Source organism: Streptomyces sp. NPDC048254, assembly GCF_043201895.1.
Lineage (GTDB): Bacteria > Actinomycetota > Actinomycetes > Streptomycetales > Streptomycetaceae > Streptomyces.
This window is the reverse complement of record NZ_JBICZJ010000003.1, coordinates 170,262-285,604: the sequence shown is the minus strand read 5'-3', so window position 1 is coordinate 285,604 and position 115,343 is coordinate 170,262. Positions and strand designations below refer to the sequence as shown.

Below are 115,343 nucleotides of genomic sequence, written 5' to 3'. Positions count from 1 at the left end.
CGCTGCTGCGTGCGGCGCTGGACGCCCACCTCGGGCCGGAGGCGGGCCGGTGAACAGGCGGCTGACGCTGGCGAGCAGTGTCGTGGGCGCCATGGTCGTCGCTCTGGACGGCACCGTCCTCACGGTCGCCCAGCCCACCCTGCAACGGGAGTTGCACGCATCCTTCGCCGAAGTGCAGTGGACCAGCACCGCCTATCTCATCGCGGTGGCGAGCCTGCTGGTGTGTGCCGGGCGGCTCGGCGACCGGTACGGGCAGCGGCGGATGTTCGGGCTGGGCATGCTCGGCTTCGGCGCCGCCTCCGCGGGCGTCGGCCTCGCGCCCGGGATCGGCTGGGTGATCGGACTGCGGGCAGTACAAGGTGTGTTCGGGGCACTGCTGCAACCGGCCACGCTCGGCATGCTGCGGGCCGGGTACCCGCCGGACCGGCTCGCCAGACCGCTCGCGGTGCGTACCGCGGCCATCGGACTGTCCGCCGCGGCCGGGCCGTTGGTCGGCGGCGCACTGGTGACGGGGCTGGGCTGGCGGGCGGTGTTCTTCCTCCATGTGCTGCCGGCGGCCGTCCTCGGGGTGCTCGCGCTGGCCCGGCGGGAGCAGGAGTCCGCGGTCCACACGTCGCTGGACGTGCCGGGCGCGGTGCTGCTGGCGGTGACCGCGGCCGGGTTGGTACACGGACTGGTCACCGGTACGCCGGTGAGCCTCGCGGTGGCCGTGGTCACCGGGGTGGCGTTCGTCCGGCACGAGCGGAGGTCGGCGAGTCCGCTGCTGCCGCCCGGGCTGATCGGCGCCCCGGCGGTCGGGGCGGCCCTCGGCATCCTGGTCGCCGCTTCGGCGGCCCTGTCCGGCACGCTCTTCGTCGCCGTGTACGCCCTGCAGCGCGCGCTCGGCCTCGATCCGTTCGCCAGCGCCCTGCGCAGTCTGCCGCTGCCGGTACTGATGGTGGGGTCCGCCGCCGCGTGCCCGGTCCTCCTGCGCCGCCTCGGCCCGCGCCGCACCACCGCGACGGCGATGGCGCTCCTCGCGCTCGGCGTCCTGCTGCTGATCCGGCCCTCGGCGGCGCCCGCGCTGTACGGCGGGTTCGGGCTGCTGGGTGCCGGGTTCGGCACCGTGATGGTGGCGGCGACCCAGGTCGTCGTACGGCGGGCGGAGGTGGGGTCGGCCGGGGTGGCGGGCGGGGTGCAGCAGACCGCGCTCAACCTCGGGCCTGCGTTGGGAGTGGCCGTGGCGGGCACGTTGGTGGGGTCAGGGGTCGTAAAGCCGCTGCTCGTACTGGCGTTCCTGGCCGCGCTCGGCGTGGCGGCCGCGTCTCCCTTACCCGGCGCCTCTTCTATAGCGTCCGTCACACCACACGCGGATGAGCGGGACCGTTTCCCTGTTCCTGCGCGACGATGAGGTCCGAGGTCGGACCGCACAGCGGGACGACACGACCCGAGGAGAGCGATGGCACAGCTGCGACAGGAAGTCGACCCCAGTGAGGTCGGGCTGGACGTGAAGGCGTTGGACCGCCTCGACCAGCACTTCGCCCACTACGTCGACGAAGGGCGCCTGCCCGGCTACCTGGTGGCCGTGGCGCGCGGCGGCCGGATCGCCCACCTCACCACGCAGGGCCACCGCGACCGCGCGGCCGGACTGCCCGTCGAGCCGGACACCATCTGGCGGGTGTACTCGATGACCAAGCCGGTCACCGCGGTGGCGATACTGCTGCTGGTGGAGGACGGCCTGCTGTCCCTGGACGACCCGGTCGGCCGCCTGCTGCCCGAGTTCGCCGATCCCCGGGTGTACGTGAGCGGTTCGGGCGACACCATGGTGACCCGGCCGGCCGACGGGCCGATCCTGATCCGGCATCTGCTCACCCACACCGCCGGGCTGACCTTCGCGTTCTACCACTCGCATCCGGTGGACGCCCGCTACCGCGAGGCGGGCCTGGAGTTCTCGGTGCCGACGGGCGCGGACCTCGCCGAGACCATGCAGGTGTACGCGCGGATGCCCCTCCAGTTCGAGCCGGGCACCCAGTGGAACTACTCCGTCGGCTTCAACGTGCTCAGCCGGGTCATCGAGGTGGTCTCCGGGCAGCGGCTCGACGAGTTCTTCGCGGACCGGATCTTCCGCCCGCTCGGCATGCCGGACGCGGGCCTGCACATCGAGCCCGAACAGGCCGACCGGCTCTCGGAGTTGTACGGCGAGACGGAGGACGGCGGCCTCGCGGCGATTCCCGGGCTGCCGTTGCGCGGTCGCCCCCGCCTGCTGTCCGGCAGCGGCGGCCTCGCGGCGACGGCCTACGACTACCACCGTTTCATGGAGATGCTGCGCCGGGGTGGCGAGCTGGACGGCGTCCGGCTGCTCTCCCCCGCCTCGGTCGGCCTGCTGTCCAGCAACCACCTGCCCGGCGGCACCGACCTGCGGGTCTTCGGCGCCCCGCCGCACCAGGAGCCCGGCAACGACGGCCTCGGCTTCGGCCTGGGCGTCTCGGTGGTGATCGACCCCGCCCGCACCCTCTCGCCGAGCAGCCCCGGCAGCTACGGCTGGACCGGTGCGGCCACCACCGCCTTCTGGGTCGACCCCACCCACGACCTGACCGTGCAGTTCCACACCCAGGTGCGCCCCAAGACCCTGAAGATCCTCCCGGAGCTGCGCCGGCTGGTCCACGAGACGATCCTGGACTGATCCAGGGCTGATCCAGGACTGATCCAGGACTGATCCAGGGCTGATCCAGGACTGGGACGTTCCCGGGTCAAGGGGCGTCCGGTCAGACCAGGTTGGTCTCCGGGCGGGAGGCGTCGGCGGCGAACCGGCCGGCGTCGAGTGGACGGACGTCGAGGAAGGGGGCGCGGCCCAGGTAGAGGTCGCGGATCACCTCGCCGACGGCCGGGCCCTGGAGGAAGCCGTGGCCGGAGAACCCGGTGGCGTACAGGAACCGGGAGACCGAGGTCGCCTCGCCGATCAGGGCGTTGTGGTCCGGGGTGTTCTCGTACAGGCCGGCCCAGCCGCCGGTGCGCCGCAGGTCGAGCAGGGCGGGCGCGCGCCGCTCCATCGCCGCGCACAGGCGCGGGATCCAGCGGTCGTGCGGGTCGGTGGCGAAGCCGGGCCGCTCGTCCGGGTCGGACATGCCGAGCAGTAGTCCCGGGCCCTCGGCGTGGAAGTACAGGCTGGTGCTGAAGTCGATGGTCATGGGCAGCGTCGGCGGCAGCCCCTGGACCGGTTCGGTGACCGCGATCTGACGGCGCAGCGGCTGTACGGGTAAGTCGACGCCGGCCATCGCGCCGACCGCCCGCGACCAGGCCCCGGCCGCGCAGACCACCGTGTCGGTGGCGATCCGGCCGAGGGTGGTGTGCACGGCGGTGACGAAGGCGCCGTCCCGTTCGATGCCGGTGACCTCGGTGTGGCGCAGTACCCGGGCGCCGTGGGCGCGGGCGGCGGCCGCGTAGCCGTGCACGACGGACTCGGGGGTGCAGTGGCCGTCGTCCGGGGAGTACGCGGCGGCCAGCAGTCCGTCGGTGGCGATCAGCGGGGAGAGCCGGGCCGCCTCTTTCGGGGTGAGCATCCGGCTGGGCACGCCGAGATGGTTCTGGAGGCGGACGCCGGCCTCGAAGGAGGCGACCTCCTCGGGGGTGGACAGGAGGAAGAGGTAGCCGACGCGGCGCAGCCCGATGTCGTACCCGATCTCCTGCCCGAAGCGGGCGAAGGCGGCCAGGCTGCGCGCGCCCAGCTGGATGTTGAGCTCGTCGGAGAACTGGGCGCGCACTCCGCCGGCGGCCTTCGAGGTGGATCCGGCGGCGAGTTCGTCCCGTTCGACGAGGACGACGTCACGGACTCCCGCGTTCGCCAGGTGGTAGGCGATGCTGGTGCCCATCACCCCACCGCCGATGATCACGACCTGGGCCCGAAGATTCACGCGTGCGCCTCCTGTCGGTCTCCCCTGTTCCTTCCCCGGGAGGGCACCCGGTACCTCAGGACCAGTGCGCGACCGCGTCCAGGTGGGGCAGCACGTGGTCGAGGCGCTCGCGCTTGGTCCGCAGGTACGTGATGTTGTTCTCGCACGGCTCGATCAGCAGCGGGACCGTCTCGGCGACCTCGATGCCGTGGCGTACCAGGGACTCGCGTTTGCGCGGGTTGTTGGACATCAGGCGGACCGAACTCACCCCGAGGTCGCGCAGGATGCCGGCGGCGACGCCGTAGTCGCGGGCGTCGACGGGCAGCCCGAGCGCGAGGTTGGCCTCGACCGTGTCGAGACCCTCCGCCTGGAGGGCCATCGCGCGCAGCTTGGCGAGCAGACCGATGCCGCGGCCCTCGTGTCCCCGCAGGTAGACGACGATGCCGCTGCCCTCTGCCACGACCGCGCGCAGGGCGGCGGCCAGCTGGTCGCCGCACTCGCAGTGCTGGGAGCCGAACGCGTCACCGGTCAGGCACTCCGAGTGCAGCCGGGTCAGCACCCGGTCGCTGTCGATGTCCCCGTAGACCAGGGCCACTTGTTCGTCACCGCGCTCGTGGTCCAGGTAGCCGATCGCCTGGAATTTCCCGTAAACGGTGGGCAGCGGTGCATTGACGACGCGTTCCACGCCCGAACGCCGTGGGGACTTCTTGCCGAGTACGCCGATGTTCTCTGTCATGATCTGATTCCTAAGAGGAGACGAAAGGCCGTGAAAAGATGAATGGTTCGGGCGCGCGTACGGCGGCATACGGCTTGTTGCCGGCGGACACCACGGAAGAGGTACGGACCAGGGGGGCGGGCGTTTCAACTCAGGTCGCCGTCCTTCCCGTGGGAAGCTTCGAACAGCACGGCCCCTTCCTGCCGCTGGCGACGGACACCCTCGTCGCCTGTGCCGTCGCCCGGGAGATCGCCGCCGCGTTCCCGGTGCACCTCCTTCCGCCGGTGACGGTCTCCTGCTCGCACGAGCACGCGGCCTGGCCGGGGACCGTCAGCATCTCCTCGGTGACCCTGCACGCGGTGGTCCGGGACATCGCAGAATCGTTGCACCGCTCGGGCGTCGAGGCACTGGTCGTGGTCAACGGCCACGGCGGCAACTACGTGCTGGGCAATGTCGTCCAGGAGGCGTCCGCACGGGGGGAGCGGATGGCGCTGTACCCGGCCGCGGAGGACTGGGAGACAGCGCTCGGACGGTCCGGGGTGGAGACCTCGGCGCTCACCGACATGCACGCGGGAGAAATCGAGACGTCGATTCTGCTGCACGCTCATCCCGAATTGGTCCGCCCTGGTCACGAGTCCGCCGATTTCACCGCTGACGACCGCCGTCATCTCCTCACCCTGGGAATGTCCGCCTATACCGAGTCGGGCGTCATCGGCCGTCCCTCCCTGGGGTCGGCGGAAAAGGGGAAGGAACTCCTGGCGAGCCTGGCCGACTCCTTCGGCGCGGTTTTCGAACTGCTCACCGCGGGGCGGGCGTAGCGCATCCCCGCGTACCAGCGGACGACCAGGACCACCAGCCCCGGCAGGGCCGCCACGAAGCTGAGCACGCCGTAGACGACGGCGGTGGCGAGCCCGCTGTCCGCGCCGAGGCCTGCCGCGGCGAACGCCCAGGCGGTGACGCCCTCCCGGGGGCCCCAGCCGCCGACGTTCAGCGGCAGGCCCATGGCGACCAGGGCGAGGACCGCGATCGGCGTCAGCGCCGCCACGGAGGCGGCGGAGCCGGCGACCCGGGCGGCCACCACGAACATCCCGACGTGCCCGGCGAGGACGACCGCCGAGGACAGCGCGACGCCCGGCCCGTTCCGCCGTGACAGCAGCGCCCGCCGGGCCTCGGCGAGCGTCGCGCGCAGGGCGCCGCCGCGCTTGCCCGGGGCCCGGTTCATGCGGATCGCGATCACGACCGCGCAGGCGCCCGCGAGGCCGGCCGCCACCAGCGGGGCGAAGCTGCGCGCCTCGGCGCGGACCGGCGAGGGCAGGATCAGCAGCGCGCCCGCGCCGAACACCGTCAACGCGATCTGTCCCGCGGTCCGTTCCAGGACGACCGCGCGCACCCCGCGCCCGACGTCGCCCTCGCTCTGCCCGTGCCTGACCGCCCGGTGTACATCGCCGAGCACCCCGCCGGGCAGGGCCGCGTTGAGGAACAGCGCGCGGTAGTAGTCGCCGACGGCGGGCCCGAGCGGCAGTCGCAGGCCGAGGCTGCGGGCCACCAACTGCCAGCGCCAGGCGCTCAGCACGGTCGTGACCGCGCCGATCACCAGGCCGATGACGAGCGTCGGGGTGTCGATGCGGCGCAGTCCGTCGAGGAAGACACCGGTGCCGAGCCGCCACAGCAGCACGGCGATGATGGCGACTCCGGCGGCGGTGCCCAGGTGGGTGCGCACGGCGCGGAAGTTGAGGCGTCGGGGCACGGTCACCGGGGTGACGGGGGCGGTCTCACGGACCAGGGTGGGGGTGGTCATGAGGTGCCTCCGGTCGGCCGGGCGAGCGCCAGCAGATCGCTGTGGTGCAGGACGACCCGCAGTTCACCGGCCGCGCAGGCGGCGAGCCGCTCGGCCAGGTAGGCCTGGGCGCGCTCGGCCAGTTCGGGGCGCTCCTCGACGGCCGCGCCGACCCAGCCGCGCAGCCACTGTTCGGTGAGTGCCTTCTCGTCGGGGCCGAGCCGCCAGGGGCTGGGGTGCACCTTGACGGTGGCGCCCCGGTCGGCGAACGCCTCGCAGGCGGCGGTGACCGCGTCCGGGCCGAGCATCCCGCCGCGCCGCTGGTGGGCGTTGAAGGCCTCCGTCAGTTCCGCGTCCAGCGGATGGGGCGTGCCGAACTCGACCCGTCCGGCGACCGACAGGGTGAGCAGGGCGGGGCAGCCGGCCCCGGCGCAGGCCTCCGCGAGGGTGTCGACCTCCTCCCTGGTGAGGACGTCAAGCAGCGCGGAGGCGGTCACCAGGGAGGCGCCTATCAGCGCGTCGGGGGTGAGCCGGGCGACGTCACCGCGGCGGGTCTCCACCGTGACCCGGCTGCCGTCGGCGGCCACCCGGGGCGAGGCGACGGCGGCGAAGTGCAGGAGGTAGGGGTCGCGGTCGTGCAGGATCCAGTGCTGCGCGCCGTCCAGGCGGGGGGCCAGCCAGCGGCCCATGGAGCCGGTGCCGCAGCCCAGGTCGTGCACGACGAACCCGCCGGCCCTGCCGGGCAGGTTGGCCAGCCGGATCCGCAGCGGGTCCAGCAGATCGTGCGCCCGGGCGGCCGCGTCCGCGCTCTCCCGCAGCTCCAGCCACTCGGGGGCGTACCGCGGCGGCTCCTCGGGCTCGCTCTCGCGCAGGCGTACGGTGGCCCGCTCGCCCAGGCGTACGACGGGGCCGGCCCCGGCTATCACCTCGGACTGTCCGGGCTCCCCGGAAGCTGCGGCATCCATGTGCTCTCGTCCCACCCCTGCATCCGTAACTTCCCTGGGCCCGGGCTGCGCGGGGATCGCGCCGACCGGAGTAGTGGTCGTCGTCTCGCTGGTCATGCCGCCCTCCGGGGTTCGTCGGGGAGCCTCAGCAGGACTCCGGCCAGGCTGCGGGCGGTGGTCGCCCAGCCGTCGAGCGCCGCCCGCCGGCCGCGCGCGGCGGCCTTCAGACGACGGCGTACGTCCGCCTCGCCGAACCAGCCGCGCAGTTCGGCGGCGAGCGCGGCGGGGTCCTCCGGCGGCACGAGGATGCCGGGTACCCCGCCGTCGGGAGCCCTACCGACCGCCTCCGGCAGGCCGCCGACGTCGGTGGCGAGCACCGGGATGCCCCGGGCGAGGGCCTCGGTGACCGCCATGCCGTAGGTCTCGGCGTACGAGGTGAGGACCATCAGGTCGGCGGCGGCGTAACTGGCGTCGAGGTCGGCGCCGGAGCGGGGGCCGGCGAGGTGCAGCCGGTCCGTCAGGCCGTGCCGGGCGATCAGCGACCGCAGATGGGCGACGTACTCGGGGTCCTGGCCGAGGCCGCCGACGCAGGTGCAGGTCCACGGCAGGTCCCGGACCGCCGCGAGCGCCTCGACCAGCCGGTGCTGGCCCTTGCGCGGGGTGACGGCGGCGACGCACACCAGGTGCGAGACCCCGTCGGTGCCGCCGGCCAGCGGGGCGATGTCGGCACCCGGGGTGGCGACGTGCACCCGTTCGGGTGCCAGGCCGTGGTGCGAGACCAGCCGTCGTACCGCCCAGTCGCTGGTCGCCACCACGGCCGGCACGGCGCGCAGCACCGCGCGCTCCCGGGCGTCCAGGTCGGCGGCCACGGCCGGATCCAGTCCGGTCTCGTCACCGAGCGGCAGGTGCACCAGGACGGCGAGCCGCAGCCGTTCGGCCTCCGGTACGACGATCTCGGGGACTCCGCACGCCACCAGGCCGTCGAGGAGGACGACCGCCCCGTCCGGCATGTCCCGCAGGGTGCGGGCGAGGGTGTCCCGGGCGGCCGCGTCGGGGCGCGGCCAGGAGCCGGACACCGCGTGCCTGGTGACCTGCCAGCCGAAGCCGGGCAGGTCCAGGCAGACCCGCCGGTCGTAGGCGTTGCCGCCGCTCGGGGTGGCCAGGTCGTCGACACCACCGGGCATGACGAAGTGCACGATGCGCAGGGACATGGGGAGGATCCCGATGTTCGCGGGGGCGTTCTCGCCGGCCGGGTCGGTGGTCGCCGCGCGCTGCGCGGGCACGTAGGTGAGGGCCGGTGCCCGGCCGATGGTCACGTCGGTCACAGGGCACGCTCGTAACTCGCCCAGGCGACGTGCGACTCGTGCAGGGTGACGGTCAGGCCCGCGAGGCCCCGGGCGCCCTCACCTAGGGCGCCCTTCTCGATCCGCTCGGCGAGCCGGTCGGCGATGACCTTGGCCAGGAACTCCGTGGAGGTGTTGATCCCGGCGAAGTCCGGCTCGTGGTCCAGGTTTCGGTAGTTCAGCTCGCTGACCACGGCGCCGAGTTCCTGGGTGGCAAGACCGATGTCGACGACAATGTTGTCGTCGTCCAGCTGCTCACGGCGGAAGGTGGCGTCCACGAGGAACGTGGCGCCGTGCAGGCGCTGCGCGGGCCCGAACACGTCGCCGCGGAAGCTGTGGGCGATCATGATGTGATCGCGGACGGTGATGCTGAACAACGGACGACCCTCCAGGTGCGGCGCGTCTGGTCCCTCGGCTGATCCCTGCCGGGGGATGCCCTTAATACGGCTCTTGGCTTCCCCGTGTTCAGTCCACTCTCACTCTTTTCTCAGGTCAGGACCTCTTGGCCGCCCGCATTGGACATTCCGTCAGCCGACGTCGCCGTAGCGGACCCGGTGGCAGAGCGCCGGGATCTCCCCCGAGGCGAGTTTCGGGAGCACTTCCGGCAGCTCTTCGAACGCGCTTTCTCCGGTGATGAGGGCGTCCAGCGCCGGATCGGCGAGCAGGTCAAGGGCCAGGGCGAGCCGGTCGGCGTAGGTACGGCCGGCGCGGGCGGCCGGGGAGACGGTGCCGACCTGGCTGCTGCGCACGGTGAGGCGGCGGGAGTGGAAGGCCTCGCCGAGCGGCAGGGCGATGCGCCGGTCGCCGTACCAGCTCAGTTCGAGGACCGTGCCCTCGGGGGCCAGGAGCTCCAGGGCGCGGGTGAGGCCCTGCTCGGTGGCGCTGGCGTGGACGACCAGGTCGCAGCCGTCCAGGGCGTCCTCGGGCGTCGCGAAGTCCACGCCCAGCGCCTCGGCGGTCTTGGCGCGGGCCGGGTCGGCGTCGACCAGCTGGAGCCGTACGCCGGGGAAGCGGGCGAGCAGGGCGGCGACCGAGCAGCCGACCATGCCGCCGCCGATCACCGCGATCCGGTCGCCGGCGAGGGGCGCGGCGTCCCAGAGGGCGTTCACGGCGGTCTCCACGGTGCCCGCGAGCACCGCACGCGCCGGTGGTACCCGCTCCGGTACCACCGTCACCGCGGTCACCGGAACGACGTAACGCGTCTGATGCGGATACAGGCAGAACACCGTACGCCCGATCAGCTCAGCGGGGCCCGCCTCTACGACGCCGACGCTGAGGTAGCCGTACTTCACCGGCCCGGGGAACTCGCCCTCCTGGAACGGCGCCCGCATCACCGCGTGTTGGCTCTCCGGCACCCCGCCGCGGAACACCAGTGTCTCGGTGCCCCGGCTGACTCCGGAGTACAGCGCGCGCACCAGCACCTCGCCCTCGGCGGGCTCGGTGAGGGTGACGTCACGCAGCTCTCCGCGGCCTGGAGAGCGGAGCCAGAACGCGCGGGCCGAGCGGTTCATCGGCATCCTCCTGAACGATCGGGAAGTTGTTCACGTACCGAGATGTGCACAGCAAGAAGTGCACAGGCCGCGCACAGTACGCGGCGTTGATCGACTCTGTCACTCGGCCGGAGGACGTGCGGTGGCCCTGAACAACACTTACGAAGCCAGGCTGGTCCAGCAGGAGACCGCTGTGGGAGCGGGCGTACAGATCCTGTTGCTGGTCCTGCTCGGATCGGCGATCGGCATGGGGCCGGCCGGATGGCTGACGGGGCTCGCGTTCGCGGTGGCCACCTGGGCGGTGCTCTCCCGGGCCCTGCACCGCACCCGGCCGCGCACCTTCGGCCCGGCGAACCGGGTCACCCTCGGCCGCGCGATCCTGGTCGGCGGGGTGACGGCCCTGGTCGCCGACTCCTTCGAGAGCTCCCCGCCGGTCTCCCTCCTGGTCGGCCTGACCGCCGTCGCCCTCATCCTCGACGGCGTCGACGGCAAGGTGGCCCGTCACACGGGTACCTCGACGGCCCTGGGCGCGCGCTTCGACATGGAGGTCGACGCGTTCCTGATCCTGGTGCTGAGCGTGTACGTCTCGACGCAGCTGGGCCCGTGGGTGCTGCTGATCGGCGCGATGCGCTACGCGTTCGTCGCGGCGGCGAAGGTCGCGCCCTGGCTGAACGCCCCGCTGCCGCCGTCGATGGCCCGCAAGACCGTCGCCGCGATCCAGGGCATCTGCCTGCTCCTCGCGGGCGCGGACCTGCTCCCGTACCTGGCCAACCTGGGGGTGGCGCTGCTGGCCCTCGGCTCCCTGCTGTGGTCGTTCGGGCGCGATGTGGTGTGGCTGTGGCGCAACTCTCGGGAGGCGACGGTGACGGCGCCGGAGGCGACGCCGACGGTGGCCGCGGTCGCGGAGGAGGACCGGGTGGAGGCCCGGGCGGCCGAGATGCGGCTGACGGTGCGCGTGGAAGCGCGGGTCGAGGTGCGCGCGGAGGAGATGGAGATGCTGGAACTGGCGGTTCGGTGAACTGACCGAGCACGGCGCAAGGGCCCGGACCGGGGGATGGTCCGGGCCCCTGTTGTTTGCCTACGAGCGTGGGCCAACGCGTGTAGGCCTACGGCCGTTGGCGCCTACGACCCTGCTCCCCGCGTCCGTACGAAGGCGAACGCGGCCGCGGCCAGGCCCAGTGCGCCGACGATCAGGCCCGCGATGCCGAGGCCCCGCGCGGTGGAGTCGCTGGAGTCGGCCGACGCGGTCGGCGTCGCCTTGGCACTGCTCTGCGTCGCCGGTGCGGTCGAGGTCGTGGCGTCGTCCCCCGCCGTCAGCTTGATCGTCGGCGCCGGGTTCTCCGGCTCCTCGCCTCCGCTCCCGGCCTCCTCGATCCAGCGCACGACCTTGCCGTCGGAATACGTCTGCAGGGTCTTGAACGTCAGCTGACCGGTGTCCTCGGGCAGCTGACCGAAGGCCACGTCGAAGTCCTCGAACTGCCCCGCCCCGATCTTCCCGCCGGTCCAGGTGATCTCGGAGGCGGCTTCGGTGATGGTCCCGTCGTCCGTCTTCACCGGCGTCTTGAGCTTGGTCGTGGTCACCTTGGCGGTCCAGCCGTCCCCCGGGGACACCAGGACACCCAGAACCGGATGGTCGGTGGGCAGGAACACCTGCACCTTCGTGGTGGAAGCCGTGTCCTCCTCATTGGGCACACGGAACGTCAGCACACCGTCCGTGGCCCCCTTGGCATAACTCTCGGGATGGACGGTGACATGCGCGGAGGCGACACCGGCGGCGACGAGGACCGACGCGGCGGTGAGCGCGGTGACGGTGGCGGCACGGCGCAGGGCAGAGTTGGCAGACATGGGCGAGGGATCTCCGTACGAGTGAAGTCTGTTAGAGAGTCTTACGGGTGTTAGACCGGGTACGGGATCGCGGAAGGGGGGCCGCGCCGGCTCACCGCGTGCCGCAGCGCGAGCAGCCGACGGGGACGTATCGGATCGGCCGGGGCCCGGAGCGGGCCGGCGGCCGGGGCGGGCAGCGGGGCGTCGCACCACCAGGCGGCCAGACCGGGTACGAGGGCCGCCGCGCGGCGCAACAGCGACCACAGCGCGGCCTCGCCGCACCGCAGCCACCAGGAGGCGACCAGGGCGGCGAGAACGTGGGCGCCGGTGGCGTGCGCGGTCAGGGCGTGCGGGTGGTGCACCATGCCGTCCATGACGTGACCGTGCATGCGCATGTGGGCCATGGTCATGGTGGGCGCGGGAGCCGGGGTGAACGCGCGGGCCGCGTCGAAGCCGAAGTGCAGGCCGGCCTGGGTGAGCAGCATGCCGAAGCCGATCTCCGGCAGTCCGCGCTCCCGCCCCGCGAGGGCGCGCCCCAGGCCGAAGACGGCGACGAATCCGGCCGCGTCGGCCCACAGCGGCGGCATGGCACCCATGGCGAGGCCGTGACCGGCGGCAGCCAGGAGCACGCACACCGCGGCGAACACCGCGGCACGCAGGCTCCGCACCGCCGGTGACGCATTCATGGTGAGCGATCCTCCCACGGTCGGGGGATTCGCGAGGTGCGGACGCCTCGTTCACTCACGGCTGGGGTTTTCCCGTGCGGCGGCCGTGGTTTGCTGTGCGGGCGGAGGCCGGGCGACGGCGGACCGCCGCCCGGCCCGGAACCGCTACTTCTTCTGCTCCACCCGCACCCAGTCCACCTCCGCCTGCACTCCCCCGGCCGCGATCTTGTCCACGCTGGACTGCGGCAGGCCCCAGTAGGGGCTGGTGACCTGGTTCCAGCCGGCCGGGTAGGCGCCGCCCAGGGCGAGGTTGAGGATGACGTACTGGTTGTGGTCGTAGACCCACTGGCCGCGTGTCGACTCCACCTTGTTGCGGGTCGTCTCCTGGACCAGGGTGTCGTCGACGTAGAAGCGCATCGCCGTCGGCGTCCACTCCACCGCGTAGGTGTGCCACTGGTCGACGGTGCCGCCGTTCGGGAAGGTCTGGCGGGCGCCGATGTTGCCGTCGGCCGAGTAGCCGGGGCCGTGCAGCGCGGTGCTCGTCCACGTCGGGTAGCCGATGTTCTCCATGATGTCGGTCTCGCCGGAGGCGGGCCAGGAGACGGAGGGGTTGTCGACGTTGCTGCCGAGCAGCCAGAAGGCGGGCCAGTAGCCGTCACCGACCGGGAGTTTCATGCGGGCGCTGACCTTGCCGTACGTGAAGTCGAAGTGGGTGTTGGTGTCGATGCGGCCGGACGTGAAGTCGTAGGTGCCGCCGCCCGCCTGGGTGCAGCCCTTGCAGTACTTCGCCTTCAGGAGCAGCTCGCCGTTCTGCGTCTGGATGTTGTCCGTCGAGTCGACGTACGCCTGGGACTCGCCGTTGACCGGGCCCATCTCGGTGCCGGTGCGGACGACCCGCCACTTGGAGCGGTCGAGTGCGGCGCCGGTGAAGTCGTCGAAGAACGTGGTCTGGTAGGTGCCCGACTGGTCGGCGGGGAGGGCCGGGTAGGCCGCCTGCGCGCTGCCGCCGGTGCCCCAGACCTGGAACTCGTAGAGGGAGTAGCCGAACTGGGCGGTGTAGGGGGCCGGGTTGTAGAAGCTGCGGCGCTCCTTGCCGAGCATCCGGACGTAGCGGCCGGTGGCCGGGGAGGGCAGGGTGACGGTGTCCTGCAGGCCCGCCGCGTCCCCGGGGGCGGCGACGTTCGCACGGCGGGCCGCGATGGCCGCGGCCGACGGCTCGTACACCGTGCGCCAGTTGACGTTGTCGTCGGAGACCTGGAGCAGGTAGTCGACCGCGAACGCGGACTCCCAGTACAGGTCCACGGAGGAGATCGTGGAGGTGGCGCCCAGGTCGACCGAGATCCAGCGGTCGGCGTTCCAGTCGCTCGACCAGCGGGTGTAGTCGCCCTTCAGGTCGGCCGGCCAGCCGCCGTCGGTGGCGAACGCCGGTGAATTGCCCGCGTGCTGGTAGTAGTTGGAGTACGCCGGGTGGTTCAGGGCGAGGTTGGTGACGGTCGAGGACGCGGGGGCCGGTTCGCCGCCGTAGACCTTGAAGTTCCACAGCGAGTAGCCGTAGGGCGTGGCGCGTTCGATGCCGCGCATCCGGACGTAGCGGCCGGTGACCTCCTGCGGGTAGGTGCTCGCGGTGACGGAGCCGCCGGTGCCCGCGGTCTCGGTGTAGAACGGCGTCCAGTCCGTGCCGTTCTTCGAGGCCTCCAGGACGTATCTCTTGCCGTAGGCGGCCTCCCAGTCGAGGACCACGCGGTCGATGCGGATCGTGGCGCCGAGGTCGATCCGGATCCAGGCGTCGTCCGCGAAGTTGCTGGACCAGCGGGTCGCGCCGTTGCCGTCGAAGGCCAGGCCGGGAGTGGTGCCGCCGTTCTCGCTGCCGGAGGCGGTGACGGCGTTCGGGTTTCCCGTGTAGGCGGTGTTCGCGCGGTCGGTGTCCCAGGTCACGGCGGCAGCGGCGGCGGACGCCGGTAAGGCCAGGACGGGGCCCGAGACCAGCAGGGCGGCCGTCGCGAGGGCGGCCAGGAGGGTGCGGGGAATGCGGGTCGGCATGCGGGTCTCCTGAGTGTCGATGGTGCACATGTTGTGTTCATGACAGATCAGAGTGTGCTGTCCACGGACCGTCGTGCATGCGTGTGAGAGTGCGGTGCGGTGGGCGCGGAACTCCCCTGGTCCGCGCCCACCGCGGTTCCGGTCAGGCCGCCCGGCGGGCCTGCCCCTGGTGCTCGCGGATGATGTCCGCGTACCCGTGGCCGCTGCCCTTGATGGTGCGGACCTGGGTGCGGTAGTCGACGTGGACCAGGCCGAACCGCTTGTCGTAGCCGTAGGCCCACTCGAAGTTGTCCAGCAGCGACCAGGCGAAGTACCCGGCGAGCGGGGCGCCCTTGCGGGCCGCCGAGGCACAGGCGGCGAGGTGGCCGGCCAGGTACTCCTGGCGCTCGGGGTCGTCGATCGTGCCGTCGGGGCGGACCACGTCCGGGTAGGCCGAGCCGTTCTCGGTGACGTAGAGCTTGCGGGCGCCGTACTCGTCGGTGAGGCGCAGCAGCAGCGTCTCGATGCCGCTCGCGTCGATCTCCCAGTCCATGCCGGTGCGCGGGACGTCGGGGCGGCGCACCGAACGGGCGTACGGGGCGGGTCCGTTGGGGTCGTCCTCGATGTACGCCGGGAAGTAGTAGTTCAGGCCCAGCCAGTCGAGCGGGGTGGCGATGGTCTCCAGGTCGCCGGGGCGCTCGGGGAGTTCGACGCCGTACGTCTCGACCATGTCGGCCGGGAAGCCGCGGCCGTGCACCGGGTCCAGCCACCAGCGGTTGACGTGCCCGTCGTGGCGGCGGACGGCGGCCTCGTCCTCGGGACGGTCCGAGGCGGCGAAGACCGTGGAGAGGTTGTTCACGATGCCGACCTGGGCGCCGGGCGCGGCGGCGCGGATCGCCTGGGCGGCCAGGCCGTGGCCGAGGAGCAGGTGGTAGGAGGCGCGTACGGCGGCCGTGAGGTCGGTCCAGCCGGGGGCCATCTTGCCCTCCAGGTGGCCGATCCAGGCGGAGCAGGACGGCTCGTTGAGGGTGGTCCAGTGGTGGACCCGGTCGCCGAGGCGTTCGGCGACGACGGAGGCGTATGCGGCGAAGTGCTCGGCGGTCGACCGCTCGGGCCAGCCGCCCCGGTCCTGGAGGACCTGCGGCAGGTCCCAGTGGTAGAGCGTGACCGACGGGGTGATCCCCGCCGCCAGCAGGGCGTCGATCAACTCGTCGTAGAAGTCGAGGCCCTTGGCGTTGACCGGGCCGTCCCCGCCGGGCCGCACGCGCGGCCAGGCGACCGACAACCGGTAGGCGTTGATGCCGAGCCGGCCCATCAGGCCGATGTCCTCGCGCCAGCGGTGGTAGTGGTCGCAGGCGATGTCGCCGTTGTCGTCGCCCGCGATCTTCCCCGGGGTGTGCGAGAAAGTGTCCCAGATGGAGGGTGAGCGGCCGTCCTCGGCGACGGCTCCCTCGATCTGGTACGCCGCGGTTGCCGTGCCCCACAGGAAGTCGTGCGGGAGTGCGGCGAGGTCGATGGTCACGTAATTCCTTTCGCGACAAGCTTCGGAACTAGGGGGGTTCACTTGACGGCGCCCGCCGTCAGCCCGGCGACGAGGTAGCGCTGGAGCAGCAGGAAGCCGGCCACGACGGGGACGCTCACCACGAGCGAGGCGGCCATGATCTGGTTCCAGTAGACGTCGTACTGCGTGGAGTAGCCCTGGAGGCCTACGGCGAGGGTGCGGGTGGTGTCGTTGGTCATGACCGACGCGAAGAGCACCTCGCCCCAGGCGGTCATGAAGGCGTAGACGGCGACCGCGACGATCCCCGGGATCGCGGCCGGCACGACCACCCGGAACAGCGCGCCGAGCGGCCCGCAGCCGTCCACCAGCGCCGCCTCGTCCAGGTCCCTGGGCACCGAGTCGAGGTACCCGATCAGCATCCAGATCGAGAACGGCAGGGAGAACGTCAGGTAGGTGAGGATCAGGCCGCCGCGGGATCCGAACAGGGCGATGCCGGTGGCGTTGCCGATGTTGACGTACAGCAGGAACAGCGGGAGCAGGAAGAGGATGCCCGGGAACATCTGCGTGGACAGCACGGTGACCGTGAAGACCCGCTTGCCGCGGAACTCGTAACGGCTGACCGCGTAGGCGGCGAACACCGCGACCACCACCGAGCAGACGGTCGCCGCGACCGCCACGATCAGCGAGTTCACGAAGTACCGTGCGAGCGGGACCGTCGACCAGATGTCGATGTACGGGCGGATGGTCAGCCCGCTGGGCAGCCAGCGGAACTTGCCGGTGACGTCCGCGAGGGGCTTCAGCGAGCTGGAGATCATCACGTACACGGGGATCAGCACGAACCCGGTGAGCAGCGTGAGGAAGATCGCCCGGGCCCAGAGGAAGGAGCGCGGCGGGGCCATCGGCGAACTGGGGCTAGACATCGGAGGTCCTCCGTCCGCGTGAGGTGAGCGCGAGATAGACGCCGGTCACGACCAGCAGGAAGAGCAGCAGGAGCACGGACATCGCCGAGCCGGTGCCGAAGTTCCAGGTGACGAAGGAGGCCTGGTAGATGTGGACCGAGATGAGGTCGGCGGCCTCCGGGGCGGCCCTGCCGAACAGGACGTACGGCGTGTTGAAGTCGTTGAACGTCCACAGGAACAGGACCAGGATCAGCACCTGGTTGACCGGGCGCAGCGAGGGCAGGGTGATCCGGCGGACCTGCTGCCACATGCCGGCACCGTCCAGGGCGGCCGCCTCGTACAGCTCCTTCGGGATGTTCTGGAGCCCGGCCATCACGATCAGGAAGGCGAACGGCCAGCCCTTCCACACCGACACGGTCAGCAGCGCCCAGAAGCTGTTGTCGCCGATCAGCCAGAAGGACGGCTTGTCGGTGAGATGCAGCTGGTCGTGCAGGACGTGGTTCACCAGGCCGTTGTCGTGCTGGAACATGAACACCCAGGTGATGACGGCCGCGTAGACCGGCAGCGCGTACGGCACCAGGAACAGGGTCCGCAGCAGACCCCGGCCGCGGAAGGTGTCCTGCATGAACACCGCGGCCGCGGTGCCGATCAGCCAGCACAGGCCGACCGAGAGCAGGGTGAAGCCGACGGTGACCAGGAAGGAGTGCAACAGGGCCTTGCCGACCGGGGCGTTGAACTCGATCGACGTCCGGTAGTTGTCGAACCCGGACCAGGGGGCGGTGCCCCAGTCGCGGATGTAGAACTGGGTCAGCTCCTTGAAGCTCATCACGACGCCGATGACCATCGGTATCAGATGGACGAGGAGTTCGAGCAGCAGGGCGGGCAGGAGCAGCAGGTAGGGCAGTCCGATCCGGCGGATCCGCCCGGGGCGGCGGCCCGAGCCGCCCGCCGCCCCGGGGGAGTTCGCACGTACCGGCTCGTGCACGGCAGTGGTGGTGGTCGTCATGGTGCTCAGGCCGCCGGCATCTGCTGCTGGGCCTTCTCCAGCTCGGCCTTCACGGAGTCGGTGGTGACGTCGTGGCCGGCGGCCGCGGCGGCGAACAGGTTCTTCACTGCGGTGCCGACGGTCGTCTCGAACTGCGACTCGGCGGCCACCTGGGGCAGGGCCGAGGCGCTGGTGGCGAGCGTGTTCTTCAGGACCGAGTTGGCCGGGGTGTTGAAGGCCGGGTCCTCCTGGGCCGCCTTGACCGGCGGGATGGAGCTGTAGGAGGTGTTGAGGATCTTCTGCTCGTCGTCGCTGGTCATGAACTTCACGAACTTCGTCGCGCCGTCGAGGTTCTTGGTGTTCTTGAAGACCGCCAGGTTGATGCCGGCGACCATCGAGTTGACCTGGGCGCCGGTGCCGGGGGTGCCGGACTGCACGGGCACCGGGGCGATGCCGTAGTCGCTGTCGCTCATGCCCTGCGACTTGAGGTTGGAGGACGCCGACTGCCACAGCAGCATCGCCAGCTTGCCCTTGGCGAAGTCGCTCACCGACTGGTTCTGCGCGTACTCGGCGTCGCCGGTCGGGATGACCTTGTCCTTGGCCATGAGGTCGACGTACTGCTTCACCGCGGCGACGACCTTGTCGTCGGTGAAGTTGGGCTTGCCGTCGGCGGTGAAGAAGTCGGCGCCGTGCTGCTTGGCGAAGACGAAGGTGTGGTGGATGTTCTCCGACACGTTGCCGCCCTCGGCGCCGAGCACCGACTTGCCCTTGGCGGATATCTTCTTGCCGTCGGCGATCAGCTCGTCCCAGGTGACCGGGGGCTTGGCGATCCCCGCGTCGGCGAAGATCTTCTTGTTGTAGTAGAGGGCGTAGGCCATCGAGTACAGCGGTACGGCCGCCGGGTCCTTGCCCTCGGCGCCCGTGGAGCCGAGCGCGGAGTCGACGAAGCGGTCCTTGCCGCCGATCTTGTCGAAGTTCTTGGCGTCCCAGGGCAGCAGCGCACCGGTGGCCTGGAGCGAGGCGCTCCAGGTGTTGCCGATGTTCAGCACGTCGGGGCCCTGGCCGGAAGTGGTCGCGGTCAGGATCCGGTTGAGCAGATCCGACCAGGGCACGACCTCCAGCTTGACCTTGATGCCGGTCTGCTTCTGGAACTTGTCGAGTTCCGGCTGGAGTACCTTCTTGTCGATCTCGATGCTGGCACCCTGGTTGGAGGCCCAGTATGTGAGCGTCTTCGGGGAGTCGTTGGACCCGCCCCCGGTGGACGAACCGCCACCGCAGGCCGTGGCCGCGAGGGCGAGAGACATGGTGACGGCGCCTACGGCCGCGGCTCGGATGCTGCGCATGGCTCCTGCTGTGCCTTTCCGGGAGTCGAGAACCCCGAGAGGGCTTCGCGAAGGCCGGCGCCCGCGATTGCGAAGGCCGAGACCACCGTTCGGCTTCCGAAGCCCCTCATGGCTTAATTTAGGACGTGAGTTAACCCCCCGAACAGTAACTCGTCAAGGGATCCGGCACGGGTATCCGCGCAGGCGGGCCGGGGAACACCGGGCTCCGGGCCGGTGGTACGCCCACGCCCGGCGTCGTGACCTGCGCCGAAGCCAGGTGACCTGGGCGGAGAGGGCCGGCGGGGCGTTCCACAACGGTTGTGTTTCGACGGGGGGATGCGGTGCGGCGCGGGGATACGGCGAGGCGCGCGGGCCGTGGCTCACGACGGGGGCGATGCCGGTCGATCGGGCACGGCGGGGGCGGGCCGTCGGCTACGGCGGACGCGAGCCACCACGCACAGCAGGGGCGGGCCACCACGCACAGCGGACACGGGCCGTCGGCTACAGCGGACGCGAGCCACCACGCACAGCAGGGGCGGGCCACCACGCACAGCGGACACGGGCCGTCGGCTACAGCGGACGCGAGCCACCACGCACAGCGGGGACGGGCCACCACGCACAGCGGACACGGGCCGTCGGCTACGGCGGACGCGAGCCACCACATACAGCAGGGGCGGGTCACCACGCACAGCGGACGCGGGTCGTCAGTTACGGCGGACGCGGGGCGTCGGCTACGGCGGTGGGGCCCGGGGAGGTTGTCCCCGGGCCCCTTTCCGGTGTCAGCGGGCGGTTGTCGTGAGCGGTGCCGGGGCGTAGCCGGTCGGGCGGGTGGTGAACGTGCCCCGGCCCCGGGTGCGGCCGCGGAGGCGGGTCGCGTAGCCGAAGAGTTCGGCAAGCGGCACGGTGGCGGTCAGCACCGCCGACCCGCCCCGGGCCGCGGAGCCGGTGACCCGGCCGCGCCGGGCGGCCAGGTCGCCCAGTACGCCGCCGACCGCGTCCTCGGGCACGGTGACCGTGACCTCCGCGACCGGCTCCAGCAGGACCGTCGCGCAGCCGCGCAGGGCCTCCCGGAGACCGAGCCTGCCCGCCGTACGGAACGCCGTGTCGGAGGAGTCCTTCACGTGCGTCGAGCCGTCGGTGAGGGTGACCCGCACTCCGGTGACCGGGTGCCCGCCGAGGGGGCCCTCGGTGAGCGCGTCCCGGCAGCCGGCCTCGACCGCGCGGACGTATTCCTGGGGCACCCGGCCGCCGACGACCGCCGACCGGAACTCGAAGCCCGCCTCGTGCCCGAGCGGTTCGACGTCCAGCACGACGTGCGCGAACTGCCCGGCGCCGCCGGTCTGATGGACATGCCGGTACCCGAAGCCGGTCACCCCGCGCACCACGGCCTCCCTGAGGGCGACCCGCGGTCGGCCCACCGCGACCTCGGGGCCGCCGTCCCCGCGGATCTTGGCCACGGCGACCTCCAGGTGCAGTTCGCCCATCCCGGACAGCACGGTCTGCCCGGTCTCCGCGTCGGTGCGCACCACCAGCGAGGGGTCCTCCTCGGCCAGCCGGGCCAGCGCCTGGGCGAGCCGGCCGGTGTCGGTACGGCGGCGGGCCTCGACGGCGACGGACACCACCGGTTCCGGGGCCACGGGCGGCTCCAGGAGCAGCGGGGCGTCCGGCGTGCACAGCGTGGCGCCGGGGCGGGCCGACTTCGGTCCGACGACGGCGACGATGTCACCGGCCACCGCCCGGTCGAGGGGCTCGTGCCGGCCGGCCATGACGCGGAGGATGCGGGCGACGCGTTCGGTGCGGCGGGTCGCGGGGTCCCACACGGTGTCTCCCTTCTCGATCGTGCCCGAGTAGACGCGGACATGGGTGAGGCGTCCGGTGGGCGTCGCGGTCACCTTGAACACGAGCGCCGCGAACGGCCCTTCGGGGTCGGCGGCCCGCCGGCGCTCGGCGCCCTCGTGGGTGCCGCGCACGGCGGGGACGTCGAGCGGTGAGGGCAGATACGCCACGGCCGCGTCCAGCAGCGGTTCGATGCCCCGGTTGCGGTAGGCGGAGCCGCACAGGACGACGACGCCCTCGCCGGTCAGGGTGAGGTCGCGCAGGGCGGTGGCCAGCGTGGCGTCGGACAGTCGGCCGGCCGGCGCGCAGAACTCCTCCAGCGCGGCCGGGTGCAGCGCGGCCACCGTCTCCTCCAGGGCGTGCCGCCGGCGGTCCGCCTCCGCGCGCAGCGCCTCGGGGACCGGTCCCGTCACCGCCGTACCGCTGTCGTCGGGCCAGAGCAGCGCACGCATGCGTACCAGGTCGACGACGCCGGTGAAGCCGTCCTCCGCGCCGACCGGCAGCTGGACGACGAGCGGGGCCGGGTGCAGCCGGGCGCGGATCGACTCGACGGCGCTGTCGAGCGCGGCGCCCGCGCGGTCCAGCTTGTTGACGAAGGCGATCCGGGGCACGCCGTGCCGGTCGGCCTGCCGCCACACCGACTCGCTCTGCGGCTCCACGCCGGCCACCGCGTCGAACACGGCGATCGCGCCGTCGAGGACCCGCAGGGAGCGTTCGACCTCGTCGGCGAAGTCGACATGGCCCCGGGGTGTCGATGAGGTTGACGCGGTGGCCGGCCCAGGCGCAGCTGACGGCCGCGGCGAAGATGGTGATGCCGCGGTCGCGTTCCTGGGGGTCGAAATCGGTGACGGTGGTGCCGTCGTGGACCTCGCCGCGTTTGTGGATGGTGCCGGTGGCAAAGAGGATGCGTTCGGTGACGGTGGTCTTTCCGGCGTCGACGTGGGCGAGGATGCCCAGGTTACGAACGGACGCAAGGGGGTTGACGGAGTTCGGGTGGAGTTCGGTGCGCATGGCCCGTTGCCTTTCGCATGCGGGTCCTGGAATGGGCGGCGCAATTCCCGTGCGGCGGAGTTCACCGGGCAGCAACTGACGGAACGTCAATGTCTGGGCATGTGCCAGGAGTTGATGAGCCGGATCGGGCGTCACGGAGTCCGGTGCCGGCCGCGCAGCGGGCACCGGAGGGACGGGGACACGAGGATCACCTCGTAGCGGGAACGGGAAGAGACGGCAGTCGCGCGGTCGCACATGCCCCTCTCCCCTCAATCGTCCGAACTCGTCACGGCAAAGCACCGCGACCGCCTTCCGCGGCTACGGTGCGTGATACCGAGCGAGTGTAGGCAGGGGGTGCGGGACACGGCACCCGGTTTTCCGACCAGGGGACCTGCGCTTCCCGGAGATACCGGTTCGTTCCCTTTTCGCCGCTCCTCGGGGAATGAGGGGGCTCGCAGTCCCGACATTTTCCGGACATTCACCTGGCCGACATCGATAACTCCGCCGCCCCGGAAGGCGCTTTCCGAGTCGGTGAACGGCGGTGGAGCAGGTTCACCGGAAGAGACCGCCGCAACTCCAGCGATTGGCCGAAAAACACGCTTTACGGCGCCCAGCGGGACATCAGGTCGTTCATCCCCTTCACCTGCCCGGCCGACCCGGTAAAGGACGTCCGGAACGCCCCGGATGCACATCGTCGCGGGTGACACCAGGAACCCGCCGGCATGCCCCGGCCCGGCCGGGGCCGATGTGGAACATGTGTGGATTTTCGGTGAAGCATCGCGCGTGGCTGAGAAATCAGGATCACGCCCCGGATTCGGGCAGGGCACACAAAGGACGGAAAGCGGCCCGTCCAGGTGGCCGGTGAACGCTCCACCACTCCGCGGACGAGCCTAATCTGATCGGCGAACAGACTGAATGGGCACAGCAGGTGGACGGACAGGACAGGACTGGATTGGACACGCAAAAGACGCGGAGGGCGCCGTTCGCCGCGCTGCGCCGGGGTACCGCGATGCCGGTCGCCGCGCAGGTGCTCATCGCGGGAACGCTGTTCTCCCGTCTCGGCGACACCCTCGCCTCGCTGGGGCTGGTGCTGCACGCGGCGGACCGCGACATCCGCTTCGGGGTGACCGAGGTGATGCTCGCCGAACTCATCCCCACGGTGCTCGCGGCACCGCTGATCGGCTCCGTGGTGGACCGGTTCAGTGCGCGCGCGGTGTGTCTGTGGGCGCTGCTGGCCCAGTCGCTGTCCCTCGGTGCGGCCACCGTCGTCGGCGGGTTCCATGTGCGGGTCGCGCTGATCGCGCTGTCGGCCCTGGCCGGAGTGGCCTCGGTGGCCGCCGGGTTCAAGATGCTGCCCGCCGTCGCCGGTGACCGGCACACGGGCCGGGCGAACAGCCTGCTGACGGCCGGCCTCTCCGTGGCGGGGCTGATCGGGCCTCCGCTGGCCGGCTTCCTCAACTCCCAGTGGGGTACCGGCGTGCTCCTCGCGGTGGACGCCGGGTCCTTCCTCGTGCTCGCGGGCTGCACCATGCTGGCGGTGCCGAGCAGCGTCGACGTGGCGATCGGCCGCCGCCCCGCCACGAGACTCGCGGACGGCTACCGGGCACTGCGCGACGCCCCGGTGGTGGGCACACTGATGCCGGCGCTGGCGGCGGCGATGCTGGCCACCAGCATCGAGAACGTCGCGGGCGTCTTCTATCTCCGGGACGTCGTCAACGGCAACGACACCGTCTTCGGCCTCTTCCTGGCCACCTGGGCCCTGGGGTCCGTCCCCGGCGCTCTGCTCGCGGGCCGTGTGGACTGGGCGGACCGGCACACCCTGCTGATCCTCGGCGGCATCGCCGGCATGGGCCTGGGCCTGCTCCTCACCGGTCTGATCCCGGTCGCCGCGGTGATCTTCCCGCTGTTCCTGATCGCGGGCTTCGGCAACGGCGCGTGCAACGTCGGCCTGCGCAACGCGGTGCACTCGCGGGTACCGGCCGAGGTGCACGGCAGCGCCTGGGCCTGCTTCCAGGCGCTGTCCCGCAGCTGCATCGGCCTCGGCTTCCTGCTGGGCACCCCGAACAGCCTGGTCTCCAGCCAGGGCCAGGTGATCGTCTCGGGTGTCATTCCGCTGGTCGCCATCGCGTGGGCGGCCCTCGTCACCGTCCGGCGCGGCGAGCACACGGTGACGGAGACCTCGGCCTGAGCGAGCGACCTGGCGGCCGGAAGGCAGCCGGGCCGAACGGCGGGGCGCCTGTCGGTCTTTGGATCCCGGACAGCTGCCCGGCTTTCGCCTGTCATCTCCTGTCCGCCCGACTCGGGGCCCTTCTGGGTAGCGTCGTCGCCGTTTGGACCATCGACCCGGGAAGGCCCCGTCTCCATGCAGGATGACACTCCGTCACAAGCAACGGCCGGGCAGAGCAGGCGTGGTTTCCTCCGCAACGCGGCGCTGGCCGACCACCAACTGGGGCCACGGCCTGGTGGAGCTCAAGCGGTGGCATCTGGCGGTGGTCAACGACGGCCGTCACACGAAGCTGTACGTCGAGGGCGCTCCGGTCGTCGACAACCCGAAGCGCCTGTCGGTCGGCCTCACTTCGCTCGGGCTGCCCTGGCTGGTGGGCGGTCACGAGTACGCGGGCGCCGTCGACATCGTGTTCCACGGCGGCATCGGCGACATCCGGATTGTCAACCGCCCGCTGTCCGGCGACGAGTTCCTGACCGCCAAGTAGCCCGGTGTCTCCCGTCTCCGGCCCGCCTGCCGGCCCGCCGGAGACGGGAGCCGCGCGTCTGACGGAGCCGCGCGTCTTGGGAGAGCCTTTGGTCTAGTCCTCTTGACGGCGAAGACCCCGGGGAGTTTGGTATGTACCAATACCCCTCCCGGCCCCTCCCCCACCCCTCCGCCCTCGTTGGGCATCCCGAAAGGGCCACTGTCATGCACCTGGCAAGACTCGCGGCTTCCGCGTGCGCCCTCGCCCTCGCGGCCACCGGCGCCGCCGTCGCACTGGCCCCCGCCGGCACCGCAGCGGCGGGCAGCGTCTACTCCGTGGCGCCCTACGTCGACATGTCGAACGGTCAGGAAGGCCTGCTCGACACCGCCGTCACCGGTCACGGGCTCAAGGCCTACACGGCGGCCTTCGTCCTCGGCGTGGGCTGCACCCAGATCTGGGGCGACACGCTCCCCATCGGCAACGACTCCTACACCGACCCGGAGATCGCCAGGGCGAAGGCCGAGGGCGCCTCCGTGATCATCTCCTCCGGCGGGGCGGCCGGCGAGCCGCTCGCTTGGACGTGCTCGAACCAGAGCAGCATCGACGCCGGATACCAGGCCATCATCAACGACTACGGCGTCACCCAGCTCGACTTCGACATCGAGGGCGCCGCCATCGCGGACACCGCGGCCGCGGCCCGTCAGATGCAGGCGATGAAGGACCTCAAGGCCGCCAACCCGGGCCTCCAGTTCTCCATGACCCTGCCGGTGCTGACGAGCGGGCTGACCGGCGACGGCGTCAACATCCTCAAGGCCGCCAAGAACGCCGGCGTCAAGATCGACGTCGTCAACATCATGACCATGGACTACTACGCCGGCACCGGCACCGAGATGGGCCAGGCCGCCCTCTCCGCGTCCCGGGCCACGCTGGCGCAGATGCAGTCCGTCGACTCCGGCTACAGCTACGCCAACCTCGGCATCACCCCGATGATCGGCAAGAACGACGACGGGTCCACCTTCACCCTGGCGGACGCCCAGACGGTGGAGAGCTTCGCCGCGCAGAACGGCGTCGGGCGCCTGGCGTTCTGGGCGATCACCCGGGACCAGGCGTGCGGCGGGAACGCCAACTCCCTGCCCACGTGCAGCGAGATCAGCCAGAACAGCCTCGCGTTCACCGACGCGTTCGTGCCCTACGCGGGCAGTTCGGGCGGCGGCGGAGGCACCACCACCGACTTCTCCCTGGCCCTGTCGCCCGGCTCCGCGTCGGTCGCCCAGGGAGGTTCGGCGACCGCGACCGTCGCCACAGCCGTCACCTCCGGCAGCGCCGAGTCCGTCGCCCTCTCCGCCTCCGGCGCGCCCTCCGGGGTCAGCGTCTCCTTCAGCCCCGGCTCCGTGACGTCCGGGGGCAGTTCGACGCTGACGGCGACGGTCGGCTCGTCGGTGGCCGCGGGCAGCTACCCGATCACCGTCACCGGCACCGCCGCGAGCGGCAGCCACAGCGCGACCTACACACTCACGGTCACCTCCTCCGGCGGAGGCGGCGGCGGTGGGGGCTCGCTGACCAACGCGGGCTTCGAGACCGGCAGTCCGAGCCCCTGGACCTGCACCGGCGGCAGCACGGTCGTCTCCACCCCGGTCCACAGCGGCAGCCACAGTCTCCAGGTGACGCCGAGTTCCAGCGGCACCGGCGAATGCGACCAGACCGTCACCCTCTCCCCCAACCACACCTACACGCTCTCCGGTTGGGTGCAGGGCCCGTACGCCTACGTCGGTGTCAGCGGCGGTGCCACCGCGAGCACCTGGTCGAACGGCGCGAGCTGGAACCAGCTCAAGGTCAGCTTCACCACCGGCAGCAGCGGAACGGTCACGGTCTACGTCCACGGCTGGTACGGCCAGGCCGCGGTCTACGCCGACGACTTCAGCCTCGCCTGAGCGAAGTCCGCACGCAGGAGGGGCGGTTCCCGGAGGTGAGTCCGGGAACCGCCCCTCCTCGTCGGTGCCGAGGTGCTCCTACTGGCCGAAGCCGTAGGAGAACAGGTGGTCGGTGCCCGTCTGGCCGGTCACCGGCAGCGTGACCGATGCCACCTGCTTCGACGGGTCCAGCGGGACCTTCGTGGCGAAGACGTAGGTCTTCACGTTGTCCCGGCCGCCGCTCCCGGTGTTCCGGTAGGTCGTCGTGACGGCCGTCGTGTCACCCGGCAGCGGCTTGCTCGGCCCGCCGTTGAGCGTCCAGTCCGAGAAGCCGACCGTCGCCCGGGAGGTGGTGCCGTCGGTGTAGGTGACGGTCAGTGTGCCCGAGACCCCGCTGCCGTCGGTCGGCGCGTTGACCGCCGCGCCCAGCAGACCGAGCGACGCACCCGAGGTGCCGGCCGGCATGGGGATGGTCTGGCCGGCCATCTCCAGGTTGTCGGGCTGCCCGGACGTCACCGTCGGCCAGCGGTAGGAGATGCCGTCGACCGTGAGGATGGAGCCGCTGGTGACACCGGCGGCCGCCAGCGCGTTCTGCGAGAAGGCCCAGCCGCCGCCGTCGAACCCGCCCGAGAAGCCGCTGCCGTCGGGGTAGATGCCCTCGTTGGTGTCGTACGGCCACAGCGCACCGGCCTTGGCCACGGCCACCCGGAGGACCGCCCCCGGCAGTGCCGCACCGGTGCCGTGGTCGGTCAGGGCGAAGGCGACCGGGTACGTCCCCTCGTCCGGGCCCGCCGTCACGTGGACCTTCGCCTCGGCGCTGCCCGCGGCGGGCACGGTGAGCGAGCCGGACGCCGTGTCGAGGGTGACGCCGGTGGGAGCCGTCGCCGTCCAGTCGACCGTGACGGCCTGGTCGCCGAGGTTGGTCAGGTCGAGGGTGCCGTCATCGCCCGTGCCCGGCTGGAGGACCAGACCGTTGCTGGGGCCGGTCGCCGCCAGCACCCGGCCGCCGCCCGTGGTGTCCGAGGGCGGCACCGCCGACGGCCCGGACGCCCAGGAGGTGTCGGGCTCGGTACCGAGCGTGAAGTCCATGGTGCCCGCGCCCTTGAACTGCTGGTACGTCAGCCAGGAGGTGTTCCGTGCCGTGCCCTTGACGTCGAGCGACTGCACGTACGGCGCGTCGGTCGCGGCCTGCGGGGCGTTGATCCGCACCGTCTTGCCGCCGACGGTCACCTGGGCCACCGGGAACACCGGGCTGCCGAGCACCAGGGTGTCCGCGCCCGGGGTCTCCGGGTACATGCCCAGCTCGGACCAGACGTACCAGGAGCTCATGGCGCCGAGGTCGTCGTTGCCGAACGAGCCGACCGGCGCGTTGAAGTACAGGTCCTGCTGGGCCGCACGGACGGCCGCCTGGGTCTTCCACGGCTCGCCGGTGTAGTCGTACTCCCAGGGGATCTCCACGCTGGGCTCGTTGCTCAGGTCGGCGTCGGTGCTGCCGGGGCTCGTGATGTCGTCGAGCAGGCTGTCCAGGTAGGACGAGTACGCCTTCGTGCCGCCGCGCGCCTGGATGAGCTGCTTCAGGTTGAAGGGGACCATGGGGGTGTACTGGGCGGAGGTGCCCTCCACGAAGCCGTTGGAGGTGCCGGGAGTGAAACCGCCCGCGAACTGGCCGTCCTTGTTCTTGGCCTGGAGGTAGCCGGTCTGCGGGTTGAAGACGTTCATCCAGTCCTGGGCGCGGGTGGCGAACTTCTCGTAGACGGACGTCTTGCCGAGCGACTTGGCGAAGGCGGCGAGGGCGTAGTCGGCGGAGTCGTACTCCAGTTGGGTGGAGACCGGGCCGTAGAAGTTGCAGCAGCCGTAGCTCTCGTCCAGCGGAAGGTAGCCCTTCGCGTCCCGGACCGACTCGCCTGGACGGTCGTTGTTCGGGACGGTGGCCTCGTGCTGGAGGGCCGCGAGGGCCTTGCCCGTGTCGAAGTCCGTGGCGCCGAAGGCATACGCGCCGGCGATGATGCCGGCGGCCGGGTCGCCGACCATCACGTAGCTCTCGCCGTTGTTCGAGGCCCACTTGGGCAGCAGGCCCGTCTGGTCGTAGCCGTTGAGCATCGAGGTGACGACGTCGCTCGCGACCTTGGGCTCGACCATCGCCATCAGCTGGGTCTGGGAGCGGTAGGTGTCCCAGCCGGAGTAGGTGGCGTACTGGGCTTTCTGCCCCTTGGCCAGTTTGTGGACCTGGTTGTCCATGCCCATGTACTGGCCGTTGGCGTCGGAGAAGACGTTCGGGTGCAGCAGCGCGTGGTAGAGCGCGGTGTAGAACTGCGTCTGCTGGTCGGCGGAACCGCCGCCCACCTGGATGTTCTTCAGTACCGTGTTCCAGGCGTCGTGGTTGGCCCGCTCGACGGCGCCGAGGTTCCAGTTCCCGATCTCGCGGGCGAGGTTGTCCGCCGCGTTCGCGTCACTCGTGTACGAGATACCGACCTTCGCCGTCACCTTGGTGTTCGACGACGTGTCGAAGGTCAGGTACATGCCGTTCGCGCCGGTCGTGGGCGGCTGGGCGGCCGCGGCGGCCTTGGACAGCCGGGAGGCGGCACTGGCGCTCGGGGCCGCGGAAGCCGTGGCGGAGGCCTTGGCGGCGTTCCCGTGGACCGTCGGGGCCGGCTTCGCCGGGACGGTGAAGTGCTTCTCCTTCAGCGGCTTCGACGTGGACTTCCGCGGGGTCTGGCCGACCTTGCCCGCCTTCAGTGACGTCGCGTCGGGGGTGATGGTGCTGCCGACCCAGGTGCCGCTCGCGGTGAACGGCCGGTCGAACTTGATGTCGAAGTGCAGCGTGTACCGGTTGTTCGCGCCGCAGAAGTGACCGCTGTCGATCGCGCCGCTGATCTCCTTGCTGTTCACCACCTGGACGCGGGTTCCGTCCACCTGGGTGGCGCCCCCGCTGAGCTTGAACAGCAGGTTCGCCTGCTGTCCCGAGGGGAAGGTGAAGCTGCCCAGCCCGGCGCGGGTGGTGTCGGTCAGCTCGGTGCTGACCCCGTTGGCGTCGGTGACCTTGTAGGACCCGATGCCGGCCTGCTCCTTGTCGTGGCCGAAGCCGACGGACGTGCTGCCGAGGTCACCCGACAGGGCACCGGTCACCGGCAGGATGGGCAGGTCGCCCGCGACGGGGCAGCCGGGTCCGGAGACGTGGGTGAGGCTGAAGCCGGAGATCTTGTCGGCGGTGTACTCGTAGCCGCCGCCGTCGGGGCGGTGCGGGGTGGTGTCGGGGCCCCACTGCACCATGCCGGCCGGCATGTCGGGGCCGGGGAAGGTGTCCACCGCACCGGAGGTGCCGATGAGGGGGTTGACGAGGGACGCGGGGTCCTTCACGAGGGGCGGCGTCGCGTTGCCCGCGGCCTGGGCGCTTCCGACCGCCGGAAGCGGAAGGGCTGCCATGCCCAGGACGCAGACCACAACGAGGCGTCGGCGGAATCTTGCTCGGTCGGCTGGTGCAGCTGAACGTCGGGATCTCACCATCGGTTGCCTCCGCAGCGGTTCGTGCTTCGCACATCAGGTGTCGGCGCGCCGAAAAACACCGGAATGCCGGCGACAGGCAACGGTTCGAGTCGCTCCCACGGCCTGACAACGTTGCCATGCACGAGTGTCGAGTGAAACGCCTGTGCTTGCGGCGTGTCAACGAGGCCAACAAGACTTTCTGAGTGCGAAGTTCACGGACGGCCGGGTACCTGGCCTCATGCGGCCGCACCCCGGCCCATCCGTCCGCACGGGCCCGCGCCGTCGAGGACGCGAGCCCGCCTTCGGCGCGGGAGGGACCGGGAGCCGCGCCGAACCGCGCGAATCCTTGCGGGAGTTACGGCTCCGCAGCATAGGCTTCCTTCTCGGCGAGGAAGAGTTCCGGCCGACGCGCCTTCCCTGCCCCCCCGTCCTCACCCCTCGTCGCGCAGCTGGGCCGCCAGGGAGGTCAGCGGCTCGGTCTCCTCGGTGTGGCCCAGGGGGGTGAGGTGGGAGATCGCCGCGTCGAGGCGGGTGAGGGCGGGGACGGGGCGTTCCAGGTAGAGGCCTTCCACGACGGACGCGAGCCGGACGCACTCGGCCCACTCGCCGGCGTGGTCGTCGTCGGGTCCCGGTTCGCCGAGCAGGGTGACGGCCCTGTCCAGTGCGGCCAGGGCGGTCTCGTACTCACCGGCGTAGGCGTTGACCCGTCCGTGTTCGTAGGCGAGGGCACTGTCCAGGGAGCGGTCGCGGGCCTCGTACTCCGCGGCGCGGGCCTCGTCGGCGACCCTGCCCGCGTCGGCGAGGACGGCGAGGGCGTCGGCCAGGCCCTCGGCACCCTGCCGCTGGGTCTGGAGACGGGCGAGCTCGCGCAGGCAGCTGCTGAGCTGCTCGTAGCGCGGGGCCCGGGCATGGGCGGCGAGGGCCTGGTCCGCGGCCTCGCGGGCCCGGCCGAACTCGCCGGACTCGGCGAGGAGTACGGCGGTCTCCGCGGCGATCATGGCGTGGCTCCCGGGGTCGTCGTCCCAGCCGGCCGACTCGGCGGCGAGGGCGGCCAACTCCGCCGTGGCGGCCTTGAGGTCCTCGCCCGCGTGCAGCGCGCGGGCGCGGTACAGGCGCAGCTGGGCGACGAGCCGGTCGTCCAGCTCGCCGGCGGCGACGTCCGGTTCGGTCAGGAGGGAGTCGAGCAGCGCGATGCAGTCCTCGACGCGACCCAGTTCGAGGCTGAGCTGGGCGACGTTGCCGTAGGTGCAGAACGCGTCCGTCCGGCTGCCGTGGCGCAGGTCCAGCTCCGCGGAGCGCGACAGGTGCCGCAGCGCCTCGTCGGGGCGGCCCAGGCGCATGCAGGCCTGGGCCAGATCACCGTGCAGCCGTGCGGTGTCGGTGTAGTCGGACGGCCAGTCGGCGGCCAGCCGCAGGCCCTCGGTCAGGTCCGCGTGCGCGGCCTGCGCGTCTCCAAGGCCGAGCCGGAGCCGGCCGCGCAGGCCGAGCGTGCGGGGCAGGTGCCAGGCGGGGCCGTCCGCCTTCAGCCGGTCCAGGAGAGCGTCGGTCTCCGTGAGCGCGGTGGGCAGATCGCCGGAGAGGGCCTGGGTACTGGCCCGCAGCAGGTGGGCGCCGGAGATCTGGCCGGTGATGTCGTGCCGGGTGGCGAAGGCGAGCAGCAGGTCCACCTCGGCGAGGACCGGCGCGATGTGCTCCTCGTCCCTCGTCGCCTGCAGCCGCAGGCCGAGCGCGCTCGCCCGCAGCCGCAGCACACGGGCTTCCTGGTACGGGGCGAGGTCGGGTGTCTCCTCCTGCAGCCGGACGAGGGCCGCGTGGGCGGCGGTCAGCGCGGCGGCCTTCGCCTCGGCTCCGTCGGCGCGCTCCTCGGGAAGCTCCGCCGCGGGCAGCACGGCGCAGGCGCGGGCGAGTGCCGCGTCACCCGGCGCTCCGGCCTCGTCGTACAGGCCCGCGGCCGCTTCCCACAGGGCGGCCGCCTTGTCGTACTCGTCCTTCTCGCCCACCCGGGCCGCCTCGTCGGCCAGCAGGTCCGCGCGCAGTCGTACGAGCGGTCCCACGGCCGGGTCGTGGGGGTGAGCGTAGCCGGGGGCGGCGACGAGGGTGCGCAGCCGGGCCCAGCAGGCCGTCGCGTCCGGATGCCCCTGCGCCTCCGACTCCCTTGCCCGCACGATGAGTTCGGCCAGCGACTCAGGGACGAGGGGTGCGGGTTCGGGTGCGGGTTCGGGTGCGGCAGCCGGGGCCACGTCGTCGAGACCGCGGGCGCGCAGGGTCAGCTCCAGTGCGTCCAGGAGGGGCGCACGGTCGAGGCGGGCGGTGCGCCGGTCGGTGTGGGCGGTGGTTCCGTTGCGGGCGTCGAAACGCGCGGCGAGGTCGGCGGCGCGGCCGCGTACCTCGGCGCGCAGGCCGGTCACCGTCCAGGTGCGGCCCGCGTATCCGGCGGCGGGCAGGTCACCGTGGCCCAGGAGTTCGACGCGCTGGAGGAGGACCTCGACGCCGGTGAGGAAGCTGACGAGGTCCAGCGGCGAGTCGACCTCGCCGAACAGGTTCCGGTTCTCCGCGAGGAGTTCCAGGCCGCGTGCCTCGTTGCCGGTCAGCGCGCAGAACTCCAGGTGCCGGCCGACCTCGCCGGACATCGCGGGGTTGCGGCGGCAGGCGCGGTAGCCGGTGAGATGCAGCTCGCGGGCCCGGTCGGAGCGGCCGGTGCGCAGCAGCGGAAGCAGCGCGTACGAGACGGAGCGGGCGGGCTCCTCCTGGCAGGACTCCTTCCCGGCCAGGACGGGCTCCCAGGTGCGCAGCGCCCGCTCGTCGTCGCCCGCCGCGAGGTGGTACAGGGCGCGCTCGCAGATCTCGCAGGCCTCGCAGTCGCTGAGCTTGGTTCGGGTCCGTCCGGCCCACAGTTCGAAGGCCGGGGCGGTGTCCTCGCCGACGTGTGAGGCGAGCCGGTAGGCCTGTCCGTAGTAGGGCTGGAGCCCGAGGCCGGCCTTCGCGTAGCGGTCACGCATCTCGGTCAGCCACTGGCGCAGGCTGGCCAGCGGTATCTCGGGCAGGGCGAGCAGGGCGTTGGCGACCCACTTGAACCGCCAGAACAGCGTGTGCCGCAGCCGCTCGTCGAACACGTCGGGCTGCTCGTCGAAGAGGGTGAGCAGGCGGGCGAAGACGACGGGTGACTTCCTGGGTTCGGAGCCGTAGTTGTACGCCTTCTGGAGTGCGAGGAGGGCGTGGACGAGCGGGCGGGGCTCCGCGAACTGCTCGGCGGTGTCGACGAGTTCCTCGGCCGTGACGGTGCGGGTACGGCCGTAGGGGCGCCGGTCGTTCTCCTGGAGCGCCCGGTACAGCTCGTCCGTGTTCTGGGGATGGGGTGCGGTCGGCATCGTCAGCTGTCCTTGCGGAGGGCGTGGGCGAGGAGGTCGAGGAAGGAGCGGTTGATGAGGCTCGACTCGGCGGGCCTCAGCGGGCGCCGGGACAGCATCGCGGCCTGCCCGTAGAGGGCTTCGGCGCTGGTGCGGGCCAGTTCGGGCTCGTCGATGGTGACCGCGGTGCGGACCAGCGGGTTGAGCTGGTTGAGGATCAGCTGGGCCCGCGGGGCCTCCTGCCGCAGGTGGCCGAGGATGTCGCCCCACACGCCGCCCTGCTGTTCGCGGGCGAGCTGGGAGCGGGTGCGGTCGTGCCGGGCCTCGCGGCTGTCGAGGAGGAGGGCGGGGGCGGACGCCGGCTGGAAGGTGCGCAGCGCGACGTCGCAGTCGAAGACGGCGAGGGCGTCGCGGGCCAGGGCGAGGTAGGCCCCGGCGGCGAGCTCAGTCTCCCGGTCGACGGGGTCGAGGTGGGCGGTGAGGGTGCCCGGGTCGAGGTCGGCGACGCTGACCTCGGGCCTGATCTCCGGCAGCCGGTGGACGAGTTCACGGTCGTAGGTGTAACCGCCGTTGACGACACCGAGTCCGGCGGCCGAGGCGATCGCGGCGACCTGCCGGAACTCCTCCACGCTGGAGGTGACGAGCACCGTGCGGTGGGTGCGCGCGAACTCGTCGAGCGTGGCGTGTCCGGCGGTGGTCTCGAACGGCAGCCAGGGCAGCAGCATCCGCAGGATCTCGTCGTCGTGCACGGCGAGGGACTTCACGGCCAGGTGGTGGGCCTGGAGGAAGCGGCCGAGGAGGTCCGGGTCGCTGGCGGCGGTGCGGGCGATCCAGGCACGCAGCCGATCGGCGAGGGCGTCACGGACGGCGGCGAGGGTGTCGTCCTCGTACAGGGACTCACGGGACGCGGTCGGGCGCAGGCTCTCGGCGTCGAGGACGCAGCGGACGAAGAACGCCCAATCGGGCAGGATCTCCTGGGCCTGCTCGGACAGCAGCATGCCCTTGACGTGCACGCGGTGGCCGTGGCGGCGCCCGGCCGGCACCGTCTCGGGGAGCACGCACGCGATGCCCTTCAGGCCCACGGCCGGCAGGTCCAGGTCGATGGTGTCCAGCGGCGTGAACCCGAAGATCTCCTCGCCGTACGCGGCCAGCGCCCGCGAGCGTGCTCCCGGTGTGGGGTACGTACGCGCCCAGGGTGCGGGCTCGGGGTTGACGAGCGCGCCCGGACCTCCGGTGCCGCCGTCGAAGGTCACCGGGTGGCGGAGCAGGGAGCCGAAGTGCCGGGCCAGCGCCTGCACCTGGACCGGGCGGGTCCACTCGCCCATGTCGGCGCGGGGCGTCAGCGTGACGGTGGTGCCGGGCCGTGGGCGGGCGGAGGCGGGCAGGGTGCGGACGGAGTAACTGCCGTCGCCGCGGCCCCGCCACTCCACGGCGGGAGCGTCGGGGGTGCGGGCGGAACGGCTGACGACGTGGATCTCGTCGGCGACCAGGAAGCAGGAGAGCAGACCGATGCCGAACTGGCCGATGAAGTCGGCGCGTTGCTCGGCGATCTGCTCGCTCCGCTTGCTGCTGCGGCCGATCGTGGCGAGGAAGGTGTGCACGTCGGCCTCGGTGAGACCGACACCGTCGTCCTCCACCCGGACCACCGCACCGTCGGCGTACAGACGGATGCCGAACGCGCCGTCGGCGGCGCCCGGTTCGAGGGCGTGCCGGGCGGTCAGCGCGTCCACCGCGTTCTGCAGGAGTTCGCGCAGGTAGACGCGGGGGCTGGAGTAGAGGTGGTGGGAGAGGAGGTCGACGAGGCCGCGCAGGTCCACCTGGAAGGTGCGGTCGGCGCCGGCCGGGCTCGAAGGGGTGTCGGGCAGAGTCATCGGGCAGTCCGGGGTGAGGTGAGCGACGGGCGGCGGGCGGGGGTGGCGGGCTCGGGCGGTGCGCCCGGCCGGGGTCAGGCGTTGCGCCGGGCGCGGGCGTACATCTTCTCCGGCTGCGCCATGTACCTCCAGGGCCAGGAGGTGTACGCGCCGCGCAGCTCACGGAAGACCTGCGGCAGCGCGATCCGCTCGGAGGCCAGGGACAGGGCCATGGCGAACGCGTTGAAGTCCTGCTGCCAGCCCGTGCGCCGTACGTAGGCGGGGTGGAGGACGCTGCGCTCGGCCGCGTCCAGCAACTCGTCCTGGATATCGGGGGTGACGAGGCAGTTCTTGCGGTCGGCCTCGACCCAGTCCTCGATGTGCGCCACGGCGATCACACAGCCGAGACGATGGCCGTCGGGCGCGTCGGCGAACGCCCCACGCGCGAACGCCAGGGCCTCACCGGGCGCACCGCTCCAGCGGGGCTGCAGGTGCGACACCCACTCGATGTGGGTCTCCGGGTCCAGCGGGTCGCGGCGCAGGGCGGCGTCGAGGCGGGTCTCGTTGACCGCGGGGCCCAGCGACATGCCGCGGCCGGAGGTGAGGAGGCGGCGCCACGGTGTGACCCATTCGGGCCGCAACTCGGCCGCCTCCAGCAGCTGATCCTCGGCGATGCGGAGCCGCTCGTGGAACACCCGCCACTGCGCGGGCGTGACGTCCACGGCACTCGCGCGGGTGCGCGCCTCCCAGCCCCAGACGATGTGGCGCGCCCCGGATATCAGCAGCGCGGTGGCCCGGTGCTCCTTGTCCTCCTCGACGGCCCGGCCGATCCAGTCCTGCACACCGTCCAGTTCGGCCAGTTCGCCGAGGATCTGGTCGTCCCGGCCGAGGTCGAAGGGGCCCAGCGCCGCCTTGACCGCCGTCCAGTCCCCGGCTTCGGCCGCCTCCACCAGCGCGAGCACCCGCGCGTCTCCGAGTGCGCGCAGCGTGTACATGCCGTTCCCCAGCCTGCGTGGGGCGGGAAGGGCGTGCGGATCCGCGGCCGGTCTCTCCCCGCCCCTGCCGAACAGCTTGTCGAACATGCCGCGCCCTCCCCAGGATCCGCGTGATCGTCGGGTGCAGCATAAGCGGCAGCACCGACAGCACTTCCACAGGGTTTCCGCCGGTGGTTCACGGGGACGGTCGCGAAGCGGTCGACGGGGGTGAGACCGGCCGCGGACGTTCGCATCAGGCGCCGAAGACCTGGAACTCCGAGACCTGCCCGGCCGGCCAACCGTTGTTGGCGGTGAAGGTGAGCCGTACGTAGCGGATGGTGACGGTGGCGGGGAGCGTGAGGGTCGCGGTGTTGCCGGTCGCCGGGTTGAAGGTACAGGGCGCTGCGGCGAGGAGTTGGGTGGAGGTGCCGGCGTCCGTGCCGCCCTGGACGGAGATGGTCTGGGTGCGGGTGGCCCAGGCGGTGGCCGGGGGGAGGTTGAGGACGATCCGCTTGATGCCGGTGGCGGCGCCCAGGTCGACCTGGAGCCACTGCGGGAAGGCGTTGTTGGCGGACTCCCAGTAGGTGTTGGCGTCGCCGTCGGTCGCGTTCCCCGAGCCGTAGATCTGGGTGTGGCCGCTCTCCGAAGTGGGGCGGTGGAGGGCGAGGTTGGTGGTGCTGGAAGGGGGGTCGGTGGTGACGGTGACCTGGTTGGAGGGCTGCGACACGTTGCCCGCCGCGTCGAGGGCGGCGACGGCGAAGGTGTACGCGGTGGACGCGCCGAGTCCGGTGACGGTGAAGGAGGTTGAGCTGGTGGTCCCCACCTGGGTGCTGGTCGAGCCGGACACCTGAAGGATCCGGTAGCCGGTCACGCCCACGTTGTCGGTCGACGGGTTCCAGGTCAGCGAGACGGAGTTGGCGGTGTGCCCGGTGGCGGTCAGGGCACTCGGCGCGGTGGGCGGTGTGGTGTCACCGCCGGTGGGGAGGGTCGGCTGGGTGGGGCGGGTGGCGGTCAGCGCGATCTGGCCCTTGAGCATGCGGCCGCCGTCGCCGGTCAGGCGCAGGTAGTAGTCCGAGGAGCAGGCCGTGCCGTCCTCGTCGAGGGCGAGGAAGCCGGAGTCGGTGGGCACCCAGGCCTGGGTCTCGGCGGTCTTGGCGATCTGGTTGCCCTCGTTGTACTCGTCGAACATCGAGATGTAGATGCCCTGCACCCCGGCCCGCACCACGTTGTAGAACTGCCGCCACATGAAGTCGCCGTGCGCGCGCTGCCGGCCGGAGACGTCGCCGGGCAGGACGCAGGGCTGGTAGTCGATGCCGTTGGCGTTGCAGTCGGCCTGGTCGGGAACGGTGTAGGTGGTGTAGGCGTTGTCGGCCTCGGCCACGTTGCCGATGGCGCCGACCATCCACGGCGAGATCATGTGGAAGGCGTGGTAGACGCCCAGGAAGCCGGCCTGTGAGCCCCCGGTGCCGGTCCGCCATTCGCGCGGGACGCCACCGATGACGTAACACCCCTGGTTCTTGAACCAGTTGACGACGTCGAGGCAGGCGTCGGGGGTGAAGGGGTGGTTGGGGTCGTTGAAGCCGAAGCCCCAGATGCAGACGACCGGCTTGCCGTTCTGCTTCGCGTACGCCGAACTCGCGGTGTGCGCGGACATCTTGTTCGTCCAGTCCGTCTTGATCTCGGACTGCATGTTCGTCCAGTTGGAGACGTCGTACATGATGTAGAACTTCCGGCCGTACGACTCGGCGGCGCTGCGCACCTTGGTCGCCATGGCGTCGCGGGTGGGACCCTCGCCGCCGGTGGGGTTGAAGCGCTGGAGCGCGGCGGTGTCGATGTTGTTCTGCTGCATCCACAGGAAGTGGGTGTTCACGGTCTGCTGGTCGTAGGAGGAGAACAGCTTGGCGGGCTGGCCGTTGCCCAGGGCGGCGTACGACGTCTGGTACGTGCTGGTGTAGTCGCGGACGTCGGGCCAGCACTTGATGTTGGTGTTGTTCCGGGACGGCGACTGGCCCCAGTCCTGGCTCCAGTGCCACCAGCCGTTGATGGGCGCACCGTCGCCGACGCACGCGAACCAGCCCTGGTAGCCGACGGTGATCTTGCCGACCACGTCGCCGGGCGAGCCGGCCGCCGACGCGGTCTGGGCGAGTACGGTCTCGGTCGCGCCCACGGTTCCCACCGCGGTGGCCGCGACCGCGGCCCTCAAGAAGACTCTGCGTGTGACACCCATCTGGACTCCATTCGGTGGTCGGTGCCGCCGGGCGCGCCCGCGCCCGGCGGCACCATCGGGTCGGTTCAGCTGTTCCAGACCTGGAACTCGGAGATCTGACCGGCCGGCCAGCCGTTGTTCGCCGTGATGTTCACCCGGACGTATCGCTGGGTGGTCGCGGAGAACGTGATGGTGACCGTGTTGTTGGTGGCGGGGTCGAAGGTGTACGTGGCCGACGACTTGATGGTGGTGAAGGCGGAGCCGTCGGTGCTGCCCGACAGGGACAGCGTCTGGTTACGGGCGCCCCAGGCCGCCGGGAGCTGGAGGACGACGCTGCTGGCGCTCTGCGCGGAACCGAGGTCCACCTGGACCCACTGGGGGAAGGCGTTGTTGGCGCTCTCCCAGTAGGAGCCCTGGTTGCCGTCCGTCACGTTCGACGAGGCGTAGACGTCGGTGTGGCTGGACTCCGTGGTGGCCGCGCCGGCTGCCAGGTTCCGGCTCACCGTGCCGGCACCGGTGCCGGTCAGCGCGACCGTGGCCGTGCCGTTCGACGCGTTGCTGGCGATGCTGAGGTCGCCGGTACGGGTGCCGGACGCGGTGGGCCTGAACGTGACGCTCACCGTGCAGGAGGCGCCCGCCGCGATCGACGTCCCGCAGTTGTTGGTTCCCGAGAAGTCGCCCGTGACGGTGATGCCGGAGACGGTCGCGGCGGCGGTTCCGGTGTTGGTCACCGTGACCGTCTGCGCACTGCTGGAGGTGTTGAGCGCCTGGGTGGGATACGACAGCGACGTCGGGCTGGTCGACAAGGTCGCCGGCGAGGAGCCGCCGGAGCTGGGGAACACCTGGAAGTCCGACAACTGGGCGGCGTTCCACCCGGTGTTGGCGGTGATGTTCACCCGCACGTATCTCGCCGTGGCGGCGTTGAACGTGATGGTCACCGTGTTGTTGTTGGCGTTCGGGTCGAAGGTGTACCCGGCCGACGCCTTGATCGTGGAGAAGCTGGAGCCGTCCGTGGAGCCCTGCACCGACAGGGTCTCGGTGCGCGCCGACCATGCGGTGGCCGGCGGGAGTTTGAGCACGACCTTGCCGACGCTGTAGTTCTGGCCGAGGTCGACCTGGGCCCATTGCGGGAACGAGCCGTTCGTGCCCTCCCAGTACGTCGAGGCGTCGGTGTCGGTGAGGTTCGAGGCGACGTACGGGCTGGAGCTCGAACTCGCCGTCGCCGGTCGCCCTGCGGCGATGTTCGTGGTGCTGTCGATGCCGGTGCCGGTCAGGGCGACGGTGGTCGGGCTGTTGTTGGCGTTGCTGGTGATGGTCAGGTTGCCGGCCCGGGATCCGCCCGTGGTGGGCTTGAACCCGACGTTCACCGTGCAGGACGCGCCGACCGCGAGGGTGGCGCAGTTGTTGGTCTGGCTGAAGTCACCGGTCGCCGCGACGGCCGAGACGGTAGCCGACGCCGTGCCCGAGTTCGTCACCGTCACCGTCTGCGCGGTGGCCGACGAGCCGACCACCGTGCCGGCGAAGGACAGGCTCGCCGGGTCGGTGTTCAGCACCGGGCCCGGCGCGGTGCCGGTACCGGAGAGGCTTACCGTGTTGGTGATCCCGCCCGCGTTGACGGTGAGAGTGCCGTTACGGCTGCCGGTCGCCGTCGGCGCGAACTTCACGCTGACGGTGCACGAGCCGTTCGCCGCGATCGACGAACCGCACGTGTTGGTCTGGGAGTAGTCACCGCTGGTGGAGATCGACGAGACGGACGCGGCGGTGTTGGTCGGGTTGGAGACCGTCACGGTCTGCGCGGCGCTCGTCGAACCGGTCGCGACCGAACCGAAGTTCAGCGCGCCGGGGGTGGCCGTCACGCCCTCGGACGGATAGGGCGGGAAGACCGGAGCCGGCCAGCCGCCGCAGTACGGCGTGCCGCTGATGCCGGAGTTGCCGCCGCCGTCGGTGACGACGAAGTTGCCGCCCGAGCAGTTGTAGACCGGGGACGAGTAACCGACGCCGGTCGCCGTGACGTTGGTGAACTTGGCGGCGCCGCCGGTCTGTTCCTGGAGCGCGAAGGTTCCGGTGCCGGCGATGGTCACGTTGTTGAGGTTGACACCGCTGATGGTGCCCTCGACCCACTGGACCGCTTCGTAGGGACTCTGCTGGATCAGCGCGTTGGTCACGTTGATGGGGCCGGTGATCGCGCCCTGGCTACCGTCGAACCACAGGGCGCCGACCCCGAACTGCCAGTTGGGGTCGAGGCTGCCGGCCCGGATCATGGTGTTGTCGGAGATCGTGGTGAGGCCGACCGGTGTCGACGTGAAGCGTTGCCCCACGTGGATGCCGCCGCCCTGGGCGAGGCCGGTGTCCACCACCCGGTTGCCGCTGACGGTGTTGTCGTGGCCGCCGTAGATCGCGATGGCGTTGGCGAGGATCTGCAGGGACACGGTGTTGTTGGAGATCGTGTCGTTGGCGTCGGCACCGATACCGGAGTCCGCCCAGGTGGCGATGCCGTCGTCGCCGGTGTTGCGGATGTCGCTGTTGGTCACCTTCGAGTTGGTGACGCCGCCGTGGAAGTTGATGCCGTCCGCGGTGGTGTCCCGGATGCGCATGCCGGTGAACGTCAGCCCGTCCATCGGCCCGTCCATCCAGGCGCCGACCTTCATGTGGTCGATCCACAGGTTGGAGACGGTCGAGTCGCTCATCGCGCCGCCGATGCCGTTGACCTGGGCGCTGTCGTCGCGTTCCTGCACATTGCCGAAGATCGCGAAGTTCTGCAGGCGCACACCGGTGCTCGCGTTGGGCGCTGAGTTGCTAGCCGGGGGCCGTGCCGATGACGGTCGAGTACCACATGCCGGCGCCGGCGATCGTGACGTTGTTGACGCTGATGTGGCCCGGGATGTTGTAGGTGCCCGGCGGGATCCACACGGTGCCGCCGGGGCCCGCCGAGCTGATCGCGGCGTTGAACGCGCTGGTCGCGTCGGCCACACCGGTCGAGTCGGCGCCCTTGCTGGTCACCGACACCGCTCCCGAGGGTGCGGTCAGGGCGGCGCCGACCTGCTCGAAGTCGGCGAAGTCGATCGTGTACGAGGATGCGGTGTCGCCCGCGTCCACCTGGAGCTTGAAGGTCGTTCCCGCCGGATACGTGGTGGAGAACAGGCGGTGGGCCTCGTCGTAGAAGTGGTGCGGGTTGCTGCCCGGAGTGTTGGTGAAGGGGTAGCTGCCGTAGTACCAGCTGTAGGCGTTGGTCAGGGTGAAGTCGGGCTGCTTGACGCCGTCGACGTACAGGGACAGCGCGGCGGTGTAGACCGAGCCGTTCGAGGTGTCGGGGATGCTGTAGCGGAAGTTGATCGAGTTGGTCGCCACCGGCGTGGTGAACGTGACGTACTTGCCGGTGCCCTGCAGCGTCGTCGCCTTGCGGTACGACGCCTCGTCGGCCAGCTGGCCCTGGGTGTAACTCGGTCCGATGGACGTGCCGTTGGTGGCGGAGTTCTCCGCCTGCACCTCGACGTACGGCAGGCTGGCACCGCTGCCGCCGGTGGCGGTGGACGCCGCCCAGGCCGGTTGGACGGCCAGAGCGACGACGCCGACGGCAGCCACCATCGCGGTGCTGACCAACCAGACGAGGACTCGTCTCAGATCTCGGATGGAATGGAACACTTGCCACTCCTTACGTAACCAAATGCCGGAACTGTCCCGCTAGTGCCGCCAGAGAGGGAGGGGAGACAGGGGGTTGGTGACGATGCATGGGGGACCGTAATATCGTTGACATGATCACGCAATAACTAGACAGAACTCTGCAACAAATAAAAATGCGGCCCGCAAGATCTAAGGCATCGCGCACATGGCGGTGCCGCCGGACGGAGTGTCCGGCGGCACCGTGGGGAGCGTGGGGTCAGGGGGCCCAGATCTGGAACTCGGAGACCTGGCCCGCGGGCCAACCGTTGTTGGCCGTGATGGTGGCGCGGTAGTAGCGCTGGGTGGTGGCGGGGAAGGTGAGCGTGACGGTGTTCCTGGTAGTCGGGTCGAAGGTGTAGGCGGCCGAGGACTTCAGGGTGGTGAAGGTGGTGCCGTCCGTGCTGCCGCCGAGGGTGAGGGTCTGGTTGCGGGCGCCCCAGCCGGCGGGCAGTTGCAGGACGACGCGGGAGGCGCTGCGGGCCGAGCCCAGGTCGACCTGGACCCACTGCGGAAACGCGTTGTTGGCGCTTTCCCAGTAGGACCCCTGGTTGCCGTCCGTCACGTTCGACGACGGGTAGACGTCGGTGTGGCTGGACTCGCTGGTGGGCTTGCCGGCGGCGAGGTTGGTGCCGGGGGTGACGGTGCCGGCGGTGAAGTCGAGGTAGTTGAAGTTCCAGCCGCCGGTGTCCTGGTTGAGCGTCAGAGTCTGCCGCCCGGCGGGCAGGGTCACGTGGGTGGTCGCGGTGCCCCAGGTCTGCCAGTCGCCGGTGACGGGCAGGTCGACGGCGCCGGTGAGGTTCGTGCCGGAGGCGTCCGACAGGTGCAGCGCGCCGGTCACCGCGGACGGTGCCGCGATCCGCAGGTTGACGGTGTAGGTCCCGGCCGTGGCGACGTCCACGGTGTAGCGGAACCACTGTCCGGCGCCGGTCCAGCCCAGGTTGTAACCGCCGCCGGTGTCCGAGGTGTTGTCCAGGTCCACGCCGTCGGCGCGGTAGGAGTTGGCGTTGCCGTTGACGGAGGTGACGTTGTAGGCCACCCCCTGGCCGCCGGTGTCGTAGTTCTCCGCCTGCACCGTGCCGGGCACGGCGGCGGGGGTGCCGCCGTAGGGGCCCTCGGGCGCGGGCGGCGGCCAGTGGTTGTCACTCAGCGTCGCGACGAACCCGGTGGAGTTGTTGACGAAGGCCGAGGCACCGGGGTCGAGTCCGGTGACCGTGTTGCCGGTGATCGTCGCGGAGCCGGTGGGCGCGGGGTAGAACGACGGCGAGATCGCGATGCCGTTGCGGCCTGGGTCGTTGACCGTGTTGTCCTGGAGCAGGGTGTTGGTCGAGGTGGAGAAGGCGATCCCGTCGTAGAGGGAGTCGTTGACGGTGTTGCCGGTCACCGTGACCTTGTCGACGGTCCCGGTGTTCTGGCCGTCGCCACCGTTGCCGATGTGCAGGGCGGGCTGCCCCTGGCTGTAGGCGTTGCCGCCGGAGCGGACCACGGTGTTGCCCGTCACGGTCGCGGACAGCAGGTCACTGCCGTTGACACCGAAGCGCCCGGCGCCCAGACCGATGTAGCGGGCCGTGTCGCTGATGTAGTTGTTCCTGACCTGGTGGCCGCTGCCCCCGTAGATCCCGACACCCTTGCCGCCCCAGGGCGCGATCGAGGTGTTGTCGCTGACGGTGACGTTGGTCATCGGCTTGTAGAAGGTCTGGGAACCGTCGCTGTTGGTGTTGTAGTTCACCGAGTTGATGGCGATCGCGTCGTCCCCGGTGCCGCGGACGAAGTTGTCGGTGACCGTCAGGTTGTTCCCGGTGTCCGCGTTCAGCGACACGTTGTTGACGTTGATCCCGTCCGCCCAGATCGACGTCAGCCTGCTGTTCTGCACCTTGCCGCCGGTACCGGAAGCCCAGAAGCCCGACATGGTGTGCTGGGTCCAGATCCCGTCGGCCAGCCAGTCGGTGCCGGTGGTGTCCATCGCGCCGCCGTCCCCGCCGATGGTGCTCCGGCTGACGGCGTTGGCGTCGATGTGGAAGTCACGCACCGTGCAGGACGTGAGGTCGAACAGGGCTGCCAGCGGTGTGCTGTTGGGGACCGGTACGTCACGGTAGACCGTGCTGTACCAGAGCCCCGCGCCCGCGATGGTGATGCCCTGTGCGTTCAGTCCCGCGGTGCCCTTCACGTAGAAGGTGCCCTGCGGGATCCACAGAGTCCTGCCCTGCGACTGGGCCTGGTCGATGCAGGTCTGGATGGCGGCCCGGCTGTCCACCGCCTGGCTGTCGGCCGCGCCGTTGGTCGGGGTGTTGTCCGCCACCGCGCCGCAGCTCGTGATCGAGATCGAGTTCGCGGGCTGGGTCAGCGGCGCCGGCGGGTTCTCCACGTCGACGGAGTCCACGTCGTAGAAGGACGCGCTGTTGGCGGAGTCCTTGCGCAGCGAGAACGTGGCGCCCGCCGGGATCGGGGCCCCGGTGACGAAGGTGTGCGACTCGTCCCAGAAGACCCGCGGGTCGCCGTCGGCCGGGTTCTGGTTGTCGCTGGTGTTGTAGTTGCCGTTGCCCTCGTACACCCAGGTCTGCTTCGAGTTGAGGTTCAGCGCCTGCCGGAACACCCCGTTGACGTACAGGTTCAGCGTTCCGGTGATGCCGCCGCCGGACGCCGAATCCGGGATGCTCGCGCGGACGTTGAGGAAGGAGATCGGCTGCCCGGTGGTGTTGGTCCACTGCACCGACTGGCCGGTGTCGCCCAGGTGGACGTAGGAATGGCCGGAAGCCTCCAGGGCGGCGCTCGAGTACTGGGTCGTCGGCGCCGAGGTCAGCGACCGGACGGCCGCGCCCCCGCCCGGCGTTCCTGCCTCGGCCTCGTAGACCGAGAACGGCGTCGTCGCACCCACCGCCGCGCTCGCTGCCGCGTGCGCGGCGGACGGCAGCGCCGCCTGTGTGGCGGCGGCGGGTAACACGGACACGCACATCGCGCCGACCGCGGCGACGGCGGCCACCGCCAGTCGCCGGGGTCTGGAGATCGTCAGCATGTGAGGCTCCTTCACGGAGTGGGGGGAAACCGGCGCCCCGACCGTACAGAGCCCTCATCCACCCCGCTAGATTCCGACGAAGTAAAGAATTAATCTCCCAAGTAACTGCAAGGTTCTTTCCTCGTGATGCAAATCCTCGATGTCACGGACGGCCAGCGATCGCGGAGGGGGCGTCTCAGGCTCCGGCGCCTCCCGGCGGCCGGCCGGGGCGGCAGAGGGAGCAGGGTGCGGCCGGGTGGTACGTCCGTGGCTGACCTTCCGGCGGAGGTCCGGCGTACCGTACGGTGCGAATGCAGGACCGCTCCGGCCGAGCCGGGCGGGGCCGGAGAGGGAGTATGAGCGAGCAGTCCAGCGGTCACAGCGCTGTTGCGGACATCGGGACGCCGGCCGGCGAGATGGTGGTGGTCGAAGACCTGCGCCGCGCTTACGGCAGCGGCGACACCGCCGTCCACGCCCTGCGCGGTGTCTCCTTCAGCGTGGCGCGCGGCGAACTCGTCGCCCTCAGAGGTCGTTCCGGCTCCGGCAAGACCACCGTGCTCAACCTGGTCGGTGGCCTCGACACCCCGGACGGCGGCCGGATCATCCTGGACGGCACCGACCTGGCCGGCCTCGGCGACGACGACCTGCTGGCGCTGCGCCGCGACCGCATCGGCTTCGTCTTCCAGTCCTTCGGCCTCATCCCGATTCTGACCGCCGCCGAGAACGTCGGGGTCCCGTTGCGCCTGCGGAAGGTCCCGGCCCGCGACCGCGAAGCCCGCGTCGCCCTTCTGCTCTCCCTGGTCGGCCTCTCCGACCACGCCGACCAGCGTCCGGGCGAGCTGTCCGGCGGCCAGCAGCAGCGGGTCGCGATCGCCCGCGCGCTCGCCAACAACCCGGCGCTGATCATCGCCGACGAACCCACCGGCCAGCTCGACGCCGACACCGGTCTCACCGTGATGGACCTGCTGCGCGCCGTCGTCCGCAGCGAATCCGTCACCGCCCTGGTCGCCACCCATGACACGCAACTCCTCGCGCTGGCGGACCGCGTGCTCGAACTCCGCGACGGCCGCATCATCGAGGGCGGCTGACGGCACCGCCCGCGGCCCGGCGGCGTCCGCCGGCGGAACGCCCTGGACGGCGCGTACCTGGCACGGACTTCCGCACTACCCTGGCGGCTGTCCGACAGTGTCATCCGCAGACTTCACCTCCTCGGGGGACCGCGTGGCAGTGCACCAACAGGCGACCGGGGTACCGGACTTGGACGAGCTGCGCCGGCGGGCCGCCGCGGCAGCCGCCCCGCGGCGCGAGGAGGGGCTGGTCGTCTGCGAGAACCTGGTGCGGATCTACCAGACCGAGGGCGTCGAGGTGCAGGCCCTCCAGGGCCTCGACCTGGCCGTGGCCCAGGGCGAGATGATCGCGGTGATCGGGGCCTCCGGCTCCGGCAAGTCCACCCTGCTGGGCATCCTCTCCGGCCAGGACGTGCCCACCGCGGGTGCCGCCGAGGTCGCCGGACACGACCTGCTGACGATGAAGCGCCGCGAGCGGCTGGAGTACCGGCGTACCACCGTGGGCTTCGTCTGGCAGCAGACCTCCCGCAACCTGCTGCCCTACCTCTCGGCGGCCGAGAACGTGATGCTTCCGATGACGTACACCGGGGTCAAGCGCGCCCGGCGCCGCGCGCGGGCCGAGGAACTGCTCGACCTGCTGTCCGTCGGCCACTGCCGGGACCGCATGCCCGACACGCTCTCCGGCGGCGAGCAGCAGCGGGTCGCCGTGGCCGTCGCCAACGCCAACGAGCCCCGGGTGCTGTTCGCCGACGAACCCACCGGCGAACTCGACACCGCCACCAGTGACGAGGTCTTCGCCGCGCTGCGCCGGGCCAACGAGGACCTGGGCGTCACCGTGATCGTGGTCACCCACGACGCGCTGGTGTCCGAGCAGGTCCAGCGCACCGTACGGATCCGCAACGGCCGTACCTCGACAGAGGTGCTGCGCCGGGTCGCCACCGGCGAGGACGGCGTCGATGTGCTCACCGCCGAGGAGTACGCGGTACTGGACGCCAGCGGTCGGCTGCAGCTGCCGGGCGAGTTCACCGAGCGCCTGCACATGCGCAGGCGGGTACGGCTGGCCCTGGAGAGCGACCACATCGGCGTATGGCCCGACGAGGCCGCCCGGCGGGCGAAGTCCGACGCGGAGAACGCCGAGGATACGAAGGATACGGAGGATACGGAGCGCGCGGAGCATACGGAGAACGCGGCCGGTGGCGGCCCGAACGCCGCGAACGCGCAGTAGGCGGTTCCTCCGGGGGCCGCCGCGCGCACCCGCCGTGTGCGCGGCCGTTCAGGTGAGGCGCAGTACGGCGCCCAGGCGGCGCCGGCGGGCGAGGACGGTCTCGGTGGCCGCGGCGGCCAGGATCAGCGCGGTCACGCCTGCGACCAGGGCGACGGTCAGCGAGTAGTCGGTCCGCAGTGCCGGTTGGGCGGGGCCGCCGGTGAACTGCCGCAGGTCCAGTGTCGGGGCCATGAGCCGCGGTTCGAGCAGGCCGAGCAGCGTGCCGCCCACCGCCGATGCCACCGCCAGCGGCAGCAGTTGCACGAAGTGCAGCGCCCCGGCTTCCTTGCCGCCGAGTCCTAGCGTGCGCAGGAACGAGGCGGTGCGGCCGCGCTCGTGGGAGGTGAGGGTCAGTTCCAGGGCGAGCGCGAGCAGGCCGGACAGCGCGGCCAGGATCGAGGTGATGGTGTAGATCGTGCCGAGTCCCCGCGTCAGGCCGTCCGCGCGCAGGGTGCTCAGTGTCTCGGAGCGGACGCGGATCCGGGCCAGCGGCCCGAGTGCCTTGGCCGCCGCCGACCGCAGTGCCGCGGGCCCGGTGGTGGCGGGCCCGCGGGATGCACTGCCCTTGAGGAGCAGGACCGTGCTTCCCGAGGACTGCTGGGGCATCAGATGCTCGGCGGTGGCGGTGGTGATCAGCAGGGGCGTCCCGGCGGGGATCTCCGCCGTGACCGGCCCGAGGAGGGGGTCGCGCAGTTCCGCGGCGGTGAGGGTGCCGACCGGCTTCAGGTTCAGGTCCACCGGGGGCTGCCCCTGGGTCACCACCGTGGCGGTGAAGCCGCCGGTGCGCTCGCTCGCCCGCAGGTCGGGCGAGAGGAAGGACGGCAGCGGGGCGCTCGCGCCGGCCCGGGTCCCCGGCGGGGTGGCCAGCCCGGACAGCAGGGCGTCGGCCAGCGGCGACTTCGGGGCGATGGCGGCCAGTTGGCGGGGATCCACGGTGATCACGGCGACCCGGGAGATCACCGCGCCGTCGGCCTGTCCCGCCAGGTCGAGGGTGTGCAGACGCTGGAGGGCGGTCCGTATCCCGGTGTCTGCCGTGGGCGCTGAGGTTACGGTCCCGGCCACGGTCGCGCTCGCGTCGGCGCCGGTGGTCCAGGCCGCTCCCGTGGCCAGGCCGTCGCCGATCGTCCGTTGCACAAGGCCACCGAACACGGCCGTGCCCAGGGTCAGGACCAGGACGAACAGGGCCAGCCCGGTCGCCGGGGCGTCGTGGGCGGCCCGGGCCGCTCCGATGAAGCCCACCGCTCCCCGGCCGCGCCGGGCCTGCCGCAGCACCAGGCGCAGCACGAGCGGACAGATCCGCAGCAGGATCAGTGCGACGGCCAGCGCCACCAGCACCGGCACCGCGCCCAGGATCCCGTCGGGGCCCTGCGAGCGCAGCGCGACCACGCCCGCGGCCGCCGCGAGCAGCACCGTCAGTTCCAGGACCACGCGCCGGCCGACGGCGGTCTTCCGGCGCGAGCGCCGCAGCCGGCCGGGCCTGCGCGGCTCGCGGACCGCGAGCCAGGTCATCAGCGGCACCGTCAGCACCACCACCGCGGCGGCGAGGGCGGCGGGCACCGGTTGCGGTGATCCGGAGGTGCCGGTGGGGGCGAGGGCCCGTCCGGCCGCCCAGCCGAGCAGGGCGGCGATCAGCACCACCGGCCAGGCCACGGCGCAGCGCAGCAGCACCAGCCGCGCCGTGGACGCGCCACGCGCCCGCTGCAACCGCAGGTGCGCCTGCCTCCGGCGCAGCAGCAGCCGTACCGCGACGGTGACGGTGGCCAGCGCGACCGCGGCCAGCGCGTCGACGGCGAACGTCGCGAGCGCCCTGGCCTGTTGGTCCTGAGCGGTGAACGCGGCGAGCAGCGGCGTCAGGAAGTCGTTCACCAGCAGGGGCCCGGTGGCCTGGCCGCCGACCTGGCAGCTGATGTCGCCGGTGATCGGGTCGACCCCCTGGCACAGGGTGGCGCTCAGGTCCGCGCTGTAGTGGGACAGTGGCCCGGTCAGCGCGCGGGCCCGGTCGAGCGCCGCCCCGGACAGGTCGGCGCGCACCTGCCAGGTCACCCGCGGGCCGCCCACCCCGACGCCGGCCAGCAGGTCGGCGGCGTCGAGGCCGACGAGGCCGCGGACGGCGAGCACCGTGCCGGCGGAGCGCTCCGCCGGGTAGCGCGACGGCTGGTCCAACGTCTCCCGGCCGGTCCAGAAGTCGTCCGCCGCGGCCGTGGTGCGGTAGACGCCGCTCACCACCAGTCCCGCGCGGGGCGGTGCGTTCTGCACTCCGAGCGTCTTGTCGAAGTCAAGGGTCAGCCGACTGCCGGCCCGGACGCCCAGCGCCTGCGCGGTGGCCTGCGACAGCCCGATCTGGGGCGCGGTGCCCAGCGGCGTGTGGTCGGCCGGCGCACGGCCGCTGACGTAGTGCAGATGGGCCCGCGCGGACGGCAGGTAACTGACCGTCAGCCGGGTGCTGGTGTCCGCCCGCCCCGGCGGCCGCGGGGAGATCAGGGACGCCTGGTTGTAGTCGTAGCTGCCGCCGCCGGCGAAGGTCAGATGCCGTGCGGCGGAGCCGCCGAGGTGGTCGGTGAGGGTGCGGCCGGCGCCGAGCAGGGTGGCCATGTTCACGGCGGGCGGCGAGGTGTTGAAGACCTCCGGTGTGGTGCTCAGGCTGATCAGGGGCGCCTGAACCTGCGCGGCGTCGACGCGCTGCCGCAGTGCCCGGTCCTCCTGGCGGCCCGCGAAGACGGGCGCCCAGGCGCACAGCGCCGTCAGCATCAGGACCAGCACCGCCAGACAGGCCAGCAGCGGCAGATCGCCGCGGCTCTCCTTGCGTATCAGGCGCTGGGTCACCGCCGCGCCCGTGCTCATGGGTCGGGTCTCCGCCGCGCCCGTGCCCATGGGCTGCGTGCCCGTCCGCCCTTTCCGGTCGTGTCCGGCCGCCCGGCTCAACGGTCTTCCCCCGCTCGCAGTACACGTACCAGGTCCACCCGGGCCAGCAGCCGGGCCAGCGCCAGCACGACCGCGCTGATGGCCAGCGCGGTCGCCACCGCGGTCAGCGCCACGGTGCCCCAGGGTATGACCTGCGGCAGCGGCGGATAGGGGGTCTGTCCGCTGTCGTCCACGGTGACCAGCGGCAGCACCGCCGCTGCCAGGGCCATGCCCATCAGCGCCCCCGGGACCACCGCGAACAGCGCCAGGCTCAGCTGCTCGGCGCCCAGCAGCCCGGACAGGCTCTGGGAACGGACGCCGATCGCCCGCAGCAGGGCGAACTCCTTGCGGCGCTGCCGGGTGGAGACCACCGCGTGCACGGTGAAGGCGATGACCGCGAAAGCGGGGGCCAGATACCGGACCAGTTCCAGCACCCGGCGCAGCCCGCTGCGGAACGGATCGGCCTGCAGGGACGCGGCGGTGCGCGCCGTGGTGGTGACGCGGCCCAGCGCGGGCTGTGCCTCGGCGGCGGCGGCCGTGCGCGCGCTGTCGGTGCTGCCGATCCACCAGAACGCGGGATCCTGCTGGTCGGCACCGGCCAGCGTCAGCGCGGTGGCGAGCCGGCGCTGGTCGGCGATCAGATGTCCCTGTCCGCGGCCCAGTCCGGGCAGCGAGTCGACCCGGCCCACAATCTGGGCGGTGACCCGGCCGCCGCCCAGATCCAGTCTGGTGGTGCTGCCCACGCTCAGGCGCGCGTCGCGCAGCGCCGAGGCGTCGGCGCGCACCGGCAGCGGCGCCGGATGGCCGGCCGGGCCCGCCACGAGCCGCACCTGGCTGCCGGGCCGGGTGTCGTAGTCGCTGTCGGCCAGGCCGCCGAAGGCGTCGCTGATGGCCTGGGAGGGCCGGCTGCCGGTGCTGAGGGTGGTCCGCAGGACCTCGGAGCCGCCGGGAACGATCGAGCACACCCCGGGGGTGCCGGGATCGTAGCGGCCGGCCGGCTCTCCTTCGCAGGCCCCCGCGGTGGAGTCGGCGGCGCGGTCCGTGCCGTCGGCCCAGACCTGCCCGCCGGGCAGCCGGGGGACCCAGGTGTCCGCGGTGCCGCGCGCGCCCACCCGGAGCAGTTCCAGGTCCAGCCGCGCGGGACGCATGTTCGGCTGCGGCAGGACGTCGACGGCGGTCACCGTCAGCGGATACGTCCGCGGGTGGCCGCCGCTCAGCGCCACGTCGAGGGGGACCACGACGGTGTGCCTGGCCCCGTCGGCGGCGGGCAGGTGGGTCGCCACGGTGCTGACGACGCCGGACGCGTCCTGCACGGTCAGCTCCAGGCTCGGTGCCGCGCGGCTGCCGTCGCTGCGCAGCCGCTCGTCCAGCAGCAGCGCGGTCGGACGCCCGGGGAGCGGTATCCCGAAGACGACCGGTGACGGGGTGCGGGGAGCGGGCCCGCCGATCGTGCCGACCAGGTCCTCGGTGGCGCCGCCGGGCAGGTTCACCGTCGACTGCGTCACCGGTGTCACGGTGGTCACCGCCGGCAGCGCGCGATAGGCGGCGCCCAGCACGGAGGAGGGGTAGCCGTCGTCCGCGGACGCGGAGATCCGCACGTCCGCGCCGACCGTGAACGCGGCCTGCTCGGAGGCCAGGCCGCCCAGGCAGGCCAGCGCGGTGGTGGCGAAGGCGCTCACCGACACGGCCAGGCACATCAGCACCACCGGTCCCGCGTTGCGCGCGGCCCGCCGGCTCAACTGCCAGCCGGCCAGCGCGAGGACCAGGCCCCGGCTACGACGGCCGAACGCGTCCAGCAGCAGGGAGGTCAGCGGCAGCAGCCGCAGCAGCAGGAGCGCGGCGGTGCCGGCCACCAGGGTCGGCACCAGGACCAGCACGGGGTCCGCGGACGCGCCGCCGGAGCCCACGTCGGCGATCAGCGAGTGGTGCCGCCGCAGCTCCAGATACCCCAGGGTCGCGACGGCCAGCAGGGCCAGGTCGGCGCCCAGCCGCTGCGCGGCGGCGGCCCGCGCACCGCGGGCCGGCCGCGACCGCGCCGACGGCAGCACGGGCAGCAGCACCGCCGCGGCGTGCACCAGCAGGGTCAGACCCACCGCCGCCCACGCGCCGGTGCCCCGGCTGCCGGGGTGCAGCAGCCCGGCCAGGAAGGGCGCGGCGACGGCGGCCGGGACGCCGGTGAGCGCCCACTCGGCCGCCGCGCCGCGCAGCAACCGCAGGGTGCCGGCGCCTCTGGCCTGCTGGAGGGCCAGCTCACCGCGCCGGCGTACGGTCAACTGGCGAGCGGCCAGCAGCAGGGTGGCCAGGGCGAGGACCGCCAGCAGCACGCTCGGCAGGTACAGCGAGGACCGGGCCGCCACCATCGGCACCGTCAGGTCGTCGATCGCGCCCGGCAGACCGGAGCTCACGGTCAGGTCGTCCAGCGACGGCTGCCGCCCGCCGAACACCGACACACCGCTCTGGCTGCCGGAGAAGGCACGCAGCCGGTCGTGCAGACCGGCGAGGCTGCCCGCGTCGAGACGGGAGAAGTCGGGCTGCACGGTCCAGTGCACTGTCAGGTGCCCGTTCAGGACGGCGCTGCCGTTGAGAGCCGACGGCGAGACCACCAGCAGGTCCTGGTCGGCGGTCTCGCCCTGGGTCAGTACGCCGGCCATCGCGGGCCAGAACCCGACGGCACCGGTCGCCCGGAAGACGCCGGTGATCCGCAGGGTCATGGTGCGGTCGAAGGCGTCCCGCACCTGGAGGCCGGAACCGGGTTCGACACCCAGGCGCTTGGCCAGCGCGTCGGGCACCGCCGCGTCGACCGGGGCGGTGGACCCGGTGGCGGCCCGGACACCGGGCAGCGAGGTGAAGGCGGCGGCCGGGGCGTCGGCCGTGCCGGCCGGCCATCGCCCGGCGACCAACCGCCCGAACCCGCCGCCGTCCTGCACCGCGACCGGGTGCAGCCCGCTGCCCCCGGGACCGCGCGGCGGGCCAGCGGCCCCGTCGATCCCCGTCACCGAGACCGGCGACGTGCCCAGCAGCCCCACATAGGTCCGGTGCGGCACCCCGGCGAACACCCGGTCGCCGGCGGCCCGCACATCCCGGTCGGCGGCGGCCATTCCCCCGGCCCGGAAGGACGCGTTGACGGCCACCTGCGCGTCGAGGTCGGCGGCCAGCCGCCGCACGGCCCCGGCCTGCACCGAACTCCCCGCCAGCGCCGCGAGCGCGGCCAGCGCCGTCGCGCACAGCAGCACGGTCACCGCGACAGCGGTCAGCACCAGCCCGTGCTGTGTGGCCCGCCTGGCAACGGTGGGAAGCCGCCGGGCCGGGCGCGAAGGATCCGGGCGTCGCCGCGGCGAAGTCGTGAAGGCCGTGGCGACCACATGAACCCCCGCGAAATCGAACATGTGACGGTGACGGCGCGCCACAGTCCTACCAGGCATCCCCCAACGACGCAAGAATCACTGATCTGTTGCGGCCTGGGGCACCGGAGCGGCCGAAGCCGCCACCGCGCTCCGCGAGGCCCATCAGCCCCTGCGCGCGGGGTGAAGACGCTGGCGGGGGCGGGTCCGAGTGGTGATCGAAAGCCGTTGCCCGGGCCCCTGCCACGGCGGGAACAGTCTGTCCGGCCGGCGGTGTTGCACCGGCTGGGAGACCGGCGTCGCGCGCGTGGGGAAGAAAGAGACAAAAGGACCACCCGCTCCCGCGTGATCCGGTGCCCTCGGGTCCGCGGCACACCCGGTCATCTGCTATTGAGGGGTACCTGGCCAGGTGCGCCGCGGACTCGGACCGAGCCCATTCACACAGGAGGACTGATTCATGAACGACCGGCCCTTGACGCTCATGGCGGTACACGCCCACCCCGACGACGAGGCCACGGGAACGGGAGGCGTCCTCGCACGGTACGCGGCGGAGGGCATGCGCACGGTCCTCGTGACGTGTACCGACGGCGGTTGCGGTGACGGGCCGGGGGGTGTCAAACCGGGTGATCCCGGGCATGATCCGGCGGCCGTCGCCTCGATCCGGCGTCAGGAACTCGAGGCGAGCTGCGACATCCTGAAGATCAGCCATCTGGAGATGCTCGGCTACGCCGACTCCGGAATGATGGGCTGGCCGACCAACGACGCCCCCGGATCCTTCTGGCACACACCCGTGGCGGAGGGCGCTGCAAAACTCGCGGAACTCCTGCGGCGCTACCAGCCCGATGTGGTCGTCACCTACGACGAGAACGGCTTCTACGGCCACCCCGACCACATCCAGGCCAACCGCATCACGATGGCGGCGCTGGCGATGACCGCCCCGACACCGAAGGTGTACTGGACGACGGCGCCCCGCTCGATGATGCAGCGGTTCGGGGAGGCCATGCGCGAGTTCGGTGCGGACGTACCGGAGCCGGATCCCGCCGAGGCCGCCGCGCTGGCGAAGATCGGTCTGCCCGACGAGGAGATCACCACCTGGGTGGACACCACCGCGTTCGGCGGCCAGAAGTTCGATTCGCTGGCCGCGCACGCCAGTCAGGGCGAGAACATCTTCTTCCTCAGGATGGGCCGGGAGAGGTTCACCGAGCTGATGGGCGTCGAGACCTTCGTACGGGTCCAGGACACCACCGGCGCCGCCGTGCCCGAGAACGACCTCTTCGCCGGCCTGCGCTGATCCGCCGGCGCTCCGGGCCGTTGGTCACGCGGTTGGTCACGCCACCGGCCCGCCTCCTCGAAAGGCGCCGAGGTCAGCAGCGTACGAGTGGTGGTAGCCCCCCGGGGGCCGGGAGGCATCCCCCCTACGGATCCGGTGGCTGGCCAGCTGTCGGCGCGGTGCGGCCATGCCCAGACTCGGCGGTATGACGTTCTCCATCGACGCTCCAGTCGCGGCCGCAACGCCCACCGCCCCGGCGCGGCCCGCCGGTTCCGGCAGCGATTTCGCCAGACTCTCCCAACGCATCGGCGCGGCGGGCCTGCTGGACCGGCGCCCGGGCTACTACACCGTGCGGCTCGGCCTGGTGATCGCGGCTCTGCTGGGGGGCGGGGCGGCCTTCTTCGCGCTCGGCGACACCTGGTGGCAGCTGGCTGTCGCCGCCGCCATGGCCCTCGTCTTCGGCCAGGTGGCCCTCGTGGCGCACGATCTGGCTCACCGGCAGGTCTTCCGCCGGCGCCGCCCGAGCGAGACATGGGGCCGCCTCTTCGGCAACCTCGCCATCGGCATGAGCTACGGGTGGTGGATGAACAAGCACACCCGTCACCACGCCAACCCCAACCACGAGGAACTCGACCCCGACGTCGCTCCGGACCTCTTGGTGTGGTCCACCGACCAGGCACGCGACAGCAGCGGCCTGGCCCGGTTCATCGGCGGCCACCAGGCGTTCCTGTTCTTCCCTCTGCTGACGCTCGAGGGTTTCAACCTGCACGTGTCGAGCATGCGGGCGCTGCGCTCGCCGTCCATGAAGAACCGGATGCTGGAGGGCACGCTGCTCCTCCTGCACCTGGCGGCCTACCTGTCCGCGCTGTTCCTGGTGCTCTCGCCCGGCAAGGCCGTGGCGTTCCTCGCCGTGCACCAGTGTCTCTTCGGTGTCTATCTGGGCTGTACGTTCGCCCCGAACCACAAGGGCATGCCCACCTTCACCGGCGACGAACGGCCCGACTTCCTGCGGCGTCAGGTGCTCACCTCCCGCAACGTGAGGGGCGGTCGGTTCACGGACATGATGCTCGGCGGCCTCAACTACCAGATCGAACACCACCTGTTCCCGAGCATGCCCACACCGCATCTGCGACGCGCCCAGGTGATCGTGCGGGAGTACTGCGCGGAGATCGGTGTGCCGTACCACGAGACCGGGCTGCTGCGCTCCTACCGCGAGGCCCTCGCGCACCTGCACCGGGTGGGAGAACCCATCAGGCGGCAACGCAAGGCGTCTTGACGGCGCAGCGCGTACGTGAAGCGCCGGCCGTGGAACGGTTCGGTGTCCGCCTGCGTCGTCCCTCTGCGGAGCACGGTGGCCGTGCTCCGCAGAGGGGAGACCGGGTGCATACGGACGGGTTCGCCAAGTGGACAAGGCGGTTCGAGGACGAGCGCGAGCGCAGGCGTGCCCAAGGCGATCCGGACTGGGGCCGAGGCGCGACGCTGCATCCGGCGGTGTGGGCCGGCATCCAGCGCTTCCAGGTCGGCGAGGACGGTGACGGTGCCAACCTCGTCAGCAAGGCGGACCAGGCCGGCGACACCGACTACGGGCAGGCGGTCCGGCTCTTCGTCGCCGAGGAACAGAACCATGCCCGTCTGCTGGCCCGTCTGCTGGCCGCGGGGGGCGTGCCGACGTTGACCGGGCACTGGAGCGACACGGTCTTCGTACGGCTGCGGCGTCTCATGGGCCTGCGCATGGAACTGCTGGTGCTGATGATCGCGGAAGTCGTGGCGCTGCGTTACTACCGGGCCCTGCGCGATGGCACCGACGACGCGCTCACTACGGAGGTGGCGGGGCGGATCCTGTCCGACGAGGAGCGTCACGTCCCGTTCCACTGCGAGCGGCTGCACGCTTCCCTGGCGGAGCTCCCCCACGCCGTGCGCCGCCCGGTGATGGCCGTGTGGCGACTTCTTCTGCTCGCAGCCTCTCTCGTCGTCGCCGCCGACCACGGTCCGGCACTGCGCCGGCTCGGCGTCGGACGCCTGCGATTCGTGGGCGATGTCATGGCCTCGTCCCACGCGGTGGTCTCCGCAGTGCTGGTACCCCGCCCAGACGCATGGACGAACGCGGGCTGACGGAGACGACCCACTGGGCGAGGGCAAGACGGCCGAAGAAGTCCAGATCAATCAATAGATCAACCGATAGATCGGTCAGATCAGTCAATATTCACCAATCCGCATGGGGTGGCCGTTCCGAATCCTCGGGTGTCAGGGAAGTTGGCATGGAGGACGGACGGAATGACACCTATTGCCAGGAGCGGTGCGGGGCGCAGGGGCCTCGCGACCCTCATCGCGGGTGCGCTGGCCGCCGGGGGACTCGCAGCCGCCGGTATGGCCACGCTGGAACCGGGGGCGGCCTCCGCCTCCAGTCACCGGGAGGCCCCGCTGATCTCGGGACAATCCCGGTACGACAACACGGACGTGTACGCCTTCGTGAGTCCGGACCATCCGGAGACGACGACGATCATCGCGAACTGGATCCCGTTCGAGGACCCGGCGGGCGGCCCGAACTTCTACACGTTCGCGGACGACGCCCAGTACGACATCCACATCGACAACAACGGTGACGCGCAGGGCGAACTGCTGCTGCGCTACACCTTCAAGACCGACACGAAGAACAAGAAGACGTTCCTGTACAACACGGGCCCGGTCACCAGCCTGGACGACCCGGACCTGAACGTCACGCAGACCTACGACATCGACCTGCTCAAGCTGCACGACCAGCAGGTCGTGTCGGAGACGAAGCTCGCCGACGACATACCGGTGGCCCCGTCGAACGTCGGCAAGGCGTCGATGCCGGACTACGACACGCTCCGCCGGCAGGCCGTCCGTGAACTCGCCGACGGAGCACGGACGTTCGCCGGCCAGGCGGACGACCCGTTCTTCCTGGACCTGCGCGTGTTCGACCTGCTGTACGGCGGCAACCTCTCCGAGGTCGGCAACGACACCCTCAAGGGCTACAACGTCAACTCGGTCGCCCTGCAACTGCCCACCGACATGATCACCCAGTCGAAGGACCAGCCGGTCGTCGGCATCTGGTCGACCACCCAGCGAAGGAACGCCCAGGGCTCGTACGAGCAGGTCTCACGTCTGGGCAACCCGCTGGTCAACGAGGTTGTCAACCCGCTGAAGGACAAGGACAAGTTCAACGCGTCCTCGCCGTGGAACGACGGCCAGTTCCTGAAGAACGTGACCAATCCGGAACTGCCGAAGCTCATCAAGGCCGTCTACGGGATCAAGGCGCCCGCAGAACCGCGCAACGATCTCGTCGATGTCTGCCTCAAGGGCGTCAAGGGCCTCAACCAGCCGCCGAACGTGCGACCGGCGGAGATGCTGCGCCTGAACACCTCCATCAAGCCGACCGCCGCGCCGAAACGGCTCGGCGTGCTCGACGGCGACAAGGCGGGATTCCCGAACGGGCGCCGGCTCACCGATGACGTCGTGGACATCGCGCTGCAGGTCGTCGAGGGTGAACTGGTCGGTTCCAATAACGACTTGGGGGATGCCGTCAACGCCAACGACCAGAAGTTCGGCGACTCCTTCCCCTACCTGGCCCAGCCCGTCGCGGGTTCACGAGGCCCGCTCGCGAAGGGCACGGCCGGCGGCAACAGCTTCCGCGACCAGGTGGGCAACGCCCTGCAGCCGGCCGGCTCCGCCGACGGCACGCGCAACACCGGCCTGATCGCCGCGTCGGCGGTCTCGGGCGCGGCGGGGATCCTGCTGATCGGGGCGGGTCTGGCGTGGTGGCGTCGGCGCATGCGGCGGCCGAACTGAGCGGCACAACACGGAGGGCGGGAGTCAGCGAGACGGGGCTCCCGCCCTCGTCTGTCGGCGTCGAGCCGGGCCAGGTCGCCGAACGCCTCTTCCGCACTGCCTACGACGGCGTGGCCAAGCCGATCCGCTTCACCCAGGACGCCACGCACATGCTGGAACCGGAGAACGCGAGCTTCCTCTACCAGGCCAGGGACGGGAACTTCCGGTTCCTGGGGCGGTAGGACCAGGTGCGATGAGCGGCAGGACGCGACCGTCCCATGGACCGGTGAGCGACCTATACTCGCCGGGTGAACCAGCCCAGCAAGCGCCCGTCGACCAGCGAGGATGCCCGTCCCACCCCGGGCCGCAAGCGCAGCGAGGCATCACGGCTCGCCATCCTCTCCGCGACCCGTGAACTCGTCGGCGAGCAGGGCTACGAGAAGTTGTCGATCGGTGCGATCGCGGCGCGCGCCGGGGTGGGCAAGGACACCATCTACCGCTGGTGGCCCTCGAAGGGAATGGTCGTGGCGGACGCGGTGATGGACGAGGCGCAGCCCTTCCACCTCGCCCCGCCGGCCCGCACCGGATCGGTGGACAAGGATGTCCGCACCTGGGCGCACGCCCTCGCCCGGGACTTCGTCGACCCGGTCCGGGCCGACCGGATCCGGGCCGTCACCTCAGCGGCGAGCGAGGACCCGGCCACCGCGGAGCGGCTCTACGAGCGCTTCACCCAGGTGCAGCGGACCGGGTTCGTCGACCGCCTGCGCGTGGCGGCCGAGGCCGGAGAGGTGCGCCCCGACGCGGACTTCGGCGCGGTCGCGGACGCGATCCTCGGCTCCCTCATGTACTGGGTGACCGCCCGTCGCAGCGATCTGAGCATCGAGTCGGTGGACTCGCTCCTCGATGTGCTGCTGCGCGGCCTGCGGGCGGACCCGGCCACCCCGTAGTTGCGCCACGCAGGATCTCCTGCCGGGTCTAGATCGTGGTCCAGCCGCCGTCGCTGGGCAGGATGACGCCGTTGACGTTGGGGGCGTCCTCGGAGAGCAGCCAGAGCAGCGGGTGGACGACGACCTCGGGGGCGACCGAAGGGGTTCCGGCGGCGATGGCGGGTGCGGTCATCTCCTTGGCGTAGGAGGAGCGGAAGGCGGTGTCCATCCCCGTGTCGACCCCGCCGGGCGCGACGGCGTTGGCACGGATGCCGCGTCGGCCGTAGTAGAAGGCGACGGACTTCACGAAGCCGTTGAGGGCGTGCTTGGAGCTGGTGTAGGCGGCGCCGGAGAGCGAGGAGCGGAAACTCGCCTCGGAGGAGACGTAGACCAGCGCGCCCTCGCCGCGCTCCAGCATCTGCGGCAGCACGGCACGGGTCAGGCGCATGGGAACGGTGACGTTGAGGTCGAAGACCCGCTGCCAGGGACGTCCACGCTCTGCGTGGTCACCTCGAACCCGTCGTCGCGCAGCTGCTCGGCGACCGGCTCCAGGGCGTCTTTCTTGTAGTCGGCGATCAGGAGTCGGTGGCCGGCACCGATCCTCCGCGCGACGGCGCGCCCCATCCCCCCGTTCCCGATGACAACGCTGACCTCGGTGTTCATGTGCGGCTCCCGGTACGCCGGCCCGGCCGGCGACGTTCACGATGCAGCTATTTCTATTCGGGTCGACCCGTTTGGAAACGTACTCCGGAGCGGTCGTGGACGCAAGACCGGCGGATTCACCAAGAAGCAAGGACAGCAGTGGCGTCGGCGCCGACCCGCGGCAGGGCTGGGGGGATCGGTCGCGCCCCGGAGCAGACCAAGTCACCCGCGAGGACGCCACCCCTGGGCAGGCCCGACGCCTACCAGAACCTCGGCCTCGAGCTCACCTACGGGACCCCCGAAAACAGCTCGTGCGGGCCGAGGCTCAGCTCGACCCGCACGAGGTGGGGTTGTGATCTGTGTCCGAGGGGGGACTTGAACCCCCACGCCCGATAAAGGGCACTAGCACCTCAAGCTAGCGCGTCTGCCATTCCGCCACCCGGACCAGGTGTCTGCCGCCTGACCGGGGGTGTTCCCCGCGGCGACATGGACAACAATACCAAGCTTTCGGAGTGCCCTTCACCTGCGTTTCCGTCGACATCTCCGCAGGTGGGGCATGCCGTCACCGTGCGTCTCCGCATCACTACCGAACCGGTGCCGGTGCACGCACGGCCCGCCCCATCCGCTCACGCCCGGCGTCGGTCAGCTCGGGCGGGATCTCCGGCGAGAATCCGGCGGGTACGGCGTCCGGGTCCCCCGCCGCTCATCGGCGGCTGGGGCACCCGGACGCCGCGGCTGGTCGCCGAGCGCGCCCGGGTGCTGGGCGCGCACCGCGCCGGACCGGGCCGGGATCCGGCGGAGATCGTCCGCTCGGTCGCTCGGTCCAGGTCCTGGTGTCGTACGACGAACCCGCGGCCACCCGGGCGACGGTCACCGCCCTCGTCCGGGCCGGGATGAACCACAACGTGCTGAGCCTGCCGCGCCCTTGTCCGCAGGGTGTGGCCCGCCGACTCACGTGCTCGTCCTCACGGCATGAGCTGGTACTCCGGGAAGTTCCCCGGCAGCCGCTCTCCCATCGGCCCCTGTGTCACCGCGCGCACCAGCAGTTCGCCGCCGACGAAGGCGCCCCGCCAGGACGCGCCGAAGCCGCCGAACAGTTCGTCCCGGTCGCCGCGTGAACGCGGTGTGCCGTGGCCGACCTTGAAGGCGCGGATCTGCGGGGCCAGCCGCGCGAAGGTGGCCTCGTCGTCGGTGGACAGGGTGGCGACCAGCGCGCCGTTGGACGCGTTCATGGCGGCCAGCAGTTCGGCCTCCGTGTCGACCAGGACGATCGTGTCGACCGGGCCGAAGGGTTCCGCGTGGTGGAGGGGGGAGGACCGGGGCGGGTTGAGGAGGGTGACCGGGTGGACGTACGACGCGGTGTCCTGGCCGGGCAGGAAGCGCGCGTCGGCCGGGCGGCCGCGGTGCAGCGGGACGGCGCCGCGGTCGACGGCCTCGGCGACCTGGTCGGTCAGGTCCTTGGCCTTGGCCGCGTTGATCACCGGCCCGAAGTCCAGCTCGGGCAGTGGGTCGCCGGGGTCGGCGACCGCCAGGGGGTGGCCGATCCGCAGGCCCCGGACCGCCGGCAGGTAGGCGGTCAGGAACTCGTCGAACAGCTCGCGCTGGACGACGAAGCGCGGGTAGGCGGTGCAGCGCTGCTTGCCGTAGTCGAAAAGCTTGGGAACGACGGCGGTGAACGCCTCCCAGCCGGTGAAGTTCCAGATGCCCCAGGTGTTGAGTCCCTCCTGTTCGAGGACGTGCCGCTTGCCGAGGTCGGCGACGGCGGTGGCCACCGCGGCCCCCGTGTCCCGGCCGCCGACGAAGGAGACGCAGCCGATCTCCGGCGCCCGCACCAGCACCTCGGACAACTCGCCCCCGCTGCCGCTCAGCAGCGTGACCGGCAGGCCCTCCCGGGCGGCCAGCGCGCAGGCCAGGGTGAGACAGGCGACCCCGCCGTCGGTCGGGGTCTTCGCCACCACCGCGTTGCCCGTCAGGGCCTGGACCAGTACCGCGTGAACGAGCACGCTCATCGGGTAGTTCCAGCTGGCGATGTTGGACACCGGCCCGTCCAGCGGGGCGCGCCCCGCGAGCATCGGCTCGATGCCGTCGACGTACCAGCGCACCCCGTCGATCGCCCGGTCCACGTCCGCCTGCGCCAGCCGCCAGGGCTTGCCGATCTCCCAGACCAGGAGCAGGGCGAGCAGTTCGCGGTGTTCGGTCAGGGCGTCCAGGGTGGCGGCCACCCTGGCCCGGCGCTCCTCCAGCGGGACGTGCCGCCAGGCGCGGTGCTGGTCGAGGCAGGCCCGGACGGCCCGGTGCGCGGTGCCGCGGTCGAGCCGTGGGGGGCCGGCGATGGGGCTGCCGTCGACGGGGCTGTTCGCGGGCAGCGGCCGGCCGTCGGACTGCCAGGTGCCGGCCCAGAGGTTGAGGACACGGTCGTCGCGGAACGCCTCGGGGGCGAGAGCGAGACAGCGCGCCCAGGCGTCGTCCCAGCCAGTGCCGGGCTTACGGAGAAGATCCATGGCTCAGCTCCCTTCCGGCTGCCGTGCGTCCAGCAGGTCGAGGACCAGCCGGGCGGTCTCGGTCGGTGTGCTCCCCACCCGCACCCCGACCGCTTCCAGCGCCTCCCGCTTGGCCCGCGCGGTGCCGGCCGAACCGGAGACGATCGCGCCCGCGTGGCCCATGGTCCGGCCCTCGGGCGCGGTGAACCCGGCGATGTAGCCGACGACCGGCTTGGTGACGTGCTCCCGGATGTAGGCGGCGGCCCGTTCCTCCGCGTCGCCGCCGATCTCCCCTATGAGGACGACGAGTTCGGTGTCGGGGTCCTCCTGGAAGGCGGCCAGGCAGTCGATGTGGTTGGTGCCGACGACCGGGTCGCCGCCGATGCCCACAGCGGTGGAGAAGCCGATGTCCCGCAGCTCGTACATGAGTTGGTAGGTCAGCGTGCCCGACTTGGAGACGAGACCGATCCGGCCCGGCTTGGTGATGTCGGCGGGGATGATGCCCGCGTTGGACTGGCCGGGGGTGATCAGGCCGGGGCAGTTGGGGCCGATGATCCGGGTGCCCCTGCCGCGGGCGTACGAGGTGAAGGCGACGGAGTCGTGGACCGGGATGCCCTCGGTGATCACGACCGCGAGGCCGATGCCGGCGTCGGTGGCCTCCAGGACCGCCGCCTTGGCGAACGCGGGCGGCACGAAGACGACCGTGACATCGGCTCCGGTCGCGGCCATGCCCTCGGCGACCGTGCCGTAGACCGGGACCGCACGCTCGTCGAAGTCGACGCTCTGGCCCGCCTTGCGCGGGTTGACCCCGCCGACGACGTCGGTCCCGGCGGCCAGCATCCGCCGGGTGTGCTTCATGCCCTCGCCGCCGGTCATGCCCTGGACGAGGACCTTGCTCTCCTTGGTGAGGTAGATCGCCATGTCGGGGCTCCTCAGGCGGTGTGGGCGAGTTCGGCGGCGCGGCGGGCGGCGCCGTCCATGGTGGTGGCCTGTTCGACCAGGGGGTGCGCGCGGCCGTCGAGGATCGCCCGGCCGCGGGCCGCGTTGTTGCCGTCGAGGCGGACCACCAGCGGCTTGGTCAGCCGGACGGTCTCCAGGGCCTGCACGATCCCGTCGGCGACCGCGTCGCACGCAGTGATCCCGCCGAAGACGTTGACGAAGACCGATTTCACGGCCGGGTCGGAGAGGATCACCGAGAGCCCGTCGGCCATGATCTGGGCGGAGGCTCCGCCGCCGATGTCCAGGAAGTTGGCGGGGCTCGCGCCGCAGCCGGCCACCACGTCCAGGGTGGACATCACCAGGCCGGCGCCGTTGCCGATGATGCCGACCTCGCCGTCCAGCTTGACGTAGTTGAGGCCCTTGGCGGCGGCGATCGCCTCCAGCGGGTCGTGGTGCCCGTCCTCGTCCGCGCCCCAACGGGCCTGCCGGAAGCGGGCGTTGTCGTCCAGGGTGACCTTGCCGTCGAGCGCCAGGATCCGGCCCTCCGTGGTCCGCACGAGCGGGTTCACCTCGACGAGCAGGGCGTCCTCGCGGACCAGCACCTCCCAGAGCCGCACCAGGACGTCCACCGTCTGCGGCGGCAGTCCGGCGGCCCCGGCGATCTCCTGGGCCTTGGCGGAGGTGACGCCCACCGCGGGATCGACGGGCACCCGGGCCACCGCCTCGGGACGGGCCGCGGCCACCTCCTCGATCTCCATGCCGCCCTCGGCGGAGGCGATCGCGAGGAAGGTGCCCGCCGCGCGGTCCAGGACGTAGGAGACGTAGAACTCGCTCTCTATCTCCACGGGTTGGGCCAGCATCACCTTGCCGACCGTGTGCCCCTTGATGTCCATGCCCAGGATCTGCCGGGCCGTCAGTTCCGCGGCGGCCGGGTCGGCGGCGAGCTTGACGCCGCCCGCCTTGCCCCGGCCACCGGTCTTGACCTGCGCCTTCACTACGACCCGGCCGCCGAGCCTGCGGGCGATCTCCCGGGCCTCCTTGGGCGAGTCGGTTACCTCGGCCCTCGGCACCACGATGCCGTGTTCCTCGAAGAGTTCCCTTGCCTGGTGTTCGTACAGGTCCATTCCGGCTCCTGTCTGCGAAGTCATCCAGAAGTCATCGAGAGGCCGAACTCCGATGACTGAAAAGTGCCGCACGCCCCCTGGACACCACCCACCGGATGCGGGATAACAAGCTTCATACAGTATTCGTCGACTGTATGCAATGTACGAAGACGGCATCCCACCCCCTACGAAGGGACAGGACTTCGCCATGCCCGACGACACCCAGGACGTGATTTCCGGTGGTCATCTCGTTGCCAAGGCACTGAAGGCCGAGGGGGTCGACCGCATCTACACCCTCTGCGGCGGCCACATCATCGACATCTATGACGGCTGCGTAGACGAGGGCATAGAAGTCGTCGACGTCCGCCACGAGCAGGTGGCGGCCCACGCCGCCGACGGCTACGCACGTATCACCGGCAAGCCCGGCTGCGCGGTCGTCACCGCCGGTCCGGGGACGACCGACGCCGTCACCGGGGTCGCCAACGCCTTCCGCGCGGAGTCCCCGATGCTGCTGATCGGCGGCCAAGGGGCGCTCACCCAGCACAAGATGGGGTCCTTGCAGGACCTTCCGCACGTCGACATGATGGCGCCGATCACCAAGTTCGCGGCGACCGTCCCGGACACCGCCCGCGCCGCCGACATGGTCTCCATGGCGTTCCGCGAGTGCTACCACGGCGCCCCCGGCCCCTCCTTCCTGGAGATACCGCGCGACGTCCTGGACGCCAAGGTCCCGGCGGAGAAGGCGCGCGTCCCCAGGTCCGGTGCCTACCGGGCCTCCACCCGCTCGGCCGGCGACCCGGAGGCGATCGAGAAGCTCGCCGACCTCCTCGTGCACGCGGAGAAACCGGCCATCCTGCTGGGCAGCCAGGTCTGGACGACCCGGGGCACCGCGGCCGCCATCGAGCTGGTCCGCACCCTCAACATCCCGGCGTACATGAACGGCGCCGGACGCGGCACCCTGCCGCCCGGCGACCCGCACCACTTCCAGCTCTCCCGCCGGTACGCGTTCTCCAACGCCGACGTCATCGTGATCGTCGGCACGCCCTTCGACTTCCGCATGGGCTACGGCAAGCGCCTCTCCCCCGCCGCCACCGTCGTGCAGATCGACCTCGACTACCGCACGGTCGGCAAGAACCGGGACATCGACCTCGGGATCGTCGGGGACGCGGGGCTGGTCCTGAAGTCGGTGACCGAGGCGGCCTCGGGACGCGTCAATGGTGGCGCCTCCAGGCGCAAGGAGTGGCTCGACGAGCTGCGGGCCGCCGAGCAGACCGCGCTCGAGAAGCGGCTGCCCCAACTGCGGTCGGACGCCTCGCCGATCCACCCGTACCGCCTGGTCAGCGAGATCAACGACTTCCTCACCGAGGACTCGATCTACATCGGCGACGGCGGCGACATCGTCACCTTCTCCGGACAGGTCGTGCAGCCCAAGTCGCCTGGCCACTGGATGGACCCGGGCCCGCTCGGCACCCTCGGCGTCGGCGTCCCCTTCGTGCTCGCCGCCAAGCAGGCCCGGCCCGACAAGGAGGTCGTCGCCCTCTTCGGGGACGGCGCGTTCTCCCTCACCGGCTGGGACTTCGAGACGCTGGTCCGCTACGACCTCCCCTTCGTCGGGATCGTCGGCAACAACTCCTCGATGAACCAGATCCGTTACGGCCAGGCCGCCAAGTACGGCAAGGAGCGCGAGCGGGTCGGCAACACCCTCGGGGACGTCCACTACGACAAGTTCGCCCAGATGTTGGGCGGTTACGGCGAGGAGGTCCGCGACCCCGCCGACATCGGCCCCGCCCTGCGCCGGGCCAGGGAGTCGGGCAAGCCGTCGCTGATCAACGTCTGGGTCGACCCGGACGCGTACGCCCCCGGAACCATGAACCAGACCATGTACAAGTGAGGTGAACGCCGATGACCACCAAGGCACTCGAAGGCATCCGCGTCCTCGACATGACGCACGTCCAGTCGGGGCCGTCCGCCACCCAGCTGCTCGCCTGGCTCGGCGCGGACGTCGTCAAGCTGGAGGCGCCGACCGGTGACATCACGCGCAAGCAGCTGCGTGACCTCCCGGACGTCGACTCCCTCTACTTCACGATGCTCAACTGCAACAAGCGGAGCATCACCCTCAACACCAAGACCGAGCGCGGAAAGCAGCTGCTCACCGAGCTGATACGCCGCTCGGACGTGATGGTGGAGAACTTCGGTCCTGGCGCGGTCGACCGGATGGGTTTCACCTGGGACCGCATCAAGGAGATCAACCCCCGGATCGTGTACGCGTCCATCAAGGGGTTCGGGGAGGGCCCGTACACCGACTTCAAGGCGTACGAGGTGGTCGCCCAGGCGATGGGCGGCTCGATGGCCACCACCGGCTTCGAGGACGGTCCGCCGCTGGCCACGGGCGCGCAGATCGGTGACTCGGGCACCGGGGTGCATACAGTGGCCGGGATACTGGCGGCACTCTTCCAGCGGGAACGGACCGGACGCGGCCAGCGGGTCAACGTCGCCATGCAGCACGCCGTGCTCAACCTCTGCCGGGTCAAGCTGCGCGACCAGCAGCGCCTCGTGCACGGGCCGCTCGCCGAGTACCCCAACGAGGACTTCGGCGACCAGGTGCCCCGCTCCGGCAACGCCTCCGGCGGCGGCCAGCCCGGCTGGGCGGTCCAGTGCGCGCCGGGCGGCCCGAACGACTACGTGTACGTGATCGTGCAGCCCGTCGGCTGGCAGCCGATCACCCGGCTGATCGGCCGGCCGGAGCTGGCGGAGGACCCGGAGTGGGCGACCCCGGAGGCCCGTCTGCCCAAGCTCAACAAGATGTTCCAGCTGATCGAGGAGTGGTCCTCGACGCTCCCCAAGTGGGAGGTGCTGGAGCAGCTCAACGCCCACAACATCCCGTGCGGGCCGATCCTCTCCACCAAGGAGATCATCGAGGACGAGTCGCTGGTCGCCAACGAGATGGTGGTCACCGTCCCGCATCCCGAGCGCGGTGAGTTCGTCACCGTCGGCAGCCCGCTCAAGCTCTCCGACTCCCCCGTGGACGTGACCAGTTCACCGCTCCTCGGCGAGCACAACGCAGAGGTCTACATCGGCGAACTCGGTCTGGGCGACGAAGAGTTGCGCCTGCTCAAGTCGAACGGAGTGATCTGACGTGATGGCAGAGGACCGGGAGCTGCGGGTCCGCGCGCTCCTCGACTCCGTGCGCGCGGAGGGCCGTGACGCGCTCACCGCGCCCGAGGGCAAGGTGATCGCCGACGCGTACGGGATCGCCGTACCGGGCGAGGAGCTGGCGACCGACGTGGACGAGGCGGTGGCGTACGCGGCGCGCTTCGCCGGGCCGGTGGTGATGAAGATCGTCTCGCCGGACATCCTGCACAAGACCGACGCGGGCGGGGTGATCGTAGGGGTCGAGGGCGCGGCGGACGTACGCGCGGCCTTCCACCGGATCGTCGGGAACGCGAAGGCCTACGACGCCGAGGCGAAGATCGAGGGCGTCCAGGTCCAGGAGCTGCTGCCGAAGGGCACGGAGGTGATCGTCGGCGCGGTCACCGACCCCACCTTCGGGAAGGTCGTCGCCTTCGGGCTCGGCGGGGTGCTGGTCGAGGTGCTGAAGGACGTGACCTTCCGGCTCGCGCCGGTCTCCGCCGACGAGGCGCTGTCCATGCTCGACTCCATCCAGGCCGCCGAAGTGCTGCGCGGGGTGCGCGGGCAGGCCGGTGTGGACCGGTGGGCGGTCGCCGAGCAGATCCGCCGGGTCTCCCAACTGGTCGCGGACTTCCCGGAGATCGCCGAGGTGGACCTCAACCCGGTGATCGCCACTGCGGAGGGCGCGGTAGCCGCCGACATCCGGATCATCCTCGCCGAGAAGCAGCCGCCGCAGCGCCGGAAGTACGCGCGCGAGGAGATCCTCACCTCCATGCGCCGGCTGATGCAGCCCCGCTCGGTCGCCGTGATCGGCGCCTCCAACGAGCAGGGCAAAATCGGCAACTCGGTGATGCGCAACCTCGTGGACGGCGGTTTCGCCGGGGAGATCCATCCGGTGAACCCCAGGGCCGATGACATTCTGGGCCGCAAGGCGTACAAGAGTGTCACGGACGTTCCCGGTGAGGTGGACGTGGCAGTCTTCGCCATTCCCGCCAAGTTCGTGGCAGCGGCGCTGGAGGAGGTGGGCCGGAAGAAGATCCCCAACGCCGTCCTGATCCCCTCCGGTTTCGCGGAGACCGGTGAACACGAACTCCAGGAGGAGATCGTCGCGATCGGCGAGCGGTACGGCATCCGCCTCCTCGGCCCGAACATCTACGGCTACTACTCCACCTGGCAGGACCTGTGCGCCACGTTCTGCACGCCGTACGACGTGAAGGGCGGCGTGGCGCTGACGTCCCAGTCGGGCGGCATCGGGATGGCGATCCTGGGCTTCGCGCGGACCACGAAGACGGGTGTTTCGGCGATCGTCGGCCTCGGCAACAAGTCGGACCTGGACGAGGACGACCTGCTGACCTGGTTCGGCGAGGACCCGCACACCGACTGCATCGCGATGCACCTGGAGGACCTCAAGGACGGCCGCGCCTTCGTCGAGGCGGCGCGGAACACCGTACCGAAGAAGCCCGTCGTGGTCCTCAAGGCGGGCCGTACGGCGGCCGGTGCCAAGGCGGCCGGTTCGCACACCGGCGCGCTCGCGGGCGACGACGCGGTGTACGACGACATCCTGCGGCAGGCCGGAGTCATCCGGGCGCCGGGCCTGAACGACATGCTGGAGTACGCGCGCGGCCTGCCGGTGCTGCCGACCCCGCAGGGCGACAACGTCGTGATCATCACCGGCGCGGGCGGCAGCGGTGTGCTCCTGTCCGACGCCGTCACCGACAACGGCCTGTCCCTGATGGAGATACCGCCGGACCTGGACGAGGCGTTCCGCCGCTTCATCCCGCCGTTCGGAGCCGCGGGCAACCCGGTGGACATCACGGGCGGCGAGCCGCCGTCGACGTACGAGGCGACGATCCGGCTCGGTCTTGAGGACCCGCGCATCCACGCCCTGGTCCTCGGCTACTGGCACACCATCGTCACCCCGCCGATGGTGTTCGCGGAGCTGACCGCGCGCGTGGTCGCGGAGTTCCGGGAGCGGGGCATCGAGAAGCCGGTCGTCGCCTCGCTCGCCGGGGACGTCGAGGTCGAGGAGGCCTGCCAGTACCTGTACGAGCGGGGGGTCGTGGCGTATCCGTACACGACCGAACGGCCGGTGGCCGTGCTCGGCGCCAAGTACCGCTGGGCGCGGGCGGCCGGACTGCTGGGGGGCGGCTCATGACCTAGCCGTGGAGGGGGCCGGCCGGCGGTGCGCTGCGGCCGGCCCCGGGACCCGTGCGCGCACGAAAGGCATTGGACAGGGGGCGCTGGCCAGAGCTTTCGACGCAAGGGGTGCTGAACGAACATGTCATCCATCGATCTAACGACATCCGTCCCCTTCAGGGAGGTGACGGACCGCAACGGCCGCACATACCGGATCGGCGAGACCGACGTCGATCTGATGGGCCGGACACGCAAGTGGATGGTCATCCTGCCCTGGGTGGGCATGATGGGCATCAGTTCCGCCGAGTACGCGTTCACGTCGGCGGAGGACACGCTGCACGAGGCACATCTGTGGAGCAGCGGGCACATCTTCTGGCTGATGGGCGTCTGGGTGTTCTTCCAGGCGGCCGTGGCCTTCCCGGCCGGGCAACTGCGGGAGAGCGGACGGCTTCCCGCGCGGACCGCCATGCTGATCGGCGCGGTCGGCACCCTGCTCGGCTATGTGGCGCTGGCGTTCGCGCCGAACGTGGTCGTCGCCTATCTCGGCTTCGGCATGTGCAGCGGTATCGGCGCCGGTCTCGTCTACGCGACCTGCGTGAACATGGTCGGCAAGTGGTATCCGGAGCGCAAGGGCGGCAAGACGGGCTTCGTGAACGGCGGTTTCGCCTACGGGTCCGTCCCGTTCGTGTTCCTCTTCACCTCCGTCCTCGACCTGGGCAACTACAAGGTCCTGCTCACCGCCGTCGGCGTCGGACTGTGTCTGGTGGTGGCGTCGGCCGGCTGGTTCTTCAAGGACCCGCCGAAGAACTGGTGGCCGGCGCACGTCGACCCCCTGAAGGCCACTCAGGACCCGCGGATAAGGCGGGCGTTGGAGAAGAACCCGCCGGCGGTCAAGCAGTACACGCCGAAGGAGGCGGCCCGTACGCCCGTCCTGTGGATGATGTGGTTCTGCCTGCTCTGCACGGCCGGGATCAATATCTTCGGCATCGCCTTCCAGGTGCCGTTCGGCAAGGACATGGGGTTCGCGGGCGGGATCGTGGCCACGGCCATGTCCCTGAAGGCGATCGTCAACGGCACCGGCCGCGGGGTCATCGGCTGGATCTCCGACCGCTACGGCCGCCGCAACACACTCATCATCGTGTGCATCGTGCTCGGCAGCGCGCAGTTCGGTGTGCTGGTCTCCGGCCAGATGGGCAGCATGCCGTTCTTCCTGTTCTGCTCCATGGTCTCCGGGTTCGGCGGCGGGGCGATCTTCCCGCTCTTCGCGGCCATGACGGCGGACTACTTCGGTGAGAACAACAACGCCACCAACTACGGGATGGTCTACAGCTCCAAGCTGATCTCCGGCCTGGTGGGCTCCGGTCTGGGCGCGGTCGTCGTGGGTGAGTGGGACTACCACGGCGCGTTCGTCCTCGCGGGCTCCGTCGGCCTGGCCTCCGCGGTGCTGGCGCTCTTCCTCAAGGCACCGGGCAGGCCCAGCGCCCGGCGCATCGTCCCCAACCCGCATCCGCTCGGCGAGGAGATGGCGTGATATGACGGCAGACCCTGTGGCCACGAACAGCACCGGTGCCGAACGACGCCCGTACCGTGAGGTGACGGACGCCCGCGGCCGGGTGTACCGGATCGGGGAGACCGACCGGGACATCCTCGGCCACTCCCGCAACTTCATGGTGTATCTCCCGTGGGTGGCCATGATGGCCATCAGCGTCTTCGAGTACGCGTACGGCTCCGCGGAGGACACGCTGTCCCACGCGCACGGCTGGACGCAGTCCAACACCTTCTGGATCCTGAGCGTCTGGGTGTTCTTCCAGGCCGGCATCGCCTTCCCGGCGGGCTGGCTGCGCGAGAAGGGCATCCTGACCGCACGCCGGGCGATGTACACGGGATCCGGTATGTGCCTGATCGGGTTCCTGGCCCTCTCGCACATCAGCGAGATCTGGCTGGCGATACTCGGCTTCGGCGTGATCGGCGGTCTCGGCTCCGGCCTGGTCTACGCGACCTGCATCAACATGGTCGGCAAGTGGTTCCCCGAACGCCGGGGCGCCCGCACGGGTTTCGTGAACGGCGGCTTCGCCTACGGCTCACTGCCCTTCATCTTCATCTTCAACTACGCCTTCGACACGGCCAACTACCACCGGGTGCTGGACCTCATCGGCGCCTACGTCATGGTCGTGGTCCTGGTCACCGCGTTCTTCTTCAAGGACCCGCCGAAGAACTGGTGGCCGGCGGACGTGGACCCGCTCGCCCAAGCGAGCGACACCAGGACCGCGACGGCCCTCGTCAAGAACCCACCCGCGGTGCGGCAGTTCACGCCGAAGGAGGCGATCCGCACCGGCATGCTCCCGCTGATGTGGATCTCCATCGTGATGACGGCGGGCGTCTCGATCTTCGGTATCTCCTTCCAGGTGGACTTCGCCAAGGACGTCGGCTTCGGCCCGCTGGTCGCGGCCTCCTCGATGGGCGTGATGGCGGTCATCAACGGCATCGGCCGGGGCGTGGTGGGCTGGCTCTCCGACCGCCTCGGCCGCAAACCGACGCTCGTCTTCGTCATCGTCGTGCTGGGCCTCGCCCAGTTCGGCGTGATCTGGGCCGGTGACGTCAAGAGCGAGTGGCTGTTCCTGTTCTTCGCCTTCCTCTCCGGCTTCGGCGGCGGCGCCTTCTACCCGCTCTTCGCCGCCCTCACCCCGGACTACTTCGGCGAGAACTACAACGCGACCAACTACGGCCTGGTCTACAGCGGCAAACTCGTCAGCGGCCTGTTCGGCGGCGGCCTCGGCTCCATGGTGGTCGGCGCGTGGGGCTACAACGGCGCGTACGCCCTGGCCGGCGGCATCTCGATGCTGGCGGCGGGGGTGGCACTCCTGCTCCGGCAGCCGGGCCACGGCCCGGGCACGAGGGCGAAGGTGGGGGCGATACAGCCACAGACGGCGACCTGACGGGTCCGCGCTCTCCGTACCCCTTCGACGTGGGCCAGTTGAGTCCCGGACCGGCATCCGGGACTCGACCTTGGCCTTCTGGCTGCAGAACGGGCACCCCGCGGATATAAGGGGTGCCCTGTCTGGTTTCTGCCGAACGGCGGCATCAGCGCGGGTCGAGAGCGCTGCGGGCGGCATTGATGACCTTGTGGGCGTCGGCGCCGTAGACGGCGGATTCACGGAGGGTGTTCCAGACGCGGAGGTAGGTGGCCACGCTGTCGGCATCATCGATCCAGAGTTCGGCGTGCCAGTCCTCGACGATCGCCAAACGTTCGTCGTAGACCCAGAAGCTGTTGCCCGGCCAGATCTTCAGGCAGGCAGTAAAGGGGATGATGCCGAGTTCGACAGTGTCGAGCCCGATGACGCCGGCCACGTGGTGCAGCTGCGTCGCGAGGACAGACGGCGGGCAGATCAGGGAGTGCAGCGCCCCCTCCCAGACCATGATCCGGTACTTGCGACCGGGCCGGTACAGCCCTTCCTGGCGCTGGATCCGGGCGCGTACGGCCTCCTCGGTGTCTCGCGGGGAGCGCATCAGGTCGGCGTGCCGGTTGAAGGTGTGCCGGGCGTAGTCCGGTGTCTGGAGCATGCCGGGGATGAGGACGTTCTCCCAGATGGTCAGGACACGGGAGCGCTCGTGCTCCACGGTCGCCGCGTCCTGGACGGCCCGGTGTCCGGCGGCAAGCTGCCGCCGCCAGGAGCGGATGTGCGACTCGAAGCCCCGGAGCCTGGCCAGAAGGTCGTCGTAGGATTCGGGCTGGCCGGTTCCGTCGGCCCAGGCCCGCAGGTCCTCGGCGGTGGCCGTCTGCCTGCCGTTCTCCAGCTTGCTGATCTTTACCTTGGTCCAGCCCGCGCCGAGCCGCTCGGCGAGCTGAGTACCGGTGAGCCGACCGTCCGGGCACGTATACCGCAGCTCCCGGAGCCGCGTCCCAAGTGCCTCACGAGCCTGCTGGTAGTCCGTGCTCACCGGTACTCACCTGCTTTACCCCTTGACGTTCAAGCGCGCCGCGAACTTACTGGACGGGGTGGCGTAGTGCTGGGCCACGTCACGCAGACGGTTGTACTGGTTCACGCGTGCTGGCTCTGTGATGAGTTCAGCGCCCGTGAGGACGTCAGCGTCATCGAAGAGGCACAGGGCGACGATGTGCGAGTCGAAGATCCAGAAGTCCTCGTCGGGCAGGTTGACCCGCTTGGCGTCCTCGCGCCACATGTTCCGGACCTCTTCGCCGAGGGCCACGTTGTATTCGGCATGCGCCAGGAGGTACAGCTGGCCCTCGGTCGGCGGGTTGTCGACGATCCGGACCCGCCCCACGTACGCCCCGCCCTGTGTCTTGGGGAGGATAGTGTGCGCCCATGGTGCGTCCATGTCCCACGTCGGCTCTTCGCCCCGGACGAACTGAGCGTAGGTGTCCTCTTCCTGGTCGACGGCGTAGCCCCTGCGCATCTCCAGGTGCCAGGCGCTGTGCTGGAAGTTCTCGAAGAGCCGGGCAAAGGTGGCCGGGTCGAGGATGCGCGGCTCGTTGTCGCGCTCCTTCGGCCCGAAGTCGATCAGGGTGTTACGCGGGACCACGATCGGAATCTCGTCCTCGTCCAGGTGCTGGAGCTGGGCGATGGAAGCCGGATCGGTGAGCCGGGGACCGTGCACGATGATCTCGCCCGTGTCGAGGTCCTCATGGATCGCGGGGCAGGAACCACCGCCGCTACCAGTGCCGTTGAAGCGCAGTCGTCGCGCCATGACCAGTTCCTTCCCTCGGAGACTGACCCACCAAGCATCATGGTTACCAACGTCCCGTTCACGCGGTTCGGCTGGCCTTCGTGGATAACATCGCGTAATTCCGTGCCGATATCAAGAAACTTCGAGAAACTCTCGTAGCGCTCCCCAACGCCCGGTACCTAGCGTCCTGTTCATGGCTACGAAGAAAGTGCAGAACGTCACCGACACGCAGGCCGCAGTCGAGGCACTCAGAGCCGCCCTGACCAAGGCTGGGATCGTCTTCCCCTCACTGAGGGTCGATCCGGCGTCGCCCGGGTTGCAGCTGGTCGAGCTGGGACGGGTGCGCGTCGACGTCGCCATCCGCCTCGCCAGTGCGCTCCAGCAGGGGACCCGCGAGTGACCGCCGAGGAGGAGCAGCGGCCCCTCGGCACCTTGGCCATCGACACCGCCCGCGACCAACTCGGCTACGTCATAGGGCACGAGGGGCCGTACGTCCAGCTACGTCCCGTCGCCGGCGGGCGCGAGTGGGACGCCGACCCCGCTCACGTCCGGCGCGCCACGGACGAGGAGCGGCTGAGAGCCCTAGCCGAGCGCACCCGCGCCCTGAACTCCTTCAGCAGCGGCGGCATCTTCTCGTGACCGCGCGCACCCAGGACACCTCGACCATGTCCGCGGAATGCGCGCTCGCCCAGCGGCCGGGTTACTCGGCCTGGCACGAGAAGTGCAGCCAGACCCAGGACATCCCGCTCCCCCACAGCCGAGGGATCCTGCTCATCCGCCGCTGCACCTGCCCCCACCACCGCTGTACACCCGCCGGGTGACACCCCTCGCCTACGCCCCGAACTCAGCGCGAGGGTCAGGCCAATGGCACAATCGCGATGCCCTCTACTGCCTCATCCACGGCGCACGAAGCGACCTCGGTGAGTCGGTCAGCGATCGAGTACACGCTGGAGCCATGCATGACGGCAGACCCCACCCGCGAAAGTCGTATCGACACGAGCCGGCCCCACCCGGCACGCGTCTACGACTGGCTGCTGGGCGGCAAGGACAACTATCCGGTTGATGAGGAGGTGGCGTCGAAACTGCCACCGGAAGCGCGTCTCAACGCCATGCGCAACAGGGCGTTCATGCACCGCGCGGCGGCCTGGCTGGCCGGCAACGGCATCGACCAGTTCCTCGATATCGGTACGGGCATCCCGACCCAGCCGAACCTGCATCAGATCGTGCAAGGCATAGCGCCGTCGGCGCGGATCGCCTACGCCGACAACGACCCCATCGTGCTGCGGCACGCGGAGGCTCTGCTCATCAGCAGTCCCGAGGGAAGCACCGACTACATCGAGGCCGACGTACGGAAGCCGGGAACCATCCTCGACCACGCCCGTACGTTCCTGGACTTCACCCGGCCCGTCGCGCTGTCGATGATCGCGTTGATGCACTTCATCACCGACGACGAGAACCCCTACGGTCTGACGCGGACGCTTCTCGACGCGCTGCCCTCGGGCAGTTACCTCATGTTCTCGCACGGCACCACGGATGAGCACCCGCACCTCGCCAAGTCGGTGACCACGACCTACCGCAAGGGCGAGATCCCCCTGCGCATGCGTACGCGGGCCGAGATCGAGCCGTTCTTCGAGGGCCTGGAACTGGTGGCTCCGGGGCTGGTCACAGCGACCAACTGGTACAAGGACTCACCGGCTCCCACTCAGGAGCTGAGCGGCTTCTACGTCGGCGTCGCCCGCGTGCCGTAAGAACGTGGAGGGCTGCTGTCGGGGTCGGCTCAGGCCTTCGGTCGCTCGTGGTACGACCGCCGCGTGTGCTCGGTGTGTTCGCGCATCAGGCGGGTCGCCAGCTGTTCGTCGCGGGCCGTGATCGCCGCGATCAGTTCGCGGTGCTCGATCCAGGACTGGTGGCCGCGCTGCCGGGCCACCGGCGTGTAGTACCAGCGGACCCGGCGGTCGACCTGGGCGGCGAGCTCGGCGAGGACCGCGTTCCCGGCCAGGTCCATGATCTTGGTGTGGAACGCGGCGTTCAGGGCGACGGCCCCGTCCACGTCGTCCGCGGCGACGGCCTTCTCGCCCTCGGCGCACAGGGATTCCAGCGCGGCCACTCCCGCGCTGCCCGCGTTGGCCGCCGCCAGCCGCGCCGCCTCCGCCTCCAACAGGGTGCGGACCGTGAGGAGTTGGTCGGCCTCGTCCTCCGTGGGCTCGTGGACGAACGCGCCCTGGGCGGGCCGGAGGTCGACCCAGCCCTCGGTGTTCAGCCGCTGCAGCGCCTCGCGCACCGGCTGCCGGGAGACGCCCAGGTGGCCGGCGAGTTCGCTCTCGACGAGGTGCTGGCCGGGCTGGAGGGCACGGGTGGTGATGAGTTCGAGCAGCGCCTCGTACACGCGGTCACGGAGCGGGCCGGGGCGTTCGAGCTTGGGCACCGCGCCCTGCGGCAGTCCGGCTGACAACATCGGGTCCCCCTTCGGCAGACACCCGTTACGAGCGGACACTCAGTATCGATTGTCTTTCGTCTACAGTCTACGGCGCACAACTGCCAGGGGAAGCGCGAGTTGACCACGTCACACCGCAGAACGCGCTCTCACGGACACCGCACGACCTGCCCGGCGTACGACAGGTTGCCGCCGAAGCCGAACAGCAGGACCGAGTCGCCGCTGGAGACGCGCCCCTGCTCGACGAGCTTGGACAGCGCGAGCGGGATGCTCGCGGCCGAGGTGTTGCCCGATTCGGTGACGTCCCTGGCGACCACCGCGTTGACCGCGCCGATCTTCTGGGCGAGCGGCTCGATGATCCGCAGGTTGGCCTGGTGCAGGACGACGGCGGCGAGGTCGACGGGGTCCACCCCGGCCTTCTCGCAGGCGCGCCGGGCGATGGGCGGCAGCTGGGTGGTGGCCCAGCGGTAGACGCTCTGCCCCTCCTGCGCGAACCGCGGCGGAGTGCCCTCGATCCGTACGGCATGGCTCATCTCGGGGACGGAACCCCACAGCACCGGGCCGATCCCGGGCTCCTCGCCCGGTCCGCAGGCCTCGACCACGGCCGCGCCCGCGCCGTCTCCGACCAGCACACACGTCGTGCGGTCGGTCCAGTCCGTCACCTCGGACATCTTGTCGGCGCCGATGACCAGGGCCCGGGTGGCGGCCCCGGCCCGTACGGTGTGGTCGGCGGTGGCGAGCGCGTGGGTGAAGCCGGCGCAGACGACGTTGACGTCCATCGCGGCGGGCTGCGGGATCCCGAGCCGGGCGGCGACGCGAGCGGCCATGTTCGGGGAGCGGTCGATCGCGGTGGAGGTGGCGACCAGCACCAGGTCGATGTCGCCGGGGGTGAGACCGGCGGCGGCCAGGGCCTTGGCCGCGGCGTGCGCGGCGAGTTCGTCGACGGGCTCGTCGGGCCCCGCGATGTGCCGGGTGCGGATGCCCACCCGGCTGCGGATCCACTCGTCACTGGTGTCCACCAGAGCCGCCAGGTCCTCGTTGGTGAGCACCTTGGCGGGCTGGTAGTGGCCGACGGCGGCGATGCGCGAGCCGTTCATGGGTGGTGGGTCCCCCTCGTTGCCTCGGTGTGGGCCCACCAGTCTGTTCAGTGACTCACGGGTACGACGGCACGTAAGGCCACAGGAAACGGGCGCCCGAGTTGTCGGCTTCTTGCAGACACTCAGACGCCCGAACATCCTTCTGGGTCACCCGTTGAACAGCTGTGTCGCTTTCTGTACGAGTTCATACACTCCGTAGGCGAAGGGCGCGCCCACCCAGAGCCAGGCGACGGCGATCAGCCAGCGGCGGTCGGTCTCAGGCGGGCTGCTCTCGTTCGACATCGACGGCCTCCCTGGGGGCGGGGATGTGGTGGCGGACGTTGACGGGCCGGATCAGCTCGTTGGCGACGAACCCGATGACGAGCAGCCCGATCATGATGCCGAAGGACAGGGTGTACAGGTCGGCGCCGTGCTTGCCGGCGTCCTTCTGGTGGTCGGCGATCCAGTTGACGATCAGCGGCCCGAGCACACCGGCCAGGGACCAGGCGGTGAGCAGCCGGCCGTGGATCGCGCCGACCTGGTAGGTGCCGAAGAGGTCCTTCAGATAGGCGGGGACGGTGGCGAAGCCGCCGCCGTAGAAGGAGAGGATCACGAGCGCGCAGAGGATGAACAGCGGCTTGGAGGAGTCCCCGAACAACGTGATGAGCAGGTACATCAGCGCGCCGACGCCGAGGTAGACGCGGTAGATGTTCTTGCGGCCGATCAGGTCCGAGGTGGACGACCAGCCGATGCGGCCCGCCATGTTGGCGGCGGACAGCAGGGCGACGAACCCGGCCGCCGCGGACACCGTCACCGGGGTGGAGCTGTCGGCGAAGAAGTCCGTGATCATCGGGGCGGCCTTCTCCAGGACGCCGATGCCCGCGGTCACGTTCATGCAGAGCACGACCCACAGGCACCAGAACTGCGGGGTGCGGATCGCGGTGTTCGCCGAGACCTGCACGCCCTCGAAGGCACTCGGCGCGTCCGCTGTGCTTTCGCGGTCCTCGCTGCGCGGCACCCGGATCAGCAGCACGCCGAGGGTCATGAAGACGGCGTACGACAGCCCGTGCACCAGGAAGGCGAGCGCGATGCCATCGTTGTCACTGCCGAAGGACGAGAGCATCTGCGCGGACCAGGGCGAGGCGATCAGCGCGCCGCCTCCGAAGCCCATGATGGCGATGCCGGTGGCCATGCCGGGCCGGTCCGGGAACCACTTGATCAGGGTGGAGACCGGCGAGATGTAGCCGATGCCGAGGCCGATGCCGCCGACGAAGCCGTAGCCCAGGACGATCAGCCAGTACTGCTTGGTCTCGGCGCCGAGCGCGGAGATCAGGAAGCCGGTGGAGAAGCAGACCAGGGCGACCGTCATCGCCCAGCGCGGTCCGTTGCGCTCGACGAGGGTGCCGCCGAACGCGGCCGACAGGCCGAGCATCACGATCGCGAGCTGGAAGGGCAGCGCGCTCTGGGTGCCGCTGAGGTTCAGCGCGGATTCGAGCGGCGGTTTGAAGACGCTCCAGGCGTAGGCCTGGCCGATGGAGAGGTGGACGGAGAGGGCGGCGGGCGGGACGAGCCAGCGGCTCCAGCCCGGCGGTGCTACAGGGGGGCTGCTCATGAGTCCCGAACGGTAGGGCCTGGCCAGGGTGGTTGAGAACCCGACGACTCGATCGTATGCGATGAGCGGTATCCAGAATGCGCCGAACGGTCGCTGTCCGAACCCTTGTCGGGCCTGACTCCATACTGTAGACAATATTTCGTCGACATGATTCGGCCGATGCTTCACACGATCCGGACACGACCCGGTCTCCCCCGAGGCCACCTCCGCGGTATCCCTCAAACCGAACGGAGTGTTCCGTGAAAGTCGCAGTCCTCGGCGCCGGTGCGATCGGCGCCTATGTCGGTGCCGCGCTCCACCGCGCGGGCGCCGACGTGCACCTCGTCGCCCGTGGACCCCATCTGGCGGCCATGAGGCAGTACGGAGTACGGGTGCTCAGCCCGCGCGGCGACTTCACCGCGCATACCCACGCCACCGACGACCCGGCCGAGGTCGGCCCGGTCGACTACGTCTTCCTGGGCCTGAAGGCCAACTCGTACGCGGCGTGCGGGCCGCTGATCGAGCCGTTGCTGCACGAGCGCACGGCGGTGGTCGCGGCCCAGAACGGCATCCCCTGGTGGTACTTCCACCGGCACGGCGGCCCCCACGACGGCCACCGCGTCGAGAGCGTCGACCCGGGCGGCGCGGTCAGCGCCGTACTCGCCCCCGAACGCGCCGTCGGCTGCGTCGTCTACGCGGCCACCGAGCTCGAAGCCCCGGGCGTGGTACGGCACCTGGAAGGCACCCGGTTCTCGATCGGCGAGCCCGACCGCAGTGTGTCCGAGCGCTGTCTGCGGTTCAGCGAGGCGATGCAGACCGGCGGGCTGAAGTGCCCGGTGGAGCCGGGGCTGCGCAACGACATCTGGCTCAAGCTGCTCGGCAACATCTCCTTCAACCCGATCAGCGCGCTGGCCCGGGCCACCATGCGGCAGATGTGCCTGCACGGCGGCACCCGCCGGGTCATCGAGATCATGATGCGCGAGACGCTCTCGGTCGCCGAGGCGCTCGGCTGCGAGGTCGGTGTCTCCATCGAACGCCGGCTCGCGGGCGCCGAGAAGGTCGGCGACCACCGCACCTCCACGCTCCAGGACCTGGAGCGCGGCAAGCCGCTGGAACTCGACGTGCTCCTGGCGGCCGTCGTCGAGCTGGCGGAGATCACCGGCGTGCAGGTGCCCACCCTGCGTACCGTGCACGCCATCTCGGACCTGCTCGCGCTGAGGAGCGCCGCATGAGGAAACGGCAGCAGAAGACCTATACCCGGCTCACCCACCCCCTGGTGCGGGACTCCCGTGACGAGCCGTTCCGGCGGGCGAGCTGGCAGGAGGCCCTGGAGCGCGCGGCCCGCGGCCTGGACCGCAACCGCGGCGCGTTCGGGCTGTTCTCCTGCGCCCGCGCCACCAACGAGATGAACTACGTGGCCCAGAAGTTCGCCCGGGTGGTGATGGGCACCAACAACGTCGACTCCTGCAACCGGACCTGCCACGCCCCGAGCGTGGCCGGCCTGAGCGCCGCCTTCGGCTCCGGCGGCGGCACGTCGTCGTACGAGGAGATCGAGCACACCGACGTCATCGTGATGTGGGGCTCCAACGCCCGCTTCGCGCACCCGATCTTCTTCCAGCACGTGCTGAAGGGCATCAGGAACGGCGCCCGGATGTACGCCGTCGATCCGCGCCGCACCTCCACCGCCGAGTGGGCGGAGAGCTGGCTCGGGCTGAACGTCGGCACGGACATCCCGATGGCGCACGCGATCGGCCGGGAGATCATCCACGCCGGGCTGGCCAACGAGGCGTTCGTCGAGCGGGCGACGACCGGCTTCGAGGAGTACCGGGCGCTCGTCGAACCGTGGACGCTGTCGCTGGCGGAGAAGGTGACCGGCGTTCCGGCCGCCGCGATACGGGAGTTGGCGCACGCCTACGCCCGCGCCGAGCGCGCCCAGCTGTGCTGGACCCTCGGCATCACGGAGCACCACAACGGCACCGACAACGTCCGCGCCCTGATCAACCTCTCCCTGCTCACCGGCCAGGTGGGCCGCTACGGCGCCGGGTTGCAGCCGCTGCGCGGCCAGAACAACGTGCAGGGCGGCGGCGACATGGGCGCGATCCCCAACCGCCTCCCCGGCTTCCAGGACATCCTCGACCCGGACGCCCGGCTGAAGTTCGAGTCGGCCTGGGACACGGTCATCCAGCCGCACTACGGGCTGAACCTCACCGAGATGTTCGAGGCGATGGAGGAGGGCACGCTCAAAGCGGTCTACTGCATCGGCGAGAACCCGGCCCAGTCGGAGGCCGACAGCGAGCAGGCGATCCGCCGGCTGAGCGCCCTCGACTTCCTGGTCGTCCAGGACATCTTCCTCACGAAGACGGCGGAGCTGGCGGACGTGGTGCTGCCCGCGACCGCCGGCTGGGCGGAGACCGAGGGCACGACCACCAACAGCGAACGGCGGGTGCAGCGGGTGCGCCGGGCCGTGACCCCGCCCGGCGAGGCCCGCGAGGACATCGACATCCTCTGCGACCTCGCCGCCCGCCTCGGCCACGACTGGAAGTACGCCGACGCCCAGGCCGTCTGGAACGAGCTGAGGTCGGTCTCCCCGGACCACTACGGGATGACGTACGACCGGCTCGCCGAGCACCAGGGCATCCAGTGGCCGTGCCCGAGCACCGAGCGCCTCGAACCGGCCTATCTGCACGGCAGGTTGTGGGAGAAGGACCCGGCGCGGCGCGGCATGCCGGCCCCCTTCGGGCTGGTCCGGCACGATCCGCCGGTCGACCTCACCGACGAGGAGTACCCCGTCCGGCTCACCACCGGGCGGCGGCTGGACTCCTACAACACCGGTGTGCAGAGCGGTGGTTACGCCTCCCCGCTGCGGCGCGGCGAGTACATCGAGCTGTGCCCGGAGGACGCCGAGCGGTACGGGGTCGTCGTCGGCGAGGAGGTCCAGGTGTCCTCGCGGCGGGGCTCGGTCGTGGCCCCCGTCTGGATCGACACCGCCCTGCGCCCCGGTCTCGCCTTCATGACCATGCACTTTCCCGACGAGGTGGACACCAACCAGCTGACGATCGAGGCCAACTGCCCGATCGCGGGGACGGCGGAGTTCAAGGCGTCGGCGATCCGTATCGACAAGCTCCCGGTCGCGACCATCGTGAGGTGACGTAAGTGGACCTGCACTTCGGCGACAGCAAACCGACGGACGAGGAACGGGCCGCCGTCGACGCCCTGCTCGGCCCTCCGGAGTCCTCCTGGGAGGGCGCCGACCGTTCCGACGCGGATCTGCGGTGGGCGCGCGGTGGCCGGGAGGCCCGGGACCGCCGCGACCTGCTGCTGCCGGGGCTGCACGCGATCAACGACCGGATCGGCTGGATCAGCGAGGGTGCCCTCGACTACCTCTGCCGCCGCCTGACGGTCCCGCCGGCCGAGGCCTACGGGGTCGCCACCTTCTACGCGATGTTCTCCGTCAGGCCCCGCCCGGCGACCGTCCTGCACGTCTGCACGGACCTGGCGTGCACGGCGGCCGGGGCGTCCGCACTGTGCGCCGGGGTCGAGGAGGGTCTCGGCCCCGGGGTGCACGTCGAGCGCAGCCCCTGTCTGGGCCTGTGCGAGCGGGCCCCGGCCGCCCTCGCGATCCGGGCCGGGGATCCGGTGCGTACGGCGGTGGCGGCCCCGGCGACGGTCAGGACGGCCGTCCTCGCGGCCACCGCGCCCGACTCGGCCGCCGAGGAGCCGTCGGCCGCGACGGCCGTACCGCAGGCGGGACAGGAGGGTCTGACCCTGTTGCAGCGGGTGGGCGTGGTCGACCCGTCCTCGCTCGACGACTACCGGGCGCACGGCGGCTACACCGCCCTGCGCCAGGCCTTCGCCCTCGGGCCCGCCGGGGTCATCCGCGAGGTCACCGACTCCGGCCTGGTCGGGCGCGGTGGCGCCGCCTTCCCCACCGGCCGCAAATGGCAGGCCACGGCGTCCCAGCCGGACCGCCCGCACTACCTCGTCTGCAACGCCGACGAATCCGAGCCGGGCACCTTCAAGGACCGCGTCCTCATGGAGGGCGACCCGTTCGCGCTGGTGGAGGCGATGACCGTCGCGGCGTACGCGATCGGCGCGCTCCGGGGCTTCCTGTACATCCGCGGCGAATATCCGCGCGCGACACGGCGGATACAGCACGCGGTCGACCAGGCCCGCGCCCGCGGTCTGCTCGGCGACGACATCCTCGGTCAGGGCTTCGCCTTCGACATCGAGATCCGGCGCGGGGCGGGGGCGTACATCTGCGGTGAGGAGACGGCCCTGTTCAACTCCATCGAGGGCTACCGGGGCGAGCCGCGTTCGAAGCCGCCGTTCCCGGTGGAGAAGGGGCTGTTCGGCAGACCGACGGTCGAGAACAACGTGGAGACACTGGTCAACGTCCTGCCGATCCTGACCATGGGCGCCCCGGCGTACGCGGCGATCGGGACCGCCAGGTCCACCGGGCCCAAGCTGTTCTGCGTGTCGGGAAGCGTGACCCGCCCCGGTGTCTACGAGCTCCCCTTCGGCGCCACGCTCGGCGAGCTGCTGCAACTCGCCGGAGTGCAGGACGACTTGCGGGCCGTGCTGCTCGGCGGGGCCGCCGGCGGCTTCGTACGGCCGGACGAACTCGGCATCCCGCTCACCTTCGAGGGCACCCGGGAGGCGGGCACCACGCTCGGCTCCGGTGTCGTCATGGCCTTCGACGGCACCGTGCCGCTGCCCCGGCTCCTGCTCCGCATCGCGGAGTTCTTCCGGGACGAGTCCTGCGGGCAGTGTGTGCCGTGCCGGGTGGGGACGGTCCGGCAGGAGGAGGCGCTGCACCGGATCGCCGAGCGCACCGGCGCCGGCGCGGCCGATGACATCGCGCTGCTGCGCGAGGTCGGCCGGGCGATGCGGGACGCCTCGATCTGCGGTCTCGGCCAGACCGCCTGGAACGCCGTGGAATCCGCCATCGACCGTCTGGGGGCGTACGCATGACCGTCATACCGCTGGGGATCCCGCGCCGGCTGCTGGAGTTCACGCTCGACGGCCGGGAGGCCCGGGTCCCGGAGGGCTCGACGATCCTGGATGCCTGCCGGGCGGCCGGGGAGGACGTCCCGACGCTGTGCGAGGGCGACACCCTGCGCCCGAAGAACGCCTGCCGGGTGTGCGTGGTCGAGGTGGAGGGGTCCCGGACCCTGGTGCCGGCCTGCTCCCGGAAGGCCGAGCCGGGCATGGTGGTGCGCACCGGCACCGAGCGCGTCCGGCACAGCCGCAGGATCGTCCTGGAGCTGCTGGCCTCCTCGGTGGACCTGTCGACGACCCCGCGGGCCGCCGAGTGGATCAAGGAGTACGAGGCGAAACCGGACCGTTTCGGCCCCGACGCGGCCCGCCTGGACGAGGAGCCCAGGGTCGACAACGATCTGTATGTGCGCGACTACGACAAGTGCATCCTCTGCTACAAGTGTGTGGACGCCTGCGGCGACCAGTGGCAGAACAGCTTCGCGATCTCGGTCGCCGGGCGGGGCTTCGACGCCCGGATCGCCGTCGAGCACGACGCCCCGCTGACCGACTCGGCCTGTGTCTACTGCGGGAACTGTGTGGAGGTGTGTCCGACCGGGGCGCTGTCGTTCAAGTCGGAGTTCGACATGCGGGCGGCGGGCACCTGGGACGAGTCCCGGCAGACGGAGACGACCACGGTGTGCGCGTACTGCGGTGTGGGCTGCAACCTCACGCTCCACGTGCAGGACAATGAGATAGTCAAGGTCACCTCGCCGCACGACAACCCGGTGACCCACGGCAACCTCTGCATCAAGGGCCGTTTCGGCTACCAGCACGTACAGAACCGGGGCTGATCAGACCATGGGACGAGTCACGGAACGACGCAAGGTCATCCGCATCCGCGACGGAGCGGTCTCCGCCCGGCCGGACACACTCGTCGCCGAGGAACCGCTGGAGATCAGACTCAACGGGAAACCCCTGGCCATCACGATGCGCACGCCCGGCGACGACTTCGCGCTGGCGGCCGGGTTCCTGGTCAGCGAGGGGGTGCTGGCGACCGCCGACGACCTGCAGAACATCGTGTACTGCGCGGGCGCCACGGTCGACGGGTCCAACACCTACAACGTGGTCGACGTGCGGACCACGCCGGGCGTCAAGCTGCCCGACTTCACTCTGGAGCGGAACGTCTACACGTCCTCGTCCTGCGGGCTGTGCGGCAAGGCCAGCCTCGACGCGGTGCGTACGACGGCTCGCTGGCCGATCGCCGACACTCCCCCGGTCCGGGTCGGACCCGAGCTACTCGCGAGCCTCCCCGACCGGCTGCGCGCGGCCCAGCAGGTGTTCGACCGGACCGGGGGGCTGCACGCGGCGGCCCTGTTCTCCGAGGACGGGGAGTTGCTGGACATCCGGGAGGACGTCGGCCGGCACAACGCGGTCGACAAACTGGTCGGGCGGGCTTTGCAGCACGGCGGCCTGCCGCTGTCCCGCGCGATCCTGCTGGTCTCCGGGCGGGCCTCCTTCGAGCTGGCGCAGAAGGCGGTGATGGCGGGCATCCCGCTGCTGGCGGCGGTCTCCGCGCCGTCCTCGCTGGCGGTGGACCTGGCGGCGGAGACCGGGCTGACCCTGGTCGGCTTCCTGCGGGGCAGCAACATGAACGTGTACGCGGGCGAGGACCGTATCGCCCTGCGGGCCGCGGCCGCCCAGGGCTGAACGGTTCCCCGCGGCACGGCGGCGGGGCCCCGACCGGCGGGGAGCGCCCCCTGCGCCGCAGGGGCCCCGCCTCAGTCGGGCACCGCGACGCCCGCCGCGGCCTCGGCGAACGCGGCGATCAGCGCAGAGCGCCGGCCGGCCGCCCAGGCCAGCAGCACCCGGTCGGGATCGGCGTCGGAGACCGGGACGTAGGCGATGTCCGGGCGGGAGTACTGCTCGGCGACCGAGTGCGGCACCAGGGTGATGCCGCTGCCCGCGGCCACGCGCTCGAACTTCTCCTCGATGGTGCGCAGCGGCAGGTCGCCGGGGAGGGGATCGTTGTAGCGCAGCCACCGCTCGCCGTCGAGGTCGGTGAGCGAGATCTCCGCTTTCCCGGCGAGCCGGTGCTCGGCGGGCAGCATGGCCACGCGGGGCTCGCTGTACAGGGGGCGCAGTTCCAGTCCGTCCTCCCGGACGGGCCGCCGTACGTAGGCGATGTCGACGGTGCCGTCGAGGACGAGCTGCTCCTGGTCGTCCCACTCGATGCGGCGGGCGCCCGCCTCGACGTCCGGGTGGGCCGCGGTGAAGGCGCGCAGCGCGGGGGTGACGACGACACCGGCGCGGAAGCCGACGACGAGCCGCCGCCGGCCGCGTGCGGCCTGGAGGACGCGGCGCCGGGTGCCGTCGGCGGTGGCCAGCAACTGGTGTGCGTCGTCGAGGAGTTGGCGTCCGGCGTCGGTCAAGGTGACGCCGTGGCTGTCCCGTACGAACAGTTCGGCGCCCAGGTCCTTCTCCAGCGCGCGGATCTGACGGCTGAGCACCGGCTGGGCGATGTGCAGCAGCTCGGCCGCCCGGCCGAAGTGGAGGAGTTCGGCGACCGCCGTGAAGTAACGGATCTTGCGCAGATCCAGGTCCATGCCCACACCTCCTGGCCGGTGACGGCGATGCCTTCAGGGTATCGCCACCGCCGGAAGAGGTCTTGGACGGCCGGTGCCGCCGGGCCGCAGGCTGGAAGCGTCCGAACGGGACGGAACAGCAGCTTGGAGAGGAGCAGGCCATGGGTCTGCAGGGACAGCGTGTCGTCGTCATCGGAGGTACGTCGGGCATCGGGCTCGCGGTCGCCGAGGGCGCGGCGCGGGAGGGCGCGCGGGTGGTCGTCGCCTCGCGCCGGCAGGAGAGCGTGGACGCGGCGCTGAAGGTGCTGCCCGAGGACGCCGAGGGCCAGCTGCTGGACGCCACCGACGAGGACGCGGTGCGCGGCTTCTTCGCGCGGCTCGGCGGATACGACCACCTGGTGTTCACGGCGGGTGAGTCGCTGCTGCTGGAGACCGTGGCCGAGACGAGCGTCGGGGCGGCCCGGCGTTTCCTGGACACCCGGCTGTTCGGTGCGTACACGGCGGTGAAGTACGGCGCCGGGTCGATCCGCCCGGGTGGGTCGGTGGTGCTGACCACGGGCACGGCGGGGCAGCGGCCGATGCCGGGTTCGAGCGTCGCGTCGGCGCTGTGCGGGGCGATGGAGGCGCTGACCCGGGCGCTGGCCGTGGAGCTGGCGCCGGTGCGGGTCAACGTGGTGTCGCCGGGAGTGGTGCGGACCGAGCTGTGGCGGGAGCTGCCGGAGGCGGACCGGGACGGTCTCTTCCGGTCGTCCGCCGAGTCGCTGCCGGTGGGGCGGGTCGGCGAGCCGGCGGATGTGGCGGAGGCGTACCTCTACCTGATGCGTGGGGGGTACAGCACCGGGTCGGTGGTGGTCGTGGACGGGGGCGGGTCGCTGGTCTGAGCGGTCAGGCCGGGGTGAGGCGTACGTCGGCGGCGGTCACGACCGTGCCCAGGCGCGGGAAGTCGAGCCGGACGGACGCCTCGTGCTCGGCGGCGGTGAGGGCGGCCATGGCGTCCGCCACGAAGACCAGGTCGTAGCCGAGGTCGGCGGCGGCGCGGGCGGTGGACTCGACGCCGAGGTTGGTGGCGATGCCGCCGAACACCAGACGGGTGACGCCGAGCCGGCGCAGCCGGGCGTCGAGTTCCGTGCCCTGGAAGCCGCCGATCGTGCGCTTGACGATCTCCACGTCTGCGTCTCTGCGCAGTCCGGCCACCAGTCCGCTGCCCGGCGGCTGCTCGGCGAGCGCGGGCCGTTCGACGCGCAGGAGCACCACGGGTGCGCCGGCCGCACGGAAGGAGTGGGCCAGCTCCTCCGCGGTGTGCAGGACTTCGGTGCCCTTGCGGGGCTCCAGGGGCAGCGCGACGATGCGGTCCATCAGGTCGACGAGGACGAGAGCGGTGCGCGCCGGGTCGAGCGCCAGGGGTGCGGTCATGACGGAACGTTAGCCGTCATCAGCCGTCCGTACCGGAAATCCGGATCAACAGGCCCGTGAACCGGTCGCGTTCGGCAGCCGGCGACACCGGTGGCCGCGCCTTTCGCCGGCCGCTCAGCGGCCGGCGGTCCCGGTGCCGACGGCCGACCGTGACTGCGCCGCGGGGGCGGGCGGAGGCGCGGGGTCCACGGGGTCCTCCTGGGCCTCCGGGTCGTGGGCGCGGCGCTTGGCGATGACCGCGCACACCATGAGCTGCATCTGGTGGAAGAGCATCAGCGGCAGCACGGCCAGCGAGGCGTGGGCACCGAACAGGACGCTGGCCATGGGCAGTCCGGAGGCGAGGGACTTCTTCGACCCGGCGAACTGGATGGCGATGCGGTCGCCGCGGCCGAAGCCCAGCGCCTTGGCGCCGTACCAGGTCAGGACGAGCATCACGGCGAGCAGCACCGCCTCGACGGCGAGCAGCCCGGCCAGCCGGACGGCGCTGACCTGGTGCCAGATGCCCCGGACCATGCCCTCGCTGAACGCGGTGTAGACGACCAGCAGGATCGAGCCGCGGTCGACCAGGCCGAGGACCTTCTTGTGCCGGGCGATGAACTCCCCGATCCACCGCCGCAGCAACTGTCCGGCGACGAACGGCACCAGCAGCTGGAGGACGATCTTGACGATCGAGTCGGCGGAGAAGCCGCCTCCGTTGCCGCCGAGCAGGGCGGCGGCGAGCAGCGGGGTGAGGACGATGCCGATCAGCGAGGAGAAGGACCCGGCGCAGATCGCGGCGGGCACGTTGCCCCGGGCGATCGAGGTGAAGGCGATCGACGACTGGATGGTCGAGGGCACCAGGGTGAGGAAGAGCAACCCTTGGTAGAGCGGATGGGTGAGCAGCACGGGCACCAGGCCGCGGGCGGCCAGGCCGAGCACCGGGAAGATCACGAAGGTGCAGACCAGGACCGTGACATGAAGCCGCCAGTGCCGCAGTCCGTCGACGGCCTCGCGGGTGGAGAGCCGGGCGCCGTAGAGGAAGAAGAGAAAGGCGATCGCGGCCGTGGAGGCGCCGGAGGCCACGTCGGCGGCGGTGTCCCGGGCCGGGAGGAGCGCGGCGATGCCTACCGTCCCGAGCAACAGCAGGACGTACGGGTCGATCGGCATCCAACGGGGCCAGCTCAGGCGTTTCACGGTGCTCCACTTGCGGTCGGTCAATGGTGTCGAACCGGCGCGGACGCCGGGCTCTCGCCGGTGGCCGGAAGGGCCCTCTCCATCGTCCTCCTCCGGCACGTGATCGGGAATCCGGTATACCACTCTGACTGCCATCGCGTTCCGCGATAACATGTTCGAGTGTACGACCCTACGCAGTTGCGGACCTTCCTCGCGGTGGCCCAGACACTCAGCTTCACCCAGGCCGCCCGCCGCCTGGGACTGCGCCAGTCGACGGTCAGCCAGCACGTACGCCGTCTGGAGGACGCGGCCGGCCGCCAGCTGTTCTCCCGGGACACCCACTCGGTGGAACTGACCGAGGACGGCGAGGCCATGCTCGGCTTCGCCCGCCGGATCCTGGAGGTGCACGAGCAGGCGGCGGCCTTCTTCACCGGGACCAGGGTGCGCGGCCGGCTCCGGTTCGGCGCGTCGGAGGACTTCGTCCTCACCCGGCTGCCGGAGATCCTGGAGGGCTTCCGTTCCGACCACCCCGAGGTCGACCTGGAGCTGACGGTGGAGCTGTCGGGCACCCTGCACGAGCAGCTGGCGGCCGGGAAGCTGGACCTGGTGCTGGCGAAGCGGCGCGCGGAGGATCCGCTGGGCGAGCTGGTCTGGCACGACGACCTGGTGTGGATCGGTGCGGAGCGGCTCCGTCTGGACCCCGACCGCCCGGTCCCGCTGATCGTCTATCCCCCGCCGGGCATCACCCGTGCCCTGGCCCTGGAGGCGCTGGAACGCCAGGGCCGCGAGTGGCGCATCGTCTGCACCAGCGGCAGCCTCAACGGCCTGATCGCGGCGGCGCGGGCGGGCCTGGGGGTGATGGCCCACTCGAAGGGCCTGGTCCCGCCGGGGCTGTTCCGCGTCCCGGACCGGGCGGGCCTCCCGGAGCTGGACAAGATCGACTTCGTACTGGTGCACGGCCACCGGCGCTCACCGGCGCAGTCGGCGGCGGACGCGCTCGCGGCGGCGATCCTCCGGGGCGGCGAGCGCCTGCACCGGAGGAGCTGACCGTCTCGGCTCCGCCCCGGCGACGCGCGCCTCACCACACCTCCTGATACGTCAGCTGCTTCACCCTGCGCAGAAACGGCGTGGCCTCCACGTGCTGCACCCCCTCCAGCCGTCCGAGCGGCCCGCTGAGGTAGGCGTAGAGACCGGCCGTGTTCCGCACCACCGCGGTGACGACGATGTGCGAGGGCCCGGCGGTGGCCGCCGCGAACGCCACCTCGTCGTGCTCTGCGAGGGCCTCCCCCACGGAGTGCATCGCGGACGGCGCGGTGGTGATCCACAGCACCGCCGCCGTGCCGTACCCGAGGACCTCGGAGCGGTACTCGATGTCGATGTACACCGCCCCGGAGGCGATCAGCGCGGCCAGCCGGCGCTTCACCGCCGACTCGGACCGCCCGGTGGCCCGCTGCAACTCCGGGTAGGTCGCCCTGCCGTCCCGTTCCAGCGCGGCGAGCAGCGGCGCGTCCTCGGGGTCCAGGCGCGCCGGCCCGTCGCCCCCGGTCACCGGCGGGCGCAGGGCGGCGACCTGGTCGTCGGTCAGCGCCCGGAACTTCCGCATCCACCCGGACGGACCGCCGTAGAAGCGGTGCAGGATCTGCTGGGCGCGGATCTCCACCACGCTGGGGGTGCGCGGCAGCTTGCCGAGCAGCAGGTCGTCGTGGTCGCCGGGGTGGCGCGGCCGGGTCATACAGGCGATCTCGGTGCCGCCGGAGGCCAGCCCGATCCAGGCGGTGTCGGGGCGTTTGGCGAGGGCGTCGGCGATGACGGCGGCGCCGTCGGGCGCGCAGCGCAGCCGGAGCATCCACTGGTCCTGGCCGAGCCGTTCGGCGTCCCGGACCGCGACCACCCGCAGTCCGGCCTCGGCGCACAGTCCCCGGTAGCGGCGGGCGATGGTCTGGTCGGAGACGCCGAGCACCGCCCCGATCCGGCTGAAGGAGGCCCGGCCGTCGACCTCCAGCGCGCTGAGCAGCCGCAGGTCCAGCTCGTCGAACGTGTCGGATTCCAGCGCCAGCACGACCTCTCCCATCGGATTCCGCCGATCACCCTCACTTCACCGCCCTGATCGGCCGGAGGGGCCCCATGGTACGGAGTGACATCGAGCCGTTCTGCCGAGGAGTGAAGAGATGCGCAGGTGGGGGCCGCTGACCGCGGTGTGTCTGGGAACGTTCATGTTGTTGCTCGACGTGACGATCGTGGTGGTGGCGCTGCCGGACATGGCGGCGGCACTGCACGCGTCCCTGAGCGATCTGCAGTGGGTGGTGGACGGCTACGCCCTGGCGCTGGCCGCGCTCCTGCTGGGGGCGGGGGCGGCGGCCGACATCCTCGGCCGGCGCCGGGTGCATGTGGCCGGTGTCGTGCTGTTCGCCGCGGCGAGCCTGCTGTGCGGGCTGGCGCCGGGGCCGGGGACGCTGGTGGCGGCACGGGCCGTGCAGGGGGTGGGCGCGGCCGCGATGTTCGCGACCACGCTGCCGCTGCTCGGCTCGGTCTACCAGGGGCGGCAGCGGTCGGCGGCGCTCGGCGTGTGGGGCGCGGTGAACGGCGGGGCCGCGGCGGTCGGCCCTGTGGTCGGCGGGCTGCTGACGGCGGGGCCCGGCTGGCGGTGGATCTTCCTGGTGAACCTGCCGGTCAGCGTGGTCGCGGTGTGGCTGACGCTGCGGGTCGTACCGGAGTCTCGGGGTCCGCGGGGGATGCGCGTGGACTGGGCGGGTACGGTCGCGTTCGCGCTGTTCGCCGGTGGCGTGACCTACGGGGTCGTACGGGCCGGGGAGGACGGCTGGACGGCGTCGGCGGCGCTCGGCGCGTTCGCCGCGGCGGCCCTGGGGCTGCTGGTGTTCGTGCTGGTGGAACGGCGGGCCGCGCATCCCCTGCTGGACCTGTCGCTGCTGCGCGGACGGTCGTTCACCGGCGTGATGCTGGGGGCGTTCGCGTTCAGCGGGGTCGCGTTCGGGGCGCTGCCGTACGTGTCGATCTGGATGCAGACCCTGCTCGGGATGACCCCGGTGCGGGGCGGCCTGACGCTGCTGCCGATGACGGTGGCGGCGATGGTGGTCGCGGTGCTGGTGGGACGGCTGCTGCACGGGGCGCCGGCCCGGCTGACGGTCGGCGGCGGGCTGCTGCTGATCGGCGCGGGCGACCTCTGCCAGGCCGTGCTGGGCGCGGGCTCCTCCTGGACCGCGCTGATACCCGGGTTCGTGTTGGTGGGTGTCGGCACGGGGCTCGTGTCGCCGACGGTCGCGGGCGCGGCGCTGGCCGCGGTGCCCGCGGAGCGGGCCGGGATGGCGGGCGGTGCGGTGAACACGGTCCGGCAGCTGGGCTACGCGCTCGGGGTCGCCGTCTCCGGGACCGTGGTGACCTCCAGGATGACCGGCGCCCTCCCGCACGACGCGGCGCACACACTGGCGGGCGGCGGCACCGGAGCCCTGCGCGGGACCTTCGCCGAGCACACCCTGCGCTCGGCCTTCGCCTCGGGGCTGAACGGTGCCCTGCTGGTGCTGGGGGGTGCCTCGGTGGTGGCGGGCGCGCTGGTCCTGGTGCTGGTGCGGGCCCCGCGCGTGGACGGCCCAGTGACGAAAACGGCGCCGACGGCGCAGTCCTCGGAGGACACGGCACTGCCGCGGGCCTGACCGGCCGGTAACCGGCCGGGGGCGGTAATCGGGTCGTACAGATTCAGTGGAGATTACGGAGGCGGAACTTACTCAACCGTAAGGATTCTGTCCGACCCTTCCCCATGTGAGGGTATTTTCCAGGCACCGGCGGGCGTATACGAGAGCAATGCTCGTTTTCGCACCCCCTCCCGAACGGTCTGCCGGTGGGGTAGCTTTCACGGCGCTGTGCGGAGCGTGACTGGGGAGCGAGAAGCGGGAGCGGGGTTTGCGCGAGTTCACCAACCCGCCGTTGGCGTCGGCACCGCCGGTCGGCGGTCTGGCCGACTGTGTGTTCGAGCATGCCCTGGCGGACCCGCTGCACATCGCCCTGGGCCGCAAGGACGACCTCGGCCAGTGGCGGGAGGTGACCTCCGCCGAGTTCCGCGACGAGGTCCTGGCCCTCGCCAAGGGCCTGCTGGCGCGCGGCATCCGGTTCGGCGACCGGGTCGCGATCATGTCCCGCACCCGCTACGAGTGGACCCTGTTCGACTTCGCCCTGTGGACGATCGGTGCCCAGGTGGTGCCGGTCTACCCCACGTCGTCGGCCGAACAGTGCTTCTGGATGCTGTACGACGCCGAGTGCACGGCCGCGATCGTGGAGCACGAGGACCACGCGATGACGATCGCCACCGTCATCGACCGGCTGCCGCAGCTGCGCCAGCTGTGGCAGCTGGACTCCGGCGCGGTGCAGGAGCTGTACGACGCGGGCGCGCACCTGGAGGACGAGGTCGTGCACCGGCACCGGCAGGCGGTCACCCCGGACTCGGTCGCCACGATCATCTACACCTCCGGCACCACCGGCCGCCCGAAGGGCTGTGTGCTCTCGCACGGCAACTTCATGTTCGAGTCGGACACGGTCGTCGGCCGCTGGGAGTCGGTGTTCCGGGCGAAGAAGGGCGAGGAGGTCTCCACCCTGCTCTTCCTGCCGCTCGCGCACGTCTTCGGCCGCATGGTGGAGGTGGCCGCGATCCGGCACGGCGTGCGCTTCGGCCACCAGCCGCAGCTGAACGCGGCCGCGCTGCTGCCCGACCTGGCCGCGTTCCGGCCGACGTTCATCCTGGCCGTGCCCTACATCTTCGAGAAGGTGTTCAACGCGGCCCGGCGGAAGGCGGAGAAGGAGGGCAAGGGCGGCCCGTTCGAGAAGGCGGTGGAGATCGCGGTGAAGTACGCGGACGCCGTCGAGGCGAAGGCGTGGGGCACCGGACCCGGCCCGTCGGCGTCACTGCGCATGCAGCACCAGCTCTTCGACAAGCTCGTCTACTCCAAGGTGCGGGCGGCGATGGGCGGCCGGATCCGCAACGCCATGTCCGGCGGCTCGGCCATGGACCGCAGGCTCGGCCTGTTCTTCGCCGGCGCGGGCGTGCAGATCTACGAGGGTTACGGCCTGACCGAGTCGACCGCGGCGGCCACCGCCAACCCGCCCGAGCGCACCCGCTACGGCACGGTCGGCCAGGCCGTCCCGGGCACCACCGTGCACATCGCGGACGACGGCGAGGTCTGGCTGCACGGCGGCCATGTCTTCCAGGGCTACCTCAACAACCAGAAGGCCACCGACGCCTCCCTGCACGACGGCTGGCTGGCCACCGGCGACCTGGGCTCCCTGGACGAGGACGGCTATCTCACCATCACCGGCCGCAAGAAGGAGATCCTGGTGACCTCCGGCGGCAAGAGCGTCTCCCCCGGTGTCCTGGAGGAGCGGGTGCGCGACCATCCGCTGGTCAACCAGTGCATCGTCGTCGGCAACGACCGCCCCTACATCGCGGCCCTGGTCACGCTGGACACCGAGGCCGTCGAGCACTGGCTGCAGATGCGCGGCAAGCCCCGGATGTCCGAGGCCCAGCTGGTGCGCGACGCCGACCTGGAGACCGAGGTGCGGCGCGCGGTGGTGGCCGCCAACACCCTGGTCTCACAGGCCGAGTCGATCCGTACCTTCCGTATCCTCGCCCAGCCGTTCACCGAGGAACACGGCTTGCTGACCCCGTCGTTGAAGCTGAAGCGCAAGGCGATCGAGAACGCCTACGCCAACGAGGTCGAGGCCCTCTACCGGGCCTGACGGCCCGTCAGCCGGTCACTTGATGTCGATCCGGAAGACCTTGTCGGATCCGTCGGGCTCGTTGCCGTTGTTGTCGCAGTTGGTGGTGGACAGCCACAGCTGGTCGGCGCCCGGCACCTTGGTCACGGTCCGCAGGCGACCGTACGTGCCCACGTAGTACGCCGTCGGCGTGCCGACGCTCTCGCCGTCGCCGTTGATCGGGATGCGCCACAGCCGTTCGCCGCGCAGGGACGCCATGTAGACGACGTTGCGGACGATGGCGATCCCGCTCGGCGAGGCCTCCGACACGTTCCAGGTGGCCTTCGGGTTGGTCATCCCCGCGACCGAGCAGGTGCCCTCGCAGGTCGGCCAGCCGTAGTTGGCGCCCGGCTTGATCAGGTTCAGCTCGTCCTTGGAGCTGTTGCCGAACTCGGCCTCCCACAGCCGCCCGTTGCGGTCGAAGGCGAGGCCCTGCGGGTTGCGGTGGCCGAGGCTGTAGACGTAGTTCCCGAACGGGTTGCCCGGGGCCGCCTTCCCGTCCGTCGTCATCCGCAGGATCTTGCCGTTCAGGGAGTTCCTGTCCTGGGCGAGATCGGGTGTCTGGGCCTCGCCGGTGGAGACGTAGAGATAGCCGTCGGGGCCGAAGAGAAGCCGTCCGCCGTTGTGGTAGCGGTTCTTCTTGATGCCCTGGAGCAGGATCTTGTAGTCGCTGAGCTTGGTGCCGTCGTAGGTCATGCGCACGACCCGGTTGCCCTCGGACGCGGTGTGCATGAAGTAGACGTAGTGGTTCGTCTGCCACCCGGGGTCGACCGCGACCCCGAGCAGCCCGCCCTCGCCGTTGGTGGTGACGGCGTTCGGGACGGTCCCCACCTGGGTCTTCGTACCGTCCTTGGTCACCTTCCAGACCCGGAAGTCGTCCCGCTCGGTGACCAGGGCGGTCTTGCCGTCGGGCATCCAGTAGGTGCCCCAGGGGATCGTCCACCCGGAGGAGAGCGTGGCGACGGAGGAGGGGACACCGCCGTCGGTGGCGCAGGCCTTGGTGGTGAAGGTGACGCTGTTGCTCGGCTCGGAGACGTTGGCGGCCGCGTCCCGGGCGACGACGTCCAGGGTGTAGGGGCTGTCGCAGGCGAGGCCGGTGAGGGTGCTGTTCGTGGCGCCGGTGACCGTCCGGTAGACCGTCGCCCCGCTGCGGATGTCGTACGCGGTCACCGCCCGGTCGTCGGTGGACGCACCCCAGGTGAGGTCGACGGTGTTCGCCGTGATGCCGGCCGCTGACAGGGTGCCGGGCCGGGTGGGCGGGGTGGTGTCGGAACTCGGCTTCGTCGTGCAGTCGACCACCGGGCTGGCCGGCGAGGTGTTCCCTGCCGCGTCACGGGCGATGACGGTGAGGTCGTAGGTGGTGTTCGGGGTGAGCCCCGTCAGCGCCTTCGACGTCGAACCACCGGGCGCCTCACCGATCTTGTTGCCGTGCTCGTAGAGGTCGTACGCGGTTACGCCCACGTTGTCGGTGGCGGCGCCCCAGCCGAGGGTGAGTCGGTCCTCTCCGATGTCTGAGCAGGACGGCCGGCCGGGGCTGGTGGGGGCCTGGGTGTCGGCGGCCGTGTCGAGGCCGGCCTTGTCGAGGTTGGGGCCGCCGTTGGCGGTGGTCGCGGTGGCACGGATCTTGTTGGAGCCCGCGGTCAGCGGGACGTCGAGGGTCTTGGTGGTCCAGGTGTTCCAGTCGGCGGTGGCCGGGAAGGAGACGCCGGACGCGACGACCGTGCCGTTGACGGAGATGTCCATCGGCCGGTCGACGGCGGTGCCGTTGGCGAAGCGGAGGGTGAGCGCCGAGGTGCCCGCCACGGTCGCGCTCACCGTGAACTCCACGTAGGAGCCCTTGATGTTGGTGTAGTCGACGAAGCCGGTGCCCGTGTAGCCGGTGTGGTTGGTGGCGACCGTGCCCTGGGAGATCGTCGCGCTCTCGGCCTGGTATTCGGTGGCCGCGAGGGCGGTGCCCTGGCTCAGCCCGGCCAGCGGCAGCGCGAGCACCGCGGCCAGCCCGTAGGGCAGAACTCTCTTGGGATTCATGGAGGTTGCTCCCTCTCAGCCCGGGTACCGGAGTGAAGCCGCTGCCGCCTTGGGCGAGTCGACCGGTTCGACGCGGATCAGACGGGTCTCGCCCGGCCGCAGGGTGGCGCTGTAGGAGTCGGCCGTCACGCCCTTGTGGGAGCCGGACCACAGGTCGGTGACGTCGCCGGAGCCGGAGAAGCCGACCTGGGACCAGTCCACACTCACCGTGGAGCTGCCGGAGGTGCCGGTGTTGAAGAGGGCGACGACGTACTGGCCGCTGCTCTCCTTCTTGCTCCACACCTGTTTGACCCCGCTGTTCACGATCCGCTTCGCGGCGGCCCCGTCCTGGTCGACGCCGATGAGCCGGTCGTTGGTGAGCATGGCCTTGTCGACGGTGTCGAGACGGGTCAGGTCGGTGCCGAGGAGCAGGGGCGCGGCGGCCATCGCCCACAGGGTGAAGTGGGAGCGCCGCTGGTCGGCGGTGAGGCCGACCTGGTCGCCGTTGCCGATCTCCAGGGAGTCCAGGTCGTTCCAGCCGCCCGGCCCGGCGTACGGCTGCCAGCTCGCGGCCGTGTTGAAACGGGCGGAGACATGCGACCAGTCGGTGAGCGGGTAGCCGCTCCCGTTGTCGCCGGGACCGCAGTAGCACTCGACGTCACCCTGGGTGCGCCAGCTGTTCGCGAACTGCCGCCAGGTCGGGGCGTCGGCGATCGGAAGGTTGTTGGAAAGCCCGAAGATGATGGGCCGTCCGGTGCCGCGCAGCGCCTGAGACCAGGCCCGTACGTCCGGGACGTCCTGGCTGCCCACCCCGTCGATCTTCAGGTAGTCGACGCCCCAGGAGGCGAACTGCTCCGCCCAGGAGTTCACGAACTCCTGCGCGCCCGGCCTGGAGTAGTCGATGTAGTACATGTTCTTGCAGTTGTAGTTCTTCTCGGTCTTCGAGGTGTCCGCGATGTCCTTCGCGTGGTACGCGGTGCCCTCGATCGGGGTGTTCCTGGTGACGGCGTTCTTGGCGATGCCCGGGGTGACGTAGAAGCCGAACTTCAGGCCCTTGGAGTGGACGTAGTCGGCGACGGCCTTGATGCCGCCGGGGAACTTGGCGGTATCGACGGCCCAGCGGCCGTACGAGTCGACGGTGAAGCCGTTCGAGTCGCACTTCTGCCAGAAGTCGTCGAGGTTGACGTGGACGAAGCCGTGGTCCTTCAGCCCGCTCGCGACCAGCGCGTCGGCCTGAGCCTTGATCTTGGCCTCGGTGGGCTGGCGGCGTACAAAGCTCCAGCTGCTCCAGCCCATGGCGGGCCGGACGGCCTGGCCGTTGTCGGAGGCGGTGGCCGGGTGGGCGGTGCCCACGAGCGGTACCGCCGCGGCGACCAGCACTCCGGCGACCGCCGCCGTCAGTGCTCTGATCCGGATCACGGGCGTCCTCCGTTCACGGGCGTCGCGTAGGCCGTGCCGATCCAGGCCTCGTCGACGCGCAGCCGTTTGTAGCGCGTGGTGTCGGTGGCGGCGGCCCAGGTGGAGTCCACCTCCAGGCGGACATAGCGGGCGGTGGCGGCGGTCAGGTCGATCCCCTGGATGCCCCGCCGGCTGGGCAGCTCCCCGGACTTGACGGCGCTCCCCCAGTTCGTGCCGTCGTTGCTGAGGAACACCTTGTACGCCTTGATGCGCGCCGACTGCTCGATGTCGGAACGGGCGTAGGCGACCGAGTCCTCGCGCTGGTTGAGGCCGATGTACTGCACCTTCTTGGCCGAGCCGAGGTCGAAGGTCAGGTTCACGGGCAGTGTCCTGTCGCTGTCCCAGTAGGTGAGGTAGTCGCCGTCACCGGCGGCGGAGTCCGCGTGACCGCTCGCCGAGGCGCTCGCGGTGATCTTGGCTCCGGAGAGGATGCCCTGGCGGCCGGCGGTCATGACCTTGAAGACGGTGTCGTACGGGTCCCAGGAGCCGAGGCCGGTGAGGGTGAGTACTCCGCCGGACTGGGACCAGGAAACCGCCTTGCCCGTGCGGAGGTCGGTGACGGAGGCGATGCGGTAGCCGTTGTCGCGGATCCGCAGGGTGCTGGTCGACGGCGGGGTCAGGACGTGGACGTACTGACGGTTCGGGTCGTCCTTGGCGATGGTGGTGACGCCGTGTGCCCCGTCGTTCCAGAAGCCGGGCTTGAGGCCGCCGTAGAGGTAGCCGCCGCCCTCGGTGCCGTGCAGGGACTCCCAGATGGGGTCGAGATAGGAGTCGGCGAAGGTGTTGAAGGCGGCCTGGTTGGCCGGGAACCTGCCGTTGACCTGGGCGGTCTCGGCCATCAGGGCCTTCACCGAGGAGCCGGCGTTGGTGACCAGCCGACCGAGGGTGAGCTTGCGGTCGACGGTCGGGTCCGAGCCGTCGTACCACCAGGCACCGGTCGAGGGCAGCTTGAAGTCGGCCTCGGTCAGGCGGGGTTGGGCCGTGTAGACCGCCTGCGGGTAGTCGTAGGCCGGGGTCATCCCGGTCTTCTGCTCATTGCTGATCATGTCCATGATCGGCGTGTCTTCGTTGTTGTTGCTGAGCGTGTAGTTCGGGCGCTTCTGCTGGATCTGCGCGTACAAGTCGTGGCTCTCCCAGTACGCGTTGTCGTTGTCGATCCAGAAGCCGCCGAGGTCGGGATAGCGGTCCATGACCTCGAAGAAGTTGTCGTAGCCGAACTGGCCGAAGCCGTCCCGGGTGGTGAGGTCGACGTCCTTGCCCTTGTAGGCGGAGTAGGCCGCCGAGTCGAGCCACTCGTGGCCGCCCTCGTCGTGCCACTGGGGGTCGTCGGTCATGTAGAGGATGACCTTCATGCCCTTGGCCTTGGCGGCGGTGATCAGCTCGCCGAGGAAGTCCCGCTTGGTGGCGCAGGAGCCGGGGATCTTCGAGGGCCAGGGGCGGGCGTAGCCGAGGCGGCTGTGGAAGGTGGCGAGGACCAGGTACTGGGTGTGCAGTTTCTGGGCCTCCTTCACCCAGTAGTCGGGGTTCCAGCCGCCGCTGGTGACGTCGTTCTCCCAGGCGGTGCAGCTGGTGTGGGCGGGGGCGGTGCGCAGGCCCCAGTGCAGGAAGAGGCCGCCGACGGAGCCCCGGAGGAAGTCCTGCCGGGGGTTCTCCAGGTCGAGCGGCTTCGCGGCCGTACCGCAGTCCTGGCCGCCCGAGACGCGCAGGGCACCGCCGGAGGTGTTGTGACTGTCCGTCAGGCAGGCGCCCGTGACGTCCTGGAGGCCGATGTCGTACGGGGAGCCGCCGCCCTTCTGCGCGGTGAAGCGGGTGAGGCGGATGCCGCTCGCCGCGTTGGCGATGACCGCCGGCCGTCCGTCGTCCGCCGCGAACTTCACGGAGCTGTCGGTGAACCGGACGTCGTCGGCGTTGTGCAGGTACCAGCCGTAGGCCGGCCGGGTGCCGATGGCCTTGGGGTTGTAGTCCTTGGGGTCGTTGCCCGGTACGGCGGTCGACATGGTGCCGTTGCCGCCGGGCACGGTGATGTCGACATGGGTGAAGGTGATCCCGTGGATCCGGTGGCCGCTCTCGCCCCACAGGGTCGGGCTGAAGGACGGGGTGGTGCCGGTGGCGGTGATGTTCTCGTACGTCACATCGCTGATCGAGCCGATGCCCGGGCTGTTTCCGCAGCGCTTGCGGGTGCCGATCTTCTCCATGATCGGGGAGTGCACTCCGGTCATGGTGATGTCCTTGTAGTGGACGTCGGAGATCTTCGCGCCGTCCATGGAGACCATGCCGAGGCCGGACTTGTCGGCGCCCTCGATACGGATGTTCTCGAACTGGTAGTCGGAGAAGTCCCCGCAGGTCTCGGAGCCGAACATCAGGGCGTTGCAGCACCTGGCGGACAGGGAGGAATCGCTCACCCGGACATGCCCGTTGGGGAGTTTCGCGCCCAGGGCGTAGTCGCTCTTGAAGACCAGGGCGTCGTCGTTGGCCTTGATGTCCGCGTGGGTGACCGTGACGTTCGTGGTGGAGATGATGTTCCAGCCGTCGCGGTCGCTCGCGGTGTCGATGGTCAGGTGGTCGGACGTCACGTTGGTGCAGCCGTTGACCAGGGCCGCGAAGTGGCCGCCGCGGCGCAGGGTGAGACCGTCGCCGATCCTGAGTCCGTCGCACCGGGTCAGCGAGATGATCTTGTCGGCCTCGCCGGACTTCGGGTTGCCGGTGATCAGGTCGCCGGCGCCGTCGATGACGCCCTGGCCGACGAAGCCGATGTCGGTGAGCCTGTCGCCGTAGATCATCGCGTCGCGGAAGTGGCTGTGGCCGTAGTCCTGGTAGTCGTCGTTCGGGTTGGACTCGGCCTTGTCGTAGGTGTCGGCACTGGAACCCTGGAGGGTGGCGCCCTTGTCGAGCTGGAGCGTCACATGGCTCTTCAGGTGGATGGTGTTCTTGGACTTGTAGGTGCCGGCGGTGAAGCGGACGGTGCCGCCGCCCGCCGAACTCGCCGCGTCGACGGCCTTGTCGATGGCCGGGGTGTCGTTGCTGGAGCCGTCGCCCTTGGCGCCGTAGTCACGCACGTCGTAGACGGCGGCCGCGTGGGGCGCGGGGTGCGGGGATGCCAGGGCCGCGGGCCGGGAGAGCCCGAGGACGACGGCGAGGACGGAGAGGACGATCGCGGCAGCCCGGTGCCGCGTGACAGTGGGGGGTTTCATGGTGGCGGTTCCTCACACCAGCTGATGGCCGCGGAGCTCGGATGTTGTGCTCATGACACTGATGCACCTCGCAGTTGCTCGTTCATGATCAGGAAGGCCCCGAGGCCGTGGAAGTCGTTCGTGGCCCGGGTGCGGGCGACGTAGTACGCGTAGTCGCCGACGTTCGTGCCGATGGAGATGTCGGCGAGGTCGGTGCGGCCGTCCGGGCCGACCGACAGCTCGGCGAGCACGCCCTGGTAGCCGCGGCGGGCGACGTCCGCGTAGTGCGGGTCGAGGTAGTGCTGCTGGGCGCCGCGGGAGAGGGCGTAGGTGAACATGCTGGAGCAGGACGTCTCGGTCCAGTTGTCGCTACGCCCACCCTTGTCCATCACCTGGAACCAGCGTCCGGTCGCCGGGTCCTGGTACTTCTCCAGCCCCGCCGCCAGCTTCCGGAAGATGTCGAGCAGTTGGGGCCGGCGGGACTGATCGGCCGGGACGGCGTCCAGCACGTTGACGATCGCCATCGCGTACCAGCCGACGGCACGGCACCAGTGCTCGGGCGCGAGACCGGTCCCCGGATCCGCCCAACTCGCGCTCCTCGACTCGTCGTAGGCGTGCCTGAGCAGCCCGTTCGCGACCTGGAGGTGGCCGCCGTAGACGGCGAGCTGCCTCGCCGCCTCGTCGTCGGTGTACGCGCTGTCGCCGAACTCCTTGCCGTACTCGACGAGGAACGGGTTCACCATGTAGACGCCGTCCGCCCACAGCTGGTGCGCGCGACTGGAGGTGTCCGCGTGCCAGAAGCCGCCGTCGCTCGTCCGGGGGTAGGTGTTCAGGCGGTCGCGGATCTTCCTGGCGGCCTTGCGGTAGCGGTCCTGGCCGGTCTCGTGGTGCAGGATCACCAGCAGCCGGCCCGCCTGCATGCTGTCCAGGCTGCTGAAGGACTGGTCGATCGAGCCGTCGCTCTTCACGAACCGGTCGACGTAGTTCCTGAGGTAGGTGAGGTAGCGGGGGTCGTGGGTGCGCTTGTAGGTGAGGTACTGGCCGTAGAGGTAGAGGCCCACCGGGTAGGACCAGCCGCCGATGGTGCTCGGCGCGTAGCGGGCCATGGTGGAGTCGACGACCGCGGTGGACCGGTCGGTGGCGGCGGCGGGCCTGGTCGCGCGAGCCGTGGTGGCTGCTGCGGCGGCTGGTGGGGACACCGCGGCGGGGAGTGTGGCCGCCGTGGCGGTGGTGAGTGCGACGGCCACGAGGGCGGCTCGTAGGCGTTTCATGGTCCTCCTGCTCGGTGGGCGGCGGCCGCGGTGGTCCGCCGGAGGGTTACGGCACGGTGGCCTGGTGCCTGGCGGCGGGCCGGGTCGGTGTTGCGGGCGTCTGCGGTGAGCGCGTACGCCTGGCGGCGGCAGCCGCCGAGGTCGGTGGAGCACAGGGCGCAGCCGCGGCAGGGACCACGCATCCAGAACTCGCCCCGGCAGACGTCGAAGGCCTTCGACTTCCGCCCGGTCCAGACGAGTTCGCGCTCCCGGACGTTCAGCGGGTCCAGGCCGGACAGATCCCGCCTGAGCGGCGGCTCACCGCCGGACCGACGCGTCTGCACAACACCCAGCTCACCGGCCTCCCGGTACGCCTCCGCCCACCGCCCGGCCGCCAGCCCAGCTGACCGACCGATCAGTCGGACCAGGTTGGAGCAATACCCGCAGCGCAACGGACAGGCATGAGTGAGCCCGGCCGGGCGTGCCGTGGTCATTTCAGCCGATCACGTCCAGGGCGGTCTCCACGACCTGACAACCAGGGCTTCGCCAGACCTTTTCATCGGATGTCTGCAGAAGGAGGGGGTTCCGCCTGGCGGTCTTCGGATGTCGTCTCGTTCATGGTGCACACCTGCTTTCCTGAGGTTGGGGGGTCTCAGAGCGCAGACAGGGGGTCGCGGTCACAGGGATCCGCTGGAAAACCCACAGGATGGTTCACATCCCTGTACCGGGTTCAGCGATACGTCCGACGATGCGAACCAGAGTCTCGGCAGAAACGGGCCGCGGTCAATGGTCCGGACCCATAAGGTCGGATGCATTTCCGGCCAATCTCCGTCCCGGGAGGCTGACTCACCGCTCGGTTCCGGCGGATTCCGGGCTCAGGAATGCATCACGGCCGGTGATCGTTGACGATGGGAGTTCCACCTGTCGACAACCTAAGGATCGAGAGCTCGTGAGCAGCAAGGTCCCCCCGAAAATCCTCAACAACGGCGTCGAGATGCCCCAGCTGGGCTTCGGTGTGTGGCAGGTGCCGGACGACGAGGCCGAGCGGGCCGTCGCCACGGCACTGGAGGCCGGGTACCGCAGCATCGACACAGCGGCGATCTACGGCAACGAAGAGGGCACCGGCAAGGCCATCGCCGCCTCCGGCGTCCCCCGCGAGGACTTGTTCGTCACCACCAAGCTCTGGAACGCCGACCAGGGGTACGACGCCACGCTGCGCGCCTTCGACGCGTCGCTGGCGAAGCTGGGTCTGGACTACCTGGACCTGTACCTCATCCACTGGCCGCTGCCGGCCCGGGGCAAGTACATCGACTCCTACAAGGCGTTCGAGCAGCTGCTGACCGACGGCCTCGTCAAGGCGATCGGCGTCTCCAACTTCCTTCCGGAGCACCTCGAACGGCTGATCGAGGAGACGTCGGTCATCCCGGCGGTCAACCAGATCGAACTGCACCCGCATCTGCAGCAGCACGCGGCCCGCGAGTTCCATGCCGAGCAGGGCATCGCCACCGAGGCCTGGTCCCCGCTCGGCCAGGGCAAGGGCCTGCTGGAGGTGCCGGCGATCGTCGCCATCGCGCAGAAGCACAACCGCACCCCGGCCCAGGTCGTGCTGCGCTGGCACATCCAGCTGGGCAACGTGGTGATCCCGAAGTCGGTCACGCCGTCCCGGATCAAGGAGAACATCGAGGTGTCCGACTTCAGCCTGGACACCGAGGACCTCGCGGCGATCAGCGCGCTCAACGAGGACCGCCGCATCGGCCCGGACCCGGCCACCTTCGACATGGGCTGAGCGGCAGCCCGGTACACACCGGCCGTCCCGCCGATTGCACGGCGGGACGGCCGCTCGCGTTCCCCGGGCTCGTTCCCCGACTCCCGTGCGGGGCGCGTCACTCGGAGTGCACGTCCGCGTGGACGACCTCGAACTCCTCCAGGGCGACCACGGCCACATGCGCCTTGGCGACGTCCTGGCGCCGGGCGGCCGCCTGGCCGCCGCGGGACGCGGCCATCGAGGCGCGGTCGACGAAGAGCACACCGACCGTGCCCCGCCCCAGCTCCCGGTCGACGAACAGGGCACACCGCGAGAACCCGGGCAGGGTCTCCAGGCGGGGTACCGCCGACGACCGGAACGTCTCGACGAAGAGGTCCGTGTCGGACGGGTCGAACTCCACCCTGGTCATCCGCACTCCGCCGCCCACCCTCGGCAGCTGCACCGAGTGGAAGACGGCCACCTCGTAGTTCTCGACGGCGACGGTGCCCGCGAACGGCTCCAGCATCGGCCCGCGCCGCTCGCGCATCACCTGGTCGCTGTTGCGCCGGGCCTCCTCCGAGCCCCACCAGCTCACCGCGAGCAGTTTGCCCAGGTCCCGGTCGACGAAGACGCCCGCGCCCCGGTACCCGGGACGCTCCTCCAGCAGACTGCGCCCTTCGCTGTTCAGCGCCCGGATGGCGGACTCGATCTGCGCCGGATCGCCGGTGGCGTACACCGTGCGTACGAACATGACCCCTCGCCTCCCAGGAGCCACCGGAGCCACCGGAGCCACCGCTCAACCCTCGCACGGCTCCTGCATAAATGTTCGGAATGTCCTGCCCCACCAGTGTTCCCCGGGCTTCATACCGCCGCAATGCATGACAATTTCCCGAGTTCACACCCAGGGGTTGACGCGGACATGCAGCCGGGGCCACCTTGTACGGCACCCGGTCAGGAAACTTTCCTAACAGAAGGGGACCCCCCACAGTGCGCATCCGAACACTGACCCTCGCCGCGGCCTCCGGGGCCGCACTGCTGGCCGCCGGAGTGCTTCCCGCGAGCGCGTCCGGCGCCACCGTCCCGAAGTCCGCCCAGGAGGGCTCGGTCAGCGCGGCCGACCTGCTCGCCAAGGTGACCTCCTGCTCCCAGATCTCCAGCGGCAAGTACAAGACCGACGACGAGACCTCGGCCACGATCCCCGTGTGCGGCAAGAACGGCGCGGTGTTCTGGAAGTCCGACATGGACATCGACTGCGACGGCCAGCGCACCACCAACTGCAACGAGGACCGCGACCCCTGGTACCAGGACGACACCGCGTTCCACCAGTCCGACGGCAAGCCCCTCAAGGCCGAGTCGCTGCCGTACGTCGTGGTCCCCAGTTCCAGCAGCATCTGGAACTACTCCAGCGCCGGCATCAAGGGCGGCGGCGTGGTCGCCGTCATCTACAACAACAAGGTCGAGTACGCGGTGGTCGGCGACACCGGCCCCACGAAGATCATCGGCGAGGCGTCGTACGCCACCGCCAAGGCGCTCGGCATCGACCCCGACCCGGAGACCGGCGGTGCCGACTCCGGCGTCACCTACATACTCTTCAAGAACTCCACGGCCTCCCCCATCGAGAGCCACAGCGCGGCGGTGTCCCTCGGCGACCAGCTGGCGAAGCAGTTCCTGGCCAACAACTGACCCGGGGAGGGCGGGCGGCCCGGTACCGCACGGTACCGGGCCGTCCCGATACGTCAGTTGGGCTGCCCCAGCGGTCGTACGACGATGGTGTGGACGTCCACGCCGGCCGGCTGCCGGATCGCCCACACCACCGAGTCGGCGATCTGGTCGGCGGTCAGCAGAAGGCCGGGCGGCAGGCTGCCGTTGGCGTCCCAGAACGGGGTCTCCACCCGGCCCGGCGCGACCAGCGTGACGCCGATGCCGAACTCGGTGACCTGGCGGCGGGTGTTCTCCGCGAGCCCGGTGACCGCCCTCCCCCACTCTCGAATTCACTCGAGCGGGGGGACCCCCACGGTCGCGCCGTACAGGTTGCCGGGCGTGTTCACGAACCCGGCGACGCTGCCGACCAGGACGATCCGCCCCCGGCTCGCCTTCAGGGCGTCGACGGAGGCCCGGATCAGCAGGGCGGGGCCGAGGACGTTGGTGAGCACCATCTCGGCCCAGCCCGCCGGGTCACCGTCGGCGACGGTGTCGTGGGTGGCGAAACCGGCGTTGGCGACCACGGTGTCGAGCCGGCCGTACGCCTTGAGCGTGCTGTCGACCGCCGCCTGCACGTCGGCGTACTCGGCGGTGTTGCCCACGACGGTCAACAGGCCGTCCGGGTCGCCGAGTTCGCGGGCGAAGGCGCGCAGCCGCTGCTCGCCCCGGCCGGTGACGGCCACCCGGTGGCCGGCGTCGAGAAGTTGGCGTGCGACGGCGGCGCCGATGCCTCCCCCACTCTCGGCTTCGCTCGAGCGGGGGGACCCCCATCGCCGCCGGTGATGAGCGCGACCGGAGAGTCGTTCATGATTTCCCCCGGTGGTTGGTGATCGACCGGAGTCCATCACTTCGAGCGCTCTCGATGTCAACCACCGCAGGCGGCGCGGTACGGCACGGAGGGCAGGTACCGCCGCCACTGCGCCCGCGTCGGACCCCCGTCCGCCCGGGCGCACAGCTCGCTCGCGCTCTCCTCGGGCCGCAACGGAACGCTCCGGTCGGGGAGATGCGGGGTGGCGATGTGCAACTCCCCCGCGTCCGGGGTGAATCCGAGGGCGAGGACCGGTCCGTCACCGGCCGGTACCGTCGCCGGGTCCAGCCGGGTGCGGGCCGTCTCCCACACCTGTGCCGAACCGTCGGCGGTGCTCGCCGCGAGCAGTGTCCCGTCGGCGGAGAACGCCAGGGCGGACGTGACCACGGTGGCCCCGGCCGCTCTGAGCACGGCGAGCCTGCGCCAGGTGTGCGCGTCCCACAGGGTGACCCGGCCGACCGTGTCCTCGGCGGCCAGATAGCGGGCGTCGGGGCTGAAGGCGGCGGTGCGCAGCAGGTCCTCCCCCGTCACTCCGCCCGGTCGCCGCCTGCCGGTCGTGACGTCCACGAGCCAGCCCTCGTAGGTCAGCGCGGTGCGGCCGGTGGGGTCGGCCCCGACGGTGCGCTCCCGGTGCACGACCGGCGGTCCGGTGGCCGCCACGGGCCTGCCGCGCGTGTCGAACGCCGCCCGGGCCGCCGCCTTCCGCCGCCAGGCCGAGCCCGTCAGCCCGTGCAGGGAGAGGGTGTGCACGGCGCTGGTCCTGCCGTCCTGCAGATAGCGCAGGACGCCCGCCGCCGGGTCCAGCCGGAGCCCGCCGACGGCCGAGCCGGCCGCCGGGTAGGTGAGCAAGGGCGTGCGCGGGCCGCCGTCGGCGGGGGCCGGGAGGTCCGTGCGCCACAGGGCGAGGGAGCCCGGGGTCCAGGTCAGGGCGTAGGCGCCGCGGAAGACGACGGTGTTCGCGCCGTCCGCGAGCGGCAGCCGGGGGCGTTCCCGGCCGGTGCGGAAGTCCCAGGTCACCACGCCCGCCGGGGTGGCGGCCGCGACGGCGTGGCCGTCCGGCGTGAAGACGACCTCCTCCCCCTGGCAGAGCAGCTTCTCGGTGGAGCGGGGCGGGCGGGCGGAGAGCAGGCGGCCCGCCACGAGGTCGAGGACACGCAGTCGGGTGGCGTCCTGACCGCACCAGGCGAGGTACCGCTCGTCCGGGCTCGGCGCGGGCAGCGGGCCGTCGTCCTCGCCGTGGGGGTATCGGTGGAGCGGGTGTTGCCGCGCCGCGCCGTCCGGGTCGTCGGCGCCGTCCGCGTCCCACAGGTCCAGGGTCGCCCGGTCGCTTCCCGGGTCGTGGGCGAGGCGTCGTACCAGAAAGGTGTGTCCGTTCGGCCCGAACATCCCGTCGGCGTCCCGCCAGGGGCCGGTCGCCAGCCGCCGGGTGCGGCCGTCGGCGAGCGAGCGGATCACCGTGCCGCTGCCGCCGGGCGCCCGGGAGGCGATCAGCCGGCCGTCGTCGCTGACGGCGATCACCCCGTCGGACAGGCCGGGTTGGCTCAGGGAGTGGATGTGCCGGTGGGTGCGGACGTCCCACTGCACGGCCCGGTCGTGCGCCACCGCCGTCAGGATCCGCCCGTCCGTGCTGAGCCACACGGGTGCGTTCAGGGCCCGGCCGCCCTCCTCGGGCTGGACGAACAGGTCCTGTTCGCTCTGCGCGGCCGCCGTGCGCAGCGCCTGCCGGGTCTCCGGCAGGTCGGCGGTACGCCAGGCGGCCAGGGCGAGGCGCATCGCGGTGCGTGGTTCGGCGGTACGCAGGCTGTCGGCGACGGCGGCCACCCGGCGAGCCTCGGCCTGGTCCCGCTGCCGTGCGCTGACCCCGCTCTGCCGCCAGGCGACGGCGCCCGCGGCCAGGGCCAGACACAGCAGGACGGCGAGCGCACCGGTCAGCGCCCGCAGCCGGCGCCCGACCCGCACGGCGGCCCGCTGCCCGCGTTCGTACGACTCGACGCTCGCCGTCAGGAACTCCCGCTCAAGCAGGCTCAACTCCCCTTGGTAGGGCCCCTCTTCGGCGAAGGCCTCGCGCGCTTCGGTCAGGCGGGCGCCCCGGTACAGCGCGCCCGCGTCCCGCTCCAGCTCGGCCCAGGCGGCCGCCGCCTCGGTGAGCCGGCGGTGGGCACGCAGGCGGTCGCGGTCGGCGTCGATCCAGCCGCGCAGCCGGGGCCAGGCGCCGAGCAGGGCCTCGTGGGCGAGGTCGACCGTGTCGCCGTCGACGGTCAGCAGGCGGGCCCTGACCAGGCGTTCGAGGACGTGGGCGGTGGTGGGGTCGGTGCCGAGTTCGGCGCGCCGTGCCGGGCGCCGGGTGTCTCCGGTGCCGTCGCCGGGGGTGACCAGGCGCAGCAGCAGGGCGCGGACGGCGGCCGCCTCGGCGGGGGTGCAGCGTGCGTGGACTTCCTCGGCGGTGTGGGCGACGGCGCCCCGAACGCCGCCGACCGCCTCGTAGGCGGCGAGGGTCAGGGTCTTGGCGGAGCGCCGGCGCCAGACCTCGCGCAGGGCGTGGGCCATGAGCGGCAGTCCGCCGGGTTCACCGGCGACGTCGGCGACGATCCGGGCGGTCAGGGCACGTTCGACGATGTGCTGCCGGGCGGCCGCGGGCCGGACCACCGCCTCCCGGAGCCGCTGCGGCGCCAACGGGCCGACGAGCAGGGTGGTGTCCCGCAACGCCTCGGCGAGCAGGGGATGTTCGGCGCAGTGCCCGTAGAAGTCGGCGCGCACGGCGAGCAGTACACGCAGCCGGGGATCCGGGTGCAGCAACCGGCCGATGAACAGCTCGCGTTCGGCCGGGTCGGCGCAGAGCGCGAAGACCTCCTCGAACTGGTCGACGACGAGCAGGGTGTCGCCGGGGGCGTCGTGCGGGGTGAGGAGTGCCGGGTCGGTGCGGGCGGGGTGGGCGCCCGGGGTGAGGATCCGGATGACGGCGGGTCGCCGCTCCGGGTCCCCGGCCTCCCGCAGGGCGGGCACGAGCCCGGCCCGCAGAAGGGACGACTTGCCGCTGCCCGAGGCGCCGACGACCGCCCCGAAACGGCTGCGGCGGGTGTGCGCGACCAGTTCGGCGATCAGTTCGTCGCGGCCGTGGAAGTGGTCCCGGTCGCCGGCCTCGAACCGGGCGAGGCCGGGATAAGGACAGGGCTCGTCGTCCTCGGCGAGCCGGGTGCCGGCGGCCTCGGCCGCGGCCGTCCGCCAGCGCCGTGCCCACTCATCGGGGTCGCCGCCGCACGCGACGACGTAGGCCGTGACCACGGGGAGGGTGGGCAGCCGCTCCCCGGCGGCCGCCGCCGAGAGCGTCGGACCCGAGTAACCGGCCCGCAGCCCCATCGCCCGGTAGGTCGGCGTGCCCGCCTCGTCCCGCAGCTTGCGCAGCTCGAAGGCGAACCGCTCCACCGCCCCCGCCGCGGGATCCAGCGGTTTCTCCCGGCGCCCCATCCACGTCTCCCCCGTCGACAGCAACCCTCCCCAACCTAACCGGGATTGACAGGAGAGCCGGTTCGGGGCTGCCCATCAATCCCCCGGCCGCTGAACTCACCGGTGCACAAGCCCCCGACCCGCACCGGAGCCCGCCATCGCCACCCTGCACGCCGGCCGCACCGCGCCCCCGCCCGTTCCGGCCCGGCCGCGGCACCGACCCGTCCCCGCTCTCGCCCCGGTCGCCCTCTCCCTCGCCCTCGGTCTGTGGGGGATCGGACGCGACGGTGCCATGTGGCGGGACGAGGTGGTCAGCTACGACCTGTCCCGGCGTGAACTCCCGGATCTGGCTCGCACGTTGGAGCGGGCCGACGCCGTGCACGGCCTCTACTACCTCCTCGTCCACGCCCTGTTCCGGCTCTTCCCCGGGGCCGACCCGCTGCTCGTACTGCGGCTGCCCTCCGTGCTGGCCGTCGCCGTCACGGCCGGCCTGCTCACCCTGCTCGGCGCCCGGTACGCGGGCCCGCGCGCGGGGCTGCTCGCCGGGCTGGTCTTCGCGGTGCTGCCGCCGGTCCAGCGCTATGCGCAGGAGGGCAGGTCGTACGCGCTGGTCTGCGCTCTCGTCGTCTGGGCGACGTGTCTGCTGGTTCGGGCGGTGGACACCGGCACCGCCCGGGCCTGGGCCGGCTACGGCGCGGTGCTGCTGACCGCCTGTCTGCTGCACGAGTTCGCGGTACTGGTACTCGCCGCGCACGCCGTGGCCGTACCCCGCGAGGCCCGGCGTGCATGGCTGAGGGCGGCGGGCGCGGTCGTCGCCGCGCTGGCGCCCCTCGCCGTCCTGAGCATGCGGCAGTCGGCGCAGGTGGCGTGGATCGGCGGGCTCGGGGCCGGGGCGCTGCTGGGCTTCGGCGGGGTCGCGCTGCTCGGGTGCGCCTGCGCGGCGGTGCTGCCGAAGGCGCTGGTCCGGCTCGCCCTGCCGCTCACCGTGCTGCCCGCCGGGCTGCTGATGCTGGTGTCGCCGGCCAAGCCGTTGTACGTCGACCGGTACGTCCTCTACGGCCAGGCGGGCACCGCACTGCTGGCCGGTGCCGCCCTGGACCGGCTGGTCCGCGCCGGCGGTCCGCGCCGGGCGGCCGCGCTGCTCGCCGCGGGCGCGGCCATCGCCGCACTGCTCCCCGTCACCACGTACCTGCGCACCCCGGGCAGCCGCCTGGACGACGTCACCGCCATCGGCGCGGCCGTGCGTACGGCGGGTGCGGGCGCCGACGGGATCCTCTATCTGCCCGCCCGCCGCCGGGTCTGGTCGCTCGCCGACCCGGGCACCGTGCGGGGGCTGCGCGACCTCGCCCTGGACCGCACCCCCGCGGCCTCCGGGACGCTGTACGGCACGGAGGCCGGCCCGTCCGTGATCCGGGCCCGGCTGCTCACCGCGCACCGCGTCGTCGTACTGCGGGATCCGGTGGGACAGCCGCCGGATCCCGCGCCCGGTGAGGTCGTGAAGCGCAGGACGCTCGCCGAGCGGTTCGAGGAGTGCGGGACGCGGACGGTGCGGGGAGCGCGGGTGAGCGTGTACGCGCGCCGCTGCTAGACGGGCCGTACGGCGGTGTGCACCGTCCGGGCACCGAGGACGAACACGTCGGACCTGCGGCGCACGCTCGCCGGGTCGGCCGGGTCGAGGAGACGGTCCAGGGTGGCGCGGTCGTCGGTGTCCAGACCCTCGCCGACGGTGTCGCGCAGCCGGGAGAGGATCTCGGTCACGTAGGCGCGGGCCCGGTCGGAGGCCGGGGCGGGCAGGTCGATGAGGAAGCTGCGGCTGCGGGCGTACTTGAGTCCGGCGGAGCCGAGCAGTGCGGGCCAGTCCTCGGCCTCGGCGACGGCGCCCGGCAGGTCGGTGCGCATCTGCGCGAACCACTCCTCCTGCAGCGCGTCCAGCCGTGCCTGGAGTCCCGCCCGGCCGATGCCGATGTCCCGGGGCAGGAAGCGGCTGGGCAGGCCGCCTTCGAGGATGGCCAGGGTGCCGCCGGGGGCCAGCCGCTCGCCGAAGGCGGTGAGCGCGGCCCGCTGGTCGCCGAGGTGGTGCAGGCTGTGCCCGGCCCACAGGAGGTCCGCCGGGTAGTCCAGCTTGTCCAAGACGCCGGGCAGTTCACCGGCGAGGACGCCGAACCGGTCCCCCACGCCGAGTCGCTCGGCGCGGGCCGTGGCCCGGTCGAGGAGCGGTTCGCTGCCGTCCACGGCCAGCACGCGGGCGCCCGGGAAGGCATCGGCGAACAGGCAGGACACCACACCGGGCCCGCTGCCCACGTCGACGATCAGCCCCGGCTCGGTGACCTCCCTGCCGAGCCAGCCCAGCGCGTTCTCGTAGAGCGGGGCGAACAGCTCCGCCTGCGACTCCAGGTGCGGGGCCATCTCGGCCCAGTCGATGTCGGTGTGCGCGTGGGCATGGGCGTGCGTGTCGGTGTGCTGGCGGTGGTGATCGTGCGCCATGGGAGCAGCCTCTCGTCCGGGTGCCGCCAGGGTGCGCCGACGCACCGCCCGGAGGCCAGTCCTGTTGCCGGTGCGGCAAAAATGGAGATGCGGACGGCAAGGCCGACGGGCCACGATGGGCGGATGGACGACGAGCTGGTGGAGCGTTTCCTGACCGACGGCTTCGTGAAGATCGAGGGGGCCGTCGCACCCCGGGTCGCCGAGGGCTGCGCCCGGCGGCTGTGGCAGGAGACGGGGTACGACCCCGAGGACCCGGGCACCTGGAAGGACCCGGTGGTCTGGGTGGCCGGCCTGGCCGACGGCCCCTTCGCCGCCGCCCCCAACTCCCCCGCGCTGCACCGGGCGTTCGACCTGCTGGTCGGTGAGCGGCGCTGGGATCCGCGCTATTCGCTGGGCGCCTTCCCGCTGCGGTTCCCGCACCAGGAGGAGCCGGACGACGCGGGCTGGCACATCGACACGAGCTTCATGCCGGAGGGCGCCACCGACTGGTACGCCAACGTGTGGTCCAGGGAGCGCGCCCTGCTGATGCTGTTCCTGTTCAGCGAGGTGACCGAGGCGGACGCCCCGACCCGCATCCGGGTCGGCTCGCACCTGGACGTGCCCCGGATCCTGGAGCCGTACGGCGCGGAGGGTGCCACGCTGCGGGAGCTCGGCCCGCTGGTGGCGGCGGCCTCCGCGCACCGCCCGGTCGCCCTCGCCACCGGCCGGCCGGGCGACGTCTACCTGTGCCATCCGTTCCTGGTCCATGCCGCCCAGCCGAACCACGGCACCCGTCCACGCTTCCTGGCCCAGCCGCCGCTGTACCTGAACGCGCCCCTGGAGCTGGACCGCCCCGACGGGAACCACTCACCGGTCGAGATCGCGGTCCGCCGGGGCCTGGCCCTGGACTCTGCGGAGGGCTGACCCCGGCGGACGGTCACCGTCCTACGACAGCGGCGGGTAGGCGTTCGCCATCAGCTGCTGGAACTGGGCGGAGAACCAGTGCCCGGACAGCGGCGCGTTCGGCAGGGCACCGGACATGCTGTTGCCGTTGCGGGCGTTGCCCGTGTACGTCGGGTCGCACATCTGGTCGAAGCCCTTGCCCTCGTCGTTCGGGATGGCGGTGCTGGAGCCGTCGGACTCGCCCGGGGGCTTCATCCAGACATAGGCGTCGATCCCGGTGGCCGGGCCGGCCTGCGGGCGCTCGCCGAGGCCGGCTCCGGACTGGTTGCACCAGTTGCCGACGTGGATCCGGCGGTCGTAGCGGCCGCCGTCGACGTAGGTGTCCACGCTGGTCGTCGCGCCGGGGCCGGCCGGGCGGGCGCTGCCGCCCCAGCCGTTGCGGGAGGTGT

At 71.2% G+C, this 115,343-nt stretch carries 85 protein-coding genes, 1 tRNA gene and 3 pseudogenes (2 of these 89 cut by a window edge); 38 read left to right on the top strand and 51 right to left on the bottom strand.

All coding sequences use genetic code 11. The features are described 5' to 3' along the window. The 3 genes in view from ACGFZQ_RS11015 to ACGFZQ_RS11005 are tightly spaced (at most 48 nt apart) and all read left to right on the top strand, a layout consistent with a single transcriptional unit that may run on beyond the window. Positions 1–53 carry the 3' end of a TetR/AcrR family transcriptional regulator gene (locus ACGFZQ_RS11015; protein ID WP_393840071.1) on the top strand. 529 nt of this gene lie to the left of the window's left edge, so the window shows 53 of its 582 coding nt (coding positions 530–582); its start codon lies off the left edge, out of view; its stop codon occupies positions 51–53. Beyond that, positions 50–1,390: an MFS transporter gene (locus ACGFZQ_RS11010; RefSeq protein WP_393840070.1), complete on the top strand. Its 1,341-nt coding sequence runs from the start codon at positions 50–52 to the stop codon at positions 1,388–1,390. Before ACGFZQ_RS11015 ends, ACGFZQ_RS11010 begins: the two co-directional genes overlap by 4 nt. A gap of 48 nt (positions 1,391–1,438) precedes the next feature. Continuing rightward, a complete protein-coding gene (locus ACGFZQ_RS11005) occupies positions 1,439–2,662 on the top strand; it encodes a serine hydrolase domain-containing protein (RefSeq protein WP_393840069.1) in 1,224 nt (407 codons plus the stop codon). Positions 2,663–2,744: 82 nt separating this feature from the next. Here ACGFZQ_RS11005 and ACGFZQ_RS11000 read toward each other — a convergent pair whose 3' ends face one another. Both ACGFZQ_RS11000 and ribA read right to left on the bottom strand, forming a co-directional pair. After that, positions 2,745–3,890 carry an FAD-binding oxidoreductase gene (locus tag ACGFZQ_RS11000; RefSeq protein WP_351730602.1) on the bottom strand — a complete coding sequence of 382 codons (1,146 nt, stop codon included), beginning with the start codon at positions 3,888–3,890 and terminating at the stop codon, positions 2,745–2,747. Positions 3,891–3,945: 55 nt separating this feature from the next. Next, the gene (ribA, locus tag ACGFZQ_RS10995) at positions 3,946–4,605 is read right to left on the bottom strand and encodes a GTP cyclohydrolase II (RefSeq protein ID WP_351730600.1); all 660 of its coding nucleotides are present in this window, start codon (positions 4,603–4,605) and stop codon (positions 3,946–3,948) included. 38 nt (positions 4,606–4,643) lie between these two features. On the opposite strand from ribA, the gene ACGFZQ_RS10990 reads away from it, so the two are divergent. Further along, positions 4,644–5,402, top strand: a complete 759-nt coding sequence (locus tag ACGFZQ_RS10990) for a creatininase family protein (protein WP_393840068.1) — start codon at positions 4,644–4,646, stop codon at positions 5,400–5,402. Between the two features lie 98 nt (positions 5,403–5,500). Here the strand turns inward: ACGFZQ_RS10990 and ACGFZQ_RS10985 are convergent. From ACGFZQ_RS10985 to ACGFZQ_RS10965, 5 genes and pseudogenes are all read right to left on the bottom strand, one after another. Beyond that, positions 5,501–6,382 (bottom strand): annotated as a pseudogene (locus tag ACGFZQ_RS10985) (YbhN family protein); the annotation flags it as partial. Continuing rightward, positions 6,379–7,326 (bottom strand): SAM-dependent methyltransferase, encoded by a 948-nt coding sequence (locus ACGFZQ_RS10980; protein ID WP_393840067.1) that lies wholly within the window; start codon positions 7,324–7,326, stop codon positions 6,379–6,381. The gene ACGFZQ_RS10980 and the pseudogene ACGFZQ_RS10985, both read right to left, overlap by 4 nt. A gap of 92 nt (positions 7,327–7,418) precedes the next feature. After that, positions 7,419–8,630 (bottom strand): glycosyltransferase family 4 protein, encoded by a 1,212-nt coding sequence (locus ACGFZQ_RS10975; protein WP_393840066.1) that lies wholly within the window; start codon positions 8,628–8,630, stop codon positions 7,419–7,421. Beyond that, complete coding sequence (locus ACGFZQ_RS10970; RefSeq protein WP_393840065.1) at positions 8,627–9,025, bottom strand: 6-pyruvoyl tetrahydropterin synthase family protein; 399 nt, start codon at positions 9,023–9,025, stop codon at positions 8,627–8,629. Before ACGFZQ_RS10970 ends, ACGFZQ_RS10975 begins: the two co-directional genes overlap by 4 nt. A gap of 150 nt (positions 9,026–9,175) precedes the next feature. Continuing rightward, positions 9,176–10,159 carry a dehydrogenase gene (locus ACGFZQ_RS10965; protein ID WP_393840064.1) on the bottom strand — a complete coding sequence of 328 codons (984 nt, stop codon included), beginning with the start codon at positions 10,157–10,159 and terminating at the stop codon, positions 9,176–9,178. A 121-nt stretch (positions 10,160–10,280) separates the two neighbouring features. Here ACGFZQ_RS10965 and ACGFZQ_RS10960 point away from each other — a divergent pair, with 121 nt between their 5' ends. Next, positions 10,281–11,156, top strand: coding sequence for a CDP-alcohol phosphatidyltransferase family protein (locus ACGFZQ_RS10960; protein ID WP_393840063.1), 876 nt, complete (start codon positions 10,281–10,283; stop codon positions 11,154–11,156). Between the two features lie 104 nt (positions 11,157–11,260). On the opposite strand, the gene ACGFZQ_RS10955 is transcribed toward ACGFZQ_RS10960, so the two are convergent. The 8 genes and pseudogenes from ACGFZQ_RS10955 to fusA all read right to left on the bottom strand — a co-directional run bounded on the left by ACGFZQ_RS10955 (position 11,261) and on the right by fusA (position 22,200). Beyond that, entirely contained in the window at positions 11,261–11,983 is a 723-nt protein-coding gene (locus tag ACGFZQ_RS10955; RefSeq protein ID WP_393840062.1) for a YcnI family protein, read from the bottom strand. Positions 11,984–12,033: 50 nt separating this feature from the next. Further along, positions 12,034–12,648, bottom strand: a complete 615-nt coding sequence (locus tag ACGFZQ_RS10950) for a hypothetical protein (protein WP_393840061.1) — start codon at positions 12,646–12,648, stop codon at positions 12,034–12,036. 144 nt (positions 12,649–12,792) lie between these two features. Then, on the bottom strand, positions 12,793–14,667 hold the full coding sequence (locus tag ACGFZQ_RS10945; RefSeq protein ID WP_393840060.1) for a discoidin domain-containing protein: 1,875 nt from the start codon (positions 14,665–14,667) through the stop codon (positions 12,793–12,795). Positions 14,668–14,809: 142 nt separating this feature from the next. Further along, on the bottom strand, positions 14,810–16,168 hold the full coding sequence (locus ACGFZQ_RS10940) for a GH1 family beta-glucosidase (protein ID WP_393840059.1): 1,359 nt from the start codon (positions 16,166–16,168) through the stop codon (positions 14,810–14,812). 38 nt (positions 16,169–16,206) lie between these two features. Further along, on the bottom strand, positions 16,207–17,067 hold the full coding sequence (locus ACGFZQ_RS10935; RefSeq protein ID WP_360488063.1) for a carbohydrate ABC transporter permease: 861 nt from the start codon (positions 17,065–17,067) through the stop codon (positions 16,207–16,209). Further along, positions 17,060–18,052 (bottom strand): carbohydrate ABC transporter permease, encoded by a 993-nt coding sequence (locus tag ACGFZQ_RS10930; RefSeq protein WP_393840058.1) that lies wholly within the window; start codon positions 18,050–18,052, stop codon positions 17,060–17,062. Before ACGFZQ_RS10930 ends, ACGFZQ_RS10935 begins: the two co-directional genes overlap by 8 nt. Before the next feature lie 5 nt (positions 18,053–18,057). After that, positions 18,058–19,374 (bottom strand): ABC transporter substrate-binding protein, encoded by a 1,317-nt coding sequence (locus ACGFZQ_RS10925; protein ID WP_393840057.1) that lies wholly within the window; start codon positions 19,372–19,374, stop codon positions 18,058–18,060. A 758-nt stretch (positions 19,375–20,132) separates the two neighbouring features. Beyond that, positions 20,133–22,200, bottom strand: a pseudogene (gene fusA / locus ACGFZQ_RS10920) (elongation factor G). Positions 22,201–23,131: 931 nt separating this feature from the next. Here fusA and ACGFZQ_RS10915 point away from each other — a divergent pair. The 3 genes from ACGFZQ_RS10915 to ACGFZQ_RS10905 all read left to right on the top strand — a co-directional run bounded on the left by ACGFZQ_RS10915 (position 23,132) and on the right by ACGFZQ_RS10905 (position 26,800). Continuing rightward, entirely contained in the window at positions 23,132–24,367 is a 1,236-nt protein-coding gene (locus tag ACGFZQ_RS10915; RefSeq protein ID WP_393840056.1) for an MFS transporter, read from the top strand. 220 nt (positions 24,368–24,587) lie between these two features. Next, entirely contained in the window at positions 24,588–24,890 is a 303-nt protein-coding gene (locus tag ACGFZQ_RS10910; RefSeq protein WP_393840055.1) for a LamG-like jellyroll fold domain-containing protein, read from the top strand. 203 nt (positions 24,891–25,093) lie between these two features. Continuing rightward, positions 25,094–26,800: a carbohydrate binding domain-containing protein gene (locus ACGFZQ_RS10905; protein ID WP_393840054.1), complete on the top strand. Its 1,707-nt coding sequence runs from the start codon at positions 25,094–25,096 to the stop codon at positions 26,798–26,800. Between the two features lie 78 nt (positions 26,801–26,878). Here ACGFZQ_RS10905 and ACGFZQ_RS10900 read toward each other — a convergent pair whose 3' ends face one another. From ACGFZQ_RS10900 to ACGFZQ_RS10865, 8 genes are all read right to left on the bottom strand, one after another. Further along, the gene (locus ACGFZQ_RS10900) at positions 26,879–30,202 is read right to left on the bottom strand and encodes a GH92 family glycosyl hydrolase (protein WP_393840053.1); all 3,324 of its coding nucleotides are present in this window, start codon (positions 30,200–30,202) and stop codon (positions 26,879–26,881) included. 491 nt (positions 30,203–30,693) lie between these two features. Then, complete coding sequence (locus ACGFZQ_RS10895; protein WP_393840052.1) at positions 30,694–33,630, bottom strand: hypothetical protein; 2,937 nt, start codon at positions 33,628–33,630, stop codon at positions 30,694–30,696. A gap of 2 nt (positions 33,631–33,632) precedes the next feature. Further along, positions 33,633–35,480, bottom strand: a complete 1,848-nt coding sequence (locus tag ACGFZQ_RS10890) for an HSP90 family protein (protein WP_393840051.1) — start codon at positions 35,478–35,480, stop codon at positions 33,633–33,635. Between the two features lie 74 nt (positions 35,481–35,554). Further along, the gene (locus ACGFZQ_RS10885; protein ID WP_393840050.1) at positions 35,555–36,541 is read right to left on the bottom strand and encodes a hypothetical protein; all 987 of its coding nucleotides are present in this window, start codon (positions 36,539–36,541) and stop codon (positions 35,555–35,557) included. A gap of 145 nt (positions 36,542–36,686) precedes the next feature. Continuing rightward, positions 36,687–38,660, bottom strand: coding sequence for a discoidin domain-containing protein (locus tag ACGFZQ_RS10880; protein ID WP_393840049.1), 1,974 nt, complete (start codon positions 38,658–38,660; stop codon positions 36,687–36,689). Between the two features lie 65 nt (positions 38,661–38,725). After that, positions 38,726–41,407 carry a choice-of-anchor D domain-containing protein gene (locus ACGFZQ_RS10875; RefSeq protein ID WP_393840048.1) on the bottom strand — a complete coding sequence of 894 codons (2,682 nt, stop codon included), beginning with the start codon at positions 41,405–41,407 and terminating at the stop codon, positions 38,726–38,728. Positions 41,408–41,435: 28 nt separating this feature from the next. Further along, positions 41,436–42,281, bottom strand: coding sequence for a glycosyl hydrolase family 28-related protein (locus ACGFZQ_RS10870; RefSeq protein ID WP_393840047.1), 846 nt, complete (start codon positions 42,279–42,281; stop codon positions 41,436–41,438). Between the two features lie 235 nt (positions 42,282–42,516). Further along, positions 42,517–45,309 (bottom strand): carbohydrate-binding protein, encoded by a 2,793-nt coding sequence (locus tag ACGFZQ_RS10865; protein ID WP_393840046.1) that lies wholly within the window; start codon positions 45,307–45,309, stop codon positions 42,517–42,519. A gap of 335 nt (positions 45,310–45,644) precedes the next feature. Here ACGFZQ_RS10865 and ACGFZQ_RS10860 point away from each other — a divergent pair, with 335 nt between their 5' ends. Together ACGFZQ_RS10860 and ACGFZQ_RS10855 are read left to right on the top strand one after the other, a co-directional pair. After that, positions 45,645–46,376, top strand: a complete 732-nt coding sequence (locus ACGFZQ_RS10860; RefSeq protein ID WP_393840045.1) for an ABC transporter ATP-binding protein — start codon at positions 45,645–45,647, stop codon at positions 46,374–46,376. 139 nt (positions 46,377–46,515) lie between these two features. Continuing rightward, positions 46,516–47,580 (top strand): ABC transporter ATP-binding protein, encoded by a 1,065-nt coding sequence (locus ACGFZQ_RS10855; RefSeq protein ID WP_393840372.1) that lies wholly within the window; start codon positions 46,516–46,518, stop codon positions 47,578–47,580. Positions 47,581–47,628: 48 nt separating this feature from the next. Here ACGFZQ_RS10855 and ACGFZQ_RS10850 read toward each other — a convergent pair whose 3' ends face one another. Together ACGFZQ_RS10850 and ACGFZQ_RS10845 are read right to left on the bottom strand one after the other, a co-directional pair. Next, the gene (locus ACGFZQ_RS10850; RefSeq protein ID WP_393840044.1) at positions 47,629–50,460 is read right to left on the bottom strand and encodes a hypothetical protein; all 2,832 of its coding nucleotides are present in this window, start codon (positions 50,458–50,460) and stop codon (positions 47,629–47,631) included. Positions 50,461–50,537: 77 nt separating this feature from the next. Next, positions 50,538–53,777, bottom strand: a complete 3,240-nt coding sequence (locus ACGFZQ_RS10845) for an FtsX-like permease family protein (protein ID WP_393840043.1) — start codon at positions 53,775–53,777, stop codon at positions 50,538–50,540. 541 nt (positions 53,778–54,318) lie between these two features. On the opposite strand from ACGFZQ_RS10845, the gene ACGFZQ_RS10840 reads away from it, so the two are divergent. The 6 genes from ACGFZQ_RS10840 (at position 54,319) to ACGFZQ_RS10815 (ending at position 59,867) form a co-directional block, all read left to right on the top strand. Continuing rightward, the gene (locus ACGFZQ_RS10840) at positions 54,319–55,152 is read left to right on the top strand and encodes a PIG-L family deacetylase (protein WP_393840042.1); all 834 of its coding nucleotides are present in this window, start codon (positions 54,319–54,321) and stop codon (positions 55,150–55,152) included. Between the two features lie 184 nt (positions 55,153–55,336). Continuing rightward, positions 55,337–56,407: a fatty acid desaturase family protein gene (locus ACGFZQ_RS10835; protein ID WP_393840041.1), complete on the top strand. Its 1,071-nt coding sequence runs from the start codon at positions 55,337–55,339 to the stop codon at positions 56,405–56,407. A 104-nt stretch (positions 56,408–56,511) separates the two neighbouring features. Then, positions 56,512–57,243 (top strand): ferritin-like domain-containing protein, encoded by a 732-nt coding sequence (locus ACGFZQ_RS10830; RefSeq protein ID WP_393840040.1) that lies wholly within the window; start codon positions 56,512–56,514, stop codon positions 57,241–57,243. A 162-nt stretch (positions 57,244–57,405) separates the two neighbouring features. Then, on the top strand, positions 57,406–58,941 hold the full coding sequence (locus ACGFZQ_RS10825) for a DUF4331 domain-containing protein (RefSeq protein ID WP_393840039.1): 1,536 nt from the start codon (positions 57,406–57,408) through the stop codon (positions 58,939–58,941). Continuing rightward, entirely contained in the window at positions 58,911–59,162 is a 252-nt protein-coding gene (locus ACGFZQ_RS10820; RefSeq protein ID WP_393840038.1) for a hypothetical protein, read from the top strand. Before ACGFZQ_RS10825 ends, ACGFZQ_RS10820 begins: the two co-directional genes overlap by 31 nt. Positions 59,163–59,228: 66 nt before the next feature. After that, positions 59,229–59,867, top strand: a complete 639-nt coding sequence (locus tag ACGFZQ_RS10815; protein WP_393840037.1) for a TetR/AcrR family transcriptional regulator — start codon at positions 59,229–59,231, stop codon at positions 59,865–59,867. A 28-nt stretch (positions 59,868–59,895) separates the two neighbouring features. Here ACGFZQ_RS10815 and ACGFZQ_RS10810 read toward each other — a convergent pair whose 3' ends face one another. The 6 genes from ACGFZQ_RS10810 to sucC form a co-directional block, all read right to left on the bottom strand. Continuing rightward, positions 59,896–60,294: an SDR family NAD(P)-dependent oxidoreductase gene (locus tag ACGFZQ_RS10810; protein WP_393840036.1), complete on the bottom strand. Its 399-nt coding sequence runs from the start codon at positions 60,292–60,294 to the stop codon at positions 59,896–59,898. Beyond that, complete coding sequence (locus tag ACGFZQ_RS10805; protein WP_393840035.1) at positions 60,285–60,509, bottom strand: hypothetical protein; 225 nt, start codon at positions 60,507–60,509, stop codon at positions 60,285–60,287. Before ACGFZQ_RS10805 ends, ACGFZQ_RS10810 begins: the two co-directional genes overlap by 10 nt. 339 nt (positions 60,510–60,848) lie before the next feature. Then, positions 60,849–60,933, bottom strand: a tRNA-Leu gene (locus ACGFZQ_RS10800). Positions 60,934–61,453: 520 nt separating this feature from the next. Next, positions 61,454–62,989, bottom strand: coding sequence for an aldehyde dehydrogenase family protein (locus tag ACGFZQ_RS10795; RefSeq protein WP_393840034.1), 1,536 nt, complete (start codon positions 62,987–62,989; stop codon positions 61,454–61,456). A 3-nt stretch (positions 62,990–62,992) separates the two neighbouring features. Next, on the bottom strand, positions 62,993–63,889 hold the full coding sequence (sucD, locus tag ACGFZQ_RS10790) for a succinate--CoA ligase subunit alpha (protein WP_393840033.1): 897 nt from the start codon (positions 63,887–63,889) through the stop codon (positions 62,993–62,995). An 11-nt stretch (positions 63,890–63,900) separates the two neighbouring features. Next, positions 63,901–65,031 carry an ADP-forming succinate--CoA ligase subunit beta gene (sucC, locus tag ACGFZQ_RS10785; RefSeq protein WP_393840032.1) on the bottom strand — a complete coding sequence of 377 codons (1,131 nt, stop codon included), beginning with the start codon at positions 65,029–65,031 and terminating at the stop codon, positions 63,901–63,903. A gap of 187 nt (positions 65,032–65,218) precedes the next feature. Between sucC and ACGFZQ_RS10780 the strand changes: the two genes are divergently transcribed. The 5 genes from ACGFZQ_RS10780 to ACGFZQ_RS10760 all read left to right on the top strand — a co-directional run bounded on the left by ACGFZQ_RS10780 (position 65,219) and on the right by ACGFZQ_RS10760 (position 73,211). Continuing rightward, on the top strand, positions 65,219–66,901 hold the full coding sequence (locus ACGFZQ_RS10780; protein WP_351730495.1) for a thiamine pyrophosphate-binding protein: 1,683 nt from the start codon (positions 65,219–65,221) through the stop codon (positions 66,899–66,901). A gap of 11 nt (positions 66,902–66,912) precedes the next feature. Then, positions 66,913–68,145 (top strand): formyl-CoA transferase, encoded by a 1,233-nt coding sequence (gene frc / locus ACGFZQ_RS10775; RefSeq protein WP_351730492.1) that lies wholly within the window; start codon positions 66,913–66,915, stop codon positions 68,143–68,145. A gap of 4 nt (positions 68,146–68,149) precedes the next feature. Further along, complete coding sequence (locus tag ACGFZQ_RS10770; protein ID WP_393840031.1) at positions 68,150–70,294, top strand: acetate--CoA ligase family protein; 2,145 nt, start codon at positions 68,150–68,152, stop codon at positions 70,292–70,294. Between the two features lie 123 nt (positions 70,295–70,417). Beyond that, positions 70,418–71,806, top strand: a complete 1,389-nt coding sequence (locus ACGFZQ_RS10765; RefSeq protein ID WP_393840030.1) for an OFA family MFS transporter — start codon at positions 70,418–70,420, stop codon at positions 71,804–71,806. 1 nt (position 71,807) lies between these two features. Beyond that, complete coding sequence (locus ACGFZQ_RS10760) at positions 71,808–73,211, top strand: OFA family MFS transporter (protein ID WP_393840029.1); 1,404 nt, start codon at positions 71,808–71,810, stop codon at positions 73,209–73,211. A gap of 145 nt (positions 73,212–73,356) precedes the next feature. On the opposite strand, the gene ACGFZQ_RS10755 is transcribed toward ACGFZQ_RS10760, so the two are convergent. Together ACGFZQ_RS10755 and ACGFZQ_RS10750 are read right to left on the bottom strand one after the other, a co-directional pair. Further along, positions 73,357–74,214: a helix-turn-helix domain-containing protein gene (locus tag ACGFZQ_RS10755; protein ID WP_393840028.1), complete on the bottom strand. Its 858-nt coding sequence runs from the start codon at positions 74,212–74,214 to the stop codon at positions 73,357–73,359. 15 nt (positions 74,215–74,229) lie between these two features. Continuing rightward, positions 74,230–74,982: a DUF6879 family protein gene (locus ACGFZQ_RS10750; RefSeq protein WP_393840027.1), complete on the bottom strand. Its 753-nt coding sequence runs from the start codon at positions 74,980–74,982 to the stop codon at positions 74,230–74,232. A gap of 172 nt (positions 74,983–75,154) precedes the next feature. Between ACGFZQ_RS10750 and ACGFZQ_RS10745 the strand changes: the two genes are divergently transcribed. The 4 genes from ACGFZQ_RS10745 (at position 75,155) to ACGFZQ_RS10730 (ending at position 76,709) form a co-directional block, all read left to right on the top strand. Beyond that, positions 75,155–75,361, top strand: a complete 207-nt coding sequence (locus ACGFZQ_RS10745) for a hypothetical protein (RefSeq protein WP_393840026.1) — start codon at positions 75,155–75,157, stop codon at positions 75,359–75,361. A gap of 32 nt (positions 75,362–75,393) precedes the next feature. Beyond that, on the top strand, positions 75,394–75,600 hold the full coding sequence (locus ACGFZQ_RS10740; RefSeq protein ID WP_393840371.1) for a hypothetical protein: 207 nt from the start codon (positions 75,394–75,396) through the stop codon (positions 75,598–75,600). Next, a complete protein-coding gene (locus ACGFZQ_RS10735) occupies positions 75,597–75,782 on the top strand; it encodes a hypothetical protein (RefSeq protein WP_393840025.1) in 186 nt (61 codons plus the stop codon). Before ACGFZQ_RS10740 ends, ACGFZQ_RS10735 begins: the two co-directional genes overlap by 4 nt. Positions 75,783–75,920: 138 nt before the next feature. Next, positions 75,921–76,709, top strand: a complete 789-nt coding sequence (locus ACGFZQ_RS10730) for an SAM-dependent methyltransferase (protein WP_393840024.1) — start codon at positions 75,921–75,923, stop codon at positions 76,707–76,709. Between the two features lie 29 nt (positions 76,710–76,738). Here ACGFZQ_RS10730 and ACGFZQ_RS10725 read toward each other — a convergent pair whose 3' ends face one another. The 4 genes from ACGFZQ_RS10725 to ACGFZQ_RS10710 form a co-directional block, all read right to left on the bottom strand. Then, positions 76,739–77,416 (bottom strand): GntR family transcriptional regulator, encoded by a 678-nt coding sequence (locus ACGFZQ_RS10725; protein ID WP_351730475.1) that lies wholly within the window; start codon positions 77,414–77,416, stop codon positions 76,739–76,741. A gap of 128 nt (positions 77,417–77,544) precedes the next feature. Then, complete coding sequence (locus tag ACGFZQ_RS10720) at positions 77,545–78,492, bottom strand: beta-ketoacyl-ACP synthase III (protein ID WP_393840023.1); 948 nt, start codon at positions 78,490–78,492, stop codon at positions 77,545–77,547. Between the two features lie 147 nt (positions 78,493–78,639). Further along, positions 78,640–78,774, bottom strand: a complete 135-nt coding sequence (locus tag ACGFZQ_RS10715; protein WP_351730470.1) for a hypothetical protein — start codon at positions 78,772–78,774, stop codon at positions 78,640–78,642. After that, positions 78,749–80,083 carry an OFA family MFS transporter gene (locus tag ACGFZQ_RS10710; RefSeq protein WP_393840022.1) on the bottom strand — a complete coding sequence of 445 codons (1,335 nt, stop codon included), beginning with the start codon at positions 80,081–80,083 and terminating at the stop codon, positions 78,749–78,751. Before ACGFZQ_RS10710 ends, ACGFZQ_RS10715 begins: the two co-directional genes overlap by 26 nt. Before the next feature lie 239 nt (positions 80,084–80,322). Between ACGFZQ_RS10710 and ACGFZQ_RS10705 the strand changes: the two genes are divergently transcribed. Genes ACGFZQ_RS10705 through fdhD form a run of 5 tightly spaced genes read left to right on the top strand, consistent with a single transcriptional unit; the run spans position 80,323 to position 86,746 of the window. Next, positions 80,323–81,294 carry a 2-dehydropantoate 2-reductase gene (locus ACGFZQ_RS10705; RefSeq protein ID WP_393840021.1) on the top strand — a complete coding sequence of 324 codons (972 nt, stop codon included), beginning with the start codon at positions 80,323–80,325 and terminating at the stop codon, positions 81,292–81,294. After that, a complete protein-coding gene (locus ACGFZQ_RS10700; protein ID WP_393840020.1) occupies positions 81,291–83,210 on the top strand; it encodes a molybdopterin oxidoreductase family protein in 1,920 nt (639 codons plus the stop codon). Before ACGFZQ_RS10705 ends, ACGFZQ_RS10700 begins: the two co-directional genes overlap by 4 nt. 5 nt (positions 83,211–83,215) lie before the next feature. Continuing rightward, a complete protein-coding gene (locus ACGFZQ_RS10695) occupies positions 83,216–85,033 on the top strand; it encodes an NADH-ubiquinone oxidoreductase-F iron-sulfur binding region domain-containing protein (RefSeq protein ID WP_393840019.1) in 1,818 nt (605 codons plus the stop codon). Continuing rightward, positions 85,030–85,890 (top strand): 2Fe-2S iron-sulfur cluster-binding protein, encoded by an 861-nt coding sequence (locus ACGFZQ_RS10690; protein WP_393840018.1) that lies wholly within the window; start codon positions 85,030–85,032, stop codon positions 85,888–85,890. The genes ACGFZQ_RS10695 and ACGFZQ_RS10690 overlap by 4 nt, the downstream gene beginning before the upstream one ends. A gap of 7 nt (positions 85,891–85,897) precedes the next feature. Next, on the top strand, positions 85,898–86,746 hold the full coding sequence (gene fdhD, locus ACGFZQ_RS10685) for a formate dehydrogenase accessory sulfurtransferase FdhD (protein ID WP_393840017.1): 849 nt from the start codon (positions 85,898–85,900) through the stop codon (positions 86,744–86,746). Positions 86,747–86,817: 71 nt separating this feature from the next. On the opposite strand, the gene ACGFZQ_RS10680 is transcribed toward fdhD, so the two are convergent. Next, positions 86,818–87,642 (bottom strand): LysR family transcriptional regulator, encoded by an 825-nt coding sequence (locus ACGFZQ_RS10680; protein ID WP_393840016.1) that lies wholly within the window; start codon positions 87,640–87,642, stop codon positions 86,818–86,820. Positions 87,643–87,782: 140 nt separating this feature from the next. On the opposite strand from ACGFZQ_RS10680, the gene ACGFZQ_RS10675 reads away from it, so the two are divergent. Continuing rightward, on the top strand, positions 87,783–88,502 hold the full coding sequence (locus tag ACGFZQ_RS10675; protein WP_393840015.1) for an SDR family oxidoreductase: 720 nt from the start codon (positions 87,783–87,785) through the stop codon (positions 88,500–88,502). Positions 88,503–88,506: 4 nt separating this feature from the next. Here ACGFZQ_RS10675 and ACGFZQ_RS10670 read toward each other — a convergent pair whose 3' ends face one another. Together ACGFZQ_RS10670 and ACGFZQ_RS10665 are read right to left on the bottom strand one after the other, a co-directional pair. Continuing rightward, complete coding sequence (locus tag ACGFZQ_RS10670) at positions 88,507–89,034, bottom strand: isochorismatase family protein (protein WP_393840014.1); 528 nt, start codon at positions 89,032–89,034, stop codon at positions 88,507–88,509. 114 nt (positions 89,035–89,148) lie between these two features. Continuing rightward, a complete protein-coding gene (locus ACGFZQ_RS10665; RefSeq protein WP_393840013.1) occupies positions 89,149–90,180 on the bottom strand; it encodes a bile acid:sodium symporter family protein in 1,032 nt (343 codons plus the stop codon). A 186-nt stretch (positions 90,181–90,366) separates the two neighbouring features. On the opposite strand from ACGFZQ_RS10665, the gene ACGFZQ_RS10660 reads away from it, so the two are divergent. Continuing rightward, positions 90,367–91,233 carry a LysR substrate-binding domain-containing protein gene (locus ACGFZQ_RS10660; protein WP_393840012.1) on the top strand — a complete coding sequence of 289 codons (867 nt, stop codon included), beginning with the start codon at positions 90,367–90,369 and terminating at the stop codon, positions 91,231–91,233. 31 nt (positions 91,234–91,264) lie between these two features. Here the strand turns inward: ACGFZQ_RS10660 and ACGFZQ_RS10655 are convergent, their stop codons facing one another. Then, on the bottom strand, positions 91,265–92,257 hold the full coding sequence (locus tag ACGFZQ_RS10655; protein WP_393840011.1) for an Lrp/AsnC family transcriptional regulator: 993 nt from the start codon (positions 92,255–92,257) through the stop codon (positions 91,265–91,267). A 97-nt stretch (positions 92,258–92,354) separates the two neighbouring features. Between ACGFZQ_RS10655 and ACGFZQ_RS10650 the strand changes: the two genes are divergently transcribed. Together ACGFZQ_RS10650 and ACGFZQ_RS10645 are read left to right on the top strand one after the other, a co-directional pair. Continuing rightward, on the top strand, positions 92,355–93,854 hold the full coding sequence (locus ACGFZQ_RS10650; RefSeq protein ID WP_393840010.1) for an MFS transporter: 1,500 nt from the start codon (positions 92,355–92,357) through the stop codon (positions 93,852–93,854). Between the two features lie 247 nt (positions 93,855–94,101). Then, positions 94,102–95,928: an AMP-dependent synthetase/ligase gene (locus ACGFZQ_RS10645; protein WP_393840009.1), complete on the top strand. Its 1,827-nt coding sequence runs from the start codon at positions 94,102–94,104 to the stop codon at positions 95,926–95,928. Positions 95,929–95,943: 15 nt separating this feature from the next. Here the strand turns inward: ACGFZQ_RS10645 and ACGFZQ_RS10640 are convergent, their stop codons facing one another. Genes ACGFZQ_RS10640 through ACGFZQ_RS10620 form a run of 5 tightly spaced genes read right to left on the bottom strand, consistent with a single transcriptional unit; the run spans position 95,944 to position 104,175 of the window. After that, positions 95,944–97,974 carry a PQQ-dependent sugar dehydrogenase gene (locus ACGFZQ_RS10640; protein WP_393840008.1) on the bottom strand — a complete coding sequence of 677 codons (2,031 nt, stop codon included), beginning with the start codon at positions 97,972–97,974 and terminating at the stop codon, positions 95,944–95,946. Between the two features lie 15 nt (positions 97,975–97,989). Beyond that, on the bottom strand, positions 97,990–99,372 hold the full coding sequence (locus ACGFZQ_RS10635; protein ID WP_393840007.1) for a glycoside hydrolase family 27 protein: 1,383 nt from the start codon (positions 99,370–99,372) through the stop codon (positions 97,990–97,992). Further along, on the bottom strand, positions 99,369–102,602 hold the full coding sequence (locus tag ACGFZQ_RS10630; RefSeq protein WP_393840006.1) for a glycosyl hydrolase family 28 protein: 3,234 nt from the start codon (positions 102,600–102,602) through the stop codon (positions 99,369–99,371). The genes ACGFZQ_RS10635 and ACGFZQ_RS10630 overlap by 4 nt, the downstream gene beginning before the upstream one ends. Positions 102,603–102,652: 50 nt before the next feature. Then, complete coding sequence (locus ACGFZQ_RS10625; protein ID WP_393840005.1) at positions 102,653–103,852, bottom strand: glycoside hydrolase family 105 protein; 1,200 nt, start codon at positions 103,850–103,852, stop codon at positions 102,653–102,655. Then, positions 103,849–104,175 carry a hypothetical protein gene (locus ACGFZQ_RS10620; RefSeq protein WP_393840004.1) on the bottom strand — a complete coding sequence of 109 codons (327 nt, stop codon included), beginning with the start codon at positions 104,173–104,175 and terminating at the stop codon, positions 103,849–103,851. The genes ACGFZQ_RS10625 and ACGFZQ_RS10620 overlap by 4 nt, the downstream gene beginning before the upstream one ends. A gap of 605 nt (positions 104,176–104,780) precedes the next feature. Between ACGFZQ_RS10620 and ACGFZQ_RS10615 the strand changes: the two genes are divergently transcribed. After that, entirely contained in the window at positions 104,781–105,617 is an 837-nt protein-coding gene (locus tag ACGFZQ_RS10615; protein ID WP_393840003.1) for an aldo/keto reductase, read from the top strand. A gap of 97 nt (positions 105,618–105,714) precedes the next feature. Here ACGFZQ_RS10615 and ACGFZQ_RS10610 read toward each other — a convergent pair whose 3' ends face one another. After that, positions 105,715–106,326 (bottom strand): hypothetical protein, encoded by a 612-nt coding sequence (locus tag ACGFZQ_RS10610; protein ID WP_393840002.1) that lies wholly within the window; start codon positions 106,324–106,326, stop codon positions 105,715–105,717. Between the two features lie 236 nt (positions 106,327–106,562). Between ACGFZQ_RS10610 and ACGFZQ_RS10605 the strand changes: the two genes are divergently transcribed. Further along, positions 106,563–107,258 carry a glycoside hydrolase family 75 protein gene (locus ACGFZQ_RS10605; RefSeq protein ID WP_393840001.1) on the top strand — a complete coding sequence of 232 codons (696 nt, stop codon included), beginning with the start codon at positions 106,563–106,565 and terminating at the stop codon, positions 107,256–107,258. A 53-nt stretch (positions 107,259–107,311) separates the two neighbouring features. Here the strand turns inward: ACGFZQ_RS10605 and ACGFZQ_RS10600 are convergent. Continuing rightward, positions 107,312–108,084, bottom strand: a pseudogene (locus tag ACGFZQ_RS10600) (SDR family oxidoreductase). A 57-nt stretch (positions 108,085–108,141) separates the two neighbouring features. Further along, entirely contained in the window at positions 108,142–111,549 is a 3,408-nt protein-coding gene (locus ACGFZQ_RS10595) for a hypothetical protein (protein ID WP_393840000.1), read from the bottom strand. A gap of 271 nt (positions 111,550–111,820) precedes the next feature. Between ACGFZQ_RS10595 and ACGFZQ_RS10590 the strand changes: the two genes are divergently transcribed. Next, a complete protein-coding gene (locus ACGFZQ_RS10590) occupies positions 111,821–113,116 on the top strand; it encodes a glycosyltransferase family 39 protein (RefSeq protein WP_393839999.1) in 1,296 nt (431 codons plus the stop codon). Here ACGFZQ_RS10590 and ACGFZQ_RS10585 read toward each other — a convergent pair. After that, the gene (locus ACGFZQ_RS10585; RefSeq protein WP_393839998.1) at positions 113,113–114,012 is read right to left on the bottom strand and encodes a class I SAM-dependent methyltransferase; all 900 of its coding nucleotides are present in this window, start codon (positions 114,010–114,012) and stop codon (positions 113,113–113,115) included. The genes ACGFZQ_RS10590 and ACGFZQ_RS10585 overlap by 4 nt on opposite strands. Positions 114,013–114,135: 123 nt before the next feature. Here ACGFZQ_RS10585 and ACGFZQ_RS10580 point away from each other — a divergent pair, with 123 nt between their 5' ends. Next, positions 114,136–114,915, top strand: a complete 780-nt coding sequence (locus ACGFZQ_RS10580; protein WP_393839997.1) for a phytanoyl-CoA dioxygenase family protein — start codon at positions 114,136–114,138, stop codon at positions 114,913–114,915. A gap of 21 nt (positions 114,916–114,936) precedes the next feature. Here ACGFZQ_RS10580 and ACGFZQ_RS10575 read toward each other — a convergent pair whose 3' ends face one another. Further along, positions 114,937–115,343, bottom strand: partial view of a glycoside hydrolase family 6 protein gene (locus ACGFZQ_RS10575; protein WP_393839996.1) — the 3' portion only. Its footprint extends 1,312 nt past the window's final position; only the last 407 of its 1,719 coding nucleotides appear in the window; its start codon lies off the right edge, out of view; it ends in the stop codon at positions 114,937–114,939.

What these genes read in the sequence shown, in the direction of transcription:
- ACGFZQ_RS11005 (WP_393840069.1), top strand. Translation starts at nt 1,439, where the DNA reads ATGGCACAGCTGCGACAGGAAGTCGACCCCAGTGAGGTCGGGCTGGAC.
- ribA (WP_351730600.1), bottom strand. Translation starts at nt 4,605, where the DNA reads ATGACAGAGAACATCGGCGTACTCGGCAAGAAGTCCCCACGGCGTTCG.
- ACGFZQ_RS10990 (WP_393840068.1), top strand. Translation starts at nt 4,644, where the DNA reads ATGAATGGTTCGGGCGCGCGTACGGCGGCATACGGCTTGTTGCCGGCG.
- ACGFZQ_RS10980 (WP_393840067.1), bottom strand. Translation starts at nt 7,326, where the DNA reads ATGGATGCCGCAGCTTCCGGGGAGCCCGGACAGTCCGAGGTGATAGCC.
- ACGFZQ_RS10965 (WP_393840064.1), bottom strand. Translation starts at nt 10,159, where the DNA reads ATGAACCGCTCGGCCCGCGCGTTCTGGCTCCGCTCTCCAGGCCGCGGA.
- ACGFZQ_RS10955 (WP_393840062.1), bottom strand. Translation starts at nt 11,983, where the DNA reads ATGTCTGCCAACTCTGCCCTGCGCCGTGCCGCCACCGTCACCGCGCTC.
- ACGFZQ_RS10950 (WP_393840061.1), bottom strand. Translation starts at nt 12,648, where the DNA reads ATGAATGCGTCACCGGCGGTGCGGAGCCTGCGTGCCGCGGTGTTCGCC.
- ACGFZQ_RS10945 (WP_393840060.1), bottom strand. Translation starts at nt 14,667, where the DNA reads ATGCCGACCCGCATTCCCCGCACCCTCCTGGCCGCCCTCGCGACGGCC.
- ACGFZQ_RS10935 (WP_360488063.1), bottom strand. Translation starts at nt 17,067, where the DNA reads ATGTCTAGCCCCAGTTCGCCGATGGCCCCGCCGCGCTCCTTCCTCTGG.
- ACGFZQ_RS10930 (WP_393840058.1), bottom strand. Translation starts at nt 18,052, where the DNA reads ATGACGACCACCACCACTGCCGTGCACGAGCCGGTACGTGCGAACTCC.
- ACGFZQ_RS10925 (WP_393840057.1), bottom strand. Translation starts at nt 19,374, where the DNA reads ATGCGCAGCATCCGAGCCGCGGCCGTAGGCGCCGTCACCATGTCTCTC.
- ACGFZQ_RS10905 (WP_393840054.1), top strand. Translation starts at nt 25,094, where the DNA reads ATGCACCTGGCAAGACTCGCGGCTTCCGCGTGCGCCCTCGCCCTCGCG.
- ACGFZQ_RS10900 (WP_393840053.1), bottom strand. Translation starts at nt 30,202, where the DNA reads ATGGCAGCCCTTCCGCTTCCGGCGGTCGGAAGCGCCCAGGCCGCGGGC.
- ACGFZQ_RS10895 (WP_393840052.1), bottom strand. Translation starts at nt 33,630, where the DNA reads ATGCCGACCGCACCCCATCCCCAGAACACGGACGAGCTGTACCGGGCG.
- ACGFZQ_RS10890 (WP_393840051.1), bottom strand. Translation starts at nt 35,480, where the DNA reads ATGACTCTGCCCGACACCCCTTCGAGCCCGGCCGGCGCCGACCGCACC.
- ACGFZQ_RS10885 (WP_393840050.1), bottom strand. Translation starts at nt 36,541, where the DNA reads ATGTTCGACAAGCTGTTCGGCAGGGGCGGGGAGAGACCGGCCGCGGAT.
- ACGFZQ_RS10880 (WP_393840049.1), bottom strand. Translation starts at nt 38,660, where the DNA reads ATGGGTGTCACACGCAGAGTCTTCTTGAGGGCCGCGGTCGCGGCCACC.
- ACGFZQ_RS10865 (WP_393840046.1), bottom strand. Translation starts at nt 45,309, where the DNA reads ATGCTGACGATCTCCAGACCCCGGCGACTGGCGGTGGCCGCCGTCGCC.
- ACGFZQ_RS10860 (WP_393840045.1), top strand. Translation starts at nt 45,645, where the DNA reads ATGAGCGAGCAGTCCAGCGGTCACAGCGCTGTTGCGGACATCGGGACG.
- ACGFZQ_RS10850 (WP_393840044.1), bottom strand. Translation starts at nt 50,460, where the DNA reads ATGAGCACGGGCGCGGCGGTGACCCAGCGCCTGATACGCAAGGAGAGC.
- ACGFZQ_RS10840 (WP_393840042.1), top strand. Translation starts at nt 54,319, where the DNA reads ATGAACGACCGGCCCTTGACGCTCATGGCGGTACACGCCCACCCCGAC.
- ACGFZQ_RS10835 (WP_393840041.1), top strand. Translation starts at nt 55,337, where the DNA reads ATGACGTTCTCCATCGACGCTCCAGTCGCGGCCGCAACGCCCACCGCC.
- ACGFZQ_RS10825 (WP_393840039.1), top strand. Translation starts at nt 57,406, where the DNA reads ATGACACCTATTGCCAGGAGCGGTGCGGGGCGCAGGGGCCTCGCGACC.
- ACGFZQ_RS10810 (WP_393840036.1), bottom strand. Translation starts at nt 60,294, where the DNA reads ATGCGCCTGACCCGTGCCGTGCTGCCGCAGATGCTGGAGCGCGGCGAG.
- ACGFZQ_RS10805 (WP_393840035.1), bottom strand. Translation starts at nt 60,509, where the DNA reads ATGAACACCGAGGTCAGCGTTGTCATCGGGAACGGGGGGATGGGGCGC.
- ACGFZQ_RS10795 (WP_393840034.1), bottom strand. Translation starts at nt 62,989, where the DNA reads ATGGATCTTCTCCGTAAGCCCGGCACTGGCTGGGACGACGCCTGGGCG.
- sucD (WP_393840033.1), bottom strand. Translation starts at nt 63,889, where the DNA reads ATGGCGATCTACCTCACCAAGGAGAGCAAGGTCCTCGTCCAGGGCATG.
- sucC (WP_393840032.1), bottom strand. Translation starts at nt 65,031, where the DNA reads ATGGACCTGTACGAACACCAGGCAAGGGAACTCTTCGAGGAACACGGC.
- ACGFZQ_RS10780 (WP_351730495.1), top strand. Translation starts at nt 65,219, where the DNA reads ATGCCCGACGACACCCAGGACGTGATTTCCGGTGGTCATCTCGTTGCC.
- frc (WP_351730492.1), top strand. Translation starts at nt 66,913, where the DNA reads ATGACCACCAAGGCACTCGAAGGCATCCGCGTCCTCGACATGACGCAC.
- ACGFZQ_RS10770 (WP_393840031.1), top strand. Translation starts at nt 68,150, where the DNA reads ATGGCAGAGGACCGGGAGCTGCGGGTCCGCGCGCTCCTCGACTCCGTG.
- ACGFZQ_RS10765 (WP_393840030.1), top strand. Translation starts at nt 70,418, where the DNA reads ATGTCATCCATCGATCTAACGACATCCGTCCCCTTCAGGGAGGTGACG.
- ACGFZQ_RS10760 (WP_393840029.1), top strand. Translation starts at nt 71,808, where the DNA reads ATGACGGCAGACCCTGTGGCCACGAACAGCACCGGTGCCGAACGACGC.
- ACGFZQ_RS10750 (WP_393840027.1), bottom strand. Translation starts at nt 74,982, where the DNA reads ATGGCGCGACGACTGCGCTTCAACGGCACTGGTAGCGGCGGTGGTTCC.
- ACGFZQ_RS10745 (WP_393840026.1), top strand. Translation starts at nt 75,155, where the DNA reads ATGGCTACGAAGAAAGTGCAGAACGTCACCGACACGCAGGCCGCAGTC.
- ACGFZQ_RS10730 (WP_393840024.1), top strand. Translation starts at nt 75,921, where the DNA reads ATGACGGCAGACCCCACCCGCGAAAGTCGTATCGACACGAGCCGGCCC.
- ACGFZQ_RS10725 (WP_351730475.1), bottom strand. Translation starts at nt 77,416, where the DNA reads ATGTTGTCAGCCGGACTGCCGCAGGGCGCGGTGCCCAAGCTCGAACGC.
- ACGFZQ_RS10720 (WP_393840023.1), bottom strand. Translation starts at nt 78,492, where the DNA reads ATGAACGGCTCGCGCATCGCCGCCGTCGGCCACTACCAGCCCGCCAAG.
- ACGFZQ_RS10715 (WP_351730470.1), bottom strand. Translation starts at nt 78,774, where the DNA reads ATGTCGAACGAGAGCAGCCCGCCTGAGACCGACCGCCGCTGGCTGATC.
- ACGFZQ_RS10710 (WP_393840022.1), bottom strand. Translation starts at nt 80,083, where the DNA reads ATGAGCAGCCCCCCTGTAGCACCGCCGGGCTGGAGCCGCTGGCTCGTC.
- ACGFZQ_RS10700 (WP_393840020.1), top strand. Translation starts at nt 81,291, where the DNA reads ATGAGGAAACGGCAGCAGAAGACCTATACCCGGCTCACCCACCCCCTG.
- ACGFZQ_RS10690 (WP_393840018.1), top strand. Translation starts at nt 85,030, where the DNA reads ATGACCGTCATACCGCTGGGGATCCCGCGCCGGCTGCTGGAGTTCACG.
- fdhD (WP_393840017.1), top strand. Translation starts at nt 85,898, where the DNA reads ATGGGACGAGTCACGGAACGACGCAAGGTCATCCGCATCCGCGACGGA.
- ACGFZQ_RS10680 (WP_393840016.1), bottom strand. Translation starts at nt 87,642, where the DNA reads ATGGACCTGGATCTGCGCAAGATCCGTTACTTCACGGCGGTCGCCGAA.
- ACGFZQ_RS10675 (WP_393840015.1), top strand. Translation starts at nt 87,783, where the DNA reads ATGGGTCTGCAGGGACAGCGTGTCGTCGTCATCGGAGGTACGTCGGGC.
- ACGFZQ_RS10670 (WP_393840014.1), bottom strand. Translation starts at nt 89,034, where the DNA reads ATGACCGCACCCCTGGCGCTCGACCCGGCGCGCACCGCTCTCGTCCTC.
- ACGFZQ_RS10665 (WP_393840013.1), bottom strand. Translation starts at nt 90,180, where the DNA reads ATGCCGATCGACCCGTACGTCCTGCTGTTGCTCGGGACGGTAGGCATC.
- ACGFZQ_RS10655 (WP_393840011.1), bottom strand. Translation starts at nt 92,257, where the DNA reads ATGGGAGAGGTCGTGCTGGCGCTGGAATCCGACACGTTCGACGAGCTG.
- ACGFZQ_RS10650 (WP_393840010.1), top strand. Translation starts at nt 92,355, where the DNA reads ATGCGCAGGTGGGGGCCGCTGACCGCGGTGTGTCTGGGAACGTTCATG.
- ACGFZQ_RS10640 (WP_393840008.1), bottom strand. Translation starts at nt 97,974, where the DNA reads ATGAATCCCAAGAGAGTTCTGCCCTACGGGCTGGCCGCGGTGCTCGCG.
- ACGFZQ_RS10630 (WP_393840006.1), bottom strand. Translation starts at nt 102,602, where the DNA reads ATGAAACCCCCCACTGTCACGCGGCACCGGGCTGCCGCGATCGTCCTC.
- ACGFZQ_RS10625 (WP_393840005.1), bottom strand. Translation starts at nt 103,852, where the DNA reads ATGAAACGCCTACGAGCCGCCCTCGTGGCCGTCGCACTCACCACCGCC.
- ACGFZQ_RS10610 (WP_393840002.1), bottom strand. Translation starts at nt 106,326, where the DNA reads ATGTTCGTACGCACGGTGTACGCCACCGGCGATCCGGCGCAGATCGAG.
- ACGFZQ_RS10595 (WP_393840000.1), bottom strand. Translation starts at nt 111,549, where the DNA reads ATGGGGCGCCGGGAGAAACCGCTGGATCCCGCGGCGGGGGCGGTGGAG.
- ACGFZQ_RS10590 (WP_393839999.1), top strand. Translation starts at nt 111,821, where the DNA reads ATGTGGCGGGACGAGGTGGTCAGCTACGACCTGTCCCGGCGTGAACTC.
- ACGFZQ_RS10585 (WP_393839998.1), bottom strand. Translation starts at nt 114,012, where the DNA reads ATGGCGCACGATCACCACCGCCAGCACACCGACACGCACGCCCATGCC.
- ACGFZQ_RS10580 (WP_393839997.1), top strand. Translation starts at nt 114,136, where the DNA reads ATGGACGACGAGCTGGTGGAGCGTTTCCTGACCGACGGCTTCGTGAAG.